The sequence below is a fragment of the Psychrobacter sp. LV10R520-6 genome, from assembly GCF_900182925.1.
In the GTDB taxonomy this organism is placed as follows: Bacteria; Pseudomonadota; Gammaproteobacteria; order Pseudomonadales; family Moraxellaceae; genus Psychrobacter.
Genome location: NZ_LT900024.1, coordinates 517,876 through 633,218 on the forward strand (window position 1 = coordinate 517,876; position 115,343 = coordinate 633,218).

A 115,343-nucleotide genomic window follows, 5' to 3' on the forward strand; every position below is an offset into this window, starting at 1 on the left:
AAGAAAGTGGTATTGAGAGCGATATTGAAAATGGTGTTGAAAGTGGTACTGAAAGTGACATAGGAAACGACCCTAAAGCTGAATTAGAGCAGTTGAAACAGTTAGACCGTCCTATCTGGGTGGCAGCAAGCACACATAGCGGTGAAGAAGATACCGCGCTGTCATTACAACAGCAGCTATTATCAATAACTGCCCTTGCTGAAACTTTATTAATTATCGTACCGAGACATCCTGAACGCTTCGATGAAGTGGCAGACCTTATTCAAAAGTCAGGGTTACAAATGGTGCGCCGTAGTAATCAGGAAGCCATCAGAGCGCAGACGCAAGTTTATCTGGCAGATAGTATGGGTGAGCTCATGCACTGGTACGCATTGGCTAATGTGGCATTAGTTGGCGGTTCATTGGTTGATATTGGTGGACATAACCCTGTTGAGCCGGCGAGTGTGGCAACGCCTGTATTGATGGGACGCTATACCCAGTCTTGTCAAAGTGTGGTGGATAAGCTTGCTAGCGCTGGCGCGCTGTATCAGCCGAGCAATCATTTTTATCGACCTATTACTATTGATGGCCAGCCAGTCGAGCAGGATAAATCCGAACCCCTTCTGCAAGCTGCGGATGCTGATGATAGCGTTCTTATTTATGAACAACTGCAGTTTTGGCTCAGTCATCCGCAACTAGCGTTGCTGGCAGGGCAGGCAGGGGAGCAGTTGACCTTACAGCAGCAATCAGTACTTACTCGTCAGCTTACTATGATTGAAGAGGTTGTTAAGCAATTTTCGAGCAGTGAACTGTAAGCTTTATGCATGATTGTTCACCGCTGTTTTTAGTTACTGCTTCAAGTTACCTCTTTAAATCATTAGCTACCAATCATCTGCTTCTACCCAACGCTCACCACTTATTATTAAGCGACATGCTGTATGAACTGTATTTTATTGCCAGCGGCTAATTTTTCGCTAACACAAGCTCTAATTGATGCGCCTAGGCAAATCGAGCATATTAATAAGGTCTTAGGCGCACAAATCGGTGATACGTTAAAAATTGGCCAACTTGGTGGCCATCTTGGTACTGCTGTCGTTGATGCGATGACGCCTGCTAAGATTCAGCTTTGCGATGTACAGTTGACTATTGAACCGCCTCCCAAGTTAGATGTCACCGTAGTTTTGGCATTGCCGCGCCCAAAAGTTTTGCGGCGCCTAATTATGGATATGACCGCGCTGGGTGTGCGCGATATCGTCCTTATTAATAGCTATCGTACTCAAAAAAGCTATTGGCAAAGTCCCTTATTAGCGCGTCTTGATGAGTTTGTATTAGAAGGGTTGCAACAAGGCGTCGATACCCTTGTTCCGCGTATTACCCTACAAAAACGTTTTAAACCGTTTGTCGAAGATGAGCTGGCAAGTTTAATAACCAATCGTGCCATTGTGGCACACCCTTATAGTGAGCTGTCGTTAGGGCAGTATTTACAGCAGTATGCTCAGCCTACAGTAGTCTATACTTTGAACAGCGCTGCAAGTATTTCTAATCAAGAACATGAGCAATCACATATGAAATCGGCCTTGCCTAGTGTGGTCTTTATTGGCGCAGAAGGGGGCTGGATTGACTACGAGATTGAGTTGCTGGCGGGGCAAGGTTGCCAAACGGTTAATATGGGGCGGCGAGTATTACGAACAGAGGCCGCTGTAAATGCGCTTCTTGGACAGTGGCTACTATGAAGTTTATGGCAAAATATTACCATTAAATATCCTTTTGGTGAGTGTTTTGGAGACAGAGTAAACATGTAAATTACAGGGTTATATAAATGTATTGATAACTAATATCATTTGTATTAGTATATCACCTTCAGTTTTTATTATTTACTCATCAGCCTCTTTTCGGTTTTTTTATCCATTAGCCGTTGATTCTATAATTTTACTTTACCTATTTATCGCACTATTTATGGAGAAAACCATGTCGTTGAATGCGATTACAGCCCCTCTATCTTTTACCCGCCCTGTCAAAGCCACTTTATCTGTTGCTGTATTTAGCATGATGTTAGGTTTGGTAGGTTGTAATAAAGCGGAAACGCCTGAACAAAGTGCTGATGCCGAAACGCCAGTAGAAACGACTGCGACGACTAACAATGATCAAGTGGTTACCATTTACTCTTCACGTAATGAGCAGTTAATCAAGCCATTATTAGATAAATATACCGAAGAAACGGGCGTGAAGATTGAGCTGATCACCGATAAAACCGGCCCACTCATGGCGCGCCTACAAGCTGAAGGTACAAATACTCCAGCAGATATGCTACTGACCGTTGATGCCGGTAACTTATGGCAAGCGGCGCAGCAAGACTTATTGCAACCAGTCGCTTCTACTATCTTAGAGAGCAACGTACCTGCTAAATACCGTGATCCAAAAGGTCAATGGACGGGTCTGTCTCTTCGTGCCCGTACTATCTTCTATGATCCAAGCAAAGTCGATGCCGCCGAGTTATCCACTTATGCAGATCTAGCGGATCCAAAATGGAAAGGTAAGCTATGTTTACGTACCTCGAAAAAGGTCTATAATCAATCACTCGTTGCTAGCATGATGGAGCATTTAGGCGAGGAAAAAACCGAACAAGTCATTCGCGGCTGGGTCGATAACTTAGCCACCGATGTGTTCAGTGATGATACCCGCATGCTAGAGGCTATTGCTGCTGGCCAGTGTGAGGTTGGGATTGCCAATAGTTATTATTATGGTCGTATACTGGATGAAAAACCTAACTTCCCTGTGAAAATATTTTGGGCAAACCAAGAGTCTACAGGGACTCATGTAAACATCTCTGGTGCCGGTGTGGTCGCAAACTCAGACAATCCTGATGGCGCGCTTAAGCTGATGGAATGGTTATCGTCTGATGAACCACAGGGTATTTATGCCAGCGCTGATAAAGAATATCCGGTAAAAGCGGGTATTGATGAATCGGATATGCTCAGATCATGGGGCGAGTTCAAAAAAGACGACATTAATGTACAGAAATTTGGCTCACTGCAGACCCAAGCGATCCAAATGATGGATAAAGCCGGATATAAATAACCGCTGGTCAGTAAGTTTATAGGATGTTATGGGTCATGGTCTTTATGCGTCTGATATGGTAATAATTTTATGATGACAATGCCAGAAGCGTCTGCTAGTAAAGACAACACTGTCAACGATAATAGTAATGGTAGTGATAATAGCAACCAGGCTGTCAGCCAAGACCACGCAGTCCGCAAACGTATTATCTCGAAATCAGTCTTAGGACTGATTTCGTTGTTTATGCTAATACCGATTTTAGTGGTGCTTTTATCGTGGACGCAACCTGTGGCAGATATCTGGACCCACATGCGTGAGTATGTGCTGCCGCAAGTGCTCAAAAATACCGCCATTTTATTATTAATGGTCATAACGATTTCCGGTAGTATCGGTACGGCGCTGGCATGGGTGACGAGTATGTATCGTTTTCCTGGGCAGCGATTTTTTTCTTGGGCGCTGATGTTGCCACTGGCGATACCGGCTTATGTGCTGGCCTTCGTCACGATAGGTATTGTTGATTTTAGCGGACCGTTACAAACCGGGTTACGCGATTTCGGTATCAGTACTGCCATACCCTCAGTGCGTAATGTCTGGGGCGCAGGTTTGGTCTTGTCGCTGGCGTTTTATCCTTATGTTTACTTGCTGGCACGCCAAGCCTTTTTGTCACAGGGGCGACGTGCGATTGAAGCGGGTCAAATGCTGGGTCTGAGTCGCAGTCGGGTATTTTTTCGTTTGGCATTACCGCAAGCACTCCCTTGGGTGGTTGGTGGTTTGTTACTGGCCAGCATGGAGACCCTTGCTGATTTTGGGGCGGTGTCCGTATTTAATGTGGATACCTTTACGACTGCTATTTATAAAGCCTGGTTTGGATTTTTCAGTTTAACGACCGCCGCTCAGTTAGCTGCTCTGTTAATTGGGGTCATATTTATCGTCGTGCTTTTTGAGCAATATTGGCAAGCAAGACGCGGCAATACCGTAACCCAAGGCAGTAACCGCCGTTTTGATGCCAGCCCTCCGGCCAAAATTGCGATGACCTTGTTGTGTACGTTAGTGTTTTTAATTGCCTTTTTAGTACCCTTCTTACAGCTGGTCTATTGGACAGCGATGAATTTTCGCCAAGATTTTGATCAGCGCTATCTTGATTTTGTTACTAATAGCCTAATAATTGCTAGTATGACCACGCTTTTTATTGCCTTTTTAGCTATCATCATTGCGTGGGTTAAGCGTCAATATCCAGATAAAACCACTAAATTGCTAACGACTTTAGCCAATTTAGGGTACGTGGTACCGGGTACGGTATTGGCCGTTGGGGTATTTATACCTATTGCTTGGGTTGATAATCAACTGATTGCTTTTGGTGTTACCTCCCATCAAGTGCTATCAGGTAGTGTTGTCGTGATGCTGCTGGCATTATCGACGCGCTTTATGACCGTCAGTTTTCAACCAGTAGACCGTCAATTGCAGCGGCTAACGGTTAATCAAGAAGCCGCCGCTGAATTGCTCAGTGACAGTCCGATACAACGCTGGCGGCAAGTGGTACTGCCCGTGCTCAGCCCAGGGGTATTAACTGCCTTACTAATGGGTTTTGTTGAGGTTATGAAAGAGATGCCCATTACTTTAATGACGCGGCGGCAGGGTTGGGATACGCTAGCAGTGCGGGTATTTGAGATGACCAGTGAAGGGATGTGGGGACGCGCCGCATTGCCTAGCTTATTGATAGTGTTGGTTGGCCTGCTTCCTGTTTGGATCTTGCTGCGTCAAAGTGACAAAACGGGTTAGATTTCCCTGTCACAAAATGATAAAAGCCTGAATAAATTATTATTTTAGGGTTATAAATACAACCCTTTATTGCACTGCTTTATTTTTACCGCTTCACTCATTCATCGCTTTTTATTTATCGCCTAATGGTGCCGTCTATGTATACTAACTTGATTAATGACTCGTCAGACCAATCAGACCCAAGGTTAGCCAAAACTAAGGCGCGATCTGCTAATTCCAAAAAAATTTCAGCGCCTACAAAGCTGCAAGCTAGAAAGCTTGAATCTAAAAACAAGCATGCAGATAACAATCAGAGTTCTAGTCAAAATAACGGCCATAGTTATCCTCATGAAACGAGTCTTGATAAAACAGGCATCCCTGATAAGCCCTATTTTAGCGTGCAGGATTTAGTCGTTGGTTATGACGATATCACGGTGGTAAATGGGCTATCGCTGACCTTACAACAAGGTGAAATTGGTTGCTTTTTGGGCTTTAGCGGCTGTGGAAAGACCACAGCGTTGCGCGCAATTGCAGGTCTAGAGCCAACGCGCCTTGGAACGACTAGCTTAAATAATCAGTGCTTAACTGAGCAGACGGCGCGTACGTCATTTGCGGTGGCACCCGCCAAGCGTGGTATGGGTATGGTGTTTCAAGACTATGCGCTGTTTGGGCATCTAAGCGTTGCCAAAAATATTGCTTTTGGTCTTAATAAGTGGTCAGCTGCTGACAAAAAAGCACGGGTCGCTGAGATGCTTGCTCTCGTTGAGCTGTCTGAGCATGCGGATAAGCGGCCAACTGAGCTCTCAGGTGGTCAGCAGCAGCGGGTGGCTTTAGCACGAGCATTAGCACCGAAACCTAAATTACTGTTACTTGATGAGCCATTTTCTAATCTAGATGTGTTGCTGCGTGAGTCGCTAGCGATGAGCGTTCGCGATATTCTTAAACGTACCAATACCACTGCAATTTTAGTCACTCATGACCAAAACGAGGCCTTTGCATTGGCGGATAAAGTGGGGGTCATGCACCAAGGTAAGCTGGTACAGTGGGCGACTCCAACTAAGCTATACCATGAGCCAGTCAGTCCTTTTGTTGCTGAGTTCGTCGGCGAAGGCGCGATGATAGATGGCATCATTAAAGAAGGCCATGTTGAAACCGCGCTTGGCGATATTTACCGGCGGATGGAAGTATATGATGCAGCAGGGCAGCCACAGTACTGCGAGTATGACTACCCTAATGGTACGCTAATCAAGGTGCTGGTGCGCCCTGACGATGTCATTCATGATGATGACAGTACACAAACAGCACTGGTGGTTGGACGCGTATTCCGTGGGGCAAACTATCTATATCGCTTGCAATTAGATGACGGACAAACGGTATTGGCTTTGGTTTCCAGCCATCATAATCATGATATTGGCACGCGTATTGGTATTTTACCGATGCTTAAGCATGTGGTGGTTTTCGATGAAAAGAATATCAACGCCACCACGTGGTCAGAATATGATATGTCATAAGGTATGGTTAAGCTTATATAAGTGTTGATCGGTATCTAACAGTCATCAAAGCCTAAGAAAAATTAATTAGGCCTGACGAGTGGCCAAAATGTGTAAATAACGCCCCAACCATTTATAAGGCTCTTGCTGTGAGTAGCGTAGCTCCATCCGGATTACTGCTTCGGGATCAGTATTGCCGCCGCGTTTTAACGGCGTATAATCATGAAACACGCGCAGACCGCTGGTAATCATCGTCTGATAATGATGGCGTTGTAACCATGACTCAACTTGCTGCTTGGCAACGGGATGATTCGGGGTCAAGCTTGTTTTATTGTCCGATTTATAGTCTGTATTATCGAGCAGATTGAAATTACCCATAATAAGATTGCGATACTCATAGCTTACCGGATTATAAAAGCATAACGACAGCGCGCCATTATCGGTAAGTTGCCGATCAAAAAAGTCCATGATTGCTGCCGGTTCTGCCAGCCACTCAAGTAGCGCATGACACAAGATTAAATCAAACTTGGTTCCTTGATTATTGCCAGTAATATCAGCGCTACTATTACAACTGCTAACATTCTCTTCAAGTTGTTGATATGGACAGACAACCCATGTCATCTCCCCGAAAGCCCTCATATTAAAAGCATCAATATTTGCAGCAGCCTTTTGTTGTTCAAAATTAGCTTTTGCTTTAGCAAGCATATTAGCTGAGATGTCGTTTACCACAACCTCATGACCTTGCGCGGCAAGATCGATGGCTATTTGCGCAAGGCCTGCGCCGACATCTAAAACACGTAGCGGACGCCCAAGATCTTTAGTCATCTGCGCCGTATATTCAAAGATGTCACGCCGTAAGACCGCCAGTCGTATCTCGCCTTTTAAACCCCCATAAACCTTTTTTTCAAAATGATCGGCAATGGCATCGAAACTACGATCAGTACGTTCGTCTGCTGGGTCTGCCAAGTCTGGCGCTTGGCTATTATGGTCGGTCAAAGCAGCAGTGACTTGGTTGCGATTGTCTTTATTATCAGTTTGCATAGGGATTTACGCTGTCTTTATTATAATTGCTATGTTAAGTGAGATTATCTAAGCAACACGGCCTAAACTAACGCTTACGCCGTCGATTGATAACCCACTTAAATATAAGCTTAGATAAAGTGATGATCACAAATACCACCGCAACGAACACCCAAATACCAGACCCTTGCAAGTTGGCTTGATAGGCAGAGGCGAGATAAGCTGATAATCCCATAGCCACCAGTAGCGAACCCCAACGCACAAACGGTAAGGCGCTATTATTATGATTGGGAAAGCTGACGGCATAATCGCTAGAAAAACTGTATAACACCATCGCCAAAATCCAAACGATAGCAAGAATGATATCCATAATAAGTAAGGCCTATATATAAGTGGCGATGTTTTGAGGGTTTAAATCATCAATGTTAAAACGAAACTGCCACTAGTGTAGCGGGTAGAAATATTTTGTCTACAATAACTGAAAATTTCATGAGATTGGCAACTACTGATTTTGAATGAATAAAATGGGTGGTATATCTCATTGTTCGAAAGATGGTAAGTTTGTGTGTAAAAATGGCAAAATCAGTCAATCTAAAAAAATATGTCGTTGATATTATTTGAACAGTAGCTCCATAAATTGGTCATTTTCAGACCCTAATAAATAATCCGAAATAATCACCATAAAAGACCTGATTCGTTACGGGTTAATAGCACGCTAATGCCCCCAAATAGGCAAATTTGTGCTAAAATAGCTTCTTTTATTCAACATTACTTTTAACAAAAACAGTATCTCCATTTTCCCTTTGTTTTGCACGTTTAGTAGTGCTTTTTTATTGTTCGTATGCCAATAATAACGATGCGTTTGCGTCGCTATATTGGTTTATGCTGGCACTTAATTTTAGCAAAAGCAAAAGTGTAACCATTAGGGAGTGTGAGCAGTGAAGGAATGTATATGAGCGAATCGGTCAGTCCTATTGGCATCGTCGATGAATTAAAGCAATCCTATTTGGATTATGCGATGAGCGTGATTGTCTCGCGTGCGCTACCTGATGTGCGTGATGGGTTTAAGCCAGTACACCGCCGTGTGATGTATGCGATGCACGTGTTATCTAATGACTATAACAAAGCTTATAAAAAGTCGGCGCGTGTGGTCGGTGATGTCATCGGTAAATACCACCCGCATGGCGATAGTGCTGTCTATGATGCTATTGTACGGATGGCACAGGATTTTAGCTTGCGCTACCCGATGATTGACGGTCAAGGTAACTTTGGCTCAATTGATGATGATCCACCGGCAGCGATGCGTTATACCGAAGTACGTATGACCAAGCTGACCCATCAAATGCTCGCTGATTTGGATAAAGATACGGTCGATTGGGAAGACAACTACGACGGATCTGAACGCATGCCAAGCGTCCTACCTGCGCGTGCTCCTAACTTGCTGGTCAATGGCGCAACAGGTATTGCTGTTGGTATGGCGACTAACATGGCGCCGCATAATCTGACCGAAGTAGTTAATGCTTGCCTAGCTTATGCAGAAAACCCGCAAATCTCAGCCGAAGAGCTGATGACTTATATCTCAGGTCCGGATTTCCCGACAGGCGGTATCATTTATGGCCGTGCAGGTATCTTAGATGCTTATCGCACTGGTAAAGGTCGTTTGCATGTTCGTGGCCGTTATATCATTGAGGCCATGAGTGACACGGGTGTCAACCGTGATCGTGAGCGCATTGTCTTCACTGAAGTTCCTTATCAGACCAACAAAGCAAAACTGATTGAACGTATTGCTGAATTAGTACGGGACAAAAAAATAGAAGGCATTACCGAAATACGCGATGAGTCTGATAAAGACGGTATGCGTATCGCTATTGACTTGCGTCGTGGTGAGACCGCTGAGGTTATTGTCAACAATTTGTTTCTTCAAACGCCTCTTGAATCCAGCTTTAGTATCAATATGGTGGCGCTGGACAATGGTCAGCCTAAGTTATTGACCTTGCGTCAGCTGATTGCCGCTTTTGTACGTCATCGTCAAGAGGTAGTGACGCGCCGTACTATTTATGAGTTGAATAAAGCGCGCGTACGTGGTCATTTGCTTGAAGGTTTAACCGTTGCTCTCGCTAATATTGACGAGATTATTGCCGCTATTAAAGCCTCTGCAAACCGCGGTGAAGCACGTGAAAGCTTACTAAACAACACTTGGGGTTCAGGCAGCGTACAAGCGATGCTCACTGCTGCAGGTAGCCAATCAGTACGTCCTGACTTCATTGAAGGTGAAGATCCAAAAGCACCGTTTGGACTTATTGAAGGGGCTGAAAACTATCGCTTGTCATTAGATCAGGTCAATGCAATTTTAGAGATGCAACTGCACCGTTTAACGGGACTTGAACAAGATAAACTGACCGAAGAATACCAAGATTTGTTACGTGAAATCGCGAATTTAGAATCTATCCTTGGTGATTTTGATAAATTAATGACCATTATTTCTAATGAGATGATTGAGATTCGTGAAAACTTCGGTGATGAACGCCGTACCGATATTATTGATTCACGTACTGACTTTAGCCGTGAAGATCTTATTCCTGAACAAACGGTCGTGATGACCGTCTCGCGTACTGGTTATGCAAAAACCCAACCGATCGACGACTATGTCGCCCAAAAACGTGGCGGTAAAGGCAAATCATCCACTGCTATGAAAGAAGACGATGTGATTGATCATTTAGCAGTGACCTCAACCCATGCCACCGTGTTGTGCTTCACCGATACGGGTCGAGTGTTTAGTCTGCGCGGTTTTGAAGTGCCGATTGCCAGTCGCGGCGCACGCGGTCGTCCCTTGGTTAATCTGATTGGGCTTAATAATGATGAGACAGTAACGACTATTTTACCGATACCGCAAACCACTGCTGAAGTGACCGGTCATTTTGTGTTCTTTGCTACCGCTAACGGTACGGTAAAACGGGTAGAGCTTGAGCAGTTTGCCAGTATTCGTTCTAATGGTTTGATTGCCGTTGGTTTAGAAGAGGGCGACAAGTTAGTTAGCGCCCGTATTACTGATGGCTCGCAAGACGTAATGCTGTTTGCTTCTAGTGGTAAAGCGATACGTTTTGATGAAAATGACGCACGCTCTATGGGACGTACCGCTAAAGGTGTTCGCGGTATGCGCCTTGCTGACGATGAGTTTATCAAGTCACTAGTGGTCATCGAACAAAATGTTCGAGAAATCTTGATTGCCTGCGAAAACGGCTTTGGTAAGCGTACCTTTATTGAAGAGTTTAATAAACAAGGGCGTGGCGGTGGCGGTGTTATCGCTATCAAAACCAGTAAACGTAACGGAGCACTGGTACGGGCGACTAAGGTTGAACCTGAAGATGATATTATTTTAATATCTGATAAAGGTACCTTGGTACGTACACCCGTTGAACACGTGGCCAGTGCGGGACGTAACACTCAAGGCGTCACCCTGATTCGTTTGTCAAAAGATGAAAAACTCGTTGCTATGGCGCGGGTTGAGTATGTAGAAAGCGATAATGCTTTAGTTGACGCCTTAAAAGAAGAGGGTGTCTTTGAAGTAGAAGGTCAGGAACAAATGGACGTAGATGCTGCGACTGAAAGCACTGTTAGTGGTGGCAGCGTTGATGATGACAACGTTATCGACAACGATGCAGAATAATCGTCTGAGTTTGTAATTCATAGACTGGATAAGCAGGATTATTGCCTATTCAGTCGGCGTTTGACATAATACTGACATATGATTTGAGTACCATAAAGTAATACCGATTGTCTTAGCATTGTTCTAATGGCAAAGTGAAAGGAAGCCTCTGACGTTCGCGTCTGAGGCTTTTATGTTTTTTTTGATAAAGCATTATCGATATAACCTATTTATAAAGGGTTGTTTTTTCAAGGCTATTTTTTCAAGGCTGTTGTTATGTTGACCACTAACCAAACTGTACAGGGCACCTCTGCTGCGACGTCGGCAAATTTTTTATTTTCGTTATTGTTTTTGTTTGGACTATTTTTGCACCCGTTATCGGGTACACAAGTGGCATCATGGCGCGTGTTGTTGATGCTATTCAGTCTGGTTTTATTGGTGAGTATATTAAAGCAGTGGCAGCATGTTTTTGATTATCTAAAGACATTAAAAACACGGAAAGAGTGGTTTTTGTTTATATTACCCACACCAATTTTGGGTGGGCAGATTTGGCTGTTTATGTGGGGGCCGGTTAATGGCTTAGGCCTCGATGTGACCTTGGGCTACTTTTTATATCCATTAGTCATGATACTGGTTGGACGTTTTTTTTATCATGAGTCAATGAGTGCGTTGCAGTGGGTTGCGACCTTGTGCGCCGCTGCAGGTATCGCTTATGATGTGTTGCAACACGGCACCGTATCATGGGCGACGTTATTTGTATGCTTGGGTTATCCGCCTTATTATTTATTGCGGCGCAAACTAGCCGTACCCCCTATCACCGGTTTGATATCCGATCTTGTGCTGCTAACACCAGTTGTCTTGGTGGCGTTATATAGCACTGGTGGCTTTGAGCTGGCCGCATCGACCAGTAAACTGTGGTATTTGTTGCCACTGCTGGGTATTATTAGCACGGCGGCGATGTCACTAACGATGATTGCCAGTCGTAAGTTGCCAGTCTCTTTATTTGGTACGTTAAGCTATCTTGAGCCTATATTTCTATTTATATTCTCTATTACCCTTTTAAACCAAAACATTGAAGAGGGAGGTTCTTTATTCATGTACGGTATGATCTTTGTCGCGCTATTGATTATGATTATGGATAGTGCAATGGGGTATGTGGGTCGCCGGCGTGATAACCGCTTGCATGGTTATAATGAGCCACAAATTAACAACTTTCCACCGCGTCGCCGCCTAAAAAATCGCCGTATTAAAGGCGTGTTAACCGCGCGTCGGTTTCGCAAAATCAAGCGTTATCAACAAAAAATCGATAAGATGACCAATAAAATTGAACAGCTACATTCAAGATAAGGCTGCTATGGGATTGTATTTCAAACCTGACTAGACAGGCATCGTTTTTGGTAACGGTAGCGCGCGTAGGCTGTGTTAAAGGTAAGGTAAGTACGCTATTATTAATAACAAGTGTATATTACTATGTTTGACTCACGATAATTTATTATTAGGATGGTCTATGTTACATCTTCATCATTTAGAAAATTCGCGTTCATTTCGCATTGTGTGGTTATTAGAAGAGTTGAATGTGGATTATCAACTGACCTGTTATGAGCGCACCAAAGCTTATCTTGCGCCAGATAGCCTAAAGAAAATTCATCCATTAGGTCACGCCCCAATATTAGAAGTGGACGATCGCGTGCTAGTCGAGTCCGGCTTTATCATTGAGTACTTGCTCAGACACTATGATAAAGAACAGTTGCTTAAGCCCTTTGGTGATAATGAAGCGGCGTGGGAAGCCTACACTTTTTGGCTGCATTTTTGTGAAGCGTCGATAATGCCGCCATTGGTTATGCGTTTGGTCTTCACTAAAGTAGTGGAAAGGTCGCCAATGCTAGTCAAACCCATCAGCAAGAATATCCAAAAGCAAGTCGAAAGCAGTATGATTGAGGACAGTATTACCAACATATTGGCCATGATGGAGCAACAGCTACAAGACAATCATTGGTTCGCAGGTGAAGCTTTTAGTGCCGCAGATATTCAGATGTACTTTGCGGTGGTCGCAGCCAAATCACGTACAGGATTAAGCGACGGCAAATATGCTAATGTATTAAATTGGCTCAAACGCTGTCAGGAACGTGACGCCTTTAAACGCGCTGAAGAAAAGGGCGGTCGTATTCAGTTTTAGCTACAGAAGATGCTGCGTTTGATGTTTTTATTTAGCATTGACTATACTCAATAACGAATCAATAACGAATCAATAGCAAATTAATAGACAGAGTCTTGATAAGGTAACGTGATGACAGACCTCAATAAATTGGACACCAAGACGGCTCATACTAAGGTCGAAAGCCGTACAGAGCCACCCATAGATCCGCAGCAGGTATCGATCAAAGCATGGTCACAAAAATTGCTGGTCATTTTATTATGTGTGGCAAGTTTTTATGGCGGCTGGAAGTCACATGAGTCGAGCATGGTTAATCAATGTTTTGCTAGCGGTGGACAAATCGTTGAGGGCGGTAAGACTATCTTATGTGAATTATCATAGATTATGTGTTTCATAACCAATACGTGCTCTATGCATAATAAGCCATGCTACAGCTGACCTTTTTGGGTACATCAGCCGGCGTACCCACCAAGCAGCGCAACGTTACTGCGCTGGCTATTGAGTGCCTAAACCCGTATTCGTCGTCAGGATCTAAACAGCAAAGCCGCCAGTATAATAACCATTATAATAACAAGCCGCACAATAAGAAGTCGCGGCCGTGGCTGCTGATTGATTGTGGAGAAGGTACTCAGCAGCAGCTATTACATACTAAGTTATCGTTACATCAACTGACCGTTATCTGCATTACCCATGTACATGGCGATCACTGCTACGGGCTACCTGGCTTACTTGCCAGTATTGCTATGTCAGGACGTACTGCACCGCTCACCCTTATCGCACCACAAGCTATTGCTTCGCTGCTTGATGCTTTTACCCTAACCACCGAATTATACCTTCCCTTTGCTATTAACTTCATGGCGATTGAGGAGGTCCTGTCCCAGCAAGATGGCAAAGTCAGTTTGTATTTAGACAGTCAGCAGCAGCATCAGTATGAGGTTAGCATTGATATCACAGCGTTATCACATCGGGTTGCTTCACATGCGTTTGGCGTGACTCAAACTATCAATCACCGTACATTGGATACGGACAAGCTTGAAGCAGCAGGCATTCCAGCAAGTGCGCTTTGGGGTAAACTGCAACGAGGCAAAGACGTCTATACAGAAAATGGGCAGTTATTGCTGTCGGTAGATTATGTTCAGAATGAGCAACAGCGTACTAGAGTCGTCGTGGCAGGAGACAATGACACGCCAAGTTTACTTACGGATGCTGTCAAAGATGCTGATTTATTAGTTCATGAGGCAACTTATACTTCTGACCTGCTATCTAAAATGAAGTCTAAAATTCAAGCTAAAAATTCAAATTTTGATCCAATGCATAGCAGCGCTCAACAGGTCGGCAAGTTTGCCCAAGCTATCGGCGTTAATAATCTAATACTGACTCACTTTAGCGCCCGTTATCAGAGCTTTGACAATCCAAATAGTCGCACGCCTAATATGGGTCATATTCGCTTGGATGCAGAAAGTGCGTATCAAGGTAATCTTTGGCTGGCAGCGGATTTTGCTCAGTATGTGATCAATGGCGCAGCGGAAGTAGATGAGCAGTCGGATAGCCGCGTACAGTATTTAGGTTCTATATATAGTCAGTTAAGAATAAAATAGGCACAAGTATGATAACGTGCTACTGGTACAAATTTTACTCGCTTGCTGTGTGGCTGCGCCACTCCAGAGGCTTCGAAAAATTTATCCTAGTAGCACTGTATTCTTTCTAAAGTGAATCTGCTATATAACAATGGCACGCGGCAATAAGGAGTGATTTTTGAATAAAGCTGTAGGGCATGTTATCAATTAGTATATACACTCATTTTAAGTCTCTTAATCTAATTGACGACCCGCCTTAGCATTTTGTCTTAAGTATTTTAAAGTTGATTATCTGCAGCTTTTAACTGCGCTTGTCCTATCCAATATCGGCTAAATTGATACGCTATACGCCCCGAACGTCCACCACGCTCTGATGCCCATTGTAGCGCATCGGCCCTAATATCTTCGGGCAATCCGTTATCATTAACCTCAGTATCAATGTTGCTATCAATACTATTATCAACAATGCTCTCTGTTATTTGCGCTTGTTGTAAGCTTAAATAATGTTGAACAATTTGCAAATAGGTCTGCTGGTTCATTGGATAAAACGACAGCCATACGCCAAAGCGATCAGATAGTGATACAGTCTCATCAATAGTCTCATAAGGATTAACCTCATCAGTTTGACCATCATAAATATTGACGTTATCTTTCATCAGCTGTGGCAGTAGATGACGGCGGTTACTGGTCGCATAGACCAATAGCTTGTCTTGTTCGGAGTCCAGTGAGCCATCAAGGACACTTTTTAGGGTATGGTAGCTCTCATCTTGACCGTTAAATGACAAGTCATCACAGTACACCACATAGCGGCAATTACAGTCAGCAGGTAAGGCGTTGATGGCCGCGCGAATCTTATCTAGCACGAGTAAGTCATCACGGGCAATCTCAATAATGCGCAGTCCTTCGCTATGATAGGCTTGTAGCAGGGCGCGAATCAGCGATGATTTACCTGCGCCGCGTGTACCAGTCATCAACACGTGATTGGCCGGATAGCCTTTTAGGAACTGCCGCGTATTTTGTACCAGTTTCGATTTTTGCGTATCGATACCGTGCAAGTCATCTAAACTTAAAAATAAATTGACCACTAAGGGCTCTAAGTGACCAGTACGCCCACCAACCCAGCGATACGCCAGCTGCTCAGGGTCAATCTCAATAGTTGGGGTCACTTGCTGCTGTAAATACTGGCTGAGTAAATCCAGCAGTGGATCGGGCAGGGCGTAAGGGGATGATGGCTTAGATGAGGAAGACATAATGGCTCTTAATTAATTTATCGTTAATAAAAAATAAAATTTATGTTTAATAGTTCGGTAGCGGCTTTATAAGGGTTTGACTGTACCATGAAAAATAGTGCCAGTAATTCGTCCATAAAACAAGCCTCTAGCGCTCAACAGATTTTAAAAGAACAATCTGCCCTTCTATTACCGGCATTGACTACTGCGTTGGCAAAGTTGGGTTATGTTGAGATAGGCCAACAGCGTATTAGTCAGCAGGGAAATATTAAAACCAATAGCTATCAAGGCTTAACGCGCGCGCAGTACCCGAAATTTGGTAGCGTCATTATTAAGTGGCAACTTAACTCTGATAGTAACCATGACCCATTCAATAATCTCAATCATGAAATAGCTGTTTTGACTGCCTTAAATACATCACAAAAAAATAAGAATAATACCGTACCTATATTAGCTATAGCACAGCCAGTATTGGCTTATGATACTTTGCAAATAGAGATCTTTAAACAGAAACAACAGCTAACTATCCTGGTTGTGCCTTATTATAAAAATGGCAACTTGGCGCATTATTTACGCCAGCCATTAACAGATAAGCAAAAATATCAACTCATTTTTCAAGCCGCACATCTTATAGCCAATTTACATAAAATCGGTTGGCTACATAACGATATTAAACCCAGTAATATTCTGCTCAGTGAGCATCAAACATATTCTGCTGACAGTGAAATCGTAACGCCTAGTTTATTACTGACCGATTTTGCTTTAGCTGAACGTTTAGGTGAAGTAGCTAATAAATGCTTTGATCAAGAATGCTCGATAAATCCTGCTGGCACGCCCGCTTATCTCGCACCTGAACGCTGGCAAGGGCAAAATGCTACTGAGCAAAGTGATATCTATGCGTTTGGGATAATAATCTATGAAGTTTTAACAGGCACGCGCCCGTTTGAAATAGCGGCGCAAAGTAGTGAGCCGCTAAAAGATTGGGCGATACAACATTGTCAAAAGCCCATTCCATTACTGCCTATAGAATATCAACATTATCAGGCGATTATTGATAAGGCGTTGGCGAAACGGGTGGAGAGGCGGTATAAGAGTATGGAGGAAGTTTTGAGGGATTTGGAGAAATTGTATGCTATAGCTAGTATAGCTCTTGCAAAATACCAGCCCACTTGAGTGATAGGCATCTTTAAGTACTTACATCTAACATAGACCTTTAACAATGAAAAATCTAACCACAACGCTTAGCGTAATGCAGGAAAGCGTTGGATCATAAATATCATGAGTAGCAGCGCCACACTAGCGAAGGCAGCACCCACGAATCCCACGCTCGACAGCGAGATATGGGTGACGGCATAGCCTCCGAGCAGAGCACCGGTACCAATGCCTAAATTAATCATACCAGAGAACATCGACATCACTACGTCTTGAGCCTTTTCATCAATTATAATGACCTTAGCTTGGGTGCAAATCACCAGCAGCATGAGTGCGGCTCCCCAGAGTAAGGTAATCACACTCAGCGACCATATAGATTTAACCACCAACAACAGCGTGGCCATAGACAGTAACATCAGTACTGTAGATACCAACATTAGCTTCGTACTGGATTTATCACCCCAACGACTGAATATTACACTGCCAATCAGCCCAGCGCCACCGAATAGTAGCAGCACGAAGGTGACCAAGTTTTCGCTGATAGAACCGACCTGACGCATATAGGGTTCGATATAAGAGTAAGCGGCGTAGTGGGCAGTAAAGACCACAAAGCAGAACAAATACAGGCAGACCAATAAGGGGTTTTTGAGTAATTCTGGTACTTTTTTGACCGACCCATCAAACATACTTGGCAGGGTTGGCAATAGCTTTGCTTGTAGAACAAAAACTACAAAAGCAATCACACCAATGCCACCAAACGTGGTTCGCCAGCCAAACCATTGACCCACCAATCGTCCTATAGGAACACCCAGCACCATGGCCAATGATGTACCCGTAGCAAGGACACTAAGCGCCAGCGCCTTTTTACCTTCAGGGGCAACTCGCAGTATTATCGCCGCCGTAATTGACCAAAATATTGCATGTGATAAAGCAATACCAACTCGGCTGATTAGCAGTACTTGAAAACTCCACGCAAAAACCGACAGTACATGGCTGGCAATAAATACCACAAAAACGGCCAGTAGCAACCGTTTGCGCTCCAATTTACCGGTCAATAACATCAGCGGTAACGACATGGCAGCGACGATCCAGGCATAAAGCGTCAACATCCAACCCGTTTCTGCCGTGGTGATTGAAAAATCTTGGGCAATATCACTTAATAGCGCCACAGGGACGAATTCTGTGGTATTCACCACGAACGCACTGATGCCCATTAAGATCACTCTAAAATACTGAGTCCGCAGAGAGTCTGTACCCGCTTCGAGGTTGTGTTTCATAAAATCCAATAAAAGATTAATAGTAGAAAGTAGAGAGGTAACATGCGGGTTAGTATGTTCAGAAGGTTTACTTATCAAATGACAAACACAAAAAAACCTGCTTAATAGCAGGTTTAATTTGGTATATATATATAGTTTGAGACAAACGTTTAATTAAATAAACTCAAGTCACTATCGAAAAATGGTGGGGCTGGAGAGACTCGAACTCTCACACCTTGCGGCGCTAGAACCTAAATCTAGTGCGTCTACCAATTCCGCCACAGCCCCATTGTCGTTACTCTATCATCATTAATGTTTAAATTCAAACATCATTCAAATAGCTAACTGATTCGGTAGTGCGTCTCAGTGGTTGGCATTATATAGAGTTTGAATGGTTTGGCAAGCCTTTTACACAATTATTTTTGAATTATTCGCATTTTTTTGTACTTAATTTTATAAATATCTGATATTGCTAATTTTTTATATCAGTCTTTTTGCGTGTTTGGTTGCTCTTCTGCCTGACCTCCTGATATAGAAACATTCAGCTGCTGAAGCTTACGGGTCAGCGTATTGCGGCCCCAACCTAATAGATTGGCCGCGGCTATTTTTTTACCATCACTGTGATTAAGAGCAGCGATTAGTAATACGCGCTCAAACTCAGGCGCTGCTGTTTGCAAAATGTCCACTTCGCCTTTTTTTAGCGAATGCTCAGCCCAATCTGCCAATGCTTGCTGCCAGTTTGGGTTAGCAGACGGATAGGGCAGCGAAGCTGTCGGTTGTGAATGCATTGTGCTATTTGCTCCTGCAACCTGCGGAATAGCTTGTGACGGTGCTTGAGTGTTATTTTGACCATCAGATTGTTGCATAAAGCTTTGATGACTATGGACATTGGTGTTTAGGGTTATATTGGCATCAGCTAGCAACTCTGGCGGTAGATCCTCAGTTAATACGGTGTCACCAGTTGCCATGACCGTCAGCCATAAACAAACGTTTTCAAGTTGGCGAACATTACCGCGCCAGTCAAAGGCTTGCATAATTTGTAGGGCATTGCGATGTAGTTGTTTGGGAGCAGTGTTCATTTGCTCGCCTGCACGCTGCATAAAGTGGGTAGTTAGTTCTGCAATGTCTTCGCGGCGTGCCCGTAGTGGCGGCAGGGGCAGACGAATGACATTAAGGCGATAAAATAAATCTTCACGGAACCTGCCTTGCTGTACGAGGTGCTCTAGGTTTTGATGCGTGGCCGCAATAATGCGTACATCGACTTTGACCGGCAGCTGACCGCCAACACGATAAAACTCGCCATTGGCCAATACTCGGAGTAATCGTGTCTGCGTGCTAAAGGGCATGTCACCAATTTCGTCTAAAAATAACGTACCGCCATTTGCCTGCTCAAATCGACCTTGTCTTTGCGTGGTTGCGCCTGTGAATGCGCCTTTTTCGTGGCCAAATAGCTCAGACTCAATTAAATCATGCGGAATGGCTGCCATATTCAGCGCAATGAAGGGTTGCTGTTTACGCGGTGAATGCTGATGTAAGGCGCTGGCAACCAGCTCTTTACCCGTACCTGACTCTCCGGTAATCAGAACCGTAATCGGTGAGTGAGCCAAGCGTCCAACCGCGCGAAAGACGGTTTGCATGGCTTGTGACTGGCCAATAATGCCGCTGGGATTGTTATTGGCATTGCTATTAGTTTGAATATTAGAACTGCTGGCTGGCTTGTTATTAGATCTAGGTTGGCTTTCTTTTTTTGCGTTAGCTTTTATCTTAGAATCTGGTGTTAGTTCAGTATCAGTATTAGTTGTTTTATCATTCGTATTACCAGCTGGCTGATCATTAGTAGTTGGCTGCTTATTGATAGTGCTAGAGTTAATCGCTTTATAAATAGTTGCGACTGCATCATCTAAGTCAAAGGGCTTGGGCAAGTAGTCAAAAGCGCCCGTTTGATAGCTATTAATCGCTGAGGTCAGATCTGAATGAGCCGTCATAATAACGATGGGCAGATCAGGAAACTGCTTGTGTACCCAGTCACTGAACGATAGGCCATCCATTAGCGGCATGCGGATATCGGTTAAGATCACATCGGGTAGCTGGGAGGTGGGTTCGCGCTGCTGCAAGATATCGTTAAGACGCGTCCACGCTGCTTGTGCTTGCGTGAAGCTCACGACTTCAAGACCAGCATCGGCGAAGGTATCGGCTAATACCAAGCGTAGTGCCGCATCGTCATCGATGAGCCACAAGGTTGCGGGGTTTTCCCGAAGCACATTATCGCTAGTCGTTGTGGATAATTGGTGATTATTTTCAGAAGTAGGGTTAATGCTGTGGTCAGTCATATCTAAGCCTTAATGAGCTGTTAAGTCGGAGCTATTATTTAAAACTATAATTTAAAAGCCGCATTTAAGCGGTAGGTGCTGGCTGGCTAAATGGTAAATACACTGTAAAGCGCGTCTGACCGCTGACTGAGCTGACGTCAATCATACCATGATGTCGGTTGATAATATCTTGCACGATTGCCAATCCTAAGCCTGTTCCTGACGCACGGCTAGTCACCATGGGAAAGAATATCTGTCCGATAAGCAATGGGTCTATACCGCTACCATTATCAGTGATAGAGATTTGCAGGACTTGTTTGTGCTGCTGGCTACCAATGGTATGTTGAAAGGCGACTCGCGTTTGAATATGCAGCTTCGGCTGGTAGTTGCTGTCTGTTTGATAGTTATTGTTGTTCTTGACAAGGTTAGTCTGGGCAGGTGTGCTCTGAGCCATAAGTTCTTGCTGATATTCAGCCATTGATTCACAAGCATTATTGACCAGGTTTAAAAACACTTGAATTAATTGGTCTTTATCTGCGTTCAGCTCAGGCAATGATAAGTCATAGTCGCGCTCTAACGCAACTCTCGGGTACTGGCTGAGCACCAGTGTCAAAACGTGCTCAATGGGCTCATGAATATTCATCATTTGCCATTTTGGTAATTGATTGGAGCCAAGCAATTGACCGATAAGTTGGGTCAAGCGATCAGTCTCTGAAATAATGATATCGGTATAAGTGCGTAGTTTTTTTACGGTTGCTTGAAGGTTTTGATCCGTATTTGAGCTGGCGATAACAGTAGAGGTTGTAGGCATAGCAAAGTCACCAAACTTGACAAACTGTCGTTGTAACAGTTGTGCGGCCCCGCGAATGCCAGCCAGCGGATTTTTAATCTCATGAGCGACAGAGCGGAGCATGTGACGGGCAACGCTATATTGTTGTTGCCGTTGCTCCTCCTCTGAGATACGACTTTGGCGGTCTTTACCCCACATCTCGATGATAAAATAAGCCTGCTGCTGGTAGATGACGGGGGTTACGCTATAGTCAATGGACAACACTGCGCCACCGTTCAGCTGCGGGTTTATCGTATGGTCATGGTCAATAAAGGGCTGCTGATATTGCTTTGCTTGATTAAAGCGTTCGGTTAAAGTGCAGGTTTTATACCCATTAGCTAGCCTATCTTTATCTTTTTGCTCATTTAAATGGTCGTTATTTAGACTGTCGCTATCTATAATATTAGCGTTTTTTAGTGGTAATTCTTCAGGTGCGAGCAGTGCCAATATAGACTGATTTAATAATCGTACACGGCTGATCGCCAGTAACTGTTCAGCTTGGGCATTTAACCATATGATGGACAGATCATCATTGACCAATAAGATAGCGGTAAATAAATGTTGTGACATAAAGGCTAAGTCAGGAGTCGATTTAAAGGTTATGGGATCAGCTGTCATTGTAAACGCCTCATTGATGAGTAGATGCAGCGTAATATTTAACCATAAATCAACACATTAGCGCGTCAAAACTGGTGATTCTCACAAAAAAAACGTACAATGCGCTGAGCCAATTTATCTCTAGCAAGGTCAGCCATGCCCAAAACTTCTACCCAACCAGTCAATACCAACATAGCAACAGCGCTTTCAGCTTCAACAACGCCAAAAGATACTGCTACTATGTTCAATCCTGCGCAAACTCCAACGCTATCAGAGCAAAATACGACAGATAGTGTCCAGCCTTACCACCATAAAGCCAATCACAATCAAAACCGCAGCATCGCACAAAGTAGTGATGCAACTACCAGTGCGACAGCTTCTAGCCCGGCAACGGCCGCGCCAAAGATTGGTTTTGTGTCGCTTGGTTGCCCTAAAGCGTTGGTCGATAGTGAGCGTATTATTACTGAATTAAGCCGCGATGGCTATCAGGTCGCGAGCGACTATGAGGGCGCAGATTTAGTGGTAGTCAATACTTGCGGCTTTATTGAATCAGCCGTACAAGAGTCGCTAGATGCGATAGGGGAAGCCATCAGTAAGAATGGCAAAGTTATCGTCACCGGTTGCTTGGGTAAAGAGGCAGATAAAATCCGCACGATGCATCCTGCCGTATTGGCAGTGACCGGCGCGCACGCTTATGATGAAGTGATTAGAGCGGTCGCGTTGCATGTTCCTAAGCCGGATCGCAGTACCGATAAAGATTATAATCCTAAGATAGATTTGATTAATGAGGCGGGTATTAAATTAACGCCCAGTCATTATGCCTATTTAAAGATTTCAGAAGGCTGTAATCATCACTGCACGTTTTGTATTATTCCAAGTATGCGCGGGAAATTGGTCTCGCGCCCGATTGATAGTGTGATGAACGAAGCAATGGCGCTCAAGAACGCTGGGGTCAAAGAGCTGCTGATTATCTCGCAAGATACCTCTGCCTATGGGCTGGATATCAAGTATAAAACCAGTTTCTGGAATGGTATGCCTCTCAAGTCTAAATTTTATGACTTATGCCAAGCGCTAAATCAATTAGGCATCTGGGTGCGTCTGCATTACGTTTACCCGTATCCACATGTGGATAAAGTGGTTGAACTCATGGGCGAAAAGAAGCTTTTGCCTTACCTCGATATTCCATTTCAACATGCCAGTCATAGCGTCCTAAAGGCGATGAAACGCCCAGCCCATAGCGAAAATACCTTAGCGCGTATTCACGCTTGGCGCGCGATTTGTCCTGATATCGTGATTCGCTCAACGTTTATAGTCGGCTTCCCTGGTGAAACCGAAGAAGATTTCCAATGTTTGCTAGATTGGTTAGTTGAAGCGCGCCTTGATCGAGTGGGCGCTTTTACTTATTCAGAGGTTGAAGGCGCAGTTGCTAATGACTTGTCCAATCCAGTGCCTGAAGAAATTAAACAATCTCGTTATGAGCGTTTCATGGCGTTACAGCAACAGATATCCGCGCAAAAGCTGCAAGAGAAAATTGGTAAGACCTTAACGGTATTAGTTGATGAGATTGATAGCGAAGAGAATATCGCTATTTGTCGCAGCTATGCGGATGCGCCAGAAATTGACGGTCATGTCTATGTGGATGATATTACTCCCGCGGTACAAGTGGGACAATTTTTGACGGTTACTATTGATGATGCTAGCGAATATGACTTATTTGCTAGTTACAATCAGTAAAGAAATATAACCATTAGAGAAATATGATTACTATAAAAATATAGCCATTAAAGTATAACCATTATATGAGCAGACTCGCAATTCAATGTAAAGATTGCCCAATAGTGGGCAGTTTTTGCTACAATTAGCGAAATTTAACCTTTTTAGCAGGTCTTGGTCTATAGGCTAACTCTATTTGTGTTTTAACGATTTCTATTTGTATATTAATGACAATTACAATTCAATGATAACAAGGTGACCCCATGTCTGATAAAAATCCCCGTTACTCTCGTATATTGCTCAAACTCTCAGGCGAAGCCTTAGCTGGCGGTAAAGATATGGGCATTGATACTGAAGTACTAGACAAGATGAGCTTGTCTATCGCGCACCTGCGGGGTCTTGGAGTGCAAGTCGGCATCGTAGTCGGCGGTGGTAACTTATATCGCGGCGCGCAGCTACAAAAAGAAGGCCTAGTCGGCCGTGTTACCGGTGATCAGATGGGCATGCTAGCGACCGTCATGAATGGTCTGGCAATGCGTGATGCGCTTGAGCGCCGTAATATCAAAACGCGCTTGATGTCCGCCTTACCAATAGGGGAAGTGACCGAAAGCTATAGTAGCCGTAACGCTATTCGCTATCTTAAAAATGGCGAAGTTTGTATCTTTGTCGCAGGTACCGGTAATCCGTTCTTTACCACCGATACCGCTGCTTGTCTGCGCGGCATTGAGATTGAAGCAGGCTTGATTCTTAAAGCGACCAAAGTTGATGGGGTTTATGACAAAGATCCAAGCTTGCATGCTGATGCGGTCAAATATGATGGCCTGACATTTGATGAAGTGTTAGAGCAAAAATTGGGTGTGATGGATTTGACTGCCATTGCCTTATGCCGCGAACACAACGTGCCGTTACAAGTTTTTGATATGACCAAGCCCAATGCATTGTTGAATGTCATTATGGGTGAAAACGAAGGCACACGCGTTTATCATTGATGCCACGCTATAATTTGTGATAAAAAATCAACCTCCATTAACACCGAACAGTAATGAATATTATCGGGAACGATAAATAAGGACACGTAATGATTAAAGAGATTAAGCAAGACGGCGAAGCGCGTATGCAAAAAACGTTAGAAGCGCTTGAAAGTACCTTTAGTAAAGTTCGTACTGGGCGCGCGCATCCAGGCATGCTGTCAGGCGTGATGGTTAGTTACTATGGTTCAGATACACCGCTAAACCAAGTCGCTAGCGTCAACGTTGAAGACTCACGCACGCTATTAGTACAACCATTCGACCGCACTATGGTACAAGCGATAGATAAAGCCATTCGTGAAGCAGATTTGGGTTTGAACCCCATGACTGCGGACGTTATCCGTGTACCTATGCCAGCCTTGACAGAAGAAACCCGCCGCGATATGCAAAAGCTAGCACGTGGTGAGGCCGAAAACAGTCGGGTTTCTATCCGTAATATCCGCCGAGATATGATGAATAATATCAAGGACCTAGCCAAAGAAAAAGAAATCTCAGAAGACGATGAACATCGTGCTAGTGATGATATCCAAAAAATTACGGATAAGTTTATCGAAACCATCGATAGCCGTCTGAGTAAAAAAGAAACTGATTTGATGGCAGTATAAGCAGTCACTTTATTTCTGTCATAATTTTTAAGCGGATGGCCAGTAGTGTGATGCTATTGGCTGTTTGTCGTTGCGACATTTAGATTGGATAACTAGGGCGTGTTGAACATTCACAAATAAGCACTGCTGATAGCTAAAAGTGTTCCAGACAAGAGCTATGCTCGCAGTTGGACAGGACTCTTTTTTGCCGCTACTTTGCCAAAACTATCCGCTTAGAATGACTAAACTAGATACTTTTGACTTTGAACCGCCTAAAAAATAGTCGCTGTCAGTGCTATGATCGAATGTTCAACACGCCCTAAACGCAAGGGTCGTTATCTCCCGTAATACCATATGTTTATGATAAGTTTGTGAAATTTAGAATAGGGGCTTTTTAAAAGTCTAAACGCGCGTTATTATAAAAAATATGACTTCCTAAGTCGTTAACACTAACAAACTTACCTCAATAATAAGCAGTATAGTCCATGTCAATTTCCCCTCCTTTGGCTCCTTTCCTTGTCCCTCGCCATATTGCCATCATTATGGATGGCAATAACCGTTATGGTAAAGCCAATGATTTAGGTAAAGGCGAAGGCCATGTTGCCGGCAAAGATGCTTTAGATCCTATCGTCGAGTACTGTCTTGATGCCGGAATAGAGGTGTTGACTGTATTTGCATTTTCAAGTGAAAACTGGCAACGTCCACCGAGTGAGGTGGCGTTACTCATGCATTTATTAGCCTTGACTATTAACCAGCAAATGCCGCGTATGCAGAAGTACCGTATTCGGCTGCGTTTTGTTGGTGACCGCAGCCAACTTACTGCTGACTTGCAAGAGTTGATGGCCGATGCCGAAGCCAAAACAGCTCATTTTGACGCAATGTCACTGGTGATTGCCATCAGCTATAGCGGTCAGTGGGATATCGCTCATGCCGCTCAACAGCTTGCGCAGCAAGTACAAGAGGGGCAATTACGTGCAGAAGATATCGATAAAAATATGCTTGGACAGTATGTACAATTGGCAGATGAGCCAGCAGTAGATATGTTAATACGTACTGGCGGCGAATACCGCCTTTCCAACTTTTTATTGTGGCAATCCGCATATGCTGAGCTTTTCTTTACTCAAACGCTATGGCCAAACTTCGAAACAGCAGAGCTTAAAGCGATGGTAGCAGATTTTTGCCAACGTCAACGCCGCTTTGGCAAAACCAGTGAGCAGATAGAGACACAGACTTCATAATCATTAAATTAATAATCATTAGAACAATATTTGATTTAAATAAGCCGAACTAAGTAGGGTTAACTGGTATCAATGAGCTGTTAGCGATTAACTGTTATAATGCATTTTTGACCAGATTTTTCTCATTATTATAAGGCTCGATAAGTATGTGGCAACGGATTAAAACGGCAATCATCTTAATTATTATCGTTGGTATTGCACTGTTTGCGAGCCAAACACCTATTCTTTTTGCGCCCTTGTTGGCAATTGGCGTTACCATTGCTGCCCATGAATGGACAAAACTGATGCCAAAATGGCGTCTGCCGGCACGTTTTGTGGTATTAGTACTGGCGGTAACCCTAGTTTCACTGATGTTTGAAGTGACTTGGGTGTTTTGGTGGGCGGCGTCATTGGTAATATGGCTAATGGCCCTGTCTTGGGTTGGTAAATTCCCAACACATACCAATTGGTATGGTAAGCAGCTGGCACTGATGGGCGTGGTTATCCTAACTGCATCCATCACTGCGATGTTTTACTTGTGGCAACTGTCGCCATGGTGGCTACTGTATGTATTCTTGCTAGTCTGGTGTGCCGACAGCGGTGCTTACTTCGTTGGGCGTAAGATCGGTCGGCGCAAAATGGCACCGAACGTCTCGCCTAATAAAAGTATGGAAGGACTGGCGGGCGGGCTTGTTACAGGTTTGCTGGTGGTTATCGCTATTAGTGTCTTTAAGCTACAACTGACTGGTGTGGCTCTAGTTGCTTTTGTCATTTTATCAGCGCTGACGATTTTGGTATCGGTACTTGGGGACTTATTCGAGTCGATGCTTAAGCGTCGCGCTGGGGTCAAAGATTCAGGCACTTTTCTACCGGGACATGGCGGAATACTTGATCGTATTGATTCACTGTTGTCTGCGACTCCGATATTTGCACTTGGCTTTTGGGGTCTACAACAGTTGGGTTTATTGGTCGTTTAAACTCAAACACTTCTCAGTTTTTAACACGCTTTAGTTTTTTGAAATTTGAAAGTAACTTAGTCTTTTTTATCCTTGCTTATACGCTGTTTATCATAGGTATGCTTTTCACTTTTCACTTTTTATTATTTATTCTCTTCATTTTTTGATGATATCTTTCATAAAATTATAGGCACGAATGATTATGACGCAACGCATCGCTGTACTAGGCGCAACCGGCTCTATTGGCGATAGCACGTTGGCAATTTTGGCGGCGCAACCTCATAACTACGAGGTTTACGCGTTATCAGGCTATCAGCGCTTAGATAAGCTGTTTGCGCTCTGTCAGCAGTTTACGCCCCAGCGTGTTTGCGTTCCTGTGACCGCCGTCGATGATTTTGCGCAGCGGCTCAGTGAGGCAAGTCTGCGTATCGATGTAGTAGGCGGAGCGGCAGGTCTAATAGATATTGCCGCCGACTCGCAAACAGATACTGTGGTCGCGGCTATTGTCGGCGCGGCAGGCTTGTCGTCCACATTAGCGGCAGCGCGTGCTGGTAAGCGTATCTTGCTGGCCAATAAAGAGGCGCTGGTCATGGCAGGACAAGTGATGATTGAGGCCGTGAAGACCCATCATGCCACTTTGCTGCCGATTGACTCTGAGCACAACGCTATTTTTCAGTGTTTGCCAGCCTCTATTCAACAGGATAATACTCAGATTCATAATCAGAGACACGGTGTGCGCAAATTATGGTTAACTGCTTCTGGCGGGCCATTTTTGAATCAATCTTTTACCCATATGCAACAAGCAGGGGTAGCCGAAGCGATCAAGCATCCGAACTGGTCTATGGGGCAAAAGATATCCGTTGATTCTGCAACTATGATGAATAAAGGCTTAGAGTTAATAGAAGCCTGTCATTTATTCGATCTGCCAGAAGATAAGATAAATGTGGTTATTCATCCACAAAGTATCATCCACTCAATGGTAGAATATAGCGATGGCAGCTTCTTAGCGCAGCTTGGCAGCCCAGATATGAAAACCCCAATTGCCCATGCGCTAAGCTATCCTGAGCGTATCGAGAGTGGCTCACAACCGTTAGACTTATATGCGCTCAGTCATTTAGAATTTATTAAGCCGGATTTGCATAAATTTGCCTGTTTGCGTCTTGCGCGTCAAGCGATGCAAGCAGGAGCTCAGGCGACTATCGTGCTTAATGCAGCCAATGAAATGGCAGTAGCAGCGTTTTTAGCCGGACAAGTCCGCTTAACGGATATTGCTGATATTAATGAGCAAGCGTTGAGTGAAGTACCAGTAGCAAAGTTGAGCACGGCTGCAGATATTGAAGATATTTTAGCCATTGATGCGACAGCCCGACGTTACACCGATGCTATTATTGCAAAAATGGCGTAACCCAATTGAGAGCAATTTAAACGAGAAACAGTGATGACGTTCTTATTAACGCTACTAGCGGCAATTTTTGTTTTAGGTCCACTGATTGCTTTACATGAGTGGGGTCACTATATCGTGGCGCGGCTGTGTGGTGTTAAAGTGCTGACCTATTCTATCGGTTTTGGCCCTAAGCTTACCGGTTGGACCAGTAAACGTAGCGGTATCGACTATCGTATTTCAATGCTGCCGCTTGGTGGTTACGTCAAGATGCTCGACGAGCGTGAAGGTGAAGTTGCAAAGGATGAACAGCATTTAGCATTTAATCGTCAACATCCGCTGAAGAAAATAGCGATCGTTGCTGCCGGTCCTATTATGAACTTTATTATCGCTATAGGGCTGTTTTGGGTATTGTTTATGACCCCATCTGAGCAGCTGGCGACTAACATTGGACAGGTATTACCAGATACACCCGCAGCTATGGCACAGTTACCGGTTGGTGACAAGGTGGTCGCCATTGACAGTCATGAAGTACAGACTTGGGAAGAAATTAACTACCGCCTCGCTGGACGCATGGGTGAGACAGAAAATGTCAGTGTCACTTTGCAGTCACCTTCAGCCTCTGTTGAAAATCTAAAAACTTATCAAGCGCCTGTTACCAGCTTTATGCAAGGGGATGCACAAGGTAAGGATCCCATAAGCAGCTTTGGTATGTTGCCGTGGCAGCCACAAATTGCACCTGTCGTTGGTGATTTGTCAGCTGATGGCGCTGCTATTCTTCAAGGTCTACAAGTCGGCGATCGTATCACGGCTATTAATGATACTCCAGTGACCGATTGGATTAGCGCCACTCGAATCATTCGGGACAGCCCCGAGGTTTTGTTAAACTTTACTGTGCTGAGGGATGATAAACTCGAACAGTTACAAATTATGCCGCAAGGTAAAAAAGACAATTTGGGTAACGACTATGGGCAAATTGGTGCTATGGTTGCACAAACTGACATTACTATTCCGGATGCGTATAGAACCACGGTAGTTTATGGTCCTGGTGAAGCCTTGATCAAGTCGTTTAAAAAGACTGAACAACTTGCCGTGATGACGGTAAGCTCGATGGGAAAAATGCTTTCAGGAACGATAGGTATTGATAATTTATCTGGGCCCATTACTATTGCTAAAGTTGCCAAACAGAGTTTTGATATTAGCTGGGAGATGGTATTATCTACTGCCGCCTTGATCAGCTTGAGCCTTGCGGTACTCAATCTTCTCCCTATTCCGATATTAGATGGCGGTCATATTGTCTATTATCTGATTGAGCTTATCCGCGGTAAGCCGTTATCCGAAGGTATACAAATAGCAGGTTTAAATATCGGTTTACTCTTGCTGGCAGGTTTCATGGTGTTAGCGATTGGTAATGATATCAGTCGGCTGTTTTGATTGCACGATACCTGTCTAACAGAGTAAGATGTGATGCACTAACGTCTACAAGGTGCTAGCGTTCTGATTATGTAGGTAATACGCTGGTGTGACTACTATACTAATGGCAATTTTTAGTTTATTTTATGATACGTTTTATATAAAGTGTCTTGAGTCTCCCATGACTGAGTCAAAGACTTCTCAATAATCGGGCTAGACAACCAGTACTTTTTACCTTAACTTAAGCAAGTTTTTTATTGACGGATAGTGTTTATGCGTACGCCTTTATTTATGAGCGCGGCTGGGTTGCCATTAGTGGTAGCGATGATGAGTGTGTCGGCACAGGCCGCAGACTTTGTGGTAACCGATATTGGCTTTACTGGTCTACAACGCCTAACCGCGGATAGTCTTTATCCGGTCTTGCCTGTTTCGGTAGGTGATACGGTTACTGATAGCAATCTGGCGGCCAGTATTAAAGCACTGTATGCCACCGACAATTTTGCCAATATCCAAAGCCGTGTTGAAGGCAATCAGCTGCGTTTTGAGGTCGTTGAACGTCCGATTATTGCCGAAGTGAACTTTGATGGCAATAAACTCATCCCTAAAGAAGGGCTTGAGGAAGGGCTAAAAAACGCCGGTTTATCAGTTGGGGATTTGCTTAAGCAGTCGACGCTACAAGGCGTGGCCAATGAGCTACAGCAGCAATATATCAGCCAAGGCTATTATAATAGTGATATCGAAGTTGACCAAACGGTGCTTGATGGTAACCGGGTCAAATTAGACGTGCGCTTCGTCGAAGGCAAGCCAGCAAAAGTGGTCGATATTAATATTATCGGCAATAAGCATTTTAGCGATTCTGAGATTAAGGACGTATTTGCTGTAAAAGAATCCTCATGGACTCGTCTGTTGTCTAAGTCTGATCGTTATGCCAAAGAAAAGCTGGCCGCCAGTTTAGAGAACTTAAAAGCGCTATACCAGAATGATGGTTACGTGCGCTTTGTTGTTGATAACGCTGTACTTAATATCAGTGAAGATAAGCGCAGTGTCTTTATTGAAATCAGTCTAAATGAAGGTGAACAATATCAATTCGGTGAAGTCAATTTCTTAGGTCAGCCAACATTTGATATTAATGAGCTAACAGAGCTGGTCACTTTTGCGCCAAATGAGCAGTATTCACAAGCCAAGCTTGATGCCACGACCGCAGAGCTCAAAAGCCGTTATGGTAATGAAGGTTACTATTTAGCTCAAGTTCGCCCAGTACCGCGCATTAACGATGATACTAAAGTGGTTAATGTTGATTACTATATCGATCCTGCACGACCTATCTATGTACGCCGTATTAACTTTAATGGTAATTTAGGTACCCAAGACGAAGTGCTACGCCGTGAGATGCGTCAATTAGAAGGCGCACTTGCTTCTAGTGAGAAGATCCAACTGTCACGCACACGTTTGATGCGCACAGGGTTTTTTAAAGGCGTTAACGTAGATGTCAAGCCCGTACCCAACCAACCCGATCAAGTCGATATCAATTATACCGTTGAAGAGCAACCCTCTGGTAGCTCAACCATCGCTGCGGGTTACTCACAAAGCGGCGGTGTTACCTTTCAGTTAGACCTTACTCAAAACAACTTTATGGGTACCGGTAACCGGGTCAAAGCGGCGTTATCACGTTCAGAGACCCGTGATTCTTATAGCTTAGGTTATACAGATCCGTACTTCACTGAAAATGGGGTATCGCAAGGTATCAGTGCTTATTACCGTGAAACCAAATACGATGATAGAAACGTCAGTAACTATGTGACTGACTCCTACGGTGGTACGCTGAACTACAGCTATCCGGTTGATGAGACCAAACGCGTTAGTGCGGGTCTCAATATTGACCAAACCTCAGTTCGTGGTGGTAGTCGGCTAGGGGTATCCAACGTTCAGCAGCTAATTGATGATGGCGGCTCATCTACTCCCTTTGACAATGGTCGTACTGGTTTTAAAAATGATTACAATACCTATAACCTACTATTTGGCTGGGATTATAGTACTTTAGACCGTCCAGTATTCCCGACCAAAGGTATGAGCCATACTGTCGATGCGACCATTGGTCTTGGTGATACCAGTTATCAGAAGCTTATATATAGTGGCAACCTGTATTATCCTATCTACAAAGATTGGGTTGCACGGGGTTATGGCAAGCTTGGCTATGGTAATGACTTGCCCTTCTATGAGAATTTTTACGCTGGGGGTTATGGTTCCGTACGCGGTTATGAGTCTTCTACGCTTGGTCCAAGATCACAAAGTTATAATGATGCAATAGATCCAGATCCTCTTGTGCGCTATAAAGACGAAGAGGTTGGTGGTAATGCGCTAGTCAGCTTTGGTACTGAGCTAATCTTGCCGATGCCATTTAAAGGGGATTGGGCCGATCAAGTGCGTCCGGTACTGTTCGCTGAAGGCGGTCAAGTATTTGATACTACTGACAAAGAAGATCGTAACTTTATTGATCCAGCTGGCAATGCTACTACCAACCCAGACGGCAGCCCTGTAAAGTTATTGACTCAGGATAATAACTTGCGCTTTAGTGCCGGTGCGGGTGTTACTTGGTATACCCCTATTGGACCTATTTCATTAAGCTATGCGGTACCGATTGGTGATAAAGAAGGCGATGAGACTGAGAAAGTTCAGTTCCAGATCGGTAGCACGTTCTAAGTTAGATTAATGATTTAGTGTTACTTCGGTTATATCATTTTAATGGGCTGCCAAGCTGAAATTTTAGCTTGGCGCTGGTGCCATTTTTATTACTCATATTAGTCTTAGCTATGATAACGATTGAGCAACTTCTCTTCCAAATTGAGCAGCGCCAGCCAGTATTGAATAAAGCTGAGCTCAGCCCTGCGCAGCTGTGTGTCAGCTTAAATGGTGTTGGTAGCTTAACTGATGCTAATGATATGCAGCTGAGTTTTTTAGCCGATCCTCATTATATATCGAGTCTGGCTAACAGTCAGGCCGGGGCCGTACTGGTCACTGAGCAATATCGCGCGCAAGTACCAGAAGCGTCTTTGGCATTGGTGGTGGCAACGCCTTATTTGGCTTATGCCAGTGGCAGTCAGCTGTTTGCACGAAGCTCATCTGCCAGCGGTATTCATCCTAGCGCAGTGATTGCTGATAGTGCGGTGATTGGTCAGGATGTTAATATTGGGCCTTTTTGTGTGATTGGTGAGCAGGTACAAATTGGCGCGCGCAGCTTTTTGAATTCTCACGTAGTTATCGAAGCGCATACCAATATCGGTACTGACTGCGTCTTTGAGTCACAAGTAGTAATAGGGCATGATTGCAGCATCGGTAGTCATGTTCGGTTGCATGCCGGAGTAAGTATAGGGAGTGAGGGCTTTGGCTTTGCGCCAACGCAGAATCCTAGTGTTCATGGCTGGGAGCGTATTGCCCAGCTTGGCCGTGTGATCATCGGTGACCATGTACGTATTGGTAGTAACACCTGTATCGACCGCGGTGCCATTGAAGATACTGTGATTGGCAACCATGTTATCATTGATAATTTGGTACAAGTGGCGCATAACGTACGTATCGGTGATGGCACCGCTATCGCTGCAAACACAGGTATTGCTGGCAGTACGACTATTGGTAAGCGTTGTATTATTGGCGGTGCTGTCGGTATTACCGGTCATGTTGAGATTACAGACGATGTTACTTTATCGGGTATGACCATGGTGACTAAATCGATTAAAACTGCCGGTTCTTACTCTTCAGGTACGGCAGCGATGCCAACAGCTAATTGGCGCCGAGCAGCCGTACGCTTTCGTCAACTTGGTCGTAACTAGTTTTATCAAGATTAGCCCTATTATAATTAGCCATATAACGATTAATGCTATGGCAAGCGAATAAAAAATGCATAAAACAAAAGGTATGTTCATAACAACATACCCTATTGGTATTAAAAACAAGCAACAGTAGCCTATAAACCAACAGCCTATAAAAATAGCAAGGAAGCGCCGTTATGAGCAGCATAGATATTGATACTTTAACCGATGAAGACCTAAAAGCCTTGTCTAAACAAGGTCTGACGTTACCGTTAACTTATGATACGCTCAAACATTATTTGCCGCATCGCTATCCTTTTATGCTGGTAGATAAAATCACGGCTTGTAAGCCTGGCGAATGTATTACTGGCATCAAGAACGTTACCATCAACGAAGAGTTCTTTAATGGACACTTTCCTGATGAGCCGATTATGCCAGGGGTATTGATGGTAGAGTCAATGGCACAAGTCTCAGGCGTACTGGGTTTTATTAGTGCGGGACTGACCGCAGAAGATGGTTATTTGTATTTGTTTGCAGGCGTTGATAAAGTTCGCTTCAAACGGCGAGTAATTCCTGGTGACCAGCTGGTTATTCGTGCAAAGACTGTTATGCAAAGGCATGGCATTTATAAGTTCGACTGTACTGTCCATGTCGAAGATGAGCTTGCTGCTAGTGCGCAAGTGATGATTGCTCGCCAAGAGCAATAAGCGTCTTATAATTGCTAGTAATGAATAACATAGTTTTTATCGCAATAACTGGATTACAATAACTGGTGATAAAAGCTAGCGCTAATTATCACTTGATATAAGAAAATAATTGATATAAACAACAATGTCATTCACATTATTAGTTATTAGATTCACTTCATTAATTGTTAGAACACTTAATCATAAGTATTTTTTTTTACCATTTACTCGCATTAGATGATACAAAGGCCCACATTATGAGTCAGATCCATCCCACAGCACTCATCTCACCGTCCGCTACGATTGATGACACCGCAACTATCGGACCTTATTGTATTGTCGGTGATGAGGTGACAATTGGCGCACATACAATTTTGCATCGGCATGTGGTAGTGACCAAGCTAACTCGTATTGGTGAACACAATCAGTTTTATCAGTTTGCTAGTATCGGTGAAGACTCGCAAGATTTGAAATATGCTGGCGAGCGTACCTGGCTTGAGATAGGCGACCATAATACTGTCCGCGAGGCTTGTAGCTTGCACCGCGGAACGGCTCAGGATAAGGGGCTGACCAAGATTGGCAGTCATAACCTGCTGATGGTAAATACCCATATTGCTCATGATTGCTTGATTGGTGATCACAATGTATTGGCTAATAATGTCGGTATTGCAGGACATGTTATTATTGGCGATCATACGATTATAGGTGGTAACTCAGGTATTCATCAGTTTTGCCGAGTTGATGACTACAGCTTAGTAGGTGGTGCCAGTTTAATTTTAAAAGATGTAGCCGCGTTTACTATGGTGTCGGGAAACCCAGCAGGTGCGCATGGTCTTAATATAGAAGGGATGCGTCGCAAGGGATGGTCTCAACCGACCATTGATATGCTACGCCGAGCTTATCGCATTATTTTTAGATCGGGTCTGACTACGGTCCAAGCACTTAGTGTTTTACAAGAAGATCTGTTACCAAAAGAGCCGAAAATCCAATTACTTATCAACTCTCTTGAGCAGAGTAAACGCGGTGTTGTCCGCTAAAAAATACTACCACTTTTCTTATGATATAAGGAAGTATGTGTTACCTTAAAAACCATAACTATTAGTTATGGTTTTTTGTCTTTATGACCACTTGACTTTTTAGACCGCTTAGCAGAGACTGATTGTCTATAAAATTGTAAACAATTCTTTCTTAATGTTGCTGGGTACGTTACGTTACATTACATATTGATAGATAGTTTGAACAATTAAATACTATTTATAATTATAAGCTACGAGTGCTAGCAACAGTGAGGCAAGTACAAGGAAGGCAAAATGGCTAATAATAAACAGGATCATGCGCAGTGGAGCTCAAGCTTTGGCTTTGTGCTTGCAGCAGTAGGGTCAGCAGTTGGTTTGGGGAATATTTGGAAGTTTCCTTACATGGTCGGGGAAAGTGGCGGTTCAGCTTTTGTTATCGCTTATTTGTTTTGTATTGCATTGGTTGGTTTTCCGGTACTGGTTGCCGAATGGTTAATCGGTCGCCGTGGGCAAAAAAACCCCATTAATACTTTCACAGATGTGGCAGCAAGCGAAGGTAAATCACGCAGCTGGGGAATTGTCGGTGTAACCGGTATTTTAGGCGGTTTCTTAATTCTATCCTTCTATAGTGTCATCGGTGGCTGGGCGCTTAATTATGTTACCAAAATCGGTACTGGTAGCTTTGTCGGACAAGATAGTGATACGGTTGGCGCCACCTTTGATGCCATGCTGGCTTCAGCCGGTACGTTAACTATTTGGCACACAGTATTTATGGCAATAACTGCGCTGATTGTCGGTATTGGTGTGACTCGCGGTATCGAAACCACGGCTAAAGTACTGATGCCACTCTTAGGCCTCATTCTATTCGTCATCGTCGGTTATAACGTAATAAATGGGGGCTTTGGTGAGGCAGTTAATTATTTATTTGCCCCTGATATGAGTAAATTAACGGGTGATGTTATGTTAGCGGCATTAGGCCATGCCTTCTTTACGCTCTCTATTGGTATGGGTATTATGGTTGCTTACGGCTCTTATTTAGACCGTGAAGTAAACCTACTCAAAACAGCACGTACAGTGGTGATTTTAGACACGGTCATTGCCCTAGCCGCTGGGTTAGCTATTTTCCCAATTATCTTTAATAATGGTCTTGATCCCGCTGCAGGTCCTGGGCTTATCTTTGTCAGCTTACCGATTGCCTTTGGTAGCATGACTGCTGGTACTCTCATCGGTACTTTGTTCTTTTTATTAATTACCTTTGCAGCATTGACCTCATCGATATCTTTACTTGAGCCAACTGTTGAGTTCTTAGAAGAGCGGACACCAATGAGTCGTACCGTATCAACCATTGTTGCTAGTACTGTCATTTGGCTATTAGGTATCGCAGCGCTATTATCATTTAATCTATGGTCTGACTTTACTATCATGGGTAACGGTATATTTGATGCGTTAGATAAAATTACTAGTAAGTTCTTATTGCCATTGACAGGTCTTGCGGGGATTATCTTCTTTGCTTGGAGAATGGATCAGCGTACCATTCAACAAGAGCTTGGCTTATCTAATGGGGCTTGGCAGATATGGCAAGTTGTCGCTAAGTTTGTCGCGCCAATCGCTATTAGCGTAGTGTTTGTTACTACGCTACTAGGTTAAAATAGCTAAGATTAGGCTAAACTATTTGTAGTGTTGAGTGGAAAAAACTGACGTTAACGATTACGCGTAATAAAAAGGGCTTAAGATTATCTTAAGCCCTTTTTGTATTTTGAAGGTTATAAAAGCGATTACTATTCTTTAGTAGTAAAGGCTAGCTTTAAAATGAGTAGTCATTAGCATAAATTAATCAGAGTAAAGTAATTAACGTAAGTTAAGCTCGGGAACCGTTTGCCCACGCTTGCTATAAAAATCACTAACAAACGCATCAAAGTTATCTTGTTCAATGGCTTCTCTGATACCTATCATCAAACGCTGGTAGTAGCGTAAGTTATGAATGGTCCCCAGCTGCGCGCCCAGCATCTCTTTGCATTTATTAAGATGATATATATAAGCGCGACTAAAATTTTGGCAAGTATAACAATCACATTCTGGGTCTAGCGGACGTTCGTCATGACGATATTGGCTATTGCGAATGCGTACTACACCGGCGTTATCTAGATTACCAGTAACAAAGTAGTGACCATTACGCGCGTTACGAGTTGGCATCACACAGTCGAACATATCCACCCCGCGTCGCACGGCCTCGACGATGTCCTCAGGCTTACCCACACCCATCAGATAGCGTGGTTTATCCGCTGGCATCGCATCTGGAATATAGTCTAAGACATCCATCATCTCGTCTTTAGGTTCACCAACAGACAGACCGCCTATCGCGTAGCCATCAAAGCCAATTTCTAATAAACCGTCAAGCGACTGCTGACGCAAATCAGCATACATACTGCCTTGGATAATACCAAATAGAGCATTGCTGCTGCCAAGGTTTTGATGCTCATTAAGACAACGCTGACCCCAGCGTAGTGATATTTCTAAAGATTTCTTTGCCTGATCGTGAGTGGCTGGATAGGGCGTACACTCATCGAATTGCATGACGATGTCTGAATTTAAACTGTATTGAATTTGCATAGACTTTTCAGGCGATAAAAATACCTTTGCGCCATCGATAGGAGATTTAAAGTGCACGCCTTCTTCGGTAATTTTACGGGTCGCGCCTAGGCTGAATACCTGAAATCCGCCCGAATCCGTTAAAATTGGCTTATCCCAATGCATAAACTTATGCAGACCACCGAACTTATCGATGACCTCAGTGCCCGGCCGCAGCCATAAATGAAAAGTATTGCCCAAGATGATATCAGCACCGATAGCCTCAATATCCCGTGGGAGCATGCCTTTGACTGTGCCATAAGTGCCAACGGGCATAAAGGCAGGGGTTTGTACCTCACCATGATTGAGATGGACCGTACCACGGCGCGCGCGCGTTTCACCGCTGGCGGTTTTATGTAGGGTAAATTGCATATGGTAATCACTATTTAAGCTATGAAAATGGCGCTAATTATAGCACTGCTAGGTATTTTTTTGGACATGGATATTAGTAGGGTAGCCCATATCAATAAAGTCTGACTTCATTCACTTTTTTATCCTATACTTAAAAGACACAGACAAACCAGTTGGTTGATTGGTAAAGTAAAGAATTGACTGCCTTGTAAGTAAAGTAGTAACTAAACCCCACTCTCAACTATCATAATTTTTGGCGTAGGCTGTGGCTTTAGCCCAGCGTTTTTGGCAAATGGTTACGATTGACTGGGCTAAAAGCGCCAGCCTACGATAGCCTATATTAAGTTGAGAGTCGCGTTAACTAACTAAGATATTAATTAACCAAAGTGTTCATTAAATTCATTATTAACTAGTTACAGTACTAAAAGCGCCATTCGAATGGAGAGACAGGCTATGAAGACCGCTATTTATCCACTGCTTGGCAGTTTATTGTTGATATCAGGAGCTGCCATGGCAACCGAAGAACCTAACTATACGATTTTGGCGCAAACCGAAGACTTTGAGCTGCGGCGCTATGATCCACAAATCGTCGCGCAAACATGGGTAACAGGTGACCAAGATGCTGCCAGTCGGCAAGGGTTTAAGACCTTAGCCGATTATATTTTTGGTAACAACACAGCAGTAAATGGTAGTAGTAGTAAAATCAGTATGACCGCACCCGTGATGATGCAGCCACAAGGTGCTAATGATGGTCCTGCTAGCAATAAAGATAACAAGTCACAAAAAATTGCGATGACCGCGCCCGTGAGTATGCAACAATCCAATGGTAAGTGGCGGGTAAAATTTATCATGCCAAGTCGTTACACCCTGCAAACGCTGCCCAAACCAAACAACCCAGACATCACGATTACAGAGCTGCCGGTTAAAACTTATGGTGTCATTAAGTTCTCGGGGTTGGCTGGCACTAAAAAGGTTGCAGAAAAGACAGAAACGCTGCGCTCATGGATGCAAAGTCAAAAATTAACTGTAACCGGTTCCCCTGAGCTGGCACGTTATAACCCACCGTGGACGTTACCGTTTATGCGTCGCAATGAGATTATGATTCCCTATCAGAAAAAGTAATGCTTTAGGTTCTTCAAGCTTGGTTTTTTAACATTTTAGCGCAGAAGTCCCCTACCTCTAAGGTAGTGGGGTGAATGGGTCTTGACAAAATCTCGCTTAGTTGCTAAATTCTACTTAAGGAACAGCATTTCAGACCTTTAGAGCAATCTAATAACATCATCGTTAGTCTGTCACCGAATTGCTTAAAAACAGCAATAATGTGAACCCTCGGTGCGAGGGGGATAGCTCGGTAAACTTGCCTAACCGCTATTGCAGAACATCGCAAATAAGTATGGGTATTACCCAAGAAACTCCTATCTCTTAGGTAGTGGGTAGTTCATTAAGTACATTGTACTAAATCATATCAGTAAAATTAGCCCACAAAAAAAAGACCGCTTAAGCGGTCTTTTTTATCTTATTGCCAATGACTACTAATACACTTCTATTAAAAATCCGCTTGGCTTTTTTGCTCGCGGATAATGTTTAGCATCCGGCGTAATGGTTCAGCAGCGCCCCATAACAGCTGATCACCAACCGTAAACGCACCTAAGTATTCACCACCCATATTTAGCTTACGCAAGCGACCGATTGCCACGGTCAATGTACCGGTGACTGCCACTGGCGTTAAGCGGTTCATGGTCGCTTCTTTGTCATCTTCGACCACATCTAGCCATTGGTTACCGCTGTTTTTCAGTGCCGCTTCAATTTCTTCTAATGGAATGTCTTTTTTAAGCTTAATGGTTAAGCCTTGCGCGTGACAGCGCATCGCACCGACGCGTACACACATACCATCAATTGCAATATTGTCTGCTCCTGAATTGCCAAGGATTTTGTTGGTTTCAACGCCGCCTTTCCATTCTTCGCGTGACTGTTTGTTTTCCAGTTGCGAGTCAATATATGGGATTAAGCTACCGGCTAATGGCACACCAAAATACTGCTTAGGAAAATCCTCTGAGCGTTGAGTCTGCGCAATCTTTTTATCAATCTCTAGTATCGCGCTGGCAGGATCAGCTAGCTCATCTTTTACCGCATCATGTAGCATTCCCATACCATTGATTAGCTCGCGCATGTTGTTCGCGCCTGAACCACTGGCTGCTTGATAGGTCATCGCGCTGACCCATTCTATCCAGCCTTTATTGAACAGCTCACCGATGGACATCAGCATCAGTGATACGGTACAGTTACCACCGATAAAGTCTTTTTTACCATTAGCAAGGGCGCTATCAATGACCTTGCGATTGACAGGATCGAGGATAATAATACTATTATCTTCCATTCGCAGCGTGCTAGCCGCATCAATCCAATAGCCGTCCCAGCCGCTATCACGTAATGGCTGATGTACTTTTTGGGTATAGTCACCACCTTGGCAGGTAATAATCACATCACAATCAGCTAACGCTTTAATATCATGAGCATTTTTTAGTGGGCTTGCGTTAATACCATCAAAACTTGGCGCATCGCCACCTGCATTACTGGTTGAAAAAAACACGGGTGTCATACCGTCGAAGTCGTTTCCTTCGCGCATACGTTGTACCAGTACCGATCCTACCATTCCGCGCCAGCCTACTAAGCCTACCGTTAAGTTACTCATTAAACCTCATCCTATTTACAATAATTTATGGCTTTGCCAACCAATAACAATGCCGTGAATGACTATAAAAAGCAAGGCGTTTTACTTAATTTTAACTGTTTTTTGAACACTATTAACTATAGCCACTATAACTTTAGGTTATTAACCAAAAGGTTGTTTATCTGGATGAAATAAGTATCGCTGATTTTAAATGCGTGCGCTATGATGGTAATTTTTTGATTATAGCTTATGATAACTAAAGGCTAGCAGTAGGCGATTGATGTGTGAAATGCTAAAGTAAGCATTGGCTGTCAAAGCAAAGCAATCATAATTTCATCATGACACTTACAATTTTATCATCACACTTGCGATTGGCTATTGGTTTGGCCATCAACTCAATAATAGGTTTATAGACCCCATGGATTTCTCCCCACTATATTATGGCGTACAGCTGCTGGCAGGGCTAATAGCTTTCATAACCATCTGGGGTTGGCTGCCACTGGATAACTGGTGGGTACGTAGCGTTGATTTCCCGCGTATACAAATTCTGGTACTCGGTATTATTGCCTGGCTTAGTATGCTGATATTTTGGTCGCAGTGGCAGTTCGGGCAGTGGTTATTATTTGTCGCCTTAAGCGTGGCATTGGCTTTTCAGCTCAGAATGGTATTGCCTTATACTAAAATATGGAAAAAAGAAGTACAAAAAGCTAAAGCTAAGCCCGAAGGCGAGGCACATCAACTTAAAATAATGGTCTCAAACGTTCTTACTCCTAATAAGCAGACGCAAGATTTGGTCGATCTGGTTAATCAAAGACAGCCTGATATTTTAATTACACTTGAGAGCGATCAAAAGTGGCAGGAGGCGCTTAGCCAAATTGAGCCAGATTACCCTCATACGGTTAAAATACCGCTAGATAACCTATATGGCATGCATCTGTATTCTAAACTTGAGCTGATAGACCCTATAGTTCATTATCTAATGATTGATGACATCCCCTCCATACATACTCAACTGCGTTTGCAAAGCGGTCGTATCATTTGGCTATATTGTCTGCATCCGATGCCACCCAGTCCGACAGAAGCGGATAAGTCGACCACCCGCGACGCTGAGCTACTTATGGTTGGAAAACATATCAAAGAGAATGATCAAACTGCGATATTGGCAGGAGATCTCAATGATGTGGCATGGTCAAAGACCACCCGCCGCTTTCAACGTATCTCAGGACTGCTAGATCCGCGCATCGGTCGACATTTTATCAATACCTTTCATGTCGATTATCCATTTTTGCGCTGGGCACTTGACCATCTCTTCCATAGTGCTTGTTTTACCGTCGTCAATATTGAGCGTTTGCCTTCTATTGGCTCTGATCATTTTCCGGTGTTGACAACCTTGCAGTATGAGCCAGAAGAAGCCGGTAAGCAGGAACAAAATGCGCCCACACCCGAATCTGAAGATATCAAAGAAGCAGAAAATAAAATCAAAGAAGGTAAGAAAGAGGGGCATGAGGTCTCAAAAGAACACACAGAAAACCAATAAAGATAGCGGCAATAATAGTGCCGAAAATGGTGATTAATATATATGGCAAGCTGGCGTAAAACCTGTAAGCAAATGCTTACGTCAAATAGGGTCTTTGGCGTCTAGTCGCAACGCATTGATTACCATACAATACCGTCATCAACACAAGGATAGGCAAGGATGCAGTGTTGAGGCAGTAGCAATACAAGCATAGGCCAAGCCAATGTCTTATAGGCTAGTGTTTACGACTTAGGATAAGTCACCAAGGAAGAGATTATAATAATAATATCACGAAGCGCCATAGCCCCGAACCCATTGCCCTAGGTTCGGGGCTTTTCTTTGTGTTTAAGTTATTGGTTGATAAGTTTAGTCACTAAATTTGTATGTCTGATACTCTCTTCAGCATTCAACTTGGAACATGACATATAACCGATCAAGAATAATGAACCAACTTTGAACTTGTTAGGGTAGCAGATATCTCTTAATATACTTGCTACTATAAGCCAGCTAACGTTTCAGCTCATTTTTACATGATAAAAAAGGGCACATGCGTTTGCATATGCCCTCATTAAATTACTACTTTAAACCAAATTAGTGTAGCGTTGTATATTCGCTATATTATTCAAGCACTTGAATATAAGCGCTGGCACGTAGCTCTTGCAACCAGTCTTCTTTGGCTTGCGGTGCTAAGCGTTGATATAGTGCTTGGCGTGCCATGTTGCGGCGATATTGATCGCTTACGTCATGCTGACGCTTACCTTCTAGTTTAAGAATATGCCAGCCAAACTGAGTTTTAAAGGGTGCAGAATAGTCACCGACAGCAGTGTTTTTCATGACCGCCTCAAATGGGCCAATCATATCTCCTTCGCTAACCCAATCAAGATCACCACCACGTCCAGCAGAACCTGGATCGTCCGAGTAAGTTGCTGCTAGACCGGAAAAATCTGCGCCTTTACGTAGCTGATCGTATAAGTCGTTGGCCTTTTGCTCAGCAAGCGCGTTTGTTTGTAACTCATCGACCTTAACTAAAATATGGCGAGTGTGCCATTGCGGTATAATCATCGTATCGCTGGCTTTTTTATTAGCAAGCTTAATGATGTCAATACCTTCAGGAGTGACTAACGGCTCGCTAACCGCACCCACATCAAGCTTGGTGATTTCGCTTGATAACTCTGTAGGTAGGGCGGCGGCTTTATGAAAGCCCATATCGCCACCTTGTAGCGGAATGGGATAGCTGCCTTGGGTGGCGGCAACGGCAGCAGCAATATCCACATTTGGCGCTAGTAGGCGGTTACGTAATACTTTTGCAACTTCGAGCGCCTCATCGCGCTGGGCTTGTGATAGTCGGCTATAATCATCCATATAAGGCACGCGCACATGAATGGTTTGATACTCGCTTTGGTTCAAGCGCTTGGCTTCAGGCGAGGCCAGAAAGGCATCAATATCTTGTTCGCTAATGCGCACAAGATTGGTAATTTGACGTTGTTGCAAAGATTGAATAGCAGAGTCTTCGATCAATTTTGAGCGTAAAGAAGCATAGCTACCGGCTTGGCTCGCATCTAAGCGCTGTTGTAGGGCAGCAAGACTATTAAGCCCTTCAGACTGAGCGATTTGGGTAAGGCGCTGATTGATAGCGGCTTCGTCAGGTTTCAGTCCGACACGGTTAACCAGTGACAGCTGTATCTCACGTAAAATTAGCGCATTCAGTACTTCAGACTGTAGCTGAGCTGAATTAGCAATCGGCTCACCTGCAGCCTGCGCCCGTGCTTGAGTTTGATTGACAGCATCAATCAGATCGCTTTTAAGAATGGCGTTATCATTGACTAGTGCGATGATACCATCAGTGCTATTAGCAGGCGTTAAACGGGCGCTGCTATTTTGGCTCACAGCCTTGGCGTCCGCTTGTACAGTTGCAGGTTTAACCGTTGCCGCTTGGGCGTTGAGGCTAAGCACAAGGCCTGCGCTCATACCCATAGAAAACAGTACAGCGCGGCCAGTCTGACGTAAAGAAAAAAATCTCATGATGCTCCTCATCAATGTCATCGCATCGGATAGTAGTTGGTCAACGGGATTCATTATAAGCTAAATAGTTATAAGTTGAATAAAGTCGTCCGCAATGTTGTCACGTAAGTATTTAGGTTAATAAACAGCTGGCTTTATATTTTGATATCTTGTTCGCTAATCTTTCCATGCAGTCTGTACCGGCTCAAAACCAAGAACTTTATCCGCGAGCAATCGGGTCAAGCGGCTGTCACCACTACCAAGACCATTGAGCCTAATCTCTGCCATAATTGCTTGGGTAGGCTTGTCTTTGATATTTAGGTCATTATAGTAACGGCGACCATAAACTGCAAAGCCAAAGCAACAATCTTCATAATCAACGCCGACGAGAGCGTCGAGCATTTTATCACTGCGATAATCATATTGTCCTTGCGCCAGCACGCGCCAATTATTATTGATAGGAAAAATCGCCGACGCCGTAAATGCGGATAACGGCAGCTGATTGGTATTATTATCGCGTTGACGTTTAACAAAACCGACGTTAAACAAACTATTATCTGATGGCTGATAACGCAATTCAGTAGTAATGAAATTTAAATCATAACTGTTGGTAAGCGCGCCGCTGACATCAACCCAAACGTTGTTGTAAGGTTGGGCACTCGCATCCCATACCATTCCTGAGGATGAAGTCGTAAATACAGGGGTTTGATCCTCAAGCGTAACGCGACCATCATCTAAATAGAACTGCTCCGCAATGCTACCATCAAAACGTGTCACACCCGTTGCGTCGATGTAACGATAATTGACCCCAGGAGTAATGGCATGCAAATCTTGCAAGCGGTCATGGCCTAAGAACCAGCTGTCTGAAAACAACTGCTCATAGTTAATCGAGGCAATACGGGTATTAAAGTTAGGAATATCATTCTGGTTTTTAAAGGGCGAATAAGTGTATTTAAGCCGTGGACTTAGCAGCTGATAACCACCTAAGGTATCATCAAAGGCCCCGAACGGCGATCCAGCTTGGTATAGGTGCAAACCGGCATCAATGCTGGCTTGCGGGACAAATACCGACTGACTGCCGTCTTTTTCACTGAGCGAATTGTCCGCTAAACTGTCTTGGTCATATGAAGTATATAAGTGCTGTAAGCTGATTTTTGGCTTAACATAACCCCATGCGGACTCAATAGGATAGGCGGCGCTGATTTTATTATAAATGCGTGCGCCACTCTTTTCGGCCTCAGAGCCATCGTCGATAGACTTTTTAAAATAGGCAGAATCATGAACGCCAGTGATATCAAAACTCTCCAACCACGGCAGCCTATAGTTCAGCTTTAGCTGCGGCAGACGTGAGTAAGGTTTGTCTTTATCTTTTAGCGTCTCACCAGTATTGGTGAAAGCATCGAGTGTTTGGAAGGTCTCGACTTTTAGCTCACCGGTCACATAATCATTATAGTAATTAAGCCGCGCGCGCCTTGGTAGATTCAACGTATTGTCTGATAAACCTAAAGTGTCAAAGTCATTAAGATATTCTTCATCGGACACATAGCTGTATTTGGCATCGCCGCTTAATCTTGGGATACTGTTTGATGACCAATAGTGATCATAAAAAAAGCTGCTGCGATCTTCGCCGTCATACTCTTTATCATTGGGCAAATACGAGCCGTTGAAAATACCTTCGCCGTACGCCTCAGTTAAATAACGAAACTCACCTGAGAGCATGGGGTTACGATTGGTATAGATATGAGTATTCAGCGTGGCATCATAGTTGGGTGCTAGGTTTAGATAATAGGGGATATCGACTTCAAGGCCACTTTCGCTACCAATACTGGCACTGGGTAACAAAAATCCGCTACTGCGCCGACTGTCGATAGGAAAGTTGAAGTAAGGCAAATAAAATACCGGCACATCGGCGATTCGGAAAGTGGTGTCGTAGGCTTTACCACGTCCGGTATCGGTATCTAAGTCGATGCTTTCAGCTTCAAGTTGCCATTTACGGTCAGTGGGCGGACAAGTGCTAAACATCACTTTATCCAGCTCATATTGACTCTCATTAGGACGGTTAAGTCGCTTGGCATAGCCGTGTGCCTGTAAGGGCACACTGGCAAAAGCCACATTATTTGCGGTTGTTTGTCCAGTCTCAGTGCTATAAGCCAAGCTATCTGCTACACCAATTAAACCGCCTTGTGAGGCTTTTTCGCTAATGGTGGTCTTATTATTATTCTGAGTATTGCCAGGCGTTAGTTGCGTAGCAGGTCTATTGCTATTATTGACGTTGCCACTATTAACAGTACCATTACTAACAGTGCCAGTAGCTTGATCAGTAAATAATACTTTACCTTGTGCGCCAGCCACGCCATTGGTTAAATCCAGCACGATTTTATCCGCTTCGATATGCTGGGTACCCTGATCAATAATGACATTCCCCGACAATTCAGCATAATCGATATTATCATAATAACCATAATCAGATTCTGCAAACAGAGCTGCTTGGCTATTGGGAGTGCCAGTTAAATTAGTAGGGATTTGTCCATTAGTCGCATTGGCTTCATTGACGGCGCGCTGATAATTAGGATTACGCTTAGGATAGACCCACTGACCTTCACAGCGTTGAGAACTATCTATTGAATTGGGAAGCAGGTTTAAATTTGTTCCCAATTGGCGCATAGATTGACGGTTAGCTTGGCTATCCGACGTAGGCTGTCGCGTATTGTTTGCTATCGAAGCTGGATTCTGAGTGCTACTGTCTATTGTATTAACGGTATCGGTACTGTTTAATGTCGGAGTGTCAGTATCGGGGGTAAGCTCATAAAATTCTGCCAAGCGTTGCAAACTTTTTTGAATACTCTCATCGCTGAAATCAAGGCGGCTGCCATCAATCGCAGGATCAGTTGCCATGCTTTGGCGTGCGCGTGAGGCGTTATTATTGTCTTGTTTATTGCTATTATTAAAACTATCGCCAGCGTTAGGATTGTCCAATGACTGGAGGGCAGTATCGTCGGTACTTTTAATACCAGTGTCAGCATCAGTTTTGTCAGTAATTGGGGTAATGGTGTCTGTATTGGGGTCTGTTGTATTGGTATTAGCGTTAATATCAGGGTCAGTATAGACACTTTCATTAATACTCTGATTAACGCTACTATTGGCGCTAATATCAGAATCAGCGTCAGAAATACTGCTGCTGACACTGGTGCTAGCAGTTATAAACGGCTCAGTCGTTTGCACTTCAGCATTTGCTGTGACAGCCGCACTCACAGTCAAGCCTAATGCACCAAATAAAATCAAACGAATGCTTTGGTAAAGCGGAGAATATAACAAGGGCACACCTATGATTGCAGAGCCTATTGGGTCGCGGTATTTAGCTTAATACGGCTATTTAGCCAGTAATTTTTTAGCCCGAAATGTTATTCGGTTGAGCAAGATTATTTAAGCTAATCTTATTTAATATTTGGTACTAAATCAAAGCGCAAGCGTAGCAGAAGAACGTAAAGCAATGGAGCAGCACAATAACTGTGCTCAGTATGTTATATAGTGATCTATTAATAAACCATTATACGACCACGATACGATAAGATGACTGTTAATATCCGGTCATCTTGCATGCATTGACCACTTAGCATAGTCAAAAAAAACCAAATCAGCTACACTATTAACCAAATTTCATGACGTAGCAAGGCGTTTTTTAGATTCATGATCAGCGCCATACATCAAATCAGGGTTTAAGCCCTATTTTATAACAGCCATTTTGAGTCAAAAAGCTCACCATTTTAGCAAGTATTTGCCTGATTTATTACTACTTTAGTTATTTACAACTGATATTTAACCTGCGATGCCCTTATATGATAAACAAAGATATGACAGATAAAATGCTTTTGAACCCTGACCTGACTAATATGGCCGCTAACACTCGCCAGCAGCAGCTAGAATACTGGCTACAGCAAGTGTTTGCAAACCAAGAATTTACGCTTGATAGCTTGCCCGGTGATGCTAGCGCCCGCCAATATCATCGTATTCAGTTTTCAGATAGCCCAGATAATTCAGATAGCCTAGACAGCAAGGGTACGGACGCGGCGCGCTATATTGTCATGGATTCTGCTGACGAGCAAGATGCTTTGCAGCAATTTATTAATGTGGCCAAGCTGATGTCGCCCGCAATCAATGTGCCAGAGCTCATTGCCCAAGATGTAGAGCAAGGATTTTTGGTGCTACAGGATTTTGGGACGATAGAGTTTGCCCATCTACTGGTCGATGCTGAAGCTATACAAGTTAATGATTATTATCAACTGGCGATGCAGACGTTGGTAGCGCTACAAAATGTACCGGTAGAGACCGCAAGATCTCAGCATCAATTGCCAGATTATGATACGGCGCTATTAACCCGCGAGATGGATCTATTTAGTGAATGGTTTATACCTTATATTGGGGTAAGCCTTGATAAGACGCTGTGGGATAACCTAAAATCTGCGTTGATAGCAGAAATTTTGGTGCAGCCGCAGGTCATCGTTCATCGCGATTATCACAGTCGTAATCTTATGCAGGATCAAGCAGACAACTCACGATTGGGCGTGATTGACTTCCAAGACGCGGTCATTGGTGCTTATAGTTATGACTTAGTCTCATTAATGCGTGATGCTTACGTGGAATGGCCAGAGAGCCAAGTATCGAACTGGATTCATGACTTTTGGCAATTGCAGCAGCAGGCAAGTTTAGCTACTGGTTTGGCTACTGGCAGTAGCGCAGAACAGCTTGAAAGCGACGTCAATGTTATGGGCGTGCAGCGACATTTAAAAGTATTAGGAATTTTTATCCGCTTATCTGAACGCGATGGTAAAAACCGCTATTTGGCTGATATACCCAAAGTCATGCGTGATCTAATGTTTGAGCTGGAGTGGCTTGGTGCATATGGCAGTAATAGTATTCAACAAGCGGTATTGCCATTCAATATATGGTTAATAGATACTGTCTTGCCAGCCTATCAACGTAAGTTTTCACAGCAGTATATTTAGCTATATCTATTCAATGTAGTGTTCTAAAACATCACTAGCTTTCACACCATTAGAAAATTAACTTTATAAAAATAAGGAGCGCTCATGGCCGCAATAACGCAAGCAATGATTTTGGCTGCTGGCAAGGGTACGCGCCTGCGTCCATTAACCCTTGATACCCCCAAGCCTTTGGTTGAGGTGGGCGGCAAGCCGCTTATTGTTTGGCATATTAAAGCACTACAAGCGGCGGGAATTACTGATATCACTATTAATGCGTCATGGCTTGCGGACAAGTTAATGGAAACTTTAGGTGACGGCTCGCAATATGGCGTGAAATTACAGTGGTCAGTTGAGAACGATGAACCTTTAGAAACAGCGGGTGGTATTTTTCAGGCGCTACAAACGGGCAAGCTACAAGAGGCGCCCTTTATATTAGTTAACTCTGATGTTTGGACGATTTTTGATTTTGCACGTTTGCAAGACTATGAGCTAGGAGCAGATCAGCGTGCTCATCTATTACTGATAGATAATCCAGAGCATAATAGCAGTGGTGATTTTGCTATTAATAATGGCTTGGCCAGTGAGCATGCCGTTGGCGATGATGATAAATATACTTTTGCTGGAGTCAGTGTCGTGTCGCCACGCTTGGTTGATGGGCTAGTAACTGGACAGCCTGCCGCCCTAGCGCCATTACTGAAGCAGGCCATGATGAAGTTTCAGGTAACCGCAGAAGTCATCACTGACAACTGGATAGATGTCGGTACAGAAGAACGCTTAACACAGGTGAATAGCTTTATTGAGACTAAAGGGGTAGGCGATCACCGTGGTGCTTAGTTTTCTTTAAAAAAGAGCTAAGCTATAAAGCCTTTAAAGATAAAGCTGTTAAACGAAAAAACGCAGCGCTGATGATTTTTCAGCGCTGCGTTCTTCTTGTTATTGAATGAAACCAATTAGAGCCAGTTACAGATAGCAATCTAAACACCCATTGCCAGCTTAATCAGTTGGGCAATAATAAAGATAGTCAAAAAACCTGCTAAATATAAGCCGATAAACCATGCCCATTGTGTTTGCTTTTTACTGAGCTTTTTCATGATGACCTCTTAGTTATCGTTAATCCCTTGTAAGTTTTTCATTAACGGCTGAAGAAAAATCATATCGCCTCCACCACCATAAGAGCAATCAAATAAGGTTTTAGTAGCAACTATGCTTGGTAGTATTACGTTTATTTAGGATCAACTGTAGCTTGTTAAACTAAGCTGCCGCAATGATTGGCGGCAGCTACTATATATTCTCATAGCTCAAAACAGTATTTATGCTACCTAGTACATATGCTCATGATTCGTTTTACCTTTAAAGGTGTAATAGGCAAAAGCAGTATAACTGAGGATAATCGGTAGCATAATACCGGCCCCAATCAACATAAATGATAGTGAGGTATCGGCTGCGGCGGCTTCATAAATAGTCATTTGATAAGGCACAATATAAGGGAACATGGCATAACAAACGCCAATATAACCCATTAAAAACAGCGCCACAGTCAATAAGAATGGACGATATTCGCGCTCAGTTGCTAAGTCTTTATGCATCAAAAAGAATAATAACAGCACGATAATTGGCATGGGCGCTAGATATAACAGCCCTGGGAAGCCAAACCATCCTTCAAGCGCTTTGATATCTGAGAAGTACATAAATATCGTTACCACCACCATCGCTAATACCAGCGCTGATAGTATCCAGCTCGATACTTTACGTGCCCAGACTTGTAGCTTGTGTTCAGTTTTGATAATGAGCCATGTCGAGCCAAGAAGGGCATAACCGATAATAAGGGCGAAACCGCAGACGACAGCAAATGGCGTGAACCAATCGAAAGGGCCACCAGAATATAAACGATTGCTGGCCTCTAACCCTTGTACCAGTGCTCCCAGCATCACGCCTTGGGAAAAGGCTGCGACCACAGAGCCGATAAAAAAGAAAGTGTCCCATACGTAACGATGAGAGGTGGCTTTAAAGCGAAACTCAAACGCCACCCCGCGCATGATAAGACCAAACAGCATAAAGGTCACGGGCAGATATAAGCCAGTCATAATGATGCCGTAAGCCACTGGGAAAGCAGCGAACAATCCACCGCCTCCCAATACCAGCCAAGTCTCGTTACCATCCCAGAATGGCGCGATTGAGTTCATCATTCGGCTACGGTTCTTATCAGAGCCGGCAAACGGAAATAAAATACCGCAGCCCAAATCAAAGCCATCGAGCAACACATAAATGAAGACGGATAAGGCAATTAAGCCACCCCAAATTAGGGGTAAATCTAATACATCACCATAGTTAAACATTAGCGTAACCCTCCGTCTTCTTTATCATTCGCTGGCTTATCGATATCTTCAGCTGAATCCTGTTCTACTTTTTCACTCGCATTACTATCGCCACTCAACGTACGTCCCTGACCTTCGGTGATAGAATGCTCATAGAAGTTATCATCCGCAGGATCTTCATAAGGTTGAGGTCCTTTAGCAATCAAACTTAGGATATAAAAGCTACCGGCACCAAAGACCACGATATACAACACAATGAAGCCAATGAGGGTGGTTGCAACTTGCTGCGCGGCAACCGGTGACATACTTTCAGCGGTACGAATCACCCCATATACCGTCCAAGGCTGACGACCGGTTTCGGTAACAAACCAACCTGCAAGGAGCGCGACAAAACCAAGTGGGGTCATCATCATCCAAACACGGTGGAACCATTTACTTTCAGGATTAAATTGCTGCTTTTTAAAGTATTTGTAGGCACTGAACAGACCCACAAGCACCATCAACGTACCAATACCAACCATGACCCGGAATGACCAAAATACAATAGGAACGTACGGTTGGTCTTCTGGTGCCCAATTTTTAAGCCCTTTTACTTCGCCATCTAATGAATGAGTCAAGATTAGACCCGACACATAAGGAATTTTGACTTCATAGTGGTTCTTTTGCGCTTCTTGGTCTGGAATGGCGAATAGCACCAGTGGCGCACCGCGCTCATTTTCCCAAAGACCTTCCATCGCAGCAACTTTAGCTGGTTGATGCTCAAGCGTATTCAAACCATGCATGTCACCAATCAACACCTGCGCTGGCGCGACGAAAATGGCCATAATCATCGCCATACCCAACATCACACGACCATGTTTACGGTGTTCGGGATGTTTTTTAGATTGAATATAATAAGCACCGATACCACCGATGACAAAGGCTGTGGTCAAGAACGCCGCCGTTACCATGTGTGCAAAGCGATAGGGGAAGGATGGATTAAAGATAATCTCTAACCAATCAGTTGGATAAAGTAGGCCATCAGCGCCAACCATGAAGCCTTGCGGGGTCTGCATAAAGCTATTAGCCGACAAAATCCAAAATGCTGACATTAGCGTACCAACAGCGACAATCGCAGTTGACGCAAAGTGCATACGTTTGCTAACGCGGCCCCAACCAAACAGCATAATACCCAAAAATGAAGCTTCTAAGAAAAACGCGGTTAAGACTTCATAGGCGAGCAGAGGGCCAATGACGTTACCTGCTTTATCGGAGAAAACCGCCCAGTTGGTACCGAACTGATAGGACATGACAACGCCTGATACCACCCCCATTCCGAAGACGACAGCGAATATTTTGACCCAGTGTTTATAGACTTCGGCATAAATTGGTTCACCGGTTTTGAGCCAACGATATTCTAATACAGCTAAAAAGCTGGCAAGACCGATGGTAAAGGCAGGAAATACAATATGCCATGAGATAACAAAAGCGAACTGGATACGCGCGAGCATCAGCGCATCAAGCTGGTCGATCATAAACGTAGCGAACATAAACGGTTACCCTTATCTGTTAGCTGACTAGCGCTGGCTTCCATGATACGCTCAAGTAACTGTCCGTAACCGTCCGTCATTATTCGTAGATAGGGGGGCGATAAGCATTACGGGCAATAGCCAATTGTTATTTAACTGCGAATGTTACTTAACTAAAGACCGTTTGACTAAAAATTATTTAGCCAAAAATTATTTAGCTGAAGTAATTAATTTATATCCGTATAAACTAATAAACATTTATTTATTAAGTCAATAAGATACAATTTCTTATTGTCAATATATTATGCACCACCCTAAGTGTACGTGCAAGAGACACATTTTTATGGACGCGTACCTAGCAGTCACTGATTATTGAAAACTGTGGAGAACATGGGGTTGAAAAGCAGTAACTCACTACAAAAAAATATCCCATTGTTTAATATTAGTTACTAATAATTACTGCTTATTATCACAGTAAATTACTAATAATTACATTACTGAAGACAGTAAGTTACAAGGTTAAAAAATAAGGCAATACTATTAGGTAATAAAATCACAGCAGAATATATTAAAATCTCGACGAGCTAAATGTCAGGATAGTAGACCTCTTGCAAAAGTCATAGATTAAGTTCGAAATTAACCACACCTGCAAATAGCTTCATTCTCAAATCATAACGCTGACGACGATTGCGATAGCGCTGGGCAACGATTTTAAAGAGCTTAATCAAACCTATTTTGTGCTCAACTAGAATACGGAGTTTAGCTAAATACTGGTTCACCTGTTTACAACAGTCTAGTAATTCACCACCTTTGGGCTTTTTAAAAGGTGTGAATGTTTGGTCATGAAGCTTTGCTATACCTTGATAGCCACTGTCTGCTAAGTAGCTGGTGTTTTCAGGTAGCCAATCAGGACAGGTTTCTTTATAAAGTTTAAAGTCATGCACGGCGCCTTTAGTGGTTTGAACATCAAGTATCAGACCCGTTTGCCAATGCACAATAACTTGCGCTTTTAAGGTATGTCGCTTCTTTTTGCCGCTGTAGTAGTCGCCTTGGTTTTTTTTGGACGCTCAATCGATGTTTCAGTGGCATCTATAATAACCGCTGACCAGTTAATGTCGTCAACATCGCCCCGAGGTAGCTTTTTAGGTAAGTCAAACTGACCTGATTTAATAAGAATATCTTCTACTTTACGAACCATACGACTGGCAGAAGACTCATGAATGCCAAAGTCCATACCAAGGTGATAAAGCGTTCGGTATTCACGCCAATAAGTCAATGCAAGCAGGAGCTGCGCTTCCAATCTAAGCTCGCTTGGACGACCTGATTTGGTCTTTGCTGCTTCATGTTGTTGCATGGCTTCTAACATGGCTTTAAAGGTAGTTTTATGAATACCAGTGTAGCGTTTGAAGCCTGAGTCGCTTTGCTCAATTAGTTTATTTATATTGGGCATGGCAGTTATTTGATTGTGAATGATACGGTTATTCTAATTCATGAGGCTACTTTTGCAAGAGGTCTAGTTATTACCATTCTTTATAAAAATTGTTAGTTACTGCTTTAATTGTTGATGCAAAATACGCCGTAGAGTGAGAATGGTTTGCGGGTTGGCTTGAATGCTATGACCACCGCTAATGACGGTCTCAGATGCTGCGCCATCGAGATGGGCACTACTGTAGGGCACGATGCCATCGGATAAACGTGCGGTCAGCGCTTGGCTGATATCCTCATTAACGATGACCGACGCCACAAGTGGCTTATTTGCTAACGTGCTTATGTCGGCAGCAAGGTTTACACTTGCAGTATCGACCGTAATGTTGTCATCTTCTGGCAGCGCTTGGGACAAGTCAATCTTCGCACCATTGGGCTGCATTTGTGCCAAACCTTTAGTAATGTCCGCGTCGTTATTAGCGATGATAGAGTGATAAGTAATACGATCGTTGATATTAATATTTTTAGTCAGCTGAATAAAGGACGATTTATCGCTTAGCTGACTCGCACCATTTTGTAAGTACAATGCGCCTAATGGGTTTTGTGCCAAATCGCCTTGAGTGGCAATCATTGCCAAATTATCTGTCACTGTTTTGACCAAACTTATTGGCAAATAGATGACACGGCGTAAGGCGCGAATAAACCAGCGGTCCGCATAGTCAGTACCTCGGAATGGCGCGGATAAAAATACCGCAGTATCGACTTGTGGCAGGGTCTCAAGCTCAAAGCGTTTGCCCAGTTCTGCTTGACCAAATTCCCGTTTTAGCTTGGCATCGATTTGCTGTCTATTACTGGATAACATGTTTTGATCGTCTAATGCATCAAGGTTTTGGGTCAAATTATCATCAGAAAGCATCATACGGGCGATAATAGCACCCATACTATGGCTAATAATGACGCTATTTTTGCTGGCGCGATTTTGCCCGTTAGGATCTGTTTGCTGATAAGTGGCTTTAAGTAATTTTTGAATCTGATAGCGATTTTCTAAAATAGGCAAGTTAGTAGGGTAGAAAATTTGCCATACTTGGTAGTTATCACGCAGCTTGTCATCATTAAAAATATCGTTGGTTAAATTAACCCAAGTCGCAGGGCTTGATGCCAGACCATGTATCATGACAATTACTCGCTTATCAGGGTCATACGGCTCTAGCATGAATAGTTTAGGCAAGCTGGCTTCTTGCTGACGGGTCAACAGGTTTAAATAGCCCACACCATCCAGTTGGTTTTCCGCCAGCCATAGCCCATAACCGGCTGAGAAGTTAGCCGCAAGGGGATAATCATCTCCCAAAATATTGATGTTCTCACTGCGGTAAGGATTATATAAGTGAATATCGAGCTGCTCGCTGCTGAGTACGTCAAGGACGCTGTCACCGGCAGGCTTAATCAAACCGGTCATCAATAAATGTCCGGTAGGATAGATGCGTGCGCTGGTCTCGTTATCATCCTTGCTGCTGGTGGTCTCCTTACTTAGTCTGCCTGATAGGGTTGAGACCAATAGCTGGCGGATAGTTGTGGTATAACGATCATCCAATGAAGCTACCAAGCTAATTCCCAAGCCTGGGCGCTTGCTAATTGAGTTCAGTCCGGTCAGACGCAGCTCATAAGTCGATACTAAATCTGCTAATGCAGAAGATTGTTTATTGGCGTTTTGTAGATAGTTGTTTTCGTTTGGTAGGTAAACATTAAGATTATAATCATCTACTTGCATGGTCATGACATTGATTTGGTCGGTGGACTTGCCTTGACGCGGGGTACGATTGGCAATCGTTGCTTTATTGTCATTGTTAAGCTCAGTTGTCGTTGGCAAATAACTGATTTTGGTATCTCCCATCAGCTTATGCGAGTTATCGGCTGATTTATACAACTGGGTAATGACATCGTTACTGGCAGCGTTATAGATATCTTGGGTTTGGATATCAATGTCGCTTGGAATGCGGTTTTGCTGGCGAGTCCTGCTTTTTCCTGACTCTGCCCCTTCAAAATCATGGGCTAAGCTATCGTAAAACAGATAAGTATAACTGAACTTAATAGCATCAAATAGTCGTCCTTGATAGCCAATCAAACAACGACTGGTATTGTTCTGCTGAGTTTCAGCCTGACTATCGGTTAGAGAGGCATTGGCATAATAAGGGTCAAGCGGCGGGCGGGCAAGCGCATCACGGCATTCTTGAGATTTTGCCAGTTCGCGCGCTTTGGCATAGTGTAGTTCCGAGAAAATCGCCAATGCTGGCCGATAATGTTCATTGAGCATACTGTCAGTAAGCTGTTCTAAACACAGATCAAAGTATTGCATACAGGCTTGTTCATTGAGACCTGCTGATAATAAGGTCGAGGCGGTGTCGCTACTGAGCTTATTATCAGTAACAATATTGCCACGCTGAGCAGAAATAGTCTTTGCTGAGGCTTGCTTATCCACAGAGACTGTACTACAGGCCGGCAATAGTACTATCGCCACTACTAACGCTATCAGGGCAGCGATAAACGTTGGCTTTTTATGAGCGTGGGCCGCTGAAGTGGTAACAAGGCGGGCAGAAGTCATAGATGGTCTCAGTAAATGATAGTTATGAGTCAGCAATTAGCTTGTTATGCGTGTACAAGAATGAGTGTAGCGTAACTTTTGTTATTACACTATTTTATTTAAAGCCTGTTGTCTGAAGCTTGTGAACTCAAAACTGCCGTTTAATACTTAATATGTTCATTCCACTGCTCTAGTCGCAAGCACTCACGCCCTAATATAAAAGAAAATAAATACGCTACTATAGTCAGTACCAAATAAAGTAGATACACACATGGTTTCGTATAACTGGCAGAAATTTTTCTAGCTTGCTGTGTGACTGCGTCACTTTTCGATGCTTCGAAAATTTCTACCAGCCATACTGTGTTCGTTTAAAGTGGCTCAACTATATAAACCGCAGTCGCGATACCCATAAAAAAGCGCGTTCGTTTTATATTGATTTAATGACAATATAAAACGAACGCGCTGATAGTTTCAATTCCACGATAGCCTTTATTTCAAGACATTTTTTAACGTGATGGATTATTGCCAACTATGTCTAAATAGCTAAGTCTAAGGCCATCGTTAAATTTAGGTGGTCGCCTTAATACTGATCTTAGGAGCGGGTAAATCCCAAATATAGAATTTACCGTCTTCAACCAGCTTGATTTGCTGACGAATAACGGCGTTATCAGGCATTTGTTGCTCAAGGCGACGTAGGCGCTCCAACGCTTTGTCACGTTGATCACTCAATAAATCTGACTGTGCCAAACTTTGTTCTGCTTCGGTATAACCAAGCGCTACGGCTCGATCTAGATACTTTTGGCCTTCTTTAAAGCCGCCGCCTTCTGCCAGCATCATGCCATATATAAAGTTGGCTTCACCGCTCTCAGGGTTACTCTTGATGGCGCGATCGACATACTTTCCGCCGCGTACGGTGTAGTCTGAGCCTAAATCTAGGTTACGTCCCATGCCATTGAGTTTGGCGGCACGGATTAGCACGTCAAAAGAAGCGTTGGGCGCGCTAGCGTAAGGTTCAATCCATTCAGTTAATACTTTTATTTTTTCACGGGTATTATAACGCTCTGTACGGTTAGGGAAGTTTGGTGGGTAGTGGCGCGCGTTGGGAGACACTTCTGCGATAAAGTCATCAAGTAAGCTAACATCTAGCTTGTCCGTACTAAGACTTTGTTGTTGCGGTATTAGAATAGTCGGCACAAAGCTGATATCTGACACTCGCACTTGTGGTGATGGAACACTAGGGAGCTGTCCGCCGCTAATATCCACACCGGTACTGGTCATAGGCCCACGTTGATAGACACGAGTGGATCCTGTCAGCTCGGAGGTGTCAGGTACTGGTGTTGTCGCTTGAGGCTGCGCTGTTGATAGTGATTGTGCAGTATTAAATGGTATATTGCTTTGTTGTACGGCACTGGGTGTAGCGGTATTTGATTGTGCGTCAGTTTGAGCAGGGCTGACAGTGGCATTAGGCTGAGCGCGGCGAATAACTCGTGTGCTGGAGTCAACCGCGCTAGGGGCACTAATTATAGCAGGGGTAGTCGTTGCCGTTGCCGTGTCAGAATCGGCTGCAATCGCAGGGGCAGATAGCATCATCGTGCATGCCGCCGCTAACGCAGTTAAAGTAGCAAACTTATGCGTCTTAGTAGAGGTGCTAGGCTGGCTTAGGACTTTCATAGAAACATTACCTTGTTTATTTAGTAGTTATTTATCAATTGGTTGGCAGTTATTTACGGTCATTGGCTTAAAATCGTACAAATTTTTATTACCCTAGCAAATTAACCTGAGCGTTATCAGTAGTAGGATTGTTAAAAGCAGACAAATTGAGCCTGCTTGACTATAAATTTAACTAGGGCGTGTTGAACATTCACAAATAAGCACTGCTGATAGCTAAAAGTGTTCCAGACAAGAGGCAAATCGACGATAATGCAGATGCCTTAGCTAGATTTGCTACACAGTATGGGGCAGTTTTAGCATCAGCCCTGAGGACGGAGTAAGCAAAGCACTGCTTTGCCCGTCCGCAAGACAAGAGCTATGCTCGCAGTTGGACAGGACTCTTTTTTGCCGCTACTTTGCCAAAACTATCCGCTTAGAATAACTAAACTAGATATTTTTGACTTTGAATCGCCTAAAAAATAGTCTCTGTCAGTGCTATGGTCGAATGTTCAACACGCCCTAACAATGCCGTTGTAAATGTTGTTATAAATTCTGTTATAAATGATAAGCAGTGGCTTTCATGCGATTGGCCATCCAGCGCATAGTGTGGCGTACCGGTGGTGATAAGGCTGCGCCGCCACTTTCTAATGCTAACTCACGATGGTGTAATTCTTCAATATCCATTTGCGCTAGTATTTCTCGTGAGCGCGTATCTTGCGTGGGTAATTGCCCGATATGGTCTTGTAAATGCTCACTAACCTGCGCTTCGGTCTCCGCGACAAATCCTAAGCTAAACTCATTAGAGATGGCACCAGCCACGGCGCCAAGCCCGAACGACATGCCGTACCATAATGGGGTAAAGACACTGGGATGACTGCCGAGTTCGTCTAGACGGGTCTCACACCAGACCAGATGATCGACCTCTTCTTCGGCTGATTGGTGCATGGCTTGCTTAACGCCATTGTCTTTTGCCGCAAATGCTTGCCCATGATAAAGACCCTGCGCACATACTTCGCCTGTGTGATTGATACGCATCAGGCCGGCGACATGTCTTGCCTCGGTAATGGTAAGCTCGGGAATATCGTCATTACTGACGGGTAGCGGACGGGTGCTAGGGTTTGAATGTGGCACGACGGCTCGCAACGCCTTGTCAACGCCGAGTAGTAACTGGTCAATTTTGGATAAGGAACGCAGTGCCATAATTAGCTCCTGATTACGTTGTGTATGAGATACTTGGGTATGATAAATAGATTATCGCTATGTATAGTTCGAATGCGATAGTAACCGCTTATCAACAGTTAATAGATATTACTATAGCAAACAATGCGGATTATCGGCACGAAAATTATCAGCTTAACGGGTCATTCAAAGGTTGCAGTTGTAACCGTTGCTTAGCGCTCGATTTTACCCCCTGTTTAATCTTGCCGACTGAGTTCCTCATCGTGGGTTTGTATGACCGCCTGTTTGATATGCTTATTAAGCTTAATATATAAAAATAATCCAAAGGCAATATTGAGTACTCCTGTGACTAAGAACAATTGTGGTAATGTCAGTCCCAAGGTATTTAATACGACGATAGCAAAGATGGCTGAAGTGACCATAAATATGGCATTAAAGATATTATTCGCACCAACAATGCGTGCGCGATGACTTCTGGGTGCATAGGCTTGCATCGAAGCATATAAAGGTACGATATATAAGCCGCCACTGAAGCCTAAAAAGAACAGGTCAGCAAATACGCGCCAGCTACCGACAATATTAAAAAGCTCGCCAACACCTAATAAGGTTTCAGTGTTGACATTGGTATTCACGCCAATATTCAATCCCGATAGAGAAAAGTACAAGTCAATAGCAAAAATACTTAAGCCGGCACTACCAAAGGGTAATAATCTCAAACTGACCTGATTTTTGGTAAAGGTTTTACATAGTAGCGAGCCGATAGAAACCCCAACTGAAAACAAGGTTAGTAGGAAAATTACCACCGATTCATCACCATGCAAGATAACCTTGCTAAACTCTGGCGTTTGGGTCAAAAAGGTCGCTCCATAAAACCAAAACCAACTATTACCTAAAATGACAAAGAATAAAAACGGCATCGAGTACAAGTAACGCACCGCCGACATACTAGTAGTAAAAATATTCCAATTGATGATTAAGTTAGGTTGCATTGCTGGCATGATAGGGATAAAGCGCGCGGCCATATAACCTAACAGCGCCACTACCAAGACCGTCACGCTAATCCAATACAGCGACTGTGGTAACTGCGTTAAGACACCAGCGATAATCATACCCAGTAAGATAGCCAGCGACGTGCCCATCTGAAATAGGCCGTTGGCACCGACTAACTCATTCTCTTTCATCGCTTGCGGCAAATAGGCATATTTAATGGGACCAAAAAAGGTTGAGTGAGTACCCATCAAAAATAACGCCACAAATAATAGCGCATACCACTCAAATACAAAGCCCACTGCCGCGACCACCATAATGACTATTTCAAGCAGCTTAATGAATCGCGTTAGCTTTGATTTTTCGAACTTATCCGCAATTTGCCCTGCCAACGCTGAAAATAAAAAATAGGGCAAAATAAATAGCATCGCTGCTAAGTTATTCAGAATACTGACCTCTACTCCCAGTTGAGTGGCAGCAGTATAAGTCAACACTAATATCAGCGCTTGCTTAAAAATATTATCATTAAAGGCCCCCAAAAACTGGGTAAAAAACATGGCGCTAAAACGGCGACGCTTAAATAACTGAAACTGATTTGCCACGAAGACTCCTACAAGCGGGTAGCGTCTGATAAGTTGAGTGAACTGGCTATTATAAGACCAACGGGATACCGCTAACGCGATAAGACCAACGCATTGCCTGTGTCGATAATGTTATTTATTATTATCAATAGTATCAAAAACTTATCAAAATATAAGATAGGTTTTAGCAGTATTAGGCCGTATAATAGCAAGGCTTTGCCAGAAATACATGCGCCTGATGCTATGATTTAATAATTATCTAAGTTATGATTTGTAAGTTTTACGCGTCTGTATCATGAAAAACATGTTGGAATTATAAGCAGCGTTGTGAAATCATAAAAAATATTGTGAAGAGCCAAGCGCCAGCAGAGGCGTGCTACCGTTTAAGACTAACGGCTAAATGGTGCAAGTGGCATAGCATAAGCCAAATCACGCCCCAACAGAGCAGTCAAATAATAGCCACGTGCTATAAGTGTCGTTACCGCTAATACTTGGCAGTAACTATCGTCAGTAACTTTATAGCTTCAATAAATTTGTGCCGCCTGAGGCGAGAGGAAGTAAGTAATCATGAGACGTCAGCCTTCAACTCTAGCGCGCAACTTGCCCAGCAACTATTTTGCCCGTACCGCGTTATTTACCGCTCTCGCCAGCAGCTTATTTGGGTTTGGTATGTCACCCGCAATGGCCGCTGATGCCAGTGGTAATATGAATAGTAATGTCAATAACAGCGCTAATAACAATACTATTGATAGCTCGGAACAGCCTAGCTCAGATGCTCAGCTCGATGCGGCCTTGGATGCGTTACGCCTAAAAAAAGCAGTAGATCAAGGTATCATCGATCAATCGGTATTAGACGATCACAGCGAGCAAAATCTAAGTATTAAGCCTCAAAACAAACCAAAAATCCAACCAAATATTGGCAATAGCCTTAACAGCTCAGTTAGTTTGGACCGTTCAGATCGTTTGATCAATGCTCAACCGAATGTCTCCAATGAGGATTTGCAGCAGCAAGCCGCCAGTGTACAGCAGCAGGGTTACCAGATGATGACTCCTGAACAAATTGAGCGCGAGCTTGCCGCTATGGATGCTCAAAATAATAGCGACTTCGATGATAATAACAGTGGCAATAGCGGTTTTGATGCGCCCGTTGCTACCTTAGACAGCCGCGAGGCGCCTATTGGTTTAGACGTCAGTTTAGATGCGGCTAGTTTGCCAGCACCCACCAACCTTGATACTTTAGGCAAGTATGAGACGGTCGCCGAGCGTGCGGAGACTGCCGAGATTATGTCGCGCCCCATTAACGTCAGCGATTCTGTAAGTAGTGGACGCGTTGATGCGGGCGTCGATATCAATCAGCAATCTGCTCCCGCGCAAACGTTGTCGCAACAAGAGAGCAGTCCGGTCACCGGTACGGACAATAGGATAAGCGATATTCAAGCACAGACCAATGCGGGCAAGCTGCCAACCGCAGTAGATGAGCAAGATATACGAGCAGGTATATTGAATCCCGATGATTACCTGCCGGATTATGAAACCGCAACCGAGACCCAAGCAGTTAGCGATAGCGTCGCTCAGGCCACTAAATCAAAACCCCTTGCTCGTAACAGCGGCAATATCGTTAAACGCTTATACAATCGGTTTTTTAATGGCGGTGCTATGGCACTACCGAGCGTAGAAACAACGGTATATTTACAACAAGCCGCGTCTGACAATGCGATCAACGGCCAGCCAAAACTTATCAAGGCTGATGATGATATTCAGCCTATCAATAATATTAAAGCGGCTCTTGATGATACCACCGTCCAATCTGTCGCTGACTTTACCGCTGCCCTACCGCGCTTGCGCCAAACAGCGTTAGATGCTGCAAAAGCCGTTGGTTATTATGATATTACCTTGCGTCTGCGACAACCAACTGCTGACACTGTTGATGTGATCATCGAAAAACTAGGTGAACCCGTACGCGTTGACAGTCGTACCGTCGATGTTCGTGGCGCAGGTAATGAACAAGCGGAATTTCAAGTACTCGAAAAAACGCTACCACCGCTCGAGGGCGATGTGTTTAATCACCGGGTCTATAAAAATAGCAAAGCGGCACTTGAAGCGCTAAGTAATACTTACGGTTATTTTGATCAATCTTGGTTGAACAAATCGGTCGATATCATTCTGCCAGACAACATTGCTGATGTGTCTCTGATTTATGATACGGGTGCTCGTTACGAGTTCGGTGACGTGGTGTTTTTTACTTATGACGAGGAAACAGGCACTTTAACTAAAGACCCTGATAAATTGCCTGTTGAGTTATCATTATTGCAGCAATTGTTTGACTTTGAAGAAGGCGACCTATTTTATCGCCCTGCGGTTACTAAATTTAGTAACGACTTAGCAGCGACCCGTTATTTTAATACAGTGAACGTTGAAACCATTTTGCCGCCTGATGAACGCAGCGCAAACAGTACTCTAGCTTTCGATAATGCGCCAGCAGGTGCTGATGATGATAATGACGGCATTATAGATAGTGATGAAAATATGGTTTCTTCTAGTAATGACAACGTTGGCGAGTCATCAGTGAATATGGCGAACCGTCAGAGTGACACCAGTACGGATGATGTTAATAACAATAATAACGACAACATCAATACCAATAGTGACACGTCTGTTAATAAGGCTGACATTGCGCCTATTGAGTTTGAAGTGGATGAAGAAACCAGTGCAAAGCTGCAAGCTATTAAACAAAAATCCGAGCGTTTAACCCGTCTGCCAAGCAATCGGGTGTTGGATGAAAAAGAGGAAAAAGCAGAAAATATTTTGGGCAAAATAAGCGACTCTATTAGCAATGTCGCCAAAAAGATATTTCCTGAAGAAGAAAGTATACTCGCTGATGAGAATTTGGTGCCACCAACGCTTGAGGGTCGTAAAACCCCTGAGCAAGTACAAAACAGTAAGGAAGTACCGTTATACGTGTTTGTGTCTGCCAATAATCCGCGTGATGCACAAATCGGTATCGGCTACGGTACCGATACTGGTGTGCGCGCGACAGCAAAAATTGACTATAACTTACTCAATCGTAAAGGCTATCAAGCAGGAGCGGAGGTTGCGGTATCAAGAATTAATAAAAACGTCACCGTCTATGGCAGTCGGCCTTGGAAACATCCGCTCAATGATATATTAGAGGCGCGTCTAACTTATGAAGAAGAGGTTATCGATCAAGGTAAAGGCAACTTTGATCTATCCACCAAAACATTAAAAGCAGCGCTGGCACGGAATATTCGCCGCGACAACGGTTGGAACCGTAGTTATTCGGTACGCTACCGTTTAGATGAGCTAAAAACTGGCGTCGATGACGCCGATTTAGAGGATTTGCCGATACGTTTTACGTCCTCTAGTCCCAAACAAAGCGCACTGCTATTCGGCTATGGCATAAATAAAACGGACGTTGATAATGCGGTCAATCCGACTCGCGGTATCCGCCAGTATTATTCTATTGAAGCAGGAGCGGACAAGGTATTAAGTGACACCGACCTTGTGATTGCCCGTGCTGGTGTCAGCGGTATTTATAGCTTTGGTGATGATAATAAGCATCAAGTGCTTGGTAGTCTAAATGGCGGCTATATCTGGGCGGATAACTTCAATGAAGTGCCTTATAAGCTACGTTTCTTTGCTGGCGGCGATCAAAGCATTCGCGGTTATGACTATGAGAGCTTGTCGCCGATAGACAAAGGGTATCTGACGGGTGGGCAGATACTGGCCGTCGGTAGCGCTGAGTATAACTATGAGTTTAGACCTGGGTTTCGCGGTGCACTCTTCACCGATGTGGGTAATGCTTATGATAAAGATTTCGATACCGAGACTAAGGTTGGCGTAGGGGTCGGCATTCGCTGGGCGTCACCAGTAGGCGTTGTGCGGGTTGATGTGGCCGCTGGTGTCACAGAAGAGAGTATTCCGATTAGACTGCACTTCTTTATTGGTTCGTCTTTATAACTAAATAAGTAAATGATAAGCTTAATAATCCATATCCATGCATTGCGTCCGATTATTATAAAAAGCTATTAGTCCCATTAATCGTATTGATTGTGGGTTAATACCGAACCTCTTTTAACCCAGTTGAGTGTCATATTGAACAATCATACCCCGCCTACGCATGAATCATCGGATGAAGATCCGGCCCAAAGAGATGCGCGTGCAGTACGTCGTTGGTATCCCGTATCCTTTGTGCTCAAACTACTGGTACTAATTCTCATCGTGCTGGCGATTATGTTTGCCGTATTTTTTTATATTGCTGGTACCGATTCAGGTACTAAGTTTATACTAGAGAAGATCAGCGCTGAGACCGGTATTGAGTTCAAATATGGTAGCGGTAACTTGCGCGATGGTATTTGGGTCACTGACATCGATATCGAGGCGACCGAAGATCTAGAAATATTGGTTGATAAGGCTTATATAAAGATTGGCTGGCGTGCCGTTTTTGCTAAAGAAGTCCATCTGAGTAATGCGGACATTCAGCGCATTGAAATCATTAATAAAAAGCCGCCAACTGGTGAGCCGTTCGATTATAAAACCCTCAAACTACCAGTCAATCTGCGCCTTGATCAGGCAAACGTAAAGACCATCGTCTACAAACAAGTCACTAAAGAGCCTATTGTCATTCATGATATTGCAGCGCGTGATCTAACGTGGGTAGGCAGTCAGGTGACCGTGGGTCGCGGCGATTTGCGTTATGCCGATATTGTTAAAGTCAGTGCTTTACAAGGCAGTATTGATCTACAAGGGGATTATCCGCTTGATCTAACCGCCATCGCTGAAGTTAGTGCCTTAGAAAAAGCTTATATTGCTCCCCTCGATATCACTGCAACGGGCAGCCTAAGACGTACGGTAGGTAAGGTACGTAGCCGCTATAACGATGGGGATGTGAGTGGTGATTTCGTCGTGCAAGGACTCGATAAAGGCGCACCGTTCCAAGCCAAGCTGCAATGGGACGATATATTGATACCGTATGCCGATGAGCAAAATATGCATCTGAAAAGCGGCATGCTAACCGCTGATGGGGTTATCTCAGAGATACGACTGCGAATTAATACTGAGCTGATGGCGAAAGATATTCCTTCAGGGCACTATCAAGGTCGCGCTGTGATTGCAGACAGTCAACTGCGCATCGACCGCTTAAATGCCAATGTACCTGCTGGGCGTTTGCTTGCGCAAGGTATTTTAGATTGGAAAAACAGCTTGGATGCCAAAGTAGTGGCGACTGGTAGCAATTTTGACATTCGCCGCGTCATCCCAAAGCAATATAGCGACTATAAAGTGTATGCGCCTCAAAAACTCAATGGCAAGCTGTTTGTCCATTATCAACAAAAAAATACCACCGGCAATCTACAGCTCAATGCTGATTTACGTCAGCGTGATGGTGAGCATGTTAATGCTAAGATTGTACGCGGCAAAACGTCAGTGAAGTCTAAGCAAGCGGCACCTTGGTATATTGATGCCACTTGGCAAAACCTAGTGCGTAAACAACTGCCCAATATCGGTAATGTTGATAGTCCGCGTGGGCAGGCTAGTGTTATCGTTCGTGGTTCGCATTTATCTGTTGATGCCAACGCAGTGATTAATGAGCTTAATGTTGCGCCTAAAGGTAACTATGACGTACGCGTGCGTAAAGCGGGCAACGTTATTGATATCAATCGTTTGAACTATAAAGGTATCGTAGGCGACTTAATGGGCAGTGGTCAGATTCAACTAGCCACCAAAAAACGGCCATTAACCTGGCAAATCGATGCACGAACTAATGGCTTGCTACCTAAGCAGTATCGTAGTGATCTGCCACTTGAGCGTATCTCCGGACGCATCAGTGCGCGCGGTCGTTTGCTCAATATCAGCAAAAACCGAGTCAAAGGTCAGCGCCATATTATTAGTTTTAATAATACTGATTTGCAGGCGCAACTGGATGCTTCGCAGGACGGTCGTGCTATTGGTATTACCGGTGGCGGTGATGCCAGCGTAGATATTATTGACGGGGCGCTATCAGTGTTTGACGCGCGTTTTGATGGGCAGGTCGATACAGCTGATGTCCCTAGCGGCCGTTTATCCATTGATGCGGCAGGCACGCCTAAGATGATCAGTTTCCGCAAATTAAACTATGCGGGCGAAGCAGGTTCTGTACAGGCAAAAGGCGCGCTTGATTTACGCGACAATATTGGCTGGAACGTTACAGGGCGCTTTGATAAGTTCAATTTGGGTTACTTCTTACCGAACAATCCGGCGATTCTCACTGGTGATTTGACCACCAGCGGAAAATGGCAGCCTGCAGCCGAAAACAATCCGAATATTCAAGGTAAATTGCAGCGTTTCGCCGTTGATTTTGAGGGTATATTAGATGCTGAGCAGTTGCCAGCCGGTAGATTAACCATTAATGCCAGTGGTGATGATCAGGTGATTCGTATCAAGCGCTTCCGGCATGTGGGCGCGGCAGGCAGTATTGATGCCCAAGGAACCGTCGATGTGCGTCAAGGTATCGCTTGGGATATTAGCGCCGTTATGGATCGCTTCAATTTGGGCTACTTCCTTAAAGACACACCAAGCGTTATCACTGGCTCGCTAAATAGTGACGGCCGCTGGACGAAAACGCAGCAAATTATTAATTTAAAGCAACTCAATTTAAGTGGCATATTAAAAGGCCAAACTTTAAGTGCCAAGGGTAGTTTGGCCGCTAAGCTACATTTACCTGAAGACTTAGCGAGCTATTTTGAGTGTTTGCAAGCAAAAGATGTCGAAGCGCAATATAAGCAAGTAAATGCCTTAATTGAGAGCTTAAATGCTAATAATTTAGTGATACGTTGGGGCGATAATTATCTGACCGCGAATGGCAATGCCAAGCAATTACACACAAAAATTAATATCACCAGTCTTGACCAGCTGTCAGACAAACTTGCGGGCAAAGTCACGGGCGGCGCCACCTTATCGCAACCAGCAGGACAAGCGCTCCCGACCATTTATATTGATTTGGTCGGTGAACGTATCGCGCTGCCTGGATTTATTCTACGCCAAGGTCGTATTCGCGGCAAGTTGGTTAATTTAGCCAATAGCCCAAGCCAGCTGATTGTCAGCGCTGAAGGGTTAGATGTGGCTGGACAAACCTTTAAAAGCGTTAATGCTTCCTTTAATGGTACAGAGCAAGCACATGTCGTCAACATCGAAGTGGCCAATGAGCAGCTTGGTATTTCTGCAAGGCTCAAAGGCGGCTTTGATCGTCAGCAGCTCCGCTGGTCAGGGGTCATAGGTAAAGGTCGCGTTAAGTCTAAATATGCCGCTTTAAACCAACTACAACCGGCGCAATTAATTGTCAACCTACCGCAAGCTAACAGTGGCGGCGCAAATGAGCTTAAAGTGCAGCTTGCCACGCATTGTTGGCAAGCAGTAGATCAGACTGGCAAGCTATGCCTACGTGAAAATCTCATTGCGTCAGCGGCGGGGGGACAAGTTAATCTTGCCGTACAAAAGCTAGATACTTCGTTATTTGCAGTATTCTTACCCAAAGATATTGATTGGCATGGCAAGATTAATGGCAGAGCGATTGTTGGTTGGCAACGCGGCAAGCCGCCGACCATTAACACTACTTTATATTCTGATAACGGTAAAATTGGTCTTATTCAAGATGGTGATAGCGCACCCATCACCTTGCCGTATAAGCGTGTGTCACTCATTGCCTTATCCGTTCCTGAGGGACTAAAACTGCGAACCGATATTAATACGGGTCGCGGCGGTCGTGGCTATGCTGAGGTCATCGTTGACCCTTACAAAACCCCGAAGCCTATCTCGGGCGCGCTAGTGCTCAATGAGCTTAACTTAGCGATTTTCAAACCTTTCTTCCCTGGTATGCGGGTACTTGAGGGTAATATCACCATGGCAGGTGGCCTCGGCGGTACGCTCGATAAGCCGCAGTTTTATGGTGATGTGAAGCTGGCCGATGGTCGCATCGCTATGCTGGACTTACCAGTGAATTTGACCACAGTTAATGTCGGAGCTAAAGTTCGCGGTACCCAAGCGACCATTGATGGCACCTTTAACAGTGGTACAGGTACGGGCAAGCTGACTGGTACCGTTGATTGGCAACAAAAATTGCAAGCCAAGCTTAGCGTGGTCGGCGAGCGCTTAGTATTGACCCAGCCGCCATTATTATACGCTGTGATTAATCCTGATATCGACATCATCGTGCGTCCAGGCGACCGTTATGTCAATATTGAGGGAACAGTCAGTGTGCCATCAGCGACCATTCGTCCGCCAGAAGCCAGTGAAGATTTGATTACCCGGACCGAAGATGCAGTGGTTATTGATAGGCGCAATATTGGTAATATTGATGAGGTCTTAGCAATCTCCAAGCCTTGGTCGATTAACGCAGATATCGGTATCGATTTGGGTGATGATGTTAGTTTTCGCGGCTTTGGAGCCGTCATTCCTCTAGCGGGTGCGTTAAATGTCACTCAGCGTGGTCAAGGTACCCTGCGTGCTAAAGGCGTGGTTCAAGTAGCGCGCCGCACTAGTGTCGATATTTTTGGACAGAACCTAGAGCTCAATTACGGTCAAATACGCTTCAATGGTGATGTAATGAAGCCCAATTTGAGTATTGAAGCAGTCAAAATTATCGACGGCAATACCGTAGGGGTTCGAGTTAGAGGCAGTCCTACAAACCCAAATATTGTGGTCTTTAACAATGCGGGACTGACTCAGCAGCAAGCTATGAATGCGTTGGTGACTGGTCGCATCAACAATGGCAGCGCGACTCAAATCAGTGAGCAAGGCTTTAAGTCGCAAGTGACCAATAATCTGGCAGCCGCTGGACTTAATTTTGGCTTAAGCGGCACACGCAATATAACCAATCAAATAGGCCAAGCTTTTGGTCTACAGAGCTTAACGGTGGATGCATCAGGCAACAGTGAAGGTACCAATGTGAATGTCACCGGCTATGTGTCGCCTGACTTATATATCCGCTATGGGGTAGGTGTCTTTAATGCCCAAAATAGCTTATCCATTCGCTATCAGCTGACCCGCCGTGTTTATGTCGAAGCGACCTCCGCTGCGGAAAATGTGGTTGATGTGGTTTATAGTTGGCAGTTTTAGTGCCGGCTAGCTTTCGTAATGGGCAGTTTGGGCGTTGATATTGTTATCAGTTCATACAAAGCCATCGATCAATGTGACAAATACCATCAACAAAAAACGCCTTATCGAAGGCGTTTTTTGGTCACTGTGAAATTTTTTAAGGCCATATAAGCTACTTGGTCAAAATTAAACGATTATTACGAGTTAGGCGTAAGCGATATTCTTCGCCTTCATGCTCAATACGAACTTCTTTAGTTAGGGCAAATAGATGCTGTGATTGCAAAGTAGGTAAACGATTTTCACGGCAATTTAGGTAACGAGAGATAACCATGCTCATAATAAATTCCTTTTGGCTTTTTGTTAAATGGATAAGTGGCTGTATTTTTGAATAATCATCGACATAAACGGTGCCAAGCTAAGCAGAGATACACTGAAGAAGTCGAACTAACGATAATGATTATCATTTATAATATAACGTTTTACAAGTCCATTGGTAAAACAAATCGCAGTTATTAAGTAAAATTATGTAAATCTATTCTAAAGTCTCTATTTAATTGTCTGCCCTTATAAATATATTCTGCCGGATTAATAACGTAAGATGCCATTAATCCGGCAGGAAACTATTATTTAAGAATGAATCACTTAGGAAGTAACCACGTAGAAAGCAACTTTTTAGGAAACAATAATGTTAAATAAGTTAGAAGAACAGCAAGCCAGTACTGATGACAAGTCGGTTGCTGATAGGGCAATCATTGATAAGGTGGTTAGTAATAAATCCATCGTCAATGTCGCAGTAGCGGTAATACATTATCAACAACAGTATTTGCTTGGGTTTCGCAACTCTAGCCAGCATCAAGGCGACCGCTATGAATTTGTCGGCGGTAAGATAGACGGTCATGAGACAGCATCAGCCGCATTAATACGTGAGGTTAGCGAAGAGACCGGTATTGATATACAGAGTAATCATTTGGTTAAGCTTGGTCGTTTGCATCATGACTATGGTGATAAGCAAGTATGCCTACAGGTGTATAAGATTGCATTGACAGCAAAGCAATATCAGCAGCATCAACACTGCGATTATGGATTAGAGGGTCAAGCATTAACGTGGGTAGCCAAAAACCAACTGTTGGCAGGGGATTATCCGCTACCTGCTGCCAATCAGACTATTTTGGCATGGCTACAGCTACCAACGCAGATAACGGTTACTTACCCATTAATACATTTTAGCGAAGACACTGATATCAGCACTGCATGGCTTGTCTATCATCGACAGCATATCTCTAAAAATGCGTGGGTATATATACGCACTAAAGCATCCGATTTAGAGGGTAAATTAGCAAGCGAAACAAAGGTTACTGATGCGGAACTTGCCACTCAGTTGATTCACTTACGACCTGATATTTATAGTGTGTTGCCTTATGCTAATGCCCATCAATATAAAAGTACTGATGAAATTTTAACAAAGTCTGAAACATCAGAAAATCCACTGCCTGCTGAAATTAGCAATAAAGTTGTAGCGGTTCATTTAACGCATCATGAATTGATGTGCTGGTTTAATGATTTTCAAAGCAATGACTCTAAAGGCAGCCAATACGATTCTTCAAGCCGTCCACTAATAGTAAGCTGCCATGATGCAGATAGTATTCACGCGGCCAATCAATTTGCTGCTACACGCTTACAACATCAACAACCACCCGTTATCGGTATCTTTTTATCGCCAGTATTAGCAACCCAATCCCATCCTGATAGCGAACCACTTGGCTGGGAAGTGTGGTCAGCATTGGCACAATTAGCTGACATACCGGTTATTGGTTTGGGTGGTTTATCACCGCTAATAGCTGAACAGGGGGCGCAGCATGGTGCCATTGGTATCGCTGGTATTCAGCATTTCTTACAAAGCCAAAGTCTAATTTTACAAAGCCAAATACTAGCTCTACAGAGGTAAGATTTAAGTTAATACTGACTGTATCAAACTTAATTGTAAGTAGGATATAGCCAATTAATTTTAAAAATAATGCAGGTTGGCTGTGAGAAATTTTTGTAGTATAGAAGCTGTGGTAAAGCTGTACAGTTAGCAAGAAAATTTTTACCAGCTGCATGTGACTATTAGCATATGTATTTTATTCTGTGTTAATAGTGGAAATAAAAGAGAACATAACCGACTGGTACAAATGATTGTTTTTCAACATATTTTACAGGTTAGTAACTATATAACTAAAATATGAGATAAACACAGAATTGCTTACAAACCGTTGCCTTTTCCTACATTGCTGCACTGTTTTAATAGTAGCGTTACCCCTAATATAAGATATGAAATTAAAGAGTGATTAAGTTACTAATAATAGATTATTGGTCTATTTAAGTCTCACTTGCTAAATCAACACAACTTGAATTAATAAAATCTAATTATTCATATAACTATCAATGGTACTACTATGAAAACCACCAAGTTACCTCAGTCAGCATGGTCTGACTCACAGGCAGCCGGTTCTCAATCGCAGCAAATTAACTATCCGAATCTTCGCTATCTAAGCAGCGATAAAATGAAACAGACCGGTAGCGCCAGCAATGACGCCAGTTATGACGATAAAGACTCATATCATCTACATGATGAAGAATCACATTATAAGCCAGATAAGTCGTCTTCAAGAGATACCTATTTCGCATATAAGCGTTTCGACAACAGCCTGATAAAGGCAACAGAGTCTGCTATGACTAAAGACACAAAGACGACTATAAAGATCAATGATATTGAAAAGAATAGTAATATAGAAAAGCCTAGTATTGCATGTGGCTACAAAAAAAAGGAAAAGGCCACTGATATAGCGCCATCTATGGTGCAATTGTCAGACAATCAGGTTGATAGGTTACAAAATGGTTTTAAGAAAGACAACTCCGAGCTAGATAACCTTCAACAAGGTAGCTGTAATCAAGGCATTGTTGATCAGGACATGAATAACTTATCATCAGCGACGATTACACTTAGTGCTGATAAAATGGGTACTGAAAAATCGGGTACTGAAAAATTGGTTACTGAAATACCGGAGCGAGTATTTATGAATGGATTGATCAAGCATACCGCAATTGCCTTAGCAATTATTATACCGTTGGCAGCGTTTTCAGCTTATGCTGCACCGATGAGTGCGCCTAGTACCACAACGAGTAACGTAACAACGGATAAGACTACCACTGCGACACTAGCGATCAAACCTTCATCAATCATACATAAGTCTGCAAGCAAGCCGACGACCGTAGACAGTGTTGATCTTGAGCAATATGCGGGTACGTGGTATGAAATAGGGCGTTTGCCCATGTACTTTCAGCGCAAATGTGCCAGTGATGTGACTGCTACCTATACGGGTAAAACCGACGGATCAGGCATTACGGTAATCAATAAATGTAGTGGTGAAAATGGCACAGCTATTACCGCTGAAGGATTGGCAAAACCTGCTGATAATACTGGCAGCAAATTGAAAGTCAGCTTTTTGCCGTCATGGATTCGTTGGTTGCCGGTAGGGCGCGCCGACTATTGGGTGCTGGCTCGTGATTCGGACTATAAGACAGCCTTAGTAGGTACGCCAGATAAGAAGTATTTATGGTTGTTAGCGCGCTCGCCTAATATTACTCAGCAGACTTATGCCAAATATCGTGAGATTGCTCAGCAACAAGGCTATGATCTAAAAGAGTTTAAGCTGACCGCGCAGAGCAATCAGACCGTTAACTTAGTTCCTTAGTAGATAGCGCTATGATAGATTGTATTATGAGAAACTAGAGTGGTAAGAAACTATTCAATGGGTAAAGAAGTTATCTTATTAAATTATTCTTACTTTTTGATTTTCCAAAGAAATGGTCAATAGTCTAAAAAAATGCTTTCATAGGATTATTCTTAGGACAGTATAGCTGCCCCTAATAACGGTTATCACTGGCAAAATAAGGCGTTTTGAGCTAAAATACAGACGATTTAAAAGCACTGACGCCAATAATTATTCGTATTTGTCGCTTTACCTTAGCCAGTAACCCCAGTTTCTTCTTAGTTTTATCGTATTTCATACGTTATCGTTTTATTAACCTGTTTTCATTACTATTAAATTCTACTGACCAGAAGGATGTTTCTCGTGAGCAACGCTGATACCTTACGCCAATTACATCAAGATCATTTAAGCAACTATAACAATCAAGAGCAACAAGCCATCGAATTGATTGGTTTGCTTAATAAACTGTATAACCAGCAAGACGTGCAAGTCACTTTGTTTGGTGAAACGCTTGATACGACTTCAGTAGGTCAAGTACTGGCCTTACATCAAAAAGCGGCAATACGTGAGCAGGGCGCTAAGCCGATCGCTATCGTGGATACTTTAGCTATGGTCAAAGCATTGGCGGCTAACGAAAATATTCAAGCGGCGCGAGTCGATGTCGGTCAGCTAATTGCTAGCGACAGTGATATACAAACTGTATTAAAAACCATCAGTAACGATGAAAATGCTATAAATGGTGCTACCGATGTGGTGTTATATGGTTTCGGTCGTATTGGTCGTATCTTAACGCGTCTATTATTATCACAAGCCTCAAGCTCGAAAGGCCTACAGTTAAAAGCTATTGTGGTACGTCCTGCCGCTGCTGGCGACTTAGCCAAACGTATCTCCTTACTTGAGCGTGACTCAATTCATGGTAGATTTTTAGGCGGAATTAGCATTGATGATGACAATAATGGCATGATTGTTAATGGTCGTTTTATACAAGTTATTTATGCTAATGATCCGAGTGAAATTGACTATACCGCTTATGGTATCGACAACGCTTTAATTATTGATAATACCGGTATTTGGAAAGACGAAGCGGGTCTTGGCAAGCACTTACAATCTAAAGGTGTACAAAAAGTCTTGCTAACCGCCCCTTCTGGTGGCGAGATTAAAAACGTCGTTTACGGTGTTAACAATGATACTATCGGTGACGATACCCTTGTTAGTGCTGCCAGTTGTACCACCAATGCCATTACGCCAATGCTAAAAGTACTGAATGATGAGTTCGGTATCGAAAACGGCCACATTGAGACCATTCACTCCTTTACCAATGACCAAAACTTGGTTGATAACTATCATAAAGCCGATCGCCGTGGCCGCAGTGCCGTAATGAACATGGTCATTACCAGCACTGGCGCTGCAAAGGCAGTGGGCAAAGCGCTACCAGAACTGAGCGGCAAACTAACCGGCAATGCTATTCGTGTACCCACGCCCAACGTTAGCTTAGCGATTTTAAATTTAAATCTAAAAAGCGCGCCAGAAAGTGCTGATGCTTTGAATGACTTTATGCGCAAAGTATCTAACAGTAATACCTGGCAATCACAAATTGCTTATACGGACTCAACAGAAGCAGTATCGACTGACTTTGTGGGTATCACCCACGTTGGTGTGGTAGATGCTCAGGCCACTATACTCACTGGCAATCAAGCTATTGTTTATATTTGGTATGATAACGAAGTAGGCTATAGTACTCAGGTGCTACGCTTAGCCACGCAGATGGCTGGTATCAGCTACACTCAAATTCCAGCATAAAACTTTTAATATGAAAGATATCTAGGCTAGACATGGCTATACAAGTATGGTTTGCATCTTGTCCTTAAATGTTATACTGGTCATTATTATTAGTAAGTGTTATCGCTATTAAATACAGCACTCGATAGTCCGATTGATTATCGGGTGTTGTTGCCATAATAAGTGCTAATATTAACTTGTAGATATTGTATGGTGCTGGCGTGAACGTATCCATTTGGGACATGTAAAGTGGAACATGCGAACATAGACGCAAACATAAACTGAATACAAATACAGTCACTGGCTATAAACCAGATTGACAATTAAGGAACGTAACATGCGATTTATTGATGAAGCCATCGTAACAGTAAAAGCAGGTGATGGTGGTAACGGTATCGCCAGTTTTCGCCGAGAAAAATACGTCCCGCGCGGTGGTCCTGATGGCGGTGACGGCGGCAGTGGCGGTGACGTTTATGTCATTGCTGATGACAACACCAACACTTTAGTCGACTATCGCTATACCCGTCGCTATGATGCGATGCGTGGTGAAAATGGTCATAGTAAGAACTGTGCCGGTAAAGGGTCTGACGATATTTTCTTATCAGTTCCTATTGGTACCACTATTATTGATACCGAAACGGATGAAGTCATCGGTGATATGACCGAAATAGATCAGACTTTATTAATCGCCAAAGGTGGTGATGGTGGTTTAGGTAATACGCATTTTAAAAGCTCTACCAACCAAGCGCCACGAAAAGCGACCTCAGGCTTTGAAGGTGAGCTAAAAGTATTAAAGCTTGAGCTAAAAGTTGTGGCAGACGTAGGACTGATTGGTCTTCCGAATGCGGGTAAATCAACCTTTATTCGTCAAGTTTCTGCTGCGACACCCAAAGTTGCTGACTATCCATTTACGACTTTGGTACCAAATTTAGGCGTGGTTGATATTGGTCGCCATCGCTCATTCGTGATGGCGGATATTCCAGGGCTTATCGAGGGCGCATCAGAAGGTGCGGGTCTGGGTATTCGCTTCTTAAAACATGTGGCACGTACGCGTCGCCTGTTGCATATTGTTGATATACAGCCTATTGATGGCACAGATCCGGTCAATAATGCTCGCATTATCTTAAATGAACTTGAACGTTTTTCTCCTGAACTGGCTAATTTACCGCAAATTTTAATATTGAATAAAATTGATCAGGTTATTGATGAAGAAGAATTGAACGAGTTGTGTACTCATATCGTTGCGGAGCTTGGCTGGACAGGGGACGTATTTCGTACCTCAACCTTAATGGGTGAGGGTACTGATGCCGTAAAATATCATTTAATGAATGAGATTGAGCGCGAGCGCCAGCTTGAAGAAGAAGAACCAGAGTTTGCCGAAGCACAAAAAGCGCGATTTGAGCGTTTAGAAGTAGAAGTTCGCCGTAACACTGAAGCACAGCGCGAAGCGTACCGTGCAGCTCGTAAAGCGCAACGCGAAGGTACAGACTTACCTGACAACGATATTCTTGATAATGATCATTTCGATGACGATGACGATGATGGCGTCGAAGTGGCCTACGCCCCTTAGTTTGACACTACTTAATTTGATAATACTTAGGTTGATATTACTGAATGAGATGGACGGTTTGACGTTAAAAGCTTACTATCAACAATAAGAGAAGAGGTTGGTCATTTTATAAGCATCTTCTTTTATTGCTCTTTTACCGACACTAGTACGCCTATCTGTATTATGCCTATTTGGCAGCACGATTTTGATAGCACAAAAGAATAGGCCACTTATTTACTTTTTAAATTGATTTTTAAATTAATCCCCGCAATAGACAGGAGTTTTTATGGCAGTTGACATGGAAAATACGACCGAAGAACCAAGGTTTATCAAACAAACCCGCAACTTTGATATTCAGCGCGTTATTGTCAAGATTGGCTCATCATTGTTGACTAATAATGGTCGAGGACTGGATCGTACTGCCATATACGAGTGGGCGACACAAATTGCTGAATTGCATAACCAAGGTGTGGAAGTGTTGTTGGTGTCATCAGGTGCGGTCGCTGAAGGTGTGGTACGCATGAATCTTGATGAGCGGCCTAATAAGCTCGCAGCATTACAAGCTTGTGCTTCTATCGGTCAGATGGGCTTAATCGGAACTTGGTGGTCAGCCCTTATCCAACACGGCATACAGAGCTCGCAGTTGCTGCTGACGCATGATGATTTGTCCAATCGTAGTCGTTATCTGAATACCACTAGCGCACTGACTCAGCTATTAGAGTGGCGTGTCCTGCCAGTGATTAATGAAAACGATACCATCACCATTGATGAAATTAAATTTGGCGATAATGACACTTTAGGCGCGATGGCAGCGGCGATGGTCAATGCTGATTTATACATTATCTTAACCGATCAAGAAGGTGTGTTTACTGATAATCCACGTGATAATCCCAATGCCAGAATGATTCGTCAAGAGCGTGCGATGGCTGACTATTTATTTGATATTGCCGGCGACGGCGGTAAGCTTGGACGCGGTGGGATGTTAACCAAAATCCGTGCCGGTCGTTTGGCGGCTATGGGCGGTTGCCCGACCGTCATTGTCAGCGGTGCGATTGAAGGTGTCATCACCCGTGTGGTGGCAGGCGAAGCAGTAGGTACATTGCTAACCACCAATGATGAAGACAAAGTCATCGCCCGCAAACAGTGGATCGCGGCTCATTTACGGATGTCAGGCGCTCTGATTGTGGATGCCGGCGCAGCAAAAGCGTTGACCGAGCATAACAGAAGCTTGTTGCCGGTCGGTGTAAAAGAAGTACGCGGTGACTTTGATGAAGGCGATGTGGTAGAAATTATTCATCAAGATACCGGTGAGCGCTTAGCTGTCGGACAAGTCAATTTCTCGTCTACAGATGCGCGCAGTGTTGCTAATGAGCGTACCGAGCAGTTCGATAGAATCCTCGGTAACAATGAAGAGCGGGTAGTGATGGTCCATCGCGATAATTTAGCGTTGTCTGTGTAATATATCGTAAGTAGCTTAGATAAATAGCTGAGATACACAGCTGAACTATGAAACCTTTTTATTATTGGTTAAGCTGATATCAATTACATGTAGCAAGTATGTTTACATATTAAGACTTTAATGCCATAACAGAGTTTATCTTTATGGCATTAATTACATCTGGGTATTTTAACAGTTGTATTTTTTCTATCCCTATTTATGTTTAACAATGACAATAATCGATATTGTACTATTTTGGAGATTTGTGCATGAGTGCCTCGGACAACGATAACTCGCCTAAGCAAAATTTTGCTCCTCTCAAAAACGATAGACTGCTGCGCGCTCTTCGGTTTGAGCCGGTAGATACCACACCGGTATGGATGATGCGTCAGGCCGGTCGCTATTTACCAGAATATAAAGCCACTCGTGCTGAAGCAGGTGACTTTATGAGCCTGTGCAAAGACACTGATCGCGCCACGGAAGTGACATTACAGCCGTTACGACGTATGGATCTAGATGCGGCAATTATATTTAGTGATATTTTGACCATTCCAGATGCCATGGGATTAGGCTTATATTTTGAGACCGGTGAAGGTCCTAAGTTTAAACGTACTGTCCGTCAGCAGTCCGATATTGACAAGCTACCGACCTTAGATGTTAACGATTCGCTAGATTATGTGATGCGAGCGGTGACTAGTATTCGTAAAGCTCTTAATGGACAAGTACCGTTATTTGGATTTTCGGGCAGTCCTTGGACGCTAGCGACCTATATGATTGAAGGCGGCAGTTCAAAAGACTACCGTTATACTAAAGGGATGCTCTATAGCAATCCTGAACTTCTGCATCAACTGCTTGATAAGCTGGCAACATCAGTGATTGATTATTTGGATGCCCAAATCATCGCTGGTGCGCAAGCGGTACAAATATTCGATAGCTGGGGCGGGGGACTTGGTCATCGCCAGTTTATAGAGTTTTCGCATATGTACAATAAGCGTATCGTTGCTGCGCTAAAAGCGCGGCATCCTGAAGTACCCGTCATACTATTCACGAAAGGTGGCGGCCTTTGGCTTGATATTCAAGCGGATAGCGAGGCTGATGCTTTAGGATTAGATTGGACGATGCCGCTTGATCGTGCCCGTCAAGTGTTGACGGAAAGCCAGCGCCAGTTGACCAAACAGCATAAAAAATTACAGAGCAGTAAAGCCATTCAAGGTAACTTAGACCCAGCAACGCTATATGGCTCACCGGAAACTATTCGCTCTGAAGTTAAGCTGATGCTTGACAGTGCCTATGCCTGTGGCGAAAAGACTGGTTATGTAGCAAACTTAGGCCATGGTATTACCCAGTGGGTTGACCCAGATCATGCCAAAGTCTTTATCGATGCAGTACATGACTATAAGCTCTAAAAGCTATCGCCCTTAAAATTTTTGAATTGAAAAGCTATCAAATACTAAACAGACAGGTGGTTTAAACGAATACTTAAAACTGCTATATTTTTTAGTATTTATATATTTAGTGTTTACTGAGCAAAAAAGGATATTTTATGATTTCAGCAGCGATTGTCGGTGGAACGGGGTACACAGGTATTGAGCTTATTCGCTTACTGTCTGCCCACCCTGAAGTGTCTATTGATTTGCTAACCTCGCGTAGTGAGGCAGGAACGCGTGCTGATGAGATATTTTCAAGCTTGCGCGGTATCTCAGATTTGGTCTTTAGTGACTTAGGTGATGATACGCTCGCCGCGCTACAGCATTGCGATGTAGTATTCTTTGCCACGCCTCATGGGGTGGCGATGAAGCAAGCAGAGGCGCTGACCCAAGCGGGTGTTAGAGTCATTGATTTAGCCGCTGATTTTCGTCTGCAATCATTGACTGAGTTTGAACAATGGTATCAACAGCCGCATGCTTGTCCTGAGCTATTAAAAACCGCCGTTTATGGTTTACCAGAAATCAATCGTGATAAGCTTGCAAACGCTTTGTTGGTAGGCAACCCCGGTTGTTACCCTACCACTGCTATTTTAGGACTAAAACCTATTATTGAGGCACAAAACAAGCAAGCAACGCGCCTAATTGACTCACGGATTGTTATTGATGCCAAGTCTGGCGTATCAGGTGCTGGTCGCCAAGCAAGTATTGCGCTTAATTATGCGGAAACTACGGATAATTTTAAAGCTTATGGGGTGACGGGTCATCGTCACTTGCCGGAAATTGAGCAGGGCATTGCGCAATTATTAAATAGCCAGTTTACCCAGCGTGTTCGTTTTTTACCGCATTTAGTACCGATGATACGCGGTATGTTCAGCTCTATTCATATGGAGCTGACCGAAGCGGGCGCTGATATCGACTGGCAACACGAATTTGAGACCAGTTATGCCTCAGAAGTGTTTATTGATGTGATGCCAAGCGGTATTTATCCTGATACCCGTAGTGTCCGTGCCAGCAACCGTTTACGTATAGCAGTGCACCAAGATAACGCGCGTGCTGAGCTGACCGTCTTGGTGGTACAAGATAATTTAGTAAAAGGGGCGGCGGGGCAAGCAGTACAAAACATGAATGTTATGTTTGGTCTTGATGAGACCTTAGGATTAAATTTTGCGCCTGTTGTTCCCTAAATGTTTCTCGGACGTTCCTTAAACGTTCCATGAATGATTGACCTTTAACGTCTTTTAGTTAATAGTATTCTATGGACACTATTTCACATGTACCTATAGCCTAAACTTTATCACTAAACCTTTACTATTCGGTTATTCGTATTTACGGTGCTAGGTATTGATTCTAAATTCCGCTATAATACATCCCCTTACTGTTAAGAGATGCCTTCTAGATGCTTGTTAAGACTGCCCACCGCTTGCGCTTGCAGGCAGCAAGTTCATCGTGCCAAGCTTCTGCATCAGACGATTCTGAGCGTGGACCACTGTCTTCTTATCAAAGCATAGATAACATTATAAATAGTCACAATAGTATTAAAAACTGTATAGTTGGCAAACAACAAGGCGCGTCGACGTTGGTATTGGCGCTCTTTGTAATAGTGATATTAGTGACTGCTGCTGTTGGATTGATGTTTGGTCACAAGCTTGGCTATCAGAGTGGCTACTATTCGATGCAATCCGAGACAAAACAAGCCACTATAGATAGTGAGCAAGCGAACAAAGAGCTCACCGATTTGCGCTTAAGTCATAAGATGTCGACGAATCAAGCGGCGACTGCCAAACAAGAGTTAACGATCAGTTTGGCAAATTTAGATGATCTACGTCAGACTCAGCAAGCCCTAAAAGTTGAAAATGAGCAAGTCACACAGCTCAATGGGCTATATGCCAGTGTGATTAGTGATAAAGGCGGCATGCCGTTACAGATACTTGGCGCTAAGATTGAACCATTACCTGAGAACACTTTTGAGTATGGTTTCGATATTGGTATGCTCAGTAGTGATGGGCAAGCAAAGAATCTAACGGTCAGCTTAACTCTGCTAAACGATGATGATTTCGTAGAAGTGCCGCTAGATCCTGCTCGTTATGCTATTGAAGGCATTGAACGCATTCGTGGACGCTTTGTAATGCCGTCAGGCTTTAAGCCGCTACAAATTAAGCTCATTTTAAAGGCAGGCGATCAGGAAGTGGAACAATTGTATGATTGGAAACTTGGTGCTATGGTCGATAACATGCCGCTGTCGCTTTTAGATCTACCTGAAGCTGATAAAAGCCCCATTGCTTCTGAATAACCATTCAATTTCCAGTGACTGTTTGATTGGTAATAACTGCTTTACTTTTAACAACCGCTTCGCCGTATTTTTTACCTATCACTTTTATACCTGATAGTCTCTCTTTTATTGTTAGCTGACCTTTTAGTTTATACTTTGATTATGATGAAACAAATATTATCACAAGCTAAACCCGTTGTTTTTGATTGGCACTTCCCAAATGTGCCTGTTCATCGTGCGCAAGATAGTGACCCTGATGGCGAAACCACGCCGCAAGCAGACGTCATGGTGGAGGAACCGGAAGTGGCAAAACCGCCAATGTACGCGGTAGTTATGTATAACGATAACTATACGCCAATGGAGTTTGTGGTTTACATTTTGCAGTCAGAATTCCGTCATAGCATTGATTCAGCCGTTGAAGTTATGCTAACTATTCATAATAATAGCAAAGGTATCGCAGGTATCTACCCTAAAGATATTGCTGAGACCAAAGCAAAAAAGGTTAACAGTCTAGCCCACCGTGAAGGCTATCCGCTACTTACCCAGATCGAGCCACATCAAGGTGAATAGGGCCACTCGTTTCATTGTTATTTGAATATTATACTTTTGCCCTTTTCTCTGACCGTGTCACTCCAATAAGCCGATCTTAACAATAATTATCCAAGTGTTATAAACTGTTTTTCTAATACATTTTTGTATAAATCCTACTGTATCAAAACATCTAAATCTGCTTTTGACTCTCTATTTTGACCTTGATTTTTTTCTTAAGTATCCCTATATATATATAGCGAATCAAGTATTCGCAAATATTAAATGGGACACGTATTGTTCAAAACCTTTGTTTTTATATATCCTCATGGTTGTCCTTCTATTGCTGTTTTTTACTATTAACCTTTCTATTCATTCAACCGGATTTTAAAGTTACTTCTGCTGCGCCATTAACTTTATGTTTGCGGTATTATTTGATACATTTTAGTACGTGTTAATAGATTGACTATGCGTGCTTATCATGTTGAGATGAATTACAGCTGACGTAAACCGTTTTATGACAATTGTTTCGTGTTAACCGTTGCTGACCAATTATTGTTACCTGTTTATGTGTTACTTATTAGTGATAGCGCACTGTTATCCGACTTGAACAATCCACTTGTCGCCCTGATTTACTCATTAAGCTATTAAATCCTAAAGATATGTATAACCGTAGGAATTCGTTATGTTAAGTCGTCATCTTGAAGTCTCCTTGCGTCTAGCCATGACGCTTGCGCGTCAAAAATCACATGAATATCTGACTGTTGAGCACTTGTTACTGGCACTGCTAGAGAACACTCATGCTGCCAATACTTTGACTGCCTGCAATGCTAATGTCTCAAATTTGCGTACCGAGCTTGAAGCTTATATTAATAAGCACACGCCAACGGTAGATGTCGATATAGAGCAGTCGCCGCAGCCTACCCAAAGCTTTGATCGTATCTTGCAACGGGCAATCTTCCATGTGCAATCTATCGGCGGTGGCCGTTTGGTCGAGGGCTCAGATATTTTAGTGTCTATGTTCTCAGAGCATGATACCTACGCCGTTTATTTGCTGAAAAAGCAAGGTATCAGCCGCCTTGAGCTGACCCAATATCTGTCTCATGGGCAAGACAAAGAGGAGCCATCTGAGCCACGCGCTTCTATAACTGGTGAGCGTCGTAGTGCTTCTGAAAAGACCAGCAAGGACCCATTAGTAGAATTTGCCAGTAACCTCAACCAGCGTGCAGCGGAAGGTAAGACTGATCCGCTCATTGGGCGTGGTCCTGAAATTGAGCGTGCAGCGCAAGTATTGTGCCGCCGACGTAAAAACAACCCGCTATTAGTCGGTGAGCCGGGCGTTGGTAAAACCTCGATTGCTGAAGGTTTAGCCTGGTTAATTATCAATGATAAAGCGCCAAAACCACTTAATGGTTGCGTGATTTATAGCTTAGATATTGGCGCCCTGATTGCAGGTACGAAATATCGTGGTGACTTCGAAAAACGTATGAAGGCGCTGCTTGATGCACTGAAGAATAAACCCAATGCGATCTTATTTATTGATGAGATTCATATGATTATTGGGGCAGGCTCATCCATGAGCAGTAATATGGATGTGTCTAATTTAATTAAACCGGCGCTTGCTAATGGTGAGCTACGCTGTGTGGGTTCAACCACCTTTACAGAATATCGTCAGGTGTTTGAAAAAGATCATGCGTTATCACGCCGCTTTCAAAAAATTGATGTCAAAGAACCTAGTATTGATGAGAGCATCGATATCTTACGCGGTCTTAAACCACGTTATGAAGAGTTCCATAATGTCGCGTATACCGATGAAGCTCTAATCAGTGCGGTACAGCTGTCGTCTAAGCATATCCACGAGCGTTTCTTACCGGATAAGGCTATTGACGTCATCGACGAGGCCGGTGCGTATAAACGCCTGGGAGTTATTCCTGATGCTGATGACATCAATGCTGAAGACAGTTTAATTGCTGATTTGGAGCAGGATTTTGACGAGCAAATCGATACAGACACCAACGAGGTTGATGGCACTGATAACGAAATGCAAGATGAAGCTGTAGCTGCTAAAGCCAGTGATAAGTCTAAGGCTACTAACTTTCAAAAGGCTAAAGACAAAAAACCACCAATGAAAATTGACGTGGCAGATATTGAAGCTATTGTTGCTAAGTTAGCGCGTATTCCACCCAAGTCGATTTCAAGCGATGATAAGAATGTTCTTGAACATCTAGATCGCGACTTGAAACGCTTAGTCTTTGGTCAAGACGAAGCGATTGCGACCTTGTCCGATGCCATTAAGTTATCCCGTGCGGGTCTTAAAGCACCGGAGAAGCCAATTGGTTCCTTTATGTTTGCAGGTCCAACAGGGGTTGGTAAGACAGAAGTATCGCGCCAGCTAGCCAGTTTGTTAGGGGTTGAGCTAGTGCGCTTTGATATGTCAGAGTACATGGAAGCGCATACCGCCTCACGTTTGATTGGTGCGCCTCCAGGCTATGTTGGTTATGACCAAGGTGGTTTGCTTACCGAAAAGATTAATCAGCATCCTCATTGCGTATTACTGTTTGATGAGATTGAAAAAGCGCATCCTGATGTCTTTAACTTACTATTACAAGTGATGGACCATGGCACGCTGACTGATAATAATGGCCGAGTGGCTAGCTTTAAACAAGTTGTTGTCATTATGACTACTAACGTTGGTGCTGACAGTATCAGCCGCTCCTCTATGGGCTTTACCCAGCAAGATCATAGTCGTGATAACAATGAGTCACTCAAGCGCGTCTTTAGTCCTGAATTCCGTAACCGTTTGGATGCAATCATTCAGTTTAATGTGCTAGATACTTCAGTAGTGGTATCAGTGGTTGATAAGTTCTTGGTTGAGCTACAAGTCCAGCTTGATGATAAGCAAGTGACTTTAGAAATTGATGATGAAGTACGTGATTATTTAGCTGAAAAGGGCTATGACCGTCTGATGGGGGCCCGTCCCATGCAGCGTCTGATTCAAGATGAGATTAAAAAACCGCTGGCAGGTATGATTTTGTTTGGTGAATTGGTCAATGGCGGGGTAGTACATCTTACTCTAGAGCCGCAAGATATTGACGCTGATACCGAATCTAACAGCATTTCTATCGATAAAAAGTCTTCTACCGCCCAGAGTGGCAATATGCAAAGCGATAAAGGCTCAACGGACAGTCGTATTATATTGACAGTCGTTGAGACCTACGAGCCGCGCTCAGACTCTGAATCAGTGGCAAGCTAAGTTAGTTAGTCATAAGCTGTTTAGCTAATTGACATGAATAACCCTGAACTGAATATTGGTATAAATAAAAACGGTTGCTATGGCAGCCGTTTTTTTTCGCTGACATTTAGCCGATGTTTATATGCTTACTAACCTTTTATAATGAAATGTAACGTCTTTTTTTGCTACCATCATTATTTGAGTAGTGGTTCTATTAAAATAATGTTTTGATGTGCGTTAAACCAATTATAAATAACTAAAAAGCAACTAAAAAAGAGGCGACATACCCATGCAATTATTTAATGATGAGCAGGCAGAGAACATGACAACTGAGAAAACGGCTGAGCAAAAACAAGCTATCTTAGATAATGTACGTTTGCCAGAAGATTGGAAATTAGCACTAACAGATGAGCTGACGTCCAATAATATGGATGATCTCCGAGCATTTTTAAAGGCAGCCTATCAATCGAATGACAGTATTTATCCGCCAGCCCCTTTGATGTTTAATGCCTTCAATCTAACGCCTTTATCACATGTTAAAGTCGTTATTTTAGGTCAAGATCCTTATCATCGTCCAGGGCAGGCGATGGGGCTGTCATTTTCAGTACCGAAAACGATTCCTAAGCCACCATCACTGAATAATGTGCTTAAAGAAATGGCTACTGATATTGACACCAGTTACTCAGCCCACGGTGATTTGACCTATTGGGCGCAGCAAGGCGTATTGTTATTAAATAGCTCACTAACTGTCAGTGAAGGCGAGCCAAACAGTCATCAAAATAAAGGATGGGAGCAATTTACCGACGCTGTCATTGACATTATTAATCAACAAACAGAGCACACCGTATTTATTCTGTGGGGCAGCAAAGCGCAAAAGAAAGGTAAATATATCGATACTGATAAACATCTGATTTTAACGGCTGTGCATCCCTCACCACTGGCGGCCAATCGTGGTGGATTCTTTGGTTCAAAGCCATTTTCCAAAACCAATGATTATCTGAGACAATATGGCAAAACGGCTATTGATTGGCAGTTGCCACAGTAAATGATGACTATACCAACTATGAATTTACAGCCTCATCAGCTGACAAGTCAGCAGCTAACGACCAGCAAATTTTGGTCACTCCAAGATGTTCAATGGATGAGGTATGCGTTAGTATTGGCAAAGCAAGGTGCAGAGTGCGGCGAAGTACCAGTAGGGGCGGTATTGGTACATGACGATATGGTTATCGGTAGTGGCTTTAATGAGCCAATCGGTCGCCATGATGCGACTGCTCATGCCGAAATTATAGCGTTAAGAGACGCCTGCCTGCGCTTAAATAATTACCGTTTACCGCTACAGACCACGCTATATGTTACCTTAGAGCCGTGTACCATGTGTGTCGGTGCGTTGATTCATGCGCGCGTCGATAGGCTAGTATATGCCGCAAGTGAGCCTCGGGCAGGTATGGTGGGAAGTCAAATGAATTTACCCACACAGCCATTTTATAATCACCAGATTAAAACCCACCAAGGTTTGTGTGCTGATCACAGTAGTCAGATGCTGAAGGCCTTTTTTAGGCAACGTCGGCAAGTAGCTAAGAGAAATAAAGAGAGTCTTTTATAATTTATTTAGGATGTGTTTAATATTCACTAATAAATAAGATATTAACCACAGCGCTAGTGATAGCATAGATTATTTGCTATAATACCGCCCTATTTGGCTATGTAAAAATACGCTGTCAAATAAGTGTTAATGTATAAGCAATTGAATATAGCCATTTAAATATAAGCAACTAATATGACCGCTTCTACGTCGCCGTCCGAATTGAACGATACTGATAGCCAAGCGCAGCCATTGCGTTATCCGGTTATTTGTATCGATGGGCCTAGTGGCGCTGGCAAAGGCACGGCAGCATGGCGTTTGGCCCAGACGTTAGGTTATCAGTTATTAGACTCAGGTGCGTTATATCGTATTGTTGGACTAAAGGCGTTTGAGGCAGGCCTGCTTACTGCTGATGCCAAGCAGTCTATTGATGAGGCCGCGTTGATTCAGCTGACCCAAGGTTTACAGATTGCCTTTGAGCCTAATGAAGAATCAGGTCGCGTTGACATTGTCGTTAATGATGTGGCCATAGGCGAGCAAGTACGTAATGAGACTGTTGGCGGCTATGCCTCACAAGTGGCAGTGTTTCCACAAGTACGCCAAACTTTGCTTCAATTACAGCAGGATATGGCGACTCGTTCGGGATTGGTTGCAGATGGTCGCGATATGGGAACAGTGGTATTTCCCAATGCTGACGCTAAGATATTTTTGACTGCTAGTGTTAGAGCACGGGCGCAGCGCCGTGTGACTCAATTAAAAAATGCCGGCCAAACGGCAGATTTTGAGGCGATTCTAACGACTATTAAAGCGCGCGATGACCGTGATGAAAATCGTACGACAGCGCCATCAAAACCTGCGGATGATGCCCTATTGATTGATAGCTCACTATTAGATGCTAATACAGTCTATGAGCAAATAAAAAGTTACTGCCAAGCAAAAGGCATTTGTTGTTAATAGCTAATAAAAACAACACAATAAGGACTAAAAAATCCCTGTGGTTACTGCTTTTAGTGTAAAATTACAGTGGTTAGAACAAGTTACCGGTTAAATGATAGTTGCTCTAAAGATGTCACTATACTGATAAAACTATAAAGACAAAGACAGTTGTTGCTAGTGAGCTTTCTGATTAACGTGCTTATTAGCAACAAACGTTTTTTTATATGAAGATATAAGATATAAAACCAGTATCGAGTTTTATATCTTCATAAATTTGATCCGTACTGCGCTGGACAGGCTACGGCTATACAAAGGTAGATATAATGGAATCATTTGCTGAACTATTTGAAGCAAGTATTGAAAATCAGGGTCTGGATATCGAGCGTGGCTCGGTTATTACAGGTATCGTTGTGGCCATCGATAGCGATTGGATCACAGTAGACACTGGTCTGAAATCTGAAGGCATCGTTGCTCGTGAAGAGTTTTTAAGCGACGAAGGCGAGCTTGAAGTAGAAGTTGGCGATAGCGTTGATGTCGTGGTTGAAGCGGTTGATAACGGTATGGGTCACACCCTACTGTCACGCGAAAAAGCCAAACGCGTCGAAACGTGGAATGTCCTTGAAAAAATCTATGACAACAATGAGATTGTAAAAGGTATCATTTCTAGCAAAGTAAAAGGTGGTTTTACTGTAGACGTGGGTTCAGTACGCGCGTTCTTACCAGGCTCATTGGTAGATGTTCGTCCTATCCGTGATACTACGCATCTAGAAGGCAAAGAGCTAGAATTCAAAGTCATCAAGCTTGACCAAAAACGTAACAACGTTGTGGTTAGCCGTCGCGCCGTTATGGAAGCTGAAAACTCAGCTGAACGCGAAGAGCTATTGAACAAGCTTGAAGAAGGTATCGAAATCGAAGGTATCGTTAAGAACCTAACTGATTACGGTGCATTCGTTGATCTTGGTGGTATTGATGGTCTGTTGCACATCACTGACATGGCATGGCGCCGTATCAAGCATCCATCTGAAGTAGTAGAAGTGGGTCAAGACTTAAAAGTTAAAGTATTGAAATTTGACCGTGAACGCAACCGCGTTAGCCTAGGCCTAAAACAGCTTGGTACTGATCCTTGGGATAACGTTGGCGCCACTTACCCAGTCGGTAGTGTTGTTAAAGCTCGCGTAACCAACTTGACTGATTACGGTTGTTTCGCTGAAATCTCTGAAGGTATTGAAGGTCTAGTTCACGTATCTGAAATGGATCACACTAACAAAAACATCCATCCATCTAAAGTTGTTCAAGTAGGTGATGATGTTGAAGTGATGATTCTTGATATCGATGAAGAACGTCGCCGTATTAGCTTAGGTATCAAACAGACTCTAGCCAATCCATGGGATGAGTTTGATAAGAAACATGAGCGCGGTGATAAAATCACTGGTACGATCAAATCAATCACTGACTTTGGTATCTTTATTGGTCTAGATGGCGGTATTGATGGTTTAGTTCACTTATCAGACATTTCTTGGAATGAAACTGGTGAAGATGCTATCCGTAACTACAACAAAGGCGACACCGTAGAAGCAATGGTATTGTCTGTAGATTCAGAAGCGAATCGCATCAGTCTAGGCGTTAAGCAACTTACTTCAGATCCATTCAACGAATACCTAGTTAACAATGACCGTGGTGCTATTGTTAATGGTAAAGTAAAAGAAGTTGACGCTAAAGGTGCAACGATTGTGCTTGCTGAAGAAGTTGAAGCTTACTTACGTGCCTCTGAGATCCAGCGTGATCGCGTTGAAGATGCTACTAAGCACTTCACTGTTGGTGATGATGTTGAAGCTAAAATTATCAGTGTTGATCGCAAAACACGTAACATCAGCCTATCAATCAAAGCGAAAGATGAAGCTGAAGAGCGTCAAGCGATTAAAGATTTGGGTAGCAGCAATACTAATGCTCCGCAAGCGTCTTCATCTGATGCACAGCCAAAAACTATTGGTGATTTGATTAAAGAGAAAATGCAGTAAATTGCGGATTCTTAATAGCCAATTATTTTGGTAGCTGGCTTTTAGCAGATAATAATATAATAAAAAAGCGACTTCGGTCGCTTTTTTTGCAGTTAGACTTTGATATTAATACGGTTATTAGCAATAGCATATTTTTTTCTAGAGGCTTAAACTTCCATTTCTATTCAAAATAATATCCGCTATCATTTGCAACGCTGAGTAACAGAATGTAAAATGGTATTCATATGAAATAATGTTCGTGTAAATACTTTTTATGTATGGCTTTGAGAGACGTTTAAGTATGGCAAAATTTTGTAGTTCTCTTTAGTTCATTATAGAGAGAGCGTTAAATTTAACTATTATCGAAAATCAAATTTAGCTCAGAGTTATAATAATCATCAATCAACAAGGCCAGCGTAATAATGCAGCAAGCGATTAATAAGTCCGAATTTATTAACAATTTGAGTACTACCTGCGACACTATGACCGAAACGGTCGTTGATGACGCCGTACGCGAAATATTAAATTTGATGGCAAATACCTTAGCCAATGATGGCCGAGTCGAGGTTCGCGGGTTCGGTAGCTTTTGTTTACATCATCGCCGTTCACGTATGGGGCGCAACCCTAAAACGGGTGAAAGCGTACCCGTACCTGCCAAAGCCATCCCACATTTTAAGCCGGGTAAAGCGTTACGCGAAGCGGTTAATGATAAAGTAGCAGGATAACGAGTAAAATCTTTTAAAAAATCAACTATAAAACTTGATGCATAAAATTTTTATAGTTGAAGTTTTGGTAAATGAGCTAATAAAATTTTATATTGTGTAGCACAACGGTAGTCCTGTGCCTGTTTTATTTTGAACTGACTATAGCTACTTTTTAATCTAGCTTTTACAATTGCTACTTTTATCCATTATAGGCTACGTCTATTCACAACTGAGGTATAAGCATAATGCGCTTTTTACTGTTTGTGTTACTGTTTTTAAGTTTTGCTTATGCGCTTGGTTTGGTATTGGCGAACAACACTGAAATCGGGGTAAACTTACTATTTTCACAAGCCCCTGCCATGAACTTGGGGTTGCTACTGATACTTTGTCTGATATTAGGTATCGTTATTGGACTATTGCTAGCATTGCTAATGTTCCGTGTTCTACAGAATAAATGGGAAATCTCTCGTTTGCAAAAATTGAACACCAACTTGCAAGAGCAAATTGAGCAGGCTAACGTCGTCATTGATCGGCAAGCAAATGCGCCTACTGTAGAAGACGCTGTTTATAGTGGAAAAGCAGTACAAGATGGTATGAAGGAGTCTTACTTAAATGAGAGTAATTCTTCCGAGCCTACTGTGTTAACCAAACGTAAGCGCGATTGAGTCTCATAACAGTTTATCAGTGTAATTTTTAACAACTTTAAGATGATGTTTTTATACAAAGTGGCGAAATCATGACTAATAAAGTAATAACCTCTCCTGTTATTGTGGCGCTAGACAATCTCACAATGGGTGAAGCATTGGCATTGGCTGATTGTTTAGATCCTAGTCTATGCCGATTAAAAGTAGGCAAAGAGCTGTTTACTCGCTGTGGTCCTGCGATTGTCCAAGCGTTGCATCAACGACAATTTGAAGTGTTTCTAGATTTAAAATTTCATGATATACCTAATACTACCGCGCAAGCCGTATTGGCTGCCGCAGAGCTCGGCGTATGGATGGTCAATGTGCATGCTAGTGCAGGTAGTGCCGCCATGTCATTGGCAAAGCAGCGACTGTTAGAAGGTAACTATGAGACGTTACTGATAGCCGTGACCGTACTAACCTCTATGGGCAACGATGTGCTACCACAGATTGGTGTCACTAATAATTTAGAGGAGCAAGTGAGCCGATTGGCGCAATTGACCAAACAAGCGGGTCTCGATGGTGTGGTGTGCTCAGCACAAGAGGCACGAACGCTTAAAGCACTATGCGGTGACGACTTCAAGCTAATAACTCCTGGTATTCGTCTACCAGAGGATAGCGCAGATGACCAAACGCGTATCTGTACCCCCAAGCAGGCATTGAGTGAAGGGGCAGACTATCTGGTCATTGGACGCTCAATCACTCAAGCACTAGACCCAGAAGCCAAACTACAAAAGATACTTCAAGGCATTTGATTCTAAAAAACATTTAACTTTAAAAGTATATAGCGTTGTTAGTGACAAAGAGATATTCTTGGATACGAATAAAAAAGACAGCTTACAGGTTGTCTTTTTTTTAACTTTTTAATGGCAGATAAATAGGTGCTACACTAGATGCTTTGATTTATTTGCCTCTTATCATTAATATTGGACAGTATGAAATTACAGATTGTAAGTGACTTACACATAGACAGCTATGCTAGACAATCGCATCCAATGGGACATATTCCTAAGACCGATGCCGACTTAGTTTTGGTGGCTGGTGACACTGCTAATAGTGATAGTGGTATGCCGTGGTTACAAGAGCAAGCCGCACGTCTACAGGTACCTCTCATTACTATCGCTGGCAATCATGAGTACTTTAATGAAGACGTGCTGCATTTTGACTATAAGCTGGCGACATGGGACAACTATAATGAGGTGTCTAACCAAGGCGTTCGGGTGCTCCAATGTCAGCATATGGATATCGGAGAGGTGCGCATCTTAGGTTGTACGCTGTGGACTGATTATCAGTACCAAGCTAATGAAGACACTATGGTAGTGGCCAGACGCTTTATGCGTGATTATAAGCAAATCTACGTCGGTGACGATTTATTCTCGCCTGAGATGTCCATGCAACTGCATGCACAGCATCGCCAATGGTTAAAACAAGCTTTAATAACGGCAAAGCAACTGGGAAAAAAAACAATAGTAATGAGCCATCATAGTATCAGCCCGTTATCTGTTTCTGAGAAGTATGCTACTTTGCCGAGTAATGCGGCCTTTGTCAGTGATTTATCCGCGTGGATGCACGAGCCATGGGCACCTATGTTATGGATCCATGGGCATACGCATGAGGCGTTTGATTACCGTATTAATAATACTCGAGTGATCGTCAATCCGCGCGCTTATCCGAATGAAGTTAGCAGTACGGCGCTAGAATTTGCTTGGGATAAAGTAGTCGATATTGGTTAATTGATTGGCTTCTATTAACCTTGTATTTTTGTTTCCAATGATTTTATTGCTACCAAACTTGTATTTCTTTCACTCTAGATAAAAAATCTGCTACGCTGACACCCATGAGTAAATACACCGATTCTCCCCAGCCTGAATTGCCGACTGATAAACTTGCGATGCATAGTCCAAGTGCAACGGCACCTTCGCACCTGCCTGATAGCATGATGTCTTCGGTCAGCTTATTGCCTAATGATAAGCGCCTAATTTTATTTACCAGACACTCCTTACGGGAGCGTTCTGATGGTAACGGTTTCGCCAGTTATCAATTGCCATTAACTCCTAAAGGTCGAGTATTAGCGAAGTCTTGGGGGCGTTGGTTGGCAGGTCATCTACCGTATTCGCTCGATGTCGACAGCATTTCCAGCCCGATTGGACGTTGTATCGATACCGCGCAGCTGATGCAAGAAGGTGCTGGTCTACGGCGCAACATCACCCATCAGTCACTATTGGTTGAGCCAGGTAGCTTAGTCACTGAGCCTGAGATTGCCAATGCGGTATTCAAAGAGATTGGTGTGCTTAATTTTATCAATCGATTTTTACAGGGCAACCTTGAAGGTACCAAAAACGCCTACCAAGGTGGTCTAGATATACTATCGCTGTTCTACCAACATCAGCCTCAGCAAGGTCATTTAATGCTGGCGGTCAGCCATGATACTTTATTGTCTGCGTTTTTAGCGGTGATGCTCGATGTGCTTGAAATTGATTGGAATGATTGGCCGAAGATGATGGAAGGGGTGTTTTTGTGGTTCGATGAGATGCCTTTTGATCAAGCTAATGCTCATTTTGTCTGGCGTGGTGAGGTTTATATCCGCCCAGTCAGCACTCTGCTAGACGGTTACCGTGCTGCTGGATTTCATTCTAGCAAGCTATTGCTACCGCCAGAGGTGAAGTGGACATAACTGACGTCACTTTCTATCCTTCTGTTCGGCCTTTGCCATAAGAAAACTGAGAACGATCGCCCAAGCTGCGACCATGTTTCCATAATTGCATTCCATGTGATAGCTGATTGATTTCCCATTCCTGTAAAGCTTTAGGAACGTTGTGGCTATGATCAATGAGTGCCTCTACCAGCGAGATAGCATTCGCCGCCGCTTTTGCCGTACCAGCTGCTGTATGAGGTCGAGGAATGAAAGCAGCGTCTCCTATTAGCGCAATTCTATCGAAAACCATCTGCGGCACCGCCAAGTCTAATATCGACTGTACAAAAGGCTCTTTAGTTGCGGCTACTAATTTTTTAAAGGGATCAGCGAGTACAAGATTTGCGTAGCCTCGCATTGCTTGCTCAACATTAGAGGACATCATCCCTGGCGGAACGGAATTGGCTCTATGCCTACCATTTTTGTCAGTAAGTATATCAGGTAGCTCTGTTTTCTCGTCGTAATTAACGTACCAAACCCAGTTAAACCGACGTTTTCCTGGAACCAGCGATTCGTTTTCGCCGGGGATAACATAGGCCAAAATATGTGAGTTTGGGAAGTCGTAAAACACGAACCGCTCAGTAAATATCTACCTGCCAGCCGATAGAGCGTAATAGTGTCCCTGAGAACAACCCAGCTAACGAACCACCGATCACGATTGCACGTTTATTCATTGATTCCACTGAGTCTCTCCTAAATATCTATATACGAACAAGAGTAGCATAAAAAAACCTTGCCACTAGGACAAGGTTTTTATGCGTACGGTCTAAACAAAGCAAATCTTAAGCTTGTAGGCCTTTGATTGTTTTGTTTAGGCGGCTCTTACGACGAGCCGCTTTATTCTTATGAATAATACCTTTGTCAGCCATACGATCAAGAACCGGTACCGCTTTTTTGTAAGCTTCGGTAGCTGCGTCATAATCTTTAGCTGCGATAGCCGCATCAATACGCTTCAGATACGTACGAACCATAGAGCGTTGTGACGCAGAGTTCTGACGACGTTTGGTGTTTTGACGGGCGCGTTTACGAGCTTGTGCAGTATTAGCCACGCGGATCTCCTTGATAAAAAACAGATAAAAATATGAATGTCGATTGTAATAATGGGTTTAGCAATCATAAGTGGCGAGTAGCCGTCTCGTCAAATATGATATCGATGCCAAATATAAATAAGTCATCGCTCGCGCCGCGACTATTTGGAATAATTAAACAGCCTCGGCGTGTAAAGGCGGTTATCTTAACAAATTATTGCGCTTAGGACAATATGTTTGACAGTTAAAGCGTAAAGTAGTTGTGTGAGTTTGTACTTTATCGATTGAAAGTAACTTGTTAACCGACAACCGGACAAAGTTTTTTATAATAAATAAAGTTTCTTACAATAAATATGGGCAATTGCATAATTTATAACGTAACTTATAGCTTTACTGATACCCTTGCTGAACTAGTCTTGCTGATAGGACTGCTAAGGTAATATAAGTAATAACCAAGCAGTATGATATTAAGCGCTATGATAGATAGTGATGTATTATGTTTGGTTATTATTAATGGCATTACTGATGATTATGTATTAACCAATAGCGGATCAACTGATATTATTCTATAAAAATATTATTTTATTAATATAAAAAATGGACAAGTTATGCAGCGAAAAGCAATCGTAATTGGCGCGACAGGATTGGTAGGGCAACACCTTATTAAACAGCTAAGTGAGCTCTATGACACCTTGATTGTAATTGCACGGCGTCCGCCACGTTATATTAATACCAGTATGCGCTTTTATCAGGTCAATGATTTTGATAATTTAGCCGAAGTGTTTGCCAGTGTGGGCGCAGATCGCACGGCTGATGCGTTCAGCTGTCTTGGCACTACCAAAAAGCAGGCAGGCAGTGATGAAACATTTCGAAAAGTAGATCATATCTATAATCTCACTTTTGCTAAGTTATGCCGAGATAAAGGGGTCGAGAACTTTTTCTTACTATCATCAATGAACGCTGATAGTGACAGTCGGTTCTTGTACAATCGAGTAAAAGCAGAGACCGAGCAATCCATTATGGCGCTAGGATTTGCGCAGTTAGTCATTTTTCGCCCCTCTTTATTACTGGGTAAGCACAAAGGTCGTCCCCTTGAAAGTATCAGTCAAAAAGCCTTTCAGTTAATTTCACCTTTGATTTCAGAATCATTACCGTTACATCCCATTTCTGCAAAACGTGTGGCAAGCGCTATGGCAATGACCGCACATGATATTTATGAGCGCAGTAAGTATCGCTCTGAATCTGCGCCTTATAGCACTGATATTATCGAAAATAAGCAGATGCTTGCCATAACACGGGTAAAACATTAAGCTAGGATGTGCTATCAACTGCATTGTAAATACTAAATAGCCTAAGTATAAGAAATTGAATGACATGTATTCGTGTCAAATTAAATAAAGAAATAAGCACTTATAAATAAGTCTTCAAATATAAAAACCTCAACTAACCAATACTTAATAGCTAGTAATAAGGAGCGTAACTATGTCAGAATCGACAGCAATGAATAAAGAAAATTTTGTAACCTGCGATTTATTGGATGCCAATCCTGAGTCGCAAGTGTGCTTGCCGAATATTGAAAGCAAATCATTTTATAGCTTCGGCGCCAAAGATAAGTTTTGCGGTGAGATTGTGACGGTAAAATGCTTTGAAGATAACAGTCGTGTCAAAGCACTATTAAATAGCGATGGCAAAGATAAACATGGCGATGGTAAAGTATTGGTCGTCGATGGTGGCGGATCAATGCGCTGCGCGCTACTGGGTGATATGATTGCGCAGACGGCGATTGATAATGGCTGGGCTGGGGTAGTGGTTTATGGCTGTGTCCGTGATGTCGATGATATGGCACAGATGGAGATCGGAGTGATGGCGCTTGGTTGTATTCCACGCAAATCAACCCGCCGTGATGAAGGCCAGACTGATATTGAGATTAGCTTTGGTGATTTGACCTTAAACTCTGGTATGTTTGTATACGCCGATAACAATGGTATTATTGCTAGCGATAAGCCTCTCATATAAAGGCTTTAGAAACTGATGCATAGACGCTTATATATAGTAGTCTATATGTAGAAGCTTAAGGTTAAGACTTACTAAAAATAATCTAACCAAGATTAAGAACTCAGTAAGGTCTTTGTTAGCCAATATAAAATTTATCGCTACAAAAAAATCCCAGCTCACTAGAAGCTGGGATTTTTACGTTTAAATAGGTTAAAACCTTTTAATTGTATAGCCTGTCAGGTAATAACTCTTAAACAGACATATTAGTACTTTTCTAATTCGGAAAGCATTTGCTCACGAACCTTATAAATACGGCGTAACCCTAGCCATAAACTGACACACATCACAAGTAAGAGAAAAGTGAAGGGCAGACCGGTACTAACGGAGCCTGCTTGGATAGTTTTTAGTGCTTCTGTACTACCGCCATAAAGTAAGGCAATCGCAATACAGCCTTCGGCAATCGCCCAAAATACGCGCTGAGACATAGGGGATTCAAGCTTACCTCCAGAAGTAATCGTATCAATGACTAATGAGCCCGAATCTGATGAAGTCACAAAAAACACCATTACTAAAATAATGGCAATTAATGAGGTAATCATGGCCAATGGTAAGTTATCGAGCATCTGAAATAAGGTCAGAGAGGCGTTACTAACCCCGCCTGACAATTCTCCAACTTGGTTGGTATATTGACTGAGACCCGTTTGTCCAAATACAGTCATCCATACAATAGTGACTAGAGTTGGTGCTAGCATGACAGAAATGATGAATTCACGTACGGTACGGCCTTTAGAGATTCGTGCGATAAACATACCAACGAAAGGTGACCAGCTGATCCACCACGCCCAATAAAATACAGTCCAAGTATGGAAGAAGTCACTATCGGTACGCCCTATCGGATTAGATAAGGGAATAATATAAGTGACATAATCGACGGTTGTTTCAGCTATCTTACCGATAAGACCTAGAGAATTTCCTGCAAAAAAGACAAATAATAATAGCAATCCGGCCACCAGCATATTGACATTACTTAAAAATTTTATCCCGCCATCAATACCACGTGCCACCGAGATAGTTGCCAGTCCTGTGACCAATATGATAATAATTATCTCAAGGGTATTACCTGCAAAGTCCCAACCAAACAAGTAGTTCAGCCCACTTGCCGCTTGTTGGGCACCAAGACCGAGGGAGGTCGCTAAGCCAAAGATAGTGGCCAATACGGCCAATACATCAATAACATGCCCCGGCCACCCCCAGGTTTTTTCTTTTAATAAGGGATAAAATATCGAACGCATGGTCAAAGGAAAGCGAAAATTATAGGCAAATATTGCCAACGACAAGCCTACTACTGCATAGATAGCCCATGGGTGTAGTCCCCAATGATACATCGTCGCACCCATTGCCGCTCTAAAGGCTTCGGGACTGTTTGCCTCAACTCCCAGTGGCGTTCCTGCCCAACCGCTAGCATACGCTAAAGGTTCAGCAACACTCCAAAACATTAAGCCAATGCCCATTCCCGCAGCGAATAGCATAGCCAGCCATGAGCCTCGGTTAAAGTCGGGCGTGGCATTGGTACCGCCAATGCGAATATTGCCATAGGGTGAGACAATGAGTAGCAGACAGAATGCCACCATGATGTTAGCCACGCTAATAAAGAGCCAATCGAAACTATTGACTATCCAGTTTTTGGTGCCATTGAGCCATAAGTTAGCAATATCGGGGAGCAATAGGGTGAATAATACAAAAGCAATGACCGCAAGCGCGGTGACAAAAAACACAGGGTTATGTAGTTCTAATCCGAGAATATTTACATTATTTTCTCCCACCTTATGTTCAGTGGTGTAGAGTCTGCGGCGAAATTTATCGACGAGTACTTGGGGGATTTTTTTGTGCTCTCTCATAGGTAATAAATTTCCTGATGGGGTTAGCAAGAGGCTTAGTCTTTATGAGCATATATGACATGGTCAGTTGATATGTCATGCAGGCTGCCAGCTTGCCACGTAATAAGATGCACAGTACAAGGCTGTCAAGTTGAGTTAGGGCATTTAATATAATGCTTTCAAAACGACATTCAAGACAACCTAATCGGCAGAGACAATATCTAAATGACGGCGACTAAACACACCGCTTATTTATATAAGCCGTGGAATGTCAAAAATAAGATATAAATGTGCTTATCGAAAAAATTTCTCCATTTTAACAAAATGCTTTGCATTGTCAAATGAGCATGAGGGCCTAACATAAGGGCTATAAAATGAAGTCAGCGCACGAGATAATAAACGGGGTGACAAACCGTTACGGCATAAACCATTGGTCAATGGTCGAAATGTTCGTATAATAGTCCTCTGACTCTCAACCCTGACCCTATTTGCTATGCCTATCTCTGCCTTAACTGACGCCTTTTCCCCTATTAATCAACAGCTATTTCCAATTCAAGACACGCAGCGGCGTTGGCTTGCGCCCGTCCATGGAGCCGTGAGCAGTCTATGGCTGGCAAGTTTAGTCAGTGCGCCTATATGGGATGTGGCAGAGCGCCTAAAAGTTGTGGTGGCTCGCGACCAAAATCAGCTTAATCAGATAGAGACTGAGCTGGCGTTTTGCGGAGTTGATGCCTATGTGTTTCCTGACTGGGAAACTTTAACCTATGATGAGCTATCACCGCATCAAGATATCGTCAGTGAACGTATCAATCTATTGACTGATATGCCAACGTCAGGCGTCCTGCTTATCTCGGTACAGGCGCTAATGCACCGTGTTGCACCACCCAGCTGGCTTATCGGTCAGCATTTTGACTTGAGTGTCGGTGATAGATTCGATATTAATACCCAGCGTGAGCTATTGGTAAAAGCCGGCTATCGAGCAGTTGACAATGTATTTGAGCCGGGTGAGTTTGCGGTGCGTGGTAGTATCATCGATATTTTTGCAATGGGTCAACCGTTTCCACTGCGTTTAGATTTATTCGACGATGAAATTGAGACTATTCGCTTTTTTCATCCGCAGACTCAGCGGACCTTAACGACTGATGATCTTAAAGCGATGGCCTCAGGTAGTGATACCAGTATAGGGCAAGAGCCGCTGTCGCTATTACATAAGCTGCCAGATATCTCCAAGCCCATTCAACAGTTTCAAATACTACCCGCAAAAGAGTTTCCATTAGACGAAGGCAAAGAAACCTTTCGTATGAACTTTGCTGCTATGTTCCCTAATGCTAGCAGTCGTAAGTTTGAGCTACACAAAGATGTGATGGCAGGCATTGCCAGTAGTGGTCTTGAATATTATCAGCCACTATTCTTTGATTTAAAAGACTGGCAACAAGCGAGTACTCTATTTGCTTATTTTCCTAAAGATACCTTATTTGTTACTGACGAGCTGATCAGCGAGCGACAAGCAGATTACTGGTCACAAATCCAGCGCCGTTATGAAGAGCGTCGACATGACATGGATAAGCCCATAGTCGCACCTGAGCTATTATATTTATTATCTAATACTTTAAATGAACATCTTAATCACTACCCAAGAGTCATATTGAGTGCGCGTGATGAGCTGGCTACCATGACAGATGTAGCGGCTATTGATGACGATGCTTTAACTTCAAATTCAATATCAAAACCCACTAAACAGCAAGGTTTAGTGACACTCAGTGCCCAAGCACCACCGCAGCTATCGGTCAATCATCAAAAAACCGAGCCGTTAGCCGAGCTGCTTGACTTCCTGCATCTACAAGCACAAACATTGACGCCGGTCTTGATGGTTGCTGAAACTGCTGGTCGCCGTGAGATTTTGATCGAGTTGTTTAAAGGCAAAATTGAGTTACAGGCTTACGGTAGTTTTAAAGATTTTTTAGCAGCCGACCATACTGGTGCTGTGAATAAGAAAAACGATCGACCCAGTGTTAGTTTGACGGTTGCCCCTATTGAGCGCGGGGTTTATGTTCCCGAGCGCTTAGTCATCATTAGTGAGACCCAACTGTTTGGCAGGCAAATATTACAAACGCGCCGCCGTCGGCAGAGTGGGGTGTCAGAAGAGTTTTTGGTCAAAAGTGTCACCGAGATGACCCAAGGCAGTCCAATCGTCCATATTGAGCATGGTATCGGCCGTTATAGCGGTCTGATTACCTTAGATGTGGGCGATGGTGAGCAAGAATTTATACATCTTAAGTATGCCGATGAAGCTAGCATTTATGTGCCAGTCGCCAACCTACAAATGATTAGCCGTTATAGCGGCGGTGATCCTGCTCTTGCGCCTCTGCATAAGATTGGCAGTGGTAAGTGGGATAAAGCCAAACAAAAAGCACTGGAGCAAATTCATGATGTGGCTGCTGAACTGCTGAATATGCAAGCAAGGCGTGAAGCAAAGGTCGGTATTCATTTCAAAATCGATCACTCGCAATATGAGATATTTGCCAGTCAATTTGAGTTTGAAGAGACCCCAGATCAAGCCAATGCTATCCATGCTGTGATGGATGACATGAAACAAAACCAACCAATGGATCGCTTGATTTGTGGTGATGTTGGCTTTGGTAAAACAGAAGTGGCCATGCGTGCAGCGTTCATTGCGGTAAGTGCCGGCTATCAAGTTGCGATATTGGTACCGACGACCTTGCTAGCAGGACAACATGAAGATAACTTTTTAGATCGCTTCGCTGATTGGCCGGTACGTATTGAGACTTTGTCGCGTTTTGGCGGTAAAAAACATCAAGAAACCGTATTGACTGATTTGGCTGCTGGTAAAGTTGATATTGTCATCGGCACCCATAAGCTGCTACAGAAAGATGTTAAGTTTGCTAATTTAGGGTTGATGATTGTCGATGAAGAACACCGCTTTGGTGTGCGTCATAAGGAGCGTATCAAAGCCATTCAGACTGATGTCGATAGCATGTCGATGACCGCAACGCCCATTCCAAGAACTCTTAATATGGCGTTGTCAGGTATGCGTGATATGTCAATTATCGCCACTCCACCAGCGCGTCGTCTGGCTATTAAAACCTTTGTCATGCAAAAGACAGAAGCCTTGATGAAAGAGGCCATATTGCGTGAGCTGTTACGGGGTGGACAGGTCTATTTGCTACATAATGATGTTGCCAGTATTGAGCGTATGGCAGAAACTATTCGCGAGCTGGTTCCCGAAGCGCGGGTAGGGGTGGCGCATGGACAGATGCAAGAGCGGCAACTTGAACAAATTATGCAGCAGTATTATCATAAAAAATTCAACGTGCTTATCTGTTCGACAATTATTGAAACTGGTATTGATGTACCCAATGCCAATACTATTATTATTGAACGTGCGGATAAATTTGGTTTAGCCCAGTTGCATCAGCTGCGTGGCCGGGTAGGACGTAGCCATCATCAGGCTTATTGCTATCTGCTAGTCCCATCCATTAAAGGCCTTAAAGGTGATGCCAAGCGCCGCTTACATGCGATTGAGCGTGCTAATACGCTGGGTGCAGGCTTTATGCTGGCAAGTGAAGATTTAGAGATTCGCGGCGCCGGTGAGATATTAGGCAAGCAGCAAAGTGGTAATATGCAGGCGATTGGCTTTAGCTTATACATGGACATGCTTGAGCGTGCTACTAAAGCTATTAAGGCGGGTAAAGAGCTGGATTTAAATACGCCACTGTCGCTAACCAGTGAGATTAATTTGCACAGCTCAGCCCTGATTCCTGAAGAGTATGTTCATGATGTACATCAGCGTCTATTGTTTTATAAGCGTATCGGTAAGGCCGATGATAAAGAGATGCTGATCGATATTCGTACCGAGATGATAGATCGTTTTGGCACGTTGCCGGATCAAACCAAGCAGCTGTTTGCCGTTCATCGTCTACGTATACAAGCTGAGCTCTTAAAGATTAATAAAATCGATGCTAATAGCAAGAGCATAACCTTAGAGTTTGCACCCGATACGCCTGTTGATGCCTTAGCCATTATTAAACTTATTCAATCTAATGGTCAGCATTACCGCATGAATGGCGCGTCCGGTATTCGCTATAGCAATCCTGATAAGCTTGAGACCGCGCCGCAGCGAGTCGAAATGGTACAAGAGCTGTTACGCTATTTTAGTGAGCACAGGGTAGCAGAGGTTACATCGGCAGTAGAGAGAACATAGTGACTCGTTATATAGCACCAAAGGTACAGCCACGAGCTAAATGGCGCTACTGCTATTTTATCCTGTAGATACCTGATAAAATAGCGTCGATATCTATTCTTACTTACTTCTTATTTCCTTTTATTAATATTTTATAACAAGAGAACCCGTCATTATGTTCCAACTGCATCCTAAGCTTGCCGCCGATAGTTTTTTGGTGGGTGATTTTCCATTATCGACGTGTCGTCTGATAAATGATTGCCAGTTTCCTTGGTTAGTTCTGGTACCGCGTGTATCGGGTATCAAAGAGTTATATGAGTTATCTGAGGCCGATCAAACGCAGTTTTTGCGTGAGTCGAGCTGGTTGTCAAGCCAGCTTGCCAAAACTTTTCAAGCCGATAAGATGAATGTTGCGGCACTCGGCAATCAAGTTCCCCAGCTACACTTTCATCATATTGTGCGCTATCAAAACGATATGCAATGGCCAAACCCAGTTTGGGGTGTCCCTGCTATACCTTATACTAAAGAGGTATTGGCACAAATGCAACAAACCTTAATGATGGCACTACGTGGTCATCATCAGATGCCATTTGACTGGCAAATGTAATTGGGTTTTGCTGTTTTGGTTGTGAATGACATGTATTCCACCCCACTCTCAACTATCATAATTTTTGGCGTAGATACCATCTTGCCAAATCATAATCAAGCAGCAGTTTTGGCTATTTGAGGCTGATAAGGCATCTGGTGTTTTAACACACCAAAGCAGATATGGACAAGTTTTCGCATGGCAGCACAAATGGCTTGCATCTTACACTTACCATTAGCTAAGAGGCGCTCATATTGAGCTTTTATATCAGGATTCCATCTGGTTGAGACTACTGCTGCCATGTACAACTTAGCTCTAATAGCACTAGAACCATTTTTAGCCAAGCGGGTTTTACCTCTAAACTGACCGGACTGCACTTGCTTGGGTATCAGTCCTAAGAATGCTGCCGCTTGCGAGGCTTTAGTAAAGCTTTTATTGTGCATTAAGGACAGCATCTGTCTTGAGGTGGCAGGACCAACGCCTTTAATTGTCTGAAGCAGTACTTAGTCTTGTTTAAGGTTAGGATGATCCTCTACATGAGTATCAATGTCATCGTTGAGATTAGCTATAGCCTCTTTTAGGGCACTAATCATCTGTTCAATAGAGGTTTTAACGATAACAGCAGTATCCGTGGCATCCGCTTTCTCTTGACGGTTCTGCTCACGCATTAGGTCTTGTTGCAAAGCATCTAGGCGAGATAGCAGGGACTTTAAATGACGGGCTTCAGCCGGCGGCGGTGTCCATAGATTAGGTTTGGCACTATGGGCGTAACGCGCTAGTAGAATACTGTCTTGTTTGTCTGTTTTATGACGAGAGCCTAAGCTATCCGCATAGCTTCTGACAAAGGCAGGATTAACGATACTAACGGATAGCCCTTGGTCATACAGGTAGTAGGCGATGTTCTCATGATAGACGCCAGTGGCCTCTAAGATGATATGAATGTCGCTCAAATCTTCAGTCACGTTGGATTTGAGCCAGTCAATCAACTTTAAGAAGTCGGTACTGTCGTTCTTAAAGACTTTGGTTTTAACTTTAGGTTTTTCGATATCTTTAAGCCAAGCAAGATCAAGTTTGGCTTTGCTGATGTCTATTCCAATATACTGTGTCATCTTATTATCTTCCCTTGTTCATTCAGTGTCACTTATACTAAGGCACTTGGATACCATTCAGATTGTGAAGATGAAAGGATGAGCATTGGGCGTAATCTACGTTACAGTGTCTAAGCACTAAGGCTGTGGTCACGCTCACAATGCTCGTGAGTAGATGATAAAGTATATCAAGATTTGATTAAATTTAGCATCTAGTCAAGATACAAGGCTGTGGCTTTAGCCCAGCGTTTTTAGCAAATTATTACGATTGGCTGGGCTAAAAGCGCCAGCCTACGATAGCCCCTATTAAGTTGAGAGTCGCGTATGTATTCCATAAGATTATACTCGTATAATAGTAAATCAGCATAATCGTTATACGTTCTTAAATTATAGTTGCTATAGACACAAGTTATCCCCTTATTGCTTGTTTACTCTTATTAGTTTTCACTACTGAAGCGAAAATCGGACATGGCATTCCTACATACTTTGCGACCGAAGATCTCATCGGAAAACATTGGGGTGTATCGGTTTGATTATCCAGAAGTTTTTGTTTTAATACTTACTGTCATACTGCTTGCTTTATATTTTGAGTTTAGTCCTACCTCAATGGCACTGCTGATCGTTGTTTGCCTACCAAGTTTAATGATTCTTCTTTATAACTATCGACGTCAAACGAGCTTTTGGACGTCTAATATTGTCATTATTCTATTGTCCGTAGTCATTGGATTGCTACAGTTTTGCACCGTGATGTCATTCAGTTTGGCTTCCTTAATCAGCATCCGTATCATTATTAGCAGTTCTGAAAATCATCTAAAATTGCTTACAGTGTCGATGGTGACGGCCGTTATTTTCTATTATGTTATAGTCAATTCACTACAAAAGAGTTATGCCTTGGATGAATATCATAAAACAATTTAGATAAGTCGTTTTCCATCCATCCTTGCCGTAGAAACTTTACTTGAGCCCACTTCTTCTCAATAGGATTTAAATCAGGGCTGTATGGTGGTAGAAATAATAATCGATGACCGTGCCTATTAAGCAGTCTTTGTACACTCGAGCACAGCTCTCGTCTTGCGCTCGGGCAAAGCAGTGCTTTGCTTTATCCTCGCTCATATGAAAGCTCGCGTTATCCATAACGATCACGCACTTAGTTTTAAGACTTGGAATTAGTATGTTTTTGCACCAGCCATAAAATATGTCTCCATTGATGTTGGTCTCAAGGCAATCAAGCGCAAACAGCACTTTGCCATATAAAGCACCAATGACATTGGTTCTAGCTTTGGCTTGCCAATTGTAGCTGTCGATGCAAGGACTGCCAATAGGCGCGTAACCATAAGGACGCATGGTTTCATGCTCAAAGCCACTCTCGTCCATGTATACCATGGGAAACCCATCTTTGATGTAGGACGTAAGCTTACTCTGATAGATTGCTCGCTTGATTGGACAGGCTTTGGGATGCTCTAAGGTCTTTTTTTTTGCTAATCTTCAGCCTTTTTAAGGCGCTGTGAATGCCTGTTGAGCTACAGTTTAGTCGACGGGCTCGCTCATATTGGTAATCATCAGGATATTCTTTAACATCATTGAGTAAAACGTCATCTATTATTTTATGAGGCTTGGTTTGTCTTGTTGCTTTACTGTGGATACGTCTCTTCCAGTTCTGTATGGTGGTTGGGCTAAGATCGTAAAACTCAACCGCTTGAGCATAGGTCATGCCGTCATCTAAGCTTTTGAGAACTTGTTTGCGAAAATCTAGTGAATAAGTCATGGTTATTTGTGATGATAATGGTTTGGTTGATTTAATTTATAACATTTTTAGAAAGGTTTTACTATAGCGTGCTTTTAAATGGCACTGATATAGACTGTAATGAAGGTTGGTTACCAGCAACGGTTTTGCTAGCCAGTATCATAGTCATCGTGTGTCATTTTCGACACGTATATCACGGATATATCAGTTATGAAGTGCGTGCTCAACAAGCAGCGGGGCGTCTCAATACGATGGTTTCGGTCATCAACAAGCTGACCCGCTTTATACCTCCTCAGATTTGGGAACCGATTGTAAGAGCGGACAGCCCTGTCAGTGTCTCTAATAAACGCGCAAAGCTGACGATTATGTTTTCAGATATCGTAGGCTTCACTGAGCTGTCTGATAGTTTAAGTGCGGACAATTTGGCTGATATCTTAAACACTTATATGCATTGTATGACGGTAATCGCCAATAAGCACGGCGCTGTAATCGATAAGTTCATTGGTGATGGCATGGTTTGTTTTTTTGGCGAACCTGATAGTCGCGGCGCGCGTCAAGATGCATTGGATTGTGTGGCCATGGCGATCGATATGCGCCGAGAAATGCGCACCTTACGGCAAAAATGGCGACTAATGGGTTTTGAAGGGTTATATCTGCGCATCGGTATCACTACTGGCTACTGTCATGTTGGCAATTTTGGCAGTAACAGCCGTCTCAGTTATACGCTTATTGGCAAAGAAGCCAATTTGGCAGCAAGGCTTGAAGCGGCCGCCAGCAAAGGGGAGGTGTTGATTAGCGAAAGCACCTACGACTATATCTGCCATGATTATGAATGTGAGTATGCGGGCGCCTATCAACTTAAAGGTTTTGATGGCAAGGTCGACGCGTGGCAAGTGCTTGATCCTGATGCCAATAAAGGGCATTTTTCAAAGTGGGTTGATCACACGCTACCTGGCTTTAACCTGCACCTAAATTTTAAAGATATGAAGGAAAATGATTATAAAGAGATTAGAGAACGCTTGAATTTTGCGCTTGAACGTATTGAACAAGAAAAGAAAGCAGCTGTAATTGATCCTAATGCAGCTAAGAACTAGGACAATGATAAACAGTAAAACGTGACACAAAATTCAAGTCTATATAGCCTGAGTTTAGGCACGAAAAAGCCAGCTATTATGATAATAGCTGGCTTTTTGATACATATAAATGCAGTGGCCTTCAGAACTACTACTATTTAGTGGTTTTCTTTGGCATGGTTCAAGGTGTATTTAGGTATCTCGATGGTTAAATCCTCATCGTCGAGCATCACTTGGCAGGACAGCCGCGAATCAGGCTCTAAACCCCAAGCGCGATCTAGCAAATCTGCTTCAATATCGTCCATTCCTTCTAAGCCGTTAAAGCCTTTACGGACGACAACATGGCAGGTGGTACAGGCTTTTGACATCTCGCAAGCATGCTCAATCTTAATGCCTTTTTCTAACAGTGCTTTACATAAATTTTCGCCAGCTTCAAGTTCAACTTCGACGCCTTCAGGGCAAACATCGTGATGGGGTAGTACAGTAATTTTTGGCATGGGTCATATATCCAGTGCTAATCAATTCAAAAAATGTGAAATCCAAGTGGGATCTAAAATGTACATAGGATCTAAGATAACTAAGGTGTAGTCTATTATTTATTGCTTTAAAATTATCAGTCTTAAACGCTACCAATCTTGGGCGCTAGTACCAGCCATACTGGTCTGAACACTTTGATTCATAATGTGGGCAGCAAAAGCATCACTATGTGGTTTAAGCTGAGCTTGTTGTGCTTCAATAAGCATTGAATCGTTAGAGTCTAAAGCCGTTTGCATCTCTTTCATCTGTGCCGCCAAGGTTTGCTGTTCCTCAGAAGTCAATAAGGCTGAGAACTCAGTTAGCGCTGACTGTAATGCCAGTAATTCACGCTCAGTCTCTACTCTAGCTTCAATTGAAGAGCGTGCATTTTTATCTTCTTCCGCGTGTTTAAACCCAGCAGTGAGCAGCTGTTCTTTTTGCTCGTCGGATAAGCCATAAGCCGGCGTAATCTCAATTTTGCTTTCGGTACCTGTCGTGGTTTCTTGAGCACTAACAGTCAGTTGTCCATTGGCATCGATACTAAAAGTCACTTCAATACGGCCAAAACCCGCTTTCATTGACGGAATGCCGTATAGCTCAAAGCGCCCTAGTGAGCGGCAGTTTTCGACCGTTTCACGCTCACCCTGTATGACATGAATGACCATACCGGTCTGACCGTCTTGGTAAGTGGTAAATACTTGGCGCTTTTTGACTGGGATAGGCGTATTGCGTGGAATCAGCACTTCAACCAAGCCACCCATAGTCTCAAGCCCAAGCGATAATGGCGTGACATCTAATAGCAGCAAGTTATTATCGCTGTTACCATTCACCAGTTGGTGCGCTGTCTGTGCTGCACCTAATGCGACCACTTCGTCTGGATTGAGACGGCACAAAGGATCCTGAGCAAAAAACTCTGTGACCACTTGCTTAATCGCTGGCATTCGGGTTGAGCCACCTACCAAGATAACTTCATCGAGCTCTTGCGTGCTTAACTTGGCATCACGTAGTACTTGTTCGCAGACAATCAGCGTTCGGCTACTAACAGGGTCGGCGATAGTGATCAAATCTTCACGGCGTAATACACCTTTATAGGATTGTTCATTAACAATGATATCGATATCGACTTGTTCAGCTTCCGTTAAGGCTTGTTTATAGTCTTTGGCTTGCTGAGCTAATACGGACTTATCGTGTAGGCTGACATCTGCTGGCGCAATATTAAGCTGTTTGATCAACCAATTGGTAAGTAGGCGGTCAATATCATCACCACCAAGGGCGCTATTGCCACCGGTTGCTAGTACTTCAAACACGCCATCAGTGAGCTTTAAAATAGACACATCAAAAGTACCGCCACCGAGATCATAAATTAAATAGTAACGAGCAATATCATCTTCGGTAGGTCTATCGAGCCCATAAGCAACAGCCGCTGCGGTTGGTTCATTCAATAATCGCAGAACATTAATACCCGCGGCTCGTGCAGCGTCTTTAGTCGCTTGGCGCTGGGCCTCATCAAAATAGGCAGGAACAGTAATTACAGCACCTTCAATACTATCTTCAGGTAAAGCACTTGTTGCCCGCTGCTTCAGTGTAGCCAAAATACGTGCAGACACCTCAACGGGCGACACTTCACCTTGGGCCGTGACAAAAACTGGCATAGCATCTGCGCTGCCACTCAATTCATAAGGGTGCGAGAATTTAATATCATTTTGGCTGCGACCCATAAAGCGCTTGGCGGAAGTGATGGTATTCTTCGGGTCATTTGGCAACTGAGCTAGGGCGTGATAACCGACTAGTGGAGTACCTGTGCTTGGATAATAGACCACTGAAGGCAATAAAGTATCTGTACTGGTATCTGCCTCTAATACTTGCGCTTTGCCCGAGCGTACCACCGCGACTAACGATCGCGTTGTACCAAGATCAATTCCAAGACCAAAACGATGCTGGTGTGGTTGGGCACTTTGATTGGGTTCAGCAATTTGCAATAAAGACATAAGATAACTCAGATATAAAATGAATAAGTAAAATTGAACAAATAGAGCATAAGTGAAGCGATGGCTGGCGCGGCTCACCTAAAGACTACAGTAGTTGGTAATAAATACTAATTAGCCGCGCTTACAGTGGTACGCTTAAACTATTGACTTAAAAATATGAATGCCACGATATGTGGATGCTATTTTAACCTTCTTTATGAGTCTTAGCCAAGTATTAGACGTATAAATCATCATCGTCTGTCTGCGCCGCGCTGGCAATATCATCAAGACCAGTGGTGATATCGGCATCAAGTTTGACTAAAAACTTTAACTTTTGAGTGGCATCAATCGCTGCTGACCATTCCTCGTTTTGATATGTCGCGTTAAAACGTTCCGATTGGTTGTTCAATCGCTGCAGAATTTGTGGATGTAGTTTTTCTAGTTCTGGGCGGTCGTTGCTATCGATGGCTTCACCTAGATCAATACGCAGCTCCATAGCATCTTCTAAAAACTCGAGGTCTGCAATTGAGTTTTCAAGCGTCTGAGCTTGTCCTGCCATATCGAGTAGATAAGCGGCGCGGCTGTCAGGGGCGCTCAAAGTCTGATAGCCTTGATTGATCAATGCGGAGGCTTGCTCAGAATGCTGCTGAGCTTTTGTTTTGTCAGTTAAATTTTTAGCAACATTGTCAGGGTGATAGCGTTTCTGTAATAGACGTAAATGCTGATCTAAACTATCTTGTGACAGCTCAAACTGTACAGATTGCTCAAATAGGGCAAAGAAATTATCGAATTGAGCTTCTGGGATGAGATCTGTCATAATATGTACCTTACTTTTTATTTTTATTTATTTATCTTTTGCAAATTTGACTTCTAAAGCCGTCTTAAAAATAGGCTTTAATAAGTAGTTATAATATTATGCTAGCAACACTTAGGTATTTTATATCGTAAATGATTCACCGCAACCACATTCGCCTTTTTGATTGGGGTTGGTGAACTTAAAGCCTTCGTTCAAGCCTTCTTTCTCATAATCCATTAATAAGCCGTCTAAATAAACCAAGCTTTTAGGATCGATAAAAATACTCACGTCACGGCTATCATAGCGGGTGTCATTTTCATCAGGCACATCGACAAACTCTAAAACATAAGCCAGACCTGAACATCCTGCCGTGCGAATACCAACACGAATACCTGCACCTTTACCGCGATTGTCCAAAAATCCTTGAACATGCTGAGCGGCGCGTTCTGTCATTTCAATCATGCCAACTCCTATTGACTGTCAATAATATGGATATTATTCTACTAAAGAAGCTTTAAACTTTTAGCACTTAAAATAAAAGGTGACAATTACATAACTGTCATTGTCACCCTCGTAGCGTTGCGTCAGCAGCTCTTTCAAACAATAGTCTTGTTAATAAAAGAGCGAATACATTAAAGTAAACTTAGCTGACTGCTTCTTCTACCTTACTTTCAACAACACTGTGCTTGCCTTTGTAGTCACTAATAGCAGATTTGATCGCATCTTCTGCTAATACTGAGCAATGCACTTTTACTGGTGGTAATGCCAACGCTACAACGATATCGTTATTCTTAATCTCGCCTGCTTGATCTAGGCTTTTACCCTTTAGCCACTCTGTAACAAGTGAGCTTGAGGCAATCGCTGAGCCGCAGCCGTAAGTTTTAAAGCGCGCATCTTCAATGATACCACTATCATCAACTTGAATTTGCAAACGCATCACATCGCCACAGGCTGGGGCACCGACCATACCGGTACCAACGTTTTTGGCATTTTTGTCAAGGTTGCCAACGTTGCGTGGATTTTCGTAATGATCAATAACTTGGTCACTATAGGCCATGGTTCTTCTCCTAGTTAGATGATGAGCAGCAATACTACTGGTTTACATACTCATCGGTAATTGGGGTCAAATACTCATTCTATAATTGTCTGATTCTTTATTTAACGGCTATATTATATAGCCGTACTATTATCTTAGTGCTCAGCCCATTCTAAGGAATCTAAATCAACGCCATCTTGATACATATCCCAAAGTGGTGATAAATCTCGTAACTTGTCAACTGCACCATGCATCTGACGGACTACGGTATCAATATCTTCTTCGGTGGTATAACGACCGAAGCTAAAGCGTATAGAGCTGTGAGCCAATTCATCAGGACGACCAATAGCACGTAGGACATATGATGGCTCAAGGGTAGCTGACGTACAGGCTGACCCTGATGATACCGCTAAGTCTTTAAGCGACATCATCAATGATTCGCCTTCAACGAAGTTAAAACTGATATTTACGATATTGGGAACACTGTGCTCAAGATCACCGTTTAGGTAAATTTCTTCAATATCTTGAAGTCCATCCCAAAGATTTTGGCGTAATTTCGCCGCATGGGCATGGTCTTCTTCATAACGTTTATTGGCTAAGCTAAATGCTGCGCCAAGGCCAACGATCTGATGCGTCGGTAGTGTACCTGAACGCATACCGCGCTCGTGTCCACCGCCATGTTGCTCGGCTTTTAAGCGCACACGTGGCTTACGGCTGACGAACAATGCGCCAATACCTTTAGGGCCGTACGCTTTGTGACCAGAAAAACTCATCAAATCAACTTTGGTAGTTGCAAGATCAATGAGTACTTTACCAACGGCTTGTGCGCCATCCACATGGAATACAACACCCGCTTCGCGAGTGATTTCGCCGATAGCAGCGATATCAGTAATAGTACCAAGCTCGTTATTGACCATCATCAATGACACTAGAATCGTATCTTCACGTAAAGCGTCTTTGACTTGTTGCGGTAAAATCATTCCTGTGCTTTTTTGCGGCTCAAGATAGGTAATTTCAAAGCCTTCTTGCTCAAGCTCACGGCAAGTATCGAGTACTGCTTTATGCTCAATTTGACTGGTAATGATATGTTTGCCACGCGACTGATAGAAATGCGCTGCACCTTTAATGGCTAAGTTATCAGATTCTGTTGCACCCGAAGTAAAGACGATTTCGCGTGGATCAGCATTGATGACTTCGGCAACTTGTTGACGTGCCGTCTCGACTGCTTCTTCAGCTTGCCAGCCGTAGCCGTGTGAGCGTGATGCTGGGTTACCAAAGGTACCATCTACAGTCAGATATTCGCTCATCTTAGCAGCAACCGACTTGGCAACTGGCGTAGTGGCGGCATAATCTAAGTATATAAGTTTGTTATGTTGGCTCATGCTGGGTTTGCCTCGCTGGTCGATAAGGTAATAGTATTAATGTCTTTTGTAATAGAAGAAATATGCTGACGTTCTGAAACAGACTGCACATTTTTCATATTTAGTAATTGTGCCAATGTTATATTATTCAAGTACTGTTCGATATGATTGGACAGTGCGCACCACAAATC

88 protein-coding genes, 1 tRNA gene and 1 pseudogene (2 of these 90 only partly in view) are annotated in these 115,343 nt (G+C 43.3%); 54 read left to right on the forward strand and 36 right to left on the reverse strand.

The window, feature by feature from the left end; translation table 11 throughout:
• From U1P77_RS02285 to U1P77_RS02305, 5 genes are all read left to right on the forward strand, one after another.
• Window positions 1-794, forward strand: partial view of a 3-deoxy-D-manno-octulosonic acid transferase gene (locus tag U1P77_RS02285; protein ID WP_321155806.1) — the final stretch only. 901 nt of this gene lie to the left of the window's left edge; the window shows 794 of its 1,695 coding nt (coding positions 902-1,695); its start codon lies off the left edge, out of view; the stop codon is at window positions 792-794.
• Between the two features lie 123 nt (window positions 795-917).
• Entirely contained in the window at window positions 918-1,712 is a 795-nt protein-coding gene (locus tag U1P77_RS02290; RefSeq protein WP_321155807.1) for a 16S rRNA (uracil(1498)-N(3))-methyltransferase, read from the forward strand.
• Window positions 1,713-1,947: 235 nt separating this feature from the next.
• The gene (locus U1P77_RS02295; protein WP_321155808.1) at window positions 1,948-3,057 is read left to right on the forward strand and encodes an extracellular solute-binding protein; all 1,110 of its coding nucleotides are present in this window, start codon (window positions 1,948-1,950) and stop codon (window positions 3,055-3,057) included.
• A gap of 69 nt (window positions 3,058-3,126) precedes the next feature.
• A complete protein-coding gene (locus U1P77_RS02300; protein WP_321155809.1) occupies window positions 3,127-4,815 on the forward strand; it encodes an ABC transporter permease in 1,689 nt (562 codons plus the stop codon).
• 137 nt (window positions 4,816-4,952) lie between these two features.
• Complete coding sequence (locus U1P77_RS02305; protein ID WP_321155810.1) at window positions 4,953-6,305, forward strand: ABC transporter ATP-binding protein; 1,353 nt, start codon at window positions 4,953-4,955, stop codon at window positions 6,303-6,305.
• A gap of 66 nt (window positions 6,306-6,371) precedes the next feature.
• Here U1P77_RS02305 and U1P77_RS02310 read toward each other — a convergent pair whose 3' ends face one another.
• Both U1P77_RS02310 and U1P77_RS02315 read right to left on the reverse strand, forming a co-directional pair.
• The gene (locus U1P77_RS02310; protein WP_321155811.1) at window positions 6,372-7,325 is read right to left on the reverse strand and encodes a methyltransferase; all 954 of its coding nucleotides are present in this window, start codon (window positions 7,323-7,325) and stop codon (window positions 6,372-6,374) included.
• Between the two features lie 67 nt (window positions 7,326-7,392).
• Window positions 7,393-7,674, reverse strand: a complete 282-nt coding sequence (locus tag U1P77_RS02315; protein ID WP_321155812.1) for a hypothetical protein — start codon at window positions 7,672-7,674, stop codon at window positions 7,393-7,395.
• A 582-nt stretch (window positions 7,675-8,256) separates the two neighbouring features.
• On the opposite strand from U1P77_RS02315, the gene gyrA reads away from it, so the two are divergent.
• The 5 genes from gyrA to U1P77_RS02340 all read left to right on the forward strand — a co-directional run bounded on the left by gyrA (window position 8,257) and on the right by U1P77_RS02340 (window position 14,703).
• The gene (gyrA, locus tag U1P77_RS02320) at window positions 8,257-10,971 is read left to right on the forward strand and encodes a DNA gyrase subunit A (RefSeq protein WP_321155813.1); all 2,715 of its coding nucleotides are present in this window, start codon (window positions 8,257-8,259) and stop codon (window positions 10,969-10,971) included.
• A gap of 255 nt (window positions 10,972-11,226) precedes the next feature.
• Window positions 11,227-12,297 (forward strand): EamA family transporter RarD, encoded by a 1,071-nt coding sequence (gene rarD / locus U1P77_RS02325; RefSeq protein ID WP_321155814.1) that lies wholly within the window; start codon window positions 11,227-11,229, stop codon window positions 12,295-12,297.
• A 160-nt stretch (window positions 12,298-12,457) separates the two neighbouring features.
• Window positions 12,458-13,126, forward strand: a complete 669-nt coding sequence (locus tag U1P77_RS02330; protein ID WP_321155815.1) for a glutathione S-transferase — start codon at window positions 12,458-12,460, stop codon at window positions 13,124-13,126.
• Window positions 13,127-13,237: 111 nt separating this feature from the next.
• Window positions 13,238-13,486, forward strand: coding sequence for a hypothetical protein (locus U1P77_RS02335; RefSeq protein WP_321155816.1), 249 nt, complete (start codon window positions 13,238-13,240; stop codon window positions 13,484-13,486).
• 44 nt (window positions 13,487-13,530) lie between these two features.
• The gene (locus U1P77_RS02340; protein ID WP_321155817.1) at window positions 13,531-14,703 is read left to right on the forward strand and encodes a ribonuclease Z; all 1,173 of its coding nucleotides are present in this window, start codon (window positions 13,531-13,533) and stop codon (window positions 14,701-14,703) included.
• A gap of 257 nt (window positions 14,704-14,960) precedes the next feature.
• Here the strand turns inward: U1P77_RS02340 and U1P77_RS02345 are convergent, their stop codons facing one another.
• Window positions 14,961-15,932, reverse strand: a complete 972-nt coding sequence (locus tag U1P77_RS02345; RefSeq protein ID WP_321155818.1) for an ATP-binding protein — start codon at window positions 15,930-15,932, stop codon at window positions 14,961-14,963.
• An 87-nt stretch (window positions 15,933-16,019) separates the two neighbouring features.
• Between U1P77_RS02345 and U1P77_RS02350 the strand changes: the two genes are divergently transcribed.
• Window positions 16,020-17,084, forward strand: coding sequence for a serine/threonine-protein kinase (locus U1P77_RS02350; RefSeq protein WP_321155819.1), 1,065 nt, complete (start codon window positions 16,020-16,022; stop codon window positions 17,082-17,084).
• Window positions 17,085-17,152: 68 nt separating this feature from the next.
• On the opposite strand, the gene U1P77_RS02355 is transcribed toward U1P77_RS02350, so the two are convergent.
• From U1P77_RS02355 to U1P77_RS02370, 4 genes are all read right to left on the reverse strand, one after another.
• The gene (locus tag U1P77_RS02355; protein WP_321155820.1) at window positions 17,153-18,340 is read right to left on the reverse strand and encodes a sugar transporter; all 1,188 of its coding nucleotides are present in this window, start codon (window positions 18,338-18,340) and stop codon (window positions 17,153-17,155) included.
• 182 nt (window positions 18,341-18,522) lie between these two features.
• Window positions 18,523-18,607, reverse strand: a tRNA-Leu gene (locus tag U1P77_RS02360).
• Between the two features lie 197 nt (window positions 18,608-18,804).
• A complete protein-coding gene (locus U1P77_RS02365) occupies window positions 18,805-20,649 on the reverse strand; it encodes a sigma 54-interacting transcriptional regulator (RefSeq protein ID WP_321155821.1) in 1,845 nt (614 codons plus the stop codon).
• A 64-nt stretch (window positions 20,650-20,713) separates the two neighbouring features.
• The gene (locus U1P77_RS02370) at window positions 20,714-22,075 is read right to left on the reverse strand and encodes a two-component system sensor histidine kinase NtrB (protein ID WP_321155822.1); all 1,362 of its coding nucleotides are present in this window, start codon (window positions 22,073-22,075) and stop codon (window positions 20,714-20,716) included.
• Between the two features lie 135 nt (window positions 22,076-22,210).
• Between U1P77_RS02370 and rimO the strand changes: the two genes are divergently transcribed.
• The 12 genes from rimO (at window position 22,211) to U1P77_RS02430 (ending at window position 37,501) form a co-directional block, all read left to right on the forward strand.
• On the forward strand, window positions 22,211-23,788 hold the full coding sequence (gene rimO, locus U1P77_RS02375; RefSeq protein WP_321155823.1) for a 30S ribosomal protein S12 methylthiotransferase RimO: 1,578 nt from the start codon (window positions 22,211-22,213) through the stop codon (window positions 23,786-23,788).
• A gap of 242 nt (window positions 23,789-24,030) precedes the next feature.
• Complete coding sequence (gene pyrH / locus U1P77_RS02380; RefSeq protein ID WP_201555822.1) at window positions 24,031-24,756, forward strand: UMP kinase; 726 nt, start codon at window positions 24,031-24,033, stop codon at window positions 24,754-24,756.
• Window positions 24,757-24,845: 89 nt separating this feature from the next.
• Complete coding sequence (gene frr, locus U1P77_RS02385) at window positions 24,846-25,400, forward strand: ribosome recycling factor (protein WP_321155824.1); 555 nt, start codon at window positions 24,846-24,848, stop codon at window positions 25,398-25,400.
• Window positions 25,401-25,864: 464 nt separating this feature from the next.
• The gene (gene uppS / locus U1P77_RS02390; RefSeq protein WP_321155825.1) at window positions 25,865-26,617 is read left to right on the forward strand and encodes a polyprenyl diphosphate synthase; all 753 of its coding nucleotides are present in this window, start codon (window positions 25,865-25,867) and stop codon (window positions 26,615-26,617) included.
• Window positions 26,618-26,763: 146 nt separating this feature from the next.
• The gene (locus U1P77_RS02395) at window positions 26,764-27,573 is read left to right on the forward strand and encodes a phosphatidate cytidylyltransferase (RefSeq protein ID WP_321155826.1); all 810 of its coding nucleotides are present in this window, start codon (window positions 26,764-26,766) and stop codon (window positions 27,571-27,573) included.
• Window positions 27,574-27,748: 175 nt separating this feature from the next.
• Window positions 27,749-28,957 (forward strand): 1-deoxy-D-xylulose-5-phosphate reductoisomerase, encoded by a 1,209-nt coding sequence (gene ispC, locus U1P77_RS02400; protein ID WP_321155827.1) that lies wholly within the window; start codon window positions 27,749-27,751, stop codon window positions 28,955-28,957.
• Between the two features lie 33 nt (window positions 28,958-28,990).
• Complete coding sequence (rseP, locus tag U1P77_RS02405; protein WP_321155828.1) at window positions 28,991-30,367, forward strand: RIP metalloprotease RseP; 1,377 nt, start codon at window positions 28,991-28,993, stop codon at window positions 30,365-30,367.
• A 252-nt stretch (window positions 30,368-30,619) separates the two neighbouring features.
• Window positions 30,620-33,046 (forward strand): outer membrane protein assembly factor BamA, encoded by a 2,427-nt coding sequence (gene bamA / locus U1P77_RS02410; RefSeq protein ID WP_321155829.1) that lies wholly within the window; start codon window positions 30,620-30,622, stop codon window positions 33,044-33,046.
• 110 nt (window positions 33,047-33,156) lie between these two features.
• Entirely contained in the window at window positions 33,157-34,173 is a 1,017-nt protein-coding gene (lpxD, locus tag U1P77_RS02415; RefSeq protein ID WP_321155830.1) for a UDP-3-O-(3-hydroxymyristoyl)glucosamine N-acyltransferase, read from the forward strand.
• Between the two features lie 176 nt (window positions 34,174-34,349).
• A complete protein-coding gene (gene fabZ / locus U1P77_RS02420; RefSeq protein ID WP_321155831.1) occupies window positions 34,350-34,859 on the forward strand; it encodes a 3-hydroxyacyl-ACP dehydratase FabZ in 510 nt (169 codons plus the stop codon).
• 236 nt (window positions 34,860-35,095) lie between these two features.
• Window positions 35,096-35,875, forward strand: a complete 780-nt coding sequence (gene lpxA / locus U1P77_RS02425) for an acyl-ACP--UDP-N-acetylglucosamine O-acyltransferase (RefSeq protein ID WP_321155832.1) — start codon at window positions 35,096-35,098, stop codon at window positions 35,873-35,875.
• Window positions 35,876-36,148: 273 nt separating this feature from the next.
• Window positions 36,149-37,501 (forward strand): sodium-dependent transporter, encoded by a 1,353-nt coding sequence (locus U1P77_RS02430; protein ID WP_321155833.1) that lies wholly within the window; start codon window positions 36,149-36,151, stop codon window positions 37,499-37,501.
• Between the two features lie 201 nt (window positions 37,502-37,702).
• Here U1P77_RS02430 and tgt read toward each other — a convergent pair whose 3' ends face one another.
• Complete coding sequence (gene tgt, locus U1P77_RS02435) at window positions 37,703-38,854, reverse strand: tRNA guanosine(34) transglycosylase Tgt (RefSeq protein WP_321155834.1); 1,152 nt, start codon at window positions 38,852-38,854, stop codon at window positions 37,703-37,705.
• A gap of 432 nt (window positions 38,855-39,286) precedes the next feature.
• On the opposite strand from tgt, the gene U1P77_RS02440 reads away from it, so the two are divergent.
• On the forward strand, window positions 39,287-39,955 hold the full coding sequence (locus tag U1P77_RS02440) for an SOUL family heme-binding protein (protein WP_321155835.1): 669 nt from the start codon (window positions 39,287-39,289) through the stop codon (window positions 39,953-39,955).
• Between the two features lie 424 nt (window positions 39,956-40,379).
• Here U1P77_RS02440 and asd read toward each other — a convergent pair whose 3' ends face one another.
• Window positions 40,380-41,525, reverse strand: a complete 1,146-nt coding sequence (gene asd / locus U1P77_RS02445) for an aspartate-semialdehyde dehydrogenase (protein ID WP_321155836.1) — start codon at window positions 41,523-41,525, stop codon at window positions 40,380-40,382.
• A 397-nt stretch (window positions 41,526-41,922) separates the two neighbouring features.
• On the opposite strand from asd, the gene U1P77_RS02450 reads away from it, so the two are divergent.
• Window positions 41,923-43,041, forward strand: a complete 1,119-nt coding sequence (locus tag U1P77_RS02450; protein WP_321155837.1) for an endonuclease/exonuclease/phosphatase family protein — start codon at window positions 41,923-41,925, stop codon at window positions 43,039-43,041.
• A gap of 597 nt (window positions 43,042-43,638) precedes the next feature.
• Here U1P77_RS02450 and U1P77_RS02455 read toward each other — a convergent pair.
• On the reverse strand, window positions 43,639-45,042 hold the full coding sequence (locus tag U1P77_RS02455) for a peptidylprolyl isomerase (RefSeq protein ID WP_321155838.1): 1,404 nt from the start codon (window positions 45,040-45,042) through the stop codon (window positions 43,639-43,641).
• Between the two features lie 156 nt (window positions 45,043-45,198).
• On the reverse strand, window positions 45,199-48,336 hold the full coding sequence (locus U1P77_RS02460) for an LPS-assembly protein LptD (protein WP_321155839.1): 3,138 nt from the start codon (window positions 48,334-48,336) through the stop codon (window positions 45,199-45,201).
• Window positions 48,337-48,872: 536 nt separating this feature from the next.
• On the opposite strand from U1P77_RS02460, the gene U1P77_RS02465 reads away from it, so the two are divergent.
• On the forward strand, window positions 48,873-50,024 hold the full coding sequence (locus U1P77_RS02465) for an aminoglycoside phosphotransferase family protein (protein ID WP_321155840.1): 1,152 nt from the start codon (window positions 48,873-48,875) through the stop codon (window positions 50,022-50,024).
• Window positions 50,025-50,108: 84 nt separating this feature from the next.
• Window positions 50,109-50,837, forward strand: a complete 729-nt coding sequence (gene murU, locus U1P77_RS02470) for an N-acetylmuramate alpha-1-phosphate uridylyltransferase MurU (protein WP_321155841.1) — start codon at window positions 50,109-50,111, stop codon at window positions 50,835-50,837.
• 140 nt (window positions 50,838-50,977) lie between these two features.
• On the opposite strand, the gene U1P77_RS02475 is transcribed toward murU, so the two are convergent.
• The 9 genes and pseudogenes from U1P77_RS02475 to U1P77_RS02515 form a co-directional block, all read right to left on the reverse strand.
• Window positions 50,978-51,094: a DUF2474 domain-containing protein gene (locus U1P77_RS02475; RefSeq protein WP_321155842.1), complete on the reverse strand. Its 117-nt coding sequence runs from the start codon at window positions 51,092-51,094 to the stop codon at window positions 50,978-50,980.
• 228 nt (window positions 51,095-51,322) lie between these two features.
• Window positions 51,323-52,339: a cytochrome d ubiquinol oxidase subunit II gene (gene cydB / locus U1P77_RS02480; RefSeq protein ID WP_321155843.1), complete on the reverse strand. Its 1,017-nt coding sequence runs from the start codon at window positions 52,337-52,339 to the stop codon at window positions 51,323-51,325.
• Entirely contained in the window at window positions 52,339-53,847 is a 1,509-nt protein-coding gene (locus U1P77_RS02485) for a cytochrome ubiquinol oxidase subunit I (protein ID WP_414479032.1), read from the reverse strand. Before U1P77_RS02485 ends, cydB begins: the two co-directional genes overlap by 1 nt.
• A 596-nt stretch (window positions 53,848-54,443) precedes the next feature.
• A pseudogene (locus U1P77_RS02490) lies at window positions 54,444-54,827 on the reverse strand (transposase family protein); the annotation flags it as partial.
• 8 nt (window positions 54,828-54,835) lie between these two features.
• Complete coding sequence (locus tag U1P77_RS02495; protein WP_321155844.1) at window positions 54,836-55,276, reverse strand: transposase family protein; 441 nt, start codon at window positions 55,274-55,276, stop codon at window positions 54,836-54,838.
• Window positions 55,277-55,372: 96 nt separating this feature from the next.
• Complete coding sequence (locus tag U1P77_RS02500; protein WP_321155845.1) at window positions 55,373-57,850, reverse strand: esterase/lipase family protein; 2,478 nt, start codon at window positions 57,848-57,850, stop codon at window positions 55,373-55,375.
• Window positions 57,851-58,396: 546 nt separating this feature from the next.
• Window positions 58,397-59,500: a tetratricopeptide repeat protein gene (locus U1P77_RS02505; RefSeq protein ID WP_321155846.1), complete on the reverse strand. Its 1,104-nt coding sequence runs from the start codon at window positions 59,498-59,500 to the stop codon at window positions 58,397-58,399.
• Between the two features lie 534 nt (window positions 59,501-60,034).
• A complete protein-coding gene (coq7, locus tag U1P77_RS02510; protein ID WP_321156589.1) occupies window positions 60,035-60,673 on the reverse strand; it encodes a 2-polyprenyl-3-methyl-6-methoxy-1,4-benzoquinone monooxygenase in 639 nt (212 codons plus the stop codon).
• Between the two features lie 221 nt (window positions 60,674-60,894).
• Window positions 60,895-62,247, reverse strand: coding sequence for an MFS transporter (locus U1P77_RS02515; RefSeq protein ID WP_321155847.1), 1,353 nt, complete (start codon window positions 62,245-62,247; stop codon window positions 60,895-60,897).
• Between the two features lie 546 nt (window positions 62,248-62,793).
• Here U1P77_RS02515 and U1P77_RS02520 point away from each other — a divergent pair.
• Both U1P77_RS02520 and U1P77_RS02525 read left to right on the forward strand, forming a co-directional pair.
• A complete protein-coding gene (locus tag U1P77_RS02520) occupies window positions 62,794-66,204 on the forward strand; it encodes an autotransporter assembly complex protein TamA (protein ID WP_321155848.1) in 3,411 nt (1,136 codons plus the stop codon).
• A 132-nt stretch (window positions 66,205-66,336) separates the two neighbouring features.
• Window positions 66,337-71,334, forward strand: coding sequence for a translocation/assembly module TamB domain-containing protein (locus tag U1P77_RS02525; RefSeq protein WP_414479061.1), 4,998 nt, complete (start codon window positions 66,337-66,339; stop codon window positions 71,332-71,334).
• Window positions 71,335-71,485: 151 nt separating this feature from the next.
• Here the strand turns inward: U1P77_RS02525 and hemP are convergent, their stop codons facing one another.
• A complete protein-coding gene (gene hemP, locus U1P77_RS02530) occupies window positions 71,486-71,644 on the reverse strand; it encodes a hemin uptake protein HemP (protein WP_227672156.1) in 159 nt (52 codons plus the stop codon).
• Window positions 71,645-71,998: 354 nt separating this feature from the next.
• Here hemP and U1P77_RS02535 point away from each other — a divergent pair, with 354 nt between their 5' ends.
• From U1P77_RS02535 to U1P77_RS02625, 19 genes are all read left to right on the forward strand, one after another.
• Entirely contained in the window at window positions 71,999-73,258 is a 1,260-nt protein-coding gene (locus U1P77_RS02535; RefSeq protein WP_321155850.1) for an NUDIX domain-containing protein, read from the forward strand.
• Window positions 73,259-73,748: 490 nt separating this feature from the next.
• Window positions 73,749-75,047 (forward strand): lipocalin family protein, encoded by a 1,299-nt coding sequence (locus tag U1P77_RS02540; RefSeq protein WP_321155851.1) that lies wholly within the window; start codon window positions 73,749-73,751, stop codon window positions 75,045-75,047.
• A 372-nt stretch (window positions 75,048-75,419) separates the two neighbouring features.
• On the forward strand, window positions 75,420-76,865 hold the full coding sequence (locus U1P77_RS02545) for a glyceraldehyde-3-phosphate dehydrogenase (RefSeq protein ID WP_321155852.1): 1,446 nt from the start codon (window positions 75,420-75,422) through the stop codon (window positions 76,863-76,865).
• Window positions 76,866-77,181: 316 nt separating this feature from the next.
• Entirely contained in the window at window positions 77,182-78,414 is a 1,233-nt protein-coding gene (cgtA, locus tag U1P77_RS02550; RefSeq protein WP_201557922.1) for an Obg family GTPase CgtA, read from the forward strand.
• A gap of 265 nt (window positions 78,415-78,679) precedes the next feature.
• The gene (gene proB, locus U1P77_RS02555; protein ID WP_321155853.1) at window positions 78,680-79,852 is read left to right on the forward strand and encodes a glutamate 5-kinase; all 1,173 of its coding nucleotides are present in this window, start codon (window positions 78,680-78,682) and stop codon (window positions 79,850-79,852) included.
• A 248-nt stretch (window positions 79,853-80,100) separates the two neighbouring features.
• The gene (gene hemE, locus U1P77_RS02560; protein ID WP_321155854.1) at window positions 80,101-81,237 is read left to right on the forward strand and encodes a uroporphyrinogen decarboxylase; all 1,137 of its coding nucleotides are present in this window, start codon (window positions 80,101-80,103) and stop codon (window positions 81,235-81,237) included.
• A 137-nt stretch (window positions 81,238-81,374) separates the two neighbouring features.
• Window positions 81,375-82,442, forward strand: a complete 1,068-nt coding sequence (gene argC, locus U1P77_RS02565) for an N-acetyl-gamma-glutamyl-phosphate reductase (protein WP_321155855.1) — start codon at window positions 81,375-81,377, stop codon at window positions 82,440-82,442.
• 212 nt (window positions 82,443-82,654) lie between these two features.
• Window positions 82,655-83,548 (forward strand): hypothetical protein, encoded by an 894-nt coding sequence (locus U1P77_RS02570; RefSeq protein WP_321155856.1) that lies wholly within the window; start codon window positions 82,655-82,657, stop codon window positions 83,546-83,548.
• A gap of 141 nt (window positions 83,549-83,689) precedes the next feature.
• Window positions 83,690-84,097: an ATP-dependent Clp protease adaptor ClpS gene (locus U1P77_RS02575; RefSeq protein ID WP_321155857.1), complete on the forward strand. Its 408-nt coding sequence runs from the start codon at window positions 83,690-83,692 to the stop codon at window positions 84,095-84,097.
• A gap of 643 nt (window positions 84,098-84,740) precedes the next feature.
• Window positions 84,741-87,308: an ATP-dependent Clp protease ATP-binding subunit ClpA gene (gene clpA, locus U1P77_RS02580; protein ID WP_321155858.1), complete on the forward strand. Its 2,568-nt coding sequence runs from the start codon at window positions 84,741-84,743 to the stop codon at window positions 87,306-87,308.
• A gap of 268 nt (window positions 87,309-87,576) precedes the next feature.
• Complete coding sequence (locus U1P77_RS02585; RefSeq protein WP_321155859.1) at window positions 87,577-88,332, forward strand: uracil-DNA glycosylase; 756 nt, start codon at window positions 87,577-87,579, stop codon at window positions 88,330-88,332.
• Window positions 88,333-88,350: 18 nt separating this feature from the next.
• On the forward strand, window positions 88,351-88,893 hold the full coding sequence (gene tadA / locus U1P77_RS02590; RefSeq protein ID WP_321155860.1) for a tRNA adenosine(34) deaminase TadA: 543 nt from the start codon (window positions 88,351-88,353) through the stop codon (window positions 88,891-88,893).
• Between the two features lie 174 nt (window positions 88,894-89,067).
• Window positions 89,068-89,826: a (d)CMP kinase gene (gene cmk, locus U1P77_RS02595; RefSeq protein WP_321155861.1), complete on the forward strand. Its 759-nt coding sequence runs from the start codon at window positions 89,068-89,070 to the stop codon at window positions 89,824-89,826.
• Window positions 89,827-90,128: 302 nt separating this feature from the next.
• Entirely contained in the window at window positions 90,129-91,826 is a 1,698-nt protein-coding gene (gene rpsA, locus U1P77_RS02600) for a 30S ribosomal protein S1 (protein ID WP_201558940.1), read from the forward strand.
• Window positions 91,827-92,227: 401 nt separating this feature from the next.
• Complete coding sequence (locus tag U1P77_RS02605; protein WP_201558935.1) at window positions 92,228-92,530, forward strand: integration host factor subunit beta; 303 nt, start codon at window positions 92,228-92,230, stop codon at window positions 92,528-92,530.
• Between the two features lie 224 nt (window positions 92,531-92,754).
• Window positions 92,755-93,174, forward strand: a complete 420-nt coding sequence (locus tag U1P77_RS02610) for a lipopolysaccharide assembly protein LapA domain-containing protein (RefSeq protein ID WP_321155862.1) — start codon at window positions 92,755-92,757, stop codon at window positions 93,172-93,174.
• A 71-nt stretch (window positions 93,175-93,245) separates the two neighbouring features.
• Complete coding sequence (pyrF, locus tag U1P77_RS02615; RefSeq protein ID WP_321155863.1) at window positions 93,246-93,947, forward strand: orotidine-5'-phosphate decarboxylase; 702 nt, start codon at window positions 93,246-93,248, stop codon at window positions 93,945-93,947.
• 180 nt (window positions 93,948-94,127) lie between these two features.
• On the forward strand, window positions 94,128-94,925 hold the full coding sequence (locus tag U1P77_RS02620; protein ID WP_321155864.1) for a metallophosphoesterase: 798 nt from the start codon (window positions 94,128-94,130) through the stop codon (window positions 94,923-94,925).
• Window positions 94,926-95,029: 104 nt separating this feature from the next.
• On the forward strand, window positions 95,030-95,866 hold the full coding sequence (locus tag U1P77_RS02625) for a histidine phosphatase family protein (protein WP_321155865.1): 837 nt from the start codon (window positions 95,030-95,032) through the stop codon (window positions 95,864-95,866).
• 13 nt (window positions 95,867-95,879) lie between these two features.
• Here U1P77_RS02625 and U1P77_RS02630 read toward each other — a convergent pair whose 3' ends face one another.
• Window positions 95,880-96,455 carry an FAD binding domain-containing protein gene (locus U1P77_RS02630; protein ID WP_414479033.1) on the reverse strand — a complete coding sequence of 192 codons (576 nt, stop codon included), beginning with the start codon at window positions 96,453-96,455 and terminating at the stop codon, window positions 95,880-95,882.
• Between the two features lie 211 nt (window positions 96,456-96,666).
• Complete coding sequence (rpsT, locus tag U1P77_RS02635; protein ID WP_201558851.1) at window positions 96,667-96,933, reverse strand: 30S ribosomal protein S20; 267 nt, start codon at window positions 96,931-96,933, stop codon at window positions 96,667-96,669.
• 587 nt (window positions 96,934-97,520) lie between these two features.
• Here rpsT and U1P77_RS02640 point away from each other — a divergent pair.
• Both U1P77_RS02640 and rraA read left to right on the forward strand, forming a co-directional pair.
• A complete protein-coding gene (locus U1P77_RS02640) occupies window positions 97,521-98,222 on the forward strand; it encodes an NAD-dependent epimerase/dehydratase family protein (protein WP_321155867.1) in 702 nt (233 codons plus the stop codon).
• A 190-nt stretch (window positions 98,223-98,412) separates the two neighbouring features.
• Entirely contained in the window at window positions 98,413-98,928 is a 516-nt protein-coding gene (gene rraA, locus U1P77_RS02645) for a ribonuclease E activity regulator RraA (RefSeq protein ID WP_321156590.1), read from the forward strand.
• A gap of 242 nt (window positions 98,929-99,170) precedes the next feature.
• Here rraA and U1P77_RS02650 read toward each other — a convergent pair whose 3' ends face one another.
• Window positions 99,171-100,805, reverse strand: a complete 1,635-nt coding sequence (locus tag U1P77_RS02650; RefSeq protein WP_321155868.1) for a BCCT family transporter — start codon at window positions 100,803-100,805, stop codon at window positions 99,171-99,173.
• Window positions 100,806-101,277: 472 nt separating this feature from the next.
• Here U1P77_RS02650 and mfd point away from each other — a divergent pair, with 472 nt between their 5' ends.
• Together mfd and U1P77_RS02660 are read left to right on the forward strand one after the other, a co-directional pair.
• Window positions 101,278-105,006: a transcription-repair coupling factor gene (gene mfd, locus U1P77_RS02655; protein WP_321155869.1), complete on the forward strand. Its 3,729-nt coding sequence runs from the start codon at window positions 101,278-101,280 to the stop codon at window positions 105,004-105,006.
• 154 nt (window positions 105,007-105,160) lie between these two features.
• Window positions 105,161-105,592, forward strand: a complete 432-nt coding sequence (locus U1P77_RS02660; RefSeq protein WP_321155870.1) for an HIT domain-containing protein — start codon at window positions 105,161-105,163, stop codon at window positions 105,590-105,592.
• Between the two features lie 95 nt (window positions 105,593-105,687).
• On the opposite strand, the gene U1P77_RS02665 is transcribed toward U1P77_RS02660, so the two are convergent.
• Together U1P77_RS02665 and U1P77_RS02670 are read right to left on the reverse strand one after the other, a co-directional pair.
• Complete coding sequence (locus tag U1P77_RS02665; RefSeq protein ID WP_321156591.1) at window positions 105,688-106,071, reverse strand: transposase; 384 nt, start codon at window positions 106,069-106,071, stop codon at window positions 105,688-105,690.
• A gap of 3 nt (window positions 106,072-106,074) precedes the next feature.
• Window positions 106,075-106,680, reverse strand: coding sequence for an IS110 family transposase (locus tag U1P77_RS02670; protein WP_321155871.1), 606 nt, complete (start codon window positions 106,678-106,680; stop codon window positions 106,075-106,077).
• 447 nt (window positions 106,681-107,127) lie between these two features.
• Between U1P77_RS02670 and U1P77_RS02675 the strand changes: the two genes are divergently transcribed.
• Window positions 107,128-107,577: a hypothetical protein gene (locus U1P77_RS02675; protein ID WP_321155872.1), complete on the forward strand. Its 450-nt coding sequence runs from the start codon at window positions 107,128-107,130 to the stop codon at window positions 107,575-107,577.
• Here the strand turns inward: U1P77_RS02675 and U1P77_RS13495 are convergent.
• Genes U1P77_RS13495 through U1P77_RS02685 form a run of 3 tightly spaced genes read right to left on the reverse strand, consistent with a single transcriptional unit; the run spans window position 107,525 to window position 108,424 of the window.
• The gene (locus tag U1P77_RS13495; protein ID WP_414479062.1) at window positions 107,525-107,749 is read right to left on the reverse strand and encodes a transposase; all 225 of its coding nucleotides are present in this window, start codon (window positions 107,747-107,749) and stop codon (window positions 107,525-107,527) included. The two genes, U1P77_RS02675 and U1P77_RS13495, sit on opposite strands and share 53 nt — an antisense overlap.
• Complete coding sequence (locus U1P77_RS02680; protein ID WP_321155873.1) at window positions 107,644-108,042, reverse strand: transposase; 399 nt, start codon at window positions 108,040-108,042, stop codon at window positions 107,644-107,646. The genes U1P77_RS13495 and U1P77_RS02680 overlap by 106 nt, the downstream gene beginning before the upstream one ends.
• Window positions 108,043-108,073: 31 nt before the next feature.
• The gene (locus U1P77_RS02685) at window positions 108,074-108,424 is read right to left on the reverse strand and encodes an IS630 transposase-related protein (RefSeq protein WP_321155100.1); all 351 of its coding nucleotides are present in this window, start codon (window positions 108,422-108,424) and stop codon (window positions 108,074-108,076) included.
• Window positions 108,425-108,492: 68 nt separating this feature from the next.
• Between U1P77_RS02685 and U1P77_RS02690 the strand changes: the two genes are divergently transcribed.
• The gene (locus U1P77_RS02690) at window positions 108,493-109,497 is read left to right on the forward strand and encodes an adenylate/guanylate cyclase domain-containing protein (RefSeq protein WP_321155874.1); all 1,005 of its coding nucleotides are present in this window, start codon (window positions 108,493-108,495) and stop codon (window positions 109,495-109,497) included.
• Between the two features lie 137 nt (window positions 109,498-109,634).
• On the opposite strand, the gene fdx is transcribed toward U1P77_RS02690, so the two are convergent.
• The 7 genes from fdx to U1P77_RS02725 form a co-directional block, all read right to left on the reverse strand.
• On the reverse strand, window positions 109,635-109,973 hold the full coding sequence (gene fdx / locus U1P77_RS02695) for an ISC system 2Fe-2S type ferredoxin (protein ID WP_321155875.1): 339 nt from the start codon (window positions 109,971-109,973) through the stop codon (window positions 109,635-109,637).
• A gap of 129 nt (window positions 109,974-110,102) precedes the next feature.
• The gene (gene hscA, locus U1P77_RS02700) at window positions 110,103-111,980 is read right to left on the reverse strand and encodes a Fe-S protein assembly chaperone HscA (protein WP_321155876.1); all 1,878 of its coding nucleotides are present in this window, start codon (window positions 111,978-111,980) and stop codon (window positions 110,103-110,105) included.
• 214 nt (window positions 111,981-112,194) lie between these two features.
• Entirely contained in the window at window positions 112,195-112,776 is a 582-nt protein-coding gene (gene hscB, locus U1P77_RS02705) for a Fe-S protein assembly co-chaperone HscB (protein ID WP_321155877.1), read from the reverse strand.
• Window positions 112,777-112,896: 120 nt separating this feature from the next.
• Complete coding sequence (gene iscA, locus U1P77_RS02710) at window positions 112,897-113,217, reverse strand: iron-sulfur cluster assembly protein IscA (RefSeq protein ID WP_209957985.1); 321 nt, start codon at window positions 113,215-113,217, stop codon at window positions 112,897-112,899.
• Window positions 113,218-113,398: 181 nt separating this feature from the next.
• Window positions 113,399-113,812, reverse strand: a complete 414-nt coding sequence (iscU, locus tag U1P77_RS02715) for a Fe-S cluster assembly scaffold IscU (protein WP_321155878.1) — start codon at window positions 113,810-113,812, stop codon at window positions 113,399-113,401.
• Window positions 113,813-113,946: 134 nt separating this feature from the next.
• A complete protein-coding gene (locus U1P77_RS02720) occupies window positions 113,947-115,173 on the reverse strand; it encodes an IscS subfamily cysteine desulfurase (RefSeq protein ID WP_321155879.1) in 1,227 nt (408 codons plus the stop codon).
• Window positions 115,170-115,343: the 3' portion of an Rrf2 family transcriptional regulator gene (locus tag U1P77_RS02725; RefSeq protein WP_201554033.1), read on the reverse strand. Its footprint extends 327 nt past the window's final position; 174 of the gene's 501 nt are visible here — the last part of the coding sequence; its start codon lies off the right edge, out of view; its stop codon occupies window positions 115,170-115,172. Before U1P77_RS02725 ends, U1P77_RS02720 begins: the two co-directional genes overlap by 4 nt.

Coding starts and splice junctions, on each gene's coding strand:
- tgt (WP_321155834.1), bottom strand. CDS start 38,854: ATGCAATTTACCCTACATAAAACCGCCAGCGGTGAAACGCGCGCGCGC.
- fdx (WP_321155875.1), bottom strand. CDS start 109,973: ATGCCAAAAATTACTGTACTACCCCATCACGATGTTTGCCCTGAAGGC.
- U1P77_RS02535 (WP_321155850.1), top strand. CDS start 71,999: ATGTTAAATAAGTTAGAAGAACAGCAAGCCAGTACTGATGACAAGTCG.
- rseP (WP_321155828.1), top strand. CDS start 28,991: ATGACGTTCTTATTAACGCTACTAGCGGCAATTTTTGTTTTAGGTCCA.
- U1P77_RS02335 (WP_321155816.1), top strand. CDS start 13,238: ATGACAGACCTCAATAAATTGGACACCAAGACGGCTCATACTAAGGTC.
- U1P77_RS02570 (WP_321155856.1), top strand. CDS start 82,655: ATGCTTGTTAAGACTGCCCACCGCTTGCGCTTGCAGGCAGCAAGTTCA.
- U1P77_RS02670 (WP_321155871.1), bottom strand. CDS start 106,680: ATGACACAGTATATTGGAATAGACATCAGCAAAGCCAAACTTGATCTT.
- iscU (WP_321155878.1), bottom strand. CDS start 113,812: ATGGCCTATAGTGACCAAGTTATTGATCATTACGAAAATCCACGCAAC.
- U1P77_RS02430 (WP_321155833.1), top strand. CDS start 36,149: ATGGCTAATAATAAACAGGATCATGCGCAGTGGAGCTCAAGCTTTGGC.
- U1P77_RS02500 (WP_321155845.1), bottom strand. CDS start 57,850: ATGACTTCTGCCCGCCTTGTTACCACTTCAGCGGCCCACGCTCATAAA.
- U1P77_RS02605 (WP_201558935.1), top strand. CDS start 92,228: ATGCAGCAAGCGATTAATAAGTCCGAATTTATTAACAATTTGAGTACT.
- U1P77_RS02680 (WP_321155873.1), bottom strand. CDS start 108,042: ATGGTATACATGGACGAGAGTGGCTTTGAGCATGAAACCATGCGTCCT.
- U1P77_RS02660 (WP_321155870.1), top strand. CDS start 105,161: ATGTTCCAACTGCATCCTAAGCTTGCCGCCGATAGTTTTTTGGTGGGT.
- U1P77_RS02585 (WP_321155859.1), top strand. CDS start 87,577: ATGCAATTATTTAATGATGAGCAGGCAGAGAACATGACAACTGAGAAA.
- hemE (WP_321155854.1), top strand. CDS start 80,101: ATGAGTGCCTCGGACAACGATAACTCGCCTAAGCAAAATTTTGCTCCT.
- mfd (WP_321155869.1), top strand. CDS start 101,278: ATGCCTATCTCTGCCTTAACTGACGCCTTTTCCCCTATTAATCAACAG.
- pyrF (WP_321155863.1), top strand. CDS start 93,246: ATGACTAATAAAGTAATAACCTCTCCTGTTATTGTGGCGCTAGACAAT.
- U1P77_RS02685 (WP_321155100.1), bottom strand. CDS start 108,424: ATGACTTATTCACTAGATTTTCGCAAACAAGTTCTCAAAAGCTTAGAT.
- hscB (WP_321155877.1), bottom strand. CDS start 112,776: ATGACAGATCTCATCCCAGAAGCTCAATTCGATAATTTCTTTGCCCTA.
- U1P77_RS02370 (WP_321155822.1), bottom strand. CDS start 22,075: ATGACAGCTGATCCCATAACCTTTAAATCGACTCCTGACTTAGCCTTT.
- iscA (WP_209957985.1), bottom strand. CDS start 113,217: ATGATTGAAATGACAGAACGCGCCGCTCAGCATGTTCAAGGATTTTTG.
- U1P77_RS02610 (WP_321155862.1), top strand. CDS start 92,755: ATGCGCTTTTTACTGTTTGTGTTACTGTTTTTAAGTTTTGCTTATGCG.
- U1P77_RS02720 (WP_321155879.1), bottom strand. CDS start 115,173: ATGAGCCAACATAACAAACTTATATACTTAGATTATGCCGCCACTACG.
- U1P77_RS02455 (WP_321155838.1), bottom strand. CDS start 45,042: ATGAGATTTTTTTCTTTACGTCAGACTGGCCGCGCTGTACTGTTTTCT.
- ispC (WP_321155827.1), top strand. CDS start 27,749: ATGATTATGACGCAACGCATCGCTGTACTAGGCGCAACCGGCTCTATT.
- frr (WP_321155824.1), top strand. CDS start 24,846: ATGATTAAAGAGATTAAGCAAGACGGCGAAGCGCGTATGCAAAAAACG.
- rraA (WP_321156590.1), top strand. CDS start 98,413: ATGAATAAAGAAAATTTTGTAACCTGCGATTTATTGGATGCCAATCCT.
- cmk (WP_321155861.1), top strand. CDS start 89,068: ATGACCGCTTCTACGTCGCCGTCCGAATTGAACGATACTGATAGCCAA.
- U1P77_RS02495 (WP_321155844.1), bottom strand. CDS start 55,276: ATGCCCAATATAAATAAACTAATTGAGCAAAGCGACTCAGGCTTCAAA.
- rarD (WP_321155814.1), top strand. CDS start 11,227: ATGTTGACCACTAACCAAACTGTACAGGGCACCTCTGCTGCGACGTCG.
- bamA (WP_321155829.1), top strand. CDS start 30,620: ATGCGTACGCCTTTATTTATGAGCGCGGCTGGGTTGCCATTAGTGGTA.
- U1P77_RS02295 (WP_321155808.1), top strand. CDS start 1,948: ATGTCGTTGAATGCGATTACAGCCCCTCTATCTTTTACCCGCCCTGTC.
- U1P77_RS02450 (WP_321155837.1), top strand. CDS start 41,923: ATGGATTTCTCCCCACTATATTATGGCGTACAGCTGCTGGCAGGGCTA.
- U1P77_RS02465 (WP_321155840.1), top strand. CDS start 48,873: ATGACAGATAAAATGCTTTTGAACCCTGACCTGACTAATATGGCCGCT.
- U1P77_RS02545 (WP_321155852.1), top strand. CDS start 75,420: ATGTTTCTCGTGAGCAACGCTGATACCTTACGCCAATTACATCAAGAT.
- U1P77_RS02290 (WP_321155807.1), top strand. CDS start 918: ATGAACTGTATTTTATTGCCAGCGGCTAATTTTTCGCTAACACAAGCT.
- U1P77_RS02440 (WP_321155835.1), top strand. CDS start 39,287: ATGAAGACCGCTATTTATCCACTGCTTGGCAGTTTATTGTTGATATCA.
- fabZ (WP_321155831.1), top strand. CDS start 34,350: ATGAGCAGCATAGATATTGATACTTTAACCGATGAAGACCTAAAAGCC.
- U1P77_RS02330 (WP_321155815.1), top strand. CDS start 12,458: ATGTTACATCTTCATCATTTAGAAAATTCGCGTTCATTTCGCATTGTG.
- argC (WP_321155855.1), top strand. CDS start 81,375: ATGATTTCAGCAGCGATTGTCGGTGGAACGGGGTACACAGGTATTGAG.
- cydB (WP_321155843.1), bottom strand. CDS start 52,339: ATGTTTAACTATGGTGATGTATTAGATTTACCCCTAATTTGGGGTGGC.
- asd (WP_321155836.1), bottom strand. CDS start 41,525: ATGAGTAACTTAACGGTAGGCTTAGTAGGCTGGCGCGGAATGGTAGGA.
- U1P77_RS02485 (WP_414479032.1), bottom strand. CDS start 53,847: ATGTTCGCTACGTTTATGATCGACCAGCTTGATGCGCTGATGCTCGCG.
- U1P77_RS02310 (WP_321155811.1), bottom strand. CDS start 7,325: ATGCAAACTGATAATAAAGACAATCGCAACCAAGTCACTGCTGCTTTG.
- clpA (WP_321155858.1), top strand. CDS start 84,741: ATGTTAAGTCGTCATCTTGAAGTCTCCTTGCGTCTAGCCATGACGCTT.
- U1P77_RS02540 (WP_321155851.1), top strand. CDS start 73,749: ATGAAAACCACCAAGTTACCTCAGTCAGCATGGTCTGACTCACAGGCA.
- U1P77_RS02340 (WP_321155817.1), top strand. CDS start 13,531: ATGCTACAGCTGACCTTTTTGGGTACATCAGCCGGCGTACCCACCAAG.
- U1P77_RS02365 (WP_321155821.1), bottom strand. CDS start 20,649: ATGACTGACCACAGCATTAACCCTACTTCTGAAAATAATCACCAATTA.
- U1P77_RS02520 (WP_321155848.1), top strand. CDS start 62,794: ATGAGACGTCAGCCTTCAACTCTAGCGCGCAACTTGCCCAGCAACTAT.
- U1P77_RS02355 (WP_321155820.1), bottom strand. CDS start 18,340: ATGAAACACAACCTCGAAGCGGGTACAGACTCTCTGCGGACTCAGTAT.
- lpxD (WP_321155830.1), top strand. CDS start 33,157: ATGATAACGATTGAGCAACTTCTCTTCCAAATTGAGCAGCGCCAGCCA.
- U1P77_RS02350 (WP_321155819.1), top strand. CDS start 16,020: ATGAAAAATAGTGCCAGTAATTCGTCCATAAAACAAGCCTCTAGCGCT.
- cgtA (WP_201557922.1), top strand. CDS start 77,182: ATGCGATTTATTGATGAAGCCATCGTAACAGTAAAAGCAGGTGATGGT.
- pyrH (WP_201555822.1), top strand. CDS start 24,031: ATGTCTGATAAAAATCCCCGTTACTCTCGTATATTGCTCAAACTCTCA.
- U1P77_RS02345 (WP_321155818.1), bottom strand. CDS start 15,932: ATGTCTTCCTCATCTAAGCCATCATCCCCTTACGCCCTGCCCGATCCA.
- U1P77_RS02475 (WP_321155842.1), bottom strand. CDS start 51,094: ATGAAAAAGCTCAGTAAAAAGCAAACACAATGGGCATGGTTTATCGGC.
- tadA (WP_321155860.1), top strand. CDS start 88,351: ATGAATTTACAGCCTCATCAGCTGACAAGTCAGCAGCTAACGACCAGC.
- U1P77_RS02620 (WP_321155864.1), top strand. CDS start 94,128: ATGAAATTACAGATTGTAAGTGACTTACACATAGACAGCTATGCTAGA.
- murU (WP_321155841.1), top strand. CDS start 50,109: ATGGCCGCAATAACGCAAGCAATGATTTTGGCTGCTGGCAAGGGTACG.
- hscA (WP_321155876.1), bottom strand. CDS start 111,980: ATGTCTTTATTGCAAATTGCTGAACCCAATCAAAGTGCCCAACCACAC.
- rimO (WP_321155823.1), top strand. CDS start 22,211: ATGCCCAAAACTTCTACCCAACCAGTCAATACCAACATAGCAACAGCG.
- gyrA (WP_321155813.1), top strand. CDS start 8,257: ATGAGCGAATCGGTCAGTCCTATTGGCATCGTCGATGAATTAAAGCAA.
- hemP (WP_227672156.1), bottom strand. CDS start 71,644: ATGGTTATCTCTCGTTACCTAAATTGCCGTGAAAATCGTTTACCTACT.
- U1P77_RS02300 (WP_321155809.1), top strand. CDS start 3,127: ATGATGACAATGCCAGAAGCGTCTGCTAGTAAAGACAACACTGTCAAC.
- U1P77_RS02675 (WP_321155872.1), top strand. CDS start 107,128: ATGGCATTCCTACATACTTTGCGACCGAAGATCTCATCGGAAAACATT.
- U1P77_RS02305 (WP_321155810.1), top strand. CDS start 4,953: ATGTATACTAACTTGATTAATGACTCGTCAGACCAATCAGACCCAAGG.
- U1P77_RS02640 (WP_321155867.1), top strand. CDS start 97,521: ATGCAGCGAAAAGCAATCGTAATTGGCGCGACAGGATTGGTAGGGCAA.
- U1P77_RS02625 (WP_321155865.1), top strand. CDS start 95,030: ATGAGTAAATACACCGATTCTCCCCAGCCTGAATTGCCGACTGATAAA.
- U1P77_RS02395 (WP_321155826.1), top strand. CDS start 26,764: ATGTGGCAACGGATTAAAACGGCAATCATCTTAATTATTATCGTTGGT.
- U1P77_RS02650 (WP_321155868.1), bottom strand. CDS start 100,805: ATGAGAGAGCACAAAAAAATCCCCCAAGTACTCGTCGATAAATTTCGC.
- U1P77_RS02315 (WP_321155812.1), bottom strand. CDS start 7,674: ATGGATATCATTCTTGCTATCGTTTGGATTTTGGCGATGGTGTTATAC.
- uppS (WP_321155825.1), top strand. CDS start 25,865: ATGTCAATTTCCCCTCCTTTGGCTCCTTTCCTTGTCCCTCGCCATATT.
- U1P77_RS02505 (WP_321155846.1), bottom strand. CDS start 59,500: ATGAAAGTCCTAAGCCAGCCTAGCACCTCTACTAAGACGCATAAGTTT.
- lpxA (WP_321155832.1), top strand. CDS start 35,096: ATGAGTCAGATCCATCCCACAGCACTCATCTCACCGTCCGCTACGATT.
- U1P77_RS02575 (WP_321155857.1), top strand. CDS start 83,690: ATGATGAAACAAATATTATCACAAGCTAAACCCGTTGTTTTTGATTGG.
- proB (WP_321155853.1), top strand. CDS start 78,680: ATGGCAGTTGACATGGAAAATACGACCGAAGAACCAAGGTTTATCAAA.